Annotated in this window: 104 protein-coding genes, 1 tRNA gene and 1 pseudogene (2 of these 106 cut by a window edge); 65 read left to right on the forward strand and 41 right to left on the reverse strand. The window is 55.8% G+C overall.

Features of this window, described 5'->3' with window-relative positions; genetic code table 11:
* The 3 genes from ACFSAG_RS04170 to ACFSAG_RS04180 all read right to left on the reverse strand — a co-directional run.
* On the reverse strand, nt 1-75 hold the beginning of the coding sequence (locus ACFSAG_RS04170) for a crotonase/enoyl-CoA hydratase family protein (RefSeq protein ID WP_381511638.1). 684 nt of this gene lie to the left of the window's left edge; only the first 75 of its 759 coding nucleotides appear in the window; the start codon lies at nt 73-75; its stop codon lies beyond the left edge, outside the window.
* A gap of 14 nt (nt 76-89) precedes the next feature.
* Nucleotides 90-1,301 (reverse strand): acyl-CoA dehydrogenase family protein, encoded by a 1,212-nt coding sequence (locus ACFSAG_RS04175; RefSeq protein WP_381511640.1) that lies wholly within the window; start codon nt 1,299-1,301, stop codon nt 90-92.
* A gap of 278 nt (nt 1,302-1,579) precedes the next feature.
* Nucleotides 1,580-3,151, reverse strand: a complete 1,572-nt coding sequence (locus tag ACFSAG_RS04180) for a helicase HerA-like domain-containing protein (RefSeq protein WP_381511642.1) — start codon at nt 3,149-3,151, stop codon at nt 1,580-1,582.
* Between the two features lie 213 nt (nt 3,152-3,364).
* Here ACFSAG_RS04180 and ACFSAG_RS04185 point away from each other — a divergent pair, with 213 nt between their 5' ends.
* Nucleotides 3,365-4,468, forward strand: a complete 1,104-nt coding sequence (locus tag ACFSAG_RS04185) for a serine hydrolase (protein ID WP_381511644.1) — start codon at nt 3,365-3,367, stop codon at nt 4,466-4,468.
* 4 nt (nt 4,469-4,472) lie between these two features.
* Here the strand turns inward: ACFSAG_RS04185 and ACFSAG_RS04190 are convergent, their stop codons facing one another.
* A complete protein-coding gene (locus ACFSAG_RS04190; protein ID WP_381511646.1) occupies nt 4,473-4,646 on the reverse strand; it encodes a hypothetical protein in 174 nt (57 codons plus the stop codon).
* 77 nt (nt 4,647-4,723) lie between these two features.
* A complete protein-coding gene (locus ACFSAG_RS04195; protein WP_381511648.1) occupies nt 4,724-5,038 on the reverse strand; it encodes a hypothetical protein in 315 nt (104 codons plus the stop codon).
* Nucleotides 5,039-5,280: 242 nt separating this feature from the next.
* On the opposite strand from ACFSAG_RS04195, the gene ACFSAG_RS04200 reads away from it, so the two are divergent.
* From ACFSAG_RS04200 to metH, 4 genes are all read left to right on the forward strand, one after another.
* The gene (locus ACFSAG_RS04200; RefSeq protein WP_381511650.1) at nt 5,281-6,261 is read left to right on the forward strand and encodes an ArsR/SmtB family transcription factor; all 981 of its coding nucleotides are present in this window, start codon (nt 5,281-5,283) and stop codon (nt 6,259-6,261) included.
* The gene (gene metF, locus ACFSAG_RS04205; RefSeq protein ID WP_381511652.1) at nt 6,258-7,199 is read left to right on the forward strand and encodes a methylenetetrahydrofolate reductase; all 942 of its coding nucleotides are present in this window, start codon (nt 6,258-6,260) and stop codon (nt 7,197-7,199) included. Before ACFSAG_RS04200 ends, metF begins: the two co-directional genes overlap by 4 nt.
* Nucleotides 7,196-8,245, forward strand: a complete 1,050-nt coding sequence (locus tag ACFSAG_RS04210; RefSeq protein WP_381511655.1) for a homocysteine S-methyltransferase family protein — start codon at nt 7,196-7,198, stop codon at nt 8,243-8,245. Before metF ends, ACFSAG_RS04210 begins: the two co-directional genes overlap by 4 nt.
* Nucleotides 8,246-8,363: 118 nt before the next feature.
* Nucleotides 8,364-10,988 carry a methionine synthase gene (gene metH / locus ACFSAG_RS04215; protein ID WP_381511657.1) on the forward strand — a complete coding sequence of 875 codons (2,625 nt, stop codon included), beginning with the start codon at nt 8,364-8,366 and terminating at the stop codon, nt 10,986-10,988.
* Between the two features lie 98 nt (nt 10,989-11,086).
* Here metH and ACFSAG_RS04220 read toward each other — a convergent pair whose 3' ends face one another.
* Nucleotides 11,087-12,565 carry a DEAD/DEAH box helicase gene (locus tag ACFSAG_RS04220; protein WP_381511659.1) on the reverse strand — a complete coding sequence of 493 codons (1,479 nt, stop codon included), beginning with the start codon at nt 12,563-12,565 and terminating at the stop codon, nt 11,087-11,089.
* Between the two features lie 376 nt (nt 12,566-12,941).
* Here ACFSAG_RS04220 and ACFSAG_RS04225 point away from each other — a divergent pair, with 376 nt between their 5' ends.
* The 4 genes from ACFSAG_RS04225 to ACFSAG_RS04240 are packed head-to-tail and all read left to right on the forward strand — an operon-like array spanning nt 12,942 to nt 18,568.
* Nucleotides 12,942-14,522: an NAD(P)/FAD-dependent oxidoreductase gene (locus ACFSAG_RS04225; RefSeq protein WP_374612240.1), complete on the forward strand. Its 1,581-nt coding sequence runs from the start codon at nt 12,942-12,944 to the stop codon at nt 14,520-14,522.
* Nucleotides 14,500-15,009, forward strand: a complete 510-nt coding sequence (locus ACFSAG_RS04230) for a GtrA family protein (protein ID WP_374612238.1) — start codon at nt 14,500-14,502, stop codon at nt 15,007-15,009. The genes ACFSAG_RS04225 and ACFSAG_RS04230 overlap by 23 nt, the downstream gene beginning before the upstream one ends.
* A complete protein-coding gene (locus ACFSAG_RS04235) occupies nt 15,009-16,811 on the forward strand; it encodes a hypothetical protein (protein ID WP_374612236.1) in 1,803 nt (600 codons plus the stop codon). The genes ACFSAG_RS04230 and ACFSAG_RS04235 overlap by 1 nt, the downstream gene beginning before the upstream one ends.
* Nucleotides 16,808-18,568, forward strand: coding sequence for a hypothetical protein (locus ACFSAG_RS04240; RefSeq protein WP_381511662.1), 1,761 nt, complete (start codon nt 16,808-16,810; stop codon nt 18,566-18,568). Before ACFSAG_RS04235 ends, ACFSAG_RS04240 begins: the two co-directional genes overlap by 4 nt.
* Here the strand turns inward: ACFSAG_RS04240 and ACFSAG_RS04245 are convergent.
* Genes ACFSAG_RS04245 through thrC form a run of 4 tightly spaced genes read right to left on the reverse strand, consistent with a single transcriptional unit; the run spans nt 18,565 to nt 21,955 of the window.
* A complete protein-coding gene (locus ACFSAG_RS04245; RefSeq protein WP_381511664.1) occupies nt 18,565-19,320 on the reverse strand; it encodes an SDR family oxidoreductase in 756 nt (251 codons plus the stop codon). The genes ACFSAG_RS04240 and ACFSAG_RS04245 overlap by 4 nt on opposite strands.
* Entirely contained in the window at nt 19,317-19,685 is a 369-nt protein-coding gene (locus tag ACFSAG_RS04250) for a dihydroneopterin aldolase (RefSeq protein ID WP_374612231.1), read from the reverse strand. The genes ACFSAG_RS04245 and ACFSAG_RS04250 overlap by 4 nt, the downstream gene beginning before the upstream one ends.
* Before the next feature lies 1 nt (nt 19,686).
* The gene (locus tag ACFSAG_RS04255; RefSeq protein ID WP_381511667.1) at nt 19,687-20,589 is read right to left on the reverse strand and encodes a class I SAM-dependent methyltransferase; all 903 of its coding nucleotides are present in this window, start codon (nt 20,587-20,589) and stop codon (nt 19,687-19,689) included.
* A complete protein-coding gene (gene thrC, locus ACFSAG_RS04260) occupies nt 20,561-21,955 on the reverse strand; it encodes a threonine synthase (protein ID WP_374612577.1) in 1,395 nt (464 codons plus the stop codon). Before thrC ends, ACFSAG_RS04255 begins: the two co-directional genes overlap by 29 nt.
* Before the next feature lie 98 nt (nt 21,956-22,053).
* Between thrC and ACFSAG_RS04265 the strand changes: the two genes are divergently transcribed.
* The 4 genes from ACFSAG_RS04265 to ACFSAG_RS04280 all read left to right on the forward strand — a co-directional run bounded on the left by ACFSAG_RS04265 (nt 22,054) and on the right by ACFSAG_RS04280 (nt 28,524).
* Complete coding sequence (locus ACFSAG_RS04265) at nt 22,054-24,729, forward strand: valine--tRNA ligase (RefSeq protein ID WP_374612227.1); 2,676 nt, start codon at nt 22,054-22,056, stop codon at nt 24,727-24,729.
* A gap of 99 nt (nt 24,730-24,828) precedes the next feature.
* Complete coding sequence (locus ACFSAG_RS04270; RefSeq protein ID WP_381511670.1) at nt 24,829-25,743, forward strand: sulfite exporter TauE/SafE family protein; 915 nt, start codon at nt 24,829-24,831, stop codon at nt 25,741-25,743.
* Entirely contained in the window at nt 25,740-26,513 is a 774-nt protein-coding gene (locus tag ACFSAG_RS04275) for a TIGR02186 family protein (protein WP_374612223.1), read from the forward strand. The genes ACFSAG_RS04270 and ACFSAG_RS04275 overlap by 4 nt, the downstream gene beginning before the upstream one ends.
* 91 nt (nt 26,514-26,604) lie before the next feature.
* The gene (locus tag ACFSAG_RS04280; RefSeq protein WP_381511672.1) at nt 26,605-28,524 is read left to right on the forward strand and encodes an ATP-binding protein; all 1,920 of its coding nucleotides are present in this window, start codon (nt 26,605-26,607) and stop codon (nt 28,522-28,524) included.
* Between the two features lie 18 nt (nt 28,525-28,542).
* Here the strand turns inward: ACFSAG_RS04280 and ACFSAG_RS04285 are convergent, their stop codons facing one another.
* Complete coding sequence (locus ACFSAG_RS04285) at nt 28,543-29,487, reverse strand: right-handed parallel beta-helix repeat-containing protein (RefSeq protein ID WP_381512043.1); 945 nt, start codon at nt 29,485-29,487, stop codon at nt 28,543-28,545.
* Between the two features lie 209 nt (nt 29,488-29,696).
* Here ACFSAG_RS04285 and ACFSAG_RS04290 point away from each other — a divergent pair, with 209 nt between their 5' ends.
* Entirely contained in the window at nt 29,697-30,908 is a 1,212-nt protein-coding gene (locus tag ACFSAG_RS04290; RefSeq protein ID WP_381511674.1) for a cation:proton antiporter, read from the forward strand.
* A gap of 11 nt (nt 30,909-30,919) precedes the next feature.
* Here ACFSAG_RS04290 and purH read toward each other — a convergent pair whose 3' ends face one another.
* From purH to htpX, 6 genes are all read right to left on the reverse strand, one after another.
* The gene (purH, locus tag ACFSAG_RS04295) at nt 30,920-32,509 is read right to left on the reverse strand and encodes a bifunctional phosphoribosylaminoimidazolecarboxamide formyltransferase/IMP cyclohydrolase (protein WP_381511676.1); all 1,590 of its coding nucleotides are present in this window, start codon (nt 32,507-32,509) and stop codon (nt 30,920-30,922) included.
* A gap of 6 nt (nt 32,510-32,515) precedes the next feature.
* A complete protein-coding gene (locus ACFSAG_RS04300; RefSeq protein ID WP_381511678.1) occupies nt 32,516-34,240 on the reverse strand; it encodes a heparinase II/III family protein in 1,725 nt (574 codons plus the stop codon).
* The gene (gene rpe / locus ACFSAG_RS04305) at nt 34,240-34,899 is read right to left on the reverse strand and encodes a ribulose-phosphate 3-epimerase (RefSeq protein ID WP_381511680.1); all 660 of its coding nucleotides are present in this window, start codon (nt 34,897-34,899) and stop codon (nt 34,240-34,242) included. Before rpe ends, ACFSAG_RS04300 begins: the two co-directional genes overlap by 1 nt.
* A 71-nt stretch (nt 34,900-34,970) precedes the next feature.
* Entirely contained in the window at nt 34,971-35,495 is a 525-nt protein-coding gene (locus ACFSAG_RS04310) for a GNAT family N-acetyltransferase (protein ID WP_374612209.1), read from the reverse strand.
* 9 nt (nt 35,496-35,504) lie between these two features.
* Nucleotides 35,505-36,779 (reverse strand): RsmB/NOP family class I SAM-dependent RNA methyltransferase, encoded by a 1,275-nt coding sequence (locus ACFSAG_RS04315; RefSeq protein WP_381511683.1) that lies wholly within the window; start codon nt 36,777-36,779, stop codon nt 35,505-35,507.
* A gap of 46 nt (nt 36,780-36,825) precedes the next feature.
* Nucleotides 36,826-37,689 (reverse strand): zinc metalloprotease HtpX, encoded by an 864-nt coding sequence (gene htpX, locus ACFSAG_RS04320; protein WP_374612205.1) that lies wholly within the window; start codon nt 37,687-37,689, stop codon nt 36,826-36,828.
* Nucleotides 37,690-37,757: 68 nt separating this feature from the next.
* Between htpX and ACFSAG_RS04325 the strand changes: the two genes are divergently transcribed.
* Complete coding sequence (locus ACFSAG_RS04325) at nt 37,758-37,922, forward strand: DUF1674 domain-containing protein (protein ID WP_298604642.1); 165 nt, start codon at nt 37,758-37,760, stop codon at nt 37,920-37,922.
* Nucleotides 37,923-38,011: 89 nt separating this feature from the next.
* Entirely contained in the window at nt 38,012-39,703 is a 1,692-nt protein-coding gene (locus ACFSAG_RS04330; protein ID WP_381511687.1) for a class I adenylate-forming enzyme family protein, read from the forward strand.
* Nucleotides 39,704-39,713: 10 nt separating this feature from the next.
* Here ACFSAG_RS04330 and ACFSAG_RS04335 read toward each other — a convergent pair whose 3' ends face one another.
* From ACFSAG_RS04335 to ACFSAG_RS04345, 3 genes are read right to left on the reverse strand one after another with little or no spacing between them, the layout of a single operon-like run.
* A complete protein-coding gene (locus ACFSAG_RS04335) occupies nt 39,714-43,028 on the reverse strand; it encodes an error-prone DNA polymerase (RefSeq protein ID WP_381511689.1) in 3,315 nt (1,104 codons plus the stop codon).
* A complete protein-coding gene (locus tag ACFSAG_RS04340; RefSeq protein WP_381511691.1) occupies nt 43,025-44,596 on the reverse strand; it encodes a Y-family DNA polymerase in 1,572 nt (523 codons plus the stop codon). The genes ACFSAG_RS04335 and ACFSAG_RS04340 overlap by 4 nt, the downstream gene beginning before the upstream one ends.
* The gene (locus tag ACFSAG_RS04345) at nt 44,481-45,257 is read right to left on the reverse strand and encodes an ImuA family protein (RefSeq protein ID WP_381511693.1); all 777 of its coding nucleotides are present in this window, start codon (nt 45,255-45,257) and stop codon (nt 44,481-44,483) included. Before ACFSAG_RS04345 ends, ACFSAG_RS04340 begins: the two co-directional genes overlap by 116 nt.
* Before the next feature lie 517 nt (nt 45,258-45,774).
* On the opposite strand from ACFSAG_RS04345, the gene ACFSAG_RS04350 reads away from it, so the two are divergent.
* Entirely contained in the window at nt 45,775-45,963 is a 189-nt protein-coding gene (locus ACFSAG_RS04350; RefSeq protein WP_381511695.1) for a DUF1289 domain-containing protein, read from the forward strand.
* Between the two features lie 185 nt (nt 45,964-46,148).
* On the opposite strand, the gene ACFSAG_RS04355 is transcribed toward ACFSAG_RS04350, so the two are convergent.
* The 3 genes from ACFSAG_RS04355 to ACFSAG_RS04365 form a co-directional block, all read right to left on the reverse strand.
* Complete coding sequence (locus ACFSAG_RS04355; protein ID WP_381511697.1) at nt 46,149-46,451, reverse strand: HigA family addiction module antitoxin; 303 nt, start codon at nt 46,449-46,451, stop codon at nt 46,149-46,151.
* Nucleotides 46,451-46,735 (reverse strand): type II toxin-antitoxin system RelE/ParE family toxin, encoded by a 285-nt coding sequence (locus ACFSAG_RS04360; RefSeq protein ID WP_381511699.1) that lies wholly within the window; start codon nt 46,733-46,735, stop codon nt 46,451-46,453. The genes ACFSAG_RS04355 and ACFSAG_RS04360 overlap by 1 nt, the downstream gene beginning before the upstream one ends.
* Before the next feature lie 117 nt (nt 46,736-46,852).
* Entirely contained in the window at nt 46,853-47,665 is an 813-nt protein-coding gene (locus ACFSAG_RS04365; RefSeq protein WP_381511701.1) for a class I mannose-6-phosphate isomerase, read from the reverse strand.
* Between the two features lie 474 nt (nt 47,666-48,139).
* Between ACFSAG_RS04365 and ACFSAG_RS04370 the strand changes: the two genes are divergently transcribed.
* On the forward strand, nt 48,140-49,609 hold the full coding sequence (locus ACFSAG_RS04370) for a GNAT family N-acetyltransferase (protein ID WP_381511703.1): 1,470 nt from the start codon (nt 48,140-48,142) through the stop codon (nt 49,607-49,609).
* Nucleotides 49,610-49,759: 150 nt separating this feature from the next.
* Here ACFSAG_RS04370 and pseI read toward each other — a convergent pair whose 3' ends face one another.
* The 5 genes from pseI to ACFSAG_RS04395 all read right to left on the reverse strand — a co-directional run bounded on the left by pseI (nt 49,760) and on the right by ACFSAG_RS04395 (nt 56,084).
* On the reverse strand, nt 49,760-50,812 hold the full coding sequence (gene pseI, locus ACFSAG_RS04375) for a pseudaminic acid synthase (RefSeq protein ID WP_381511705.1): 1,053 nt from the start codon (nt 50,810-50,812) through the stop codon (nt 49,760-49,762).
* Nucleotides 50,813-51,406: 594 nt separating this feature from the next.
* On the reverse strand, nt 51,407-52,717 hold the full coding sequence (locus tag ACFSAG_RS04380; RefSeq protein WP_381511707.1) for a UDP-glucose dehydrogenase family protein: 1,311 nt from the start codon (nt 52,715-52,717) through the stop codon (nt 51,407-51,409).
* A 26-nt stretch (nt 52,718-52,743) separates the two neighbouring features.
* Nucleotides 52,744-53,763: an NAD-dependent epimerase/dehydratase family protein gene (locus tag ACFSAG_RS04385; RefSeq protein ID WP_381511709.1), complete on the reverse strand. Its 1,020-nt coding sequence runs from the start codon at nt 53,761-53,763 to the stop codon at nt 52,744-52,746.
* A gap of 21 nt (nt 53,764-53,784) precedes the next feature.
* Nucleotides 53,785-55,032: a tetratricopeptide repeat protein gene (locus ACFSAG_RS04390; protein WP_381511711.1), complete on the reverse strand. Its 1,248-nt coding sequence runs from the start codon at nt 55,030-55,032 to the stop codon at nt 53,785-53,787.
* Between the two features lie 2 nt (nt 55,033-55,034).
* Entirely contained in the window at nt 55,035-56,084 is a 1,050-nt protein-coding gene (locus ACFSAG_RS04395) for an O-antigen ligase family protein (protein WP_381511713.1), read from the reverse strand.
* A 685-nt stretch (nt 56,085-56,769) separates the two neighbouring features.
* Here ACFSAG_RS04395 and ACFSAG_RS04400 point away from each other — a divergent pair.
* Nucleotides 56,770-58,977 carry a GumC family protein gene (locus tag ACFSAG_RS04400; RefSeq protein ID WP_381511715.1) on the forward strand — a complete coding sequence of 736 codons (2,208 nt, stop codon included), beginning with the start codon at nt 56,770-56,772 and terminating at the stop codon, nt 58,975-58,977.
* A 448-nt stretch (nt 58,978-59,425) separates the two neighbouring features.
* On the opposite strand, the gene ACFSAG_RS04405 is transcribed toward ACFSAG_RS04400, so the two are convergent.
* Together ACFSAG_RS04405 and ACFSAG_RS04410 are read right to left on the reverse strand one after the other, a co-directional pair.
* Entirely contained in the window at nt 59,426-60,610 is a 1,185-nt protein-coding gene (locus tag ACFSAG_RS04405) for an O-antigen ligase family protein (RefSeq protein ID WP_381511717.1), read from the reverse strand.
* Complete coding sequence (locus ACFSAG_RS04410) at nt 60,607-61,824, reverse strand: glycosyltransferase (protein ID WP_381511719.1); 1,218 nt, start codon at nt 61,822-61,824, stop codon at nt 60,607-60,609. Before ACFSAG_RS04410 ends, ACFSAG_RS04405 begins: the two co-directional genes overlap by 4 nt.
* Before the next feature lie 295 nt (nt 61,825-62,119).
* Between ACFSAG_RS04410 and ACFSAG_RS04415 the strand changes: the two genes are divergently transcribed.
* The 8 genes from ACFSAG_RS04415 to ACFSAG_RS04450 all read left to right on the forward strand — a co-directional run bounded on the left by ACFSAG_RS04415 (nt 62,120) and on the right by ACFSAG_RS04450 (nt 70,398).
* Nucleotides 62,120-63,079 carry a glycosyltransferase family 4 protein gene (locus ACFSAG_RS04415; RefSeq protein WP_381511721.1) on the forward strand — a complete coding sequence of 320 codons (960 nt, stop codon included), beginning with the start codon at nt 62,120-62,122 and terminating at the stop codon, nt 63,077-63,079.
* A gap of 26 nt (nt 63,080-63,105) precedes the next feature.
* Entirely contained in the window at nt 63,106-63,723 is a 618-nt protein-coding gene (gene hisH / locus ACFSAG_RS04420) for an imidazole glycerol phosphate synthase subunit HisH (RefSeq protein ID WP_381511723.1), read from the forward strand.
* Nucleotide 63,724: 1 nt separating this feature from the next.
* Nucleotides 63,725-64,486 carry an AglZ/HisF2 family acetamidino modification protein gene (locus ACFSAG_RS04425; protein WP_381511725.1) on the forward strand — a complete coding sequence of 254 codons (762 nt, stop codon included), beginning with the start codon at nt 63,725-63,727 and terminating at the stop codon, nt 64,484-64,486.
* A gap of 7 nt (nt 64,487-64,493) precedes the next feature.
* Complete coding sequence (locus tag ACFSAG_RS04430; protein ID WP_381511727.1) at nt 64,494-65,594, forward strand: N-acetyl sugar amidotransferase; 1,101 nt, start codon at nt 64,494-64,496, stop codon at nt 65,592-65,594.
* 71 nt (nt 65,595-65,665) lie between these two features.
* Entirely contained in the window at nt 65,666-66,751 is a 1,086-nt protein-coding gene (gene gmd, locus ACFSAG_RS04435) for a GDP-mannose 4,6-dehydratase (protein ID WP_381511730.1), read from the forward strand.
* An 18-nt stretch (nt 66,752-66,769) separates the two neighbouring features.
* Nucleotides 66,770-67,693 (forward strand): GDP-L-fucose synthase family protein, encoded by a 924-nt coding sequence (locus ACFSAG_RS04440; RefSeq protein WP_381511732.1) that lies wholly within the window; start codon nt 66,770-66,772, stop codon nt 67,691-67,693.
* Nucleotides 67,690-68,874: a DegT/DnrJ/EryC1/StrS family aminotransferase gene (locus ACFSAG_RS04445; protein WP_381511734.1), complete on the forward strand. Its 1,185-nt coding sequence runs from the start codon at nt 67,690-67,692 to the stop codon at nt 68,872-68,874. The genes ACFSAG_RS04440 and ACFSAG_RS04445 overlap by 4 nt, the downstream gene beginning before the upstream one ends.
* Nucleotides 68,875-68,925: 51 nt before the next feature.
* Nucleotides 68,926-70,398 (forward strand): hypothetical protein, encoded by a 1,473-nt coding sequence (locus ACFSAG_RS04450; protein ID WP_381511736.1) that lies wholly within the window; start codon nt 68,926-68,928, stop codon nt 70,396-70,398.
* Nucleotides 70,399-70,434: 36 nt separating this feature from the next.
* Here ACFSAG_RS04450 and ACFSAG_RS04455 read toward each other — a convergent pair.
* Nucleotides 70,435-71,606 (reverse strand): IS3 family transposase gene (locus ACFSAG_RS04455; RefSeq protein WP_381511737.1). Its coding sequence is split into 2 segments (ribosomal slippage): nt 70,435-71,354 and nt 71,354-71,606, totalling 1,173 coding nucleotides; the frame shifts between segments, so codons are not numbered across the junction.
* Between the two features lie 135 nt (nt 71,607-71,741).
* Here ACFSAG_RS04455 and ACFSAG_RS04460 point away from each other — a divergent pair.
* From ACFSAG_RS04460 to ACFSAG_RS04515, 12 genes are all read left to right on the forward strand, one after another.
* On the forward strand, nt 71,742-72,806 hold the full coding sequence (locus ACFSAG_RS04460; RefSeq protein WP_381511739.1) for a Gfo/Idh/MocA family protein: 1,065 nt from the start codon (nt 71,742-71,744) through the stop codon (nt 72,804-72,806).
* On the forward strand, nt 72,803-73,267 hold the full coding sequence (locus ACFSAG_RS04465; protein ID WP_381511741.1) for an acyltransferase: 465 nt from the start codon (nt 72,803-72,805) through the stop codon (nt 73,265-73,267). The genes ACFSAG_RS04460 and ACFSAG_RS04465 overlap by 4 nt, the downstream gene beginning before the upstream one ends.
* A gap of 60 nt (nt 73,268-73,327) precedes the next feature.
* Nucleotides 73,328-74,392, forward strand: coding sequence for a DegT/DnrJ/EryC1/StrS family aminotransferase (locus tag ACFSAG_RS04470; protein WP_381511743.1), 1,065 nt, complete (start codon nt 73,328-73,330; stop codon nt 74,390-74,392).
* 22 nt (nt 74,393-74,414) lie between these two features.
* Nucleotides 74,415-75,413 carry a UDP-N-acetylglucosamine 4,6-dehydratase (inverting) gene (pseB, locus tag ACFSAG_RS04475; protein WP_381511746.1) on the forward strand — a complete coding sequence of 333 codons (999 nt, stop codon included), beginning with the start codon at nt 74,415-74,417 and terminating at the stop codon, nt 75,411-75,413.
* Between the two features lie 3 nt (nt 75,414-75,416).
* On the forward strand, nt 75,417-76,577 hold the full coding sequence (gene pseC, locus ACFSAG_RS04480; RefSeq protein ID WP_381511749.1) for a UDP-4-amino-4,6-dideoxy-N-acetyl-beta-L-altrosamine transaminase: 1,161 nt from the start codon (nt 75,417-75,419) through the stop codon (nt 76,575-76,577).
* A complete protein-coding gene (gene pseF / locus ACFSAG_RS04485) occupies nt 76,574-77,284 on the forward strand; it encodes a pseudaminic acid cytidylyltransferase (RefSeq protein WP_381511751.1) in 711 nt (236 codons plus the stop codon). The genes pseC and pseF overlap by 4 nt, the downstream gene beginning before the upstream one ends.
* A gap of 3 nt (nt 77,285-77,287) precedes the next feature.
* A complete protein-coding gene (locus ACFSAG_RS04490; RefSeq protein ID WP_381511753.1) occupies nt 77,288-77,917 on the forward strand; it encodes a pseudaminic acid biosynthesis-associated methylase in 630 nt (209 codons plus the stop codon).
* 23 nt (nt 77,918-77,940) lie between these two features.
* On the forward strand, nt 77,941-79,092 hold the full coding sequence (locus tag ACFSAG_RS04495; RefSeq protein ID WP_381511756.1) for an N-acetyl sugar amidotransferase: 1,152 nt from the start codon (nt 77,941-77,943) through the stop codon (nt 79,090-79,092).
* A 15-nt stretch (nt 79,093-79,107) separates the two neighbouring features.
* On the forward strand, nt 79,108-79,746 hold the full coding sequence (gene hisH, locus ACFSAG_RS04500) for an imidazole glycerol phosphate synthase subunit HisH (protein ID WP_381511758.1): 639 nt from the start codon (nt 79,108-79,110) through the stop codon (nt 79,744-79,746).
* Complete coding sequence (gene hisF, locus ACFSAG_RS04505; RefSeq protein ID WP_381511761.1) at nt 79,740-80,510, forward strand: imidazole glycerol phosphate synthase subunit HisF; 771 nt, start codon at nt 79,740-79,742, stop codon at nt 80,508-80,510. Before hisH (ACFSAG_RS04500) ends, hisF begins: the two co-directional genes overlap by 7 nt.
* Before the next feature lie 371 nt (nt 80,511-80,881).
* Nucleotides 80,882-81,805, forward strand: coding sequence for a glycosyltransferase family 4 protein (locus ACFSAG_RS04510; RefSeq protein WP_381511764.1), 924 nt, complete (start codon nt 80,882-80,884; stop codon nt 81,803-81,805).
* A gap of 85 nt (nt 81,806-81,890) precedes the next feature.
* On the forward strand, nt 81,891-83,135 hold the full coding sequence (locus ACFSAG_RS04515) for an oligosaccharide flippase family protein (protein ID WP_381511767.1): 1,245 nt from the start codon (nt 81,891-81,893) through the stop codon (nt 83,133-83,135).
* An 89-nt stretch (nt 83,136-83,224) separates the two neighbouring features.
* Here the strand turns inward: ACFSAG_RS04515 and ACFSAG_RS04520 are convergent, their stop codons facing one another.
* On the reverse strand, nt 83,225-84,145 hold the full coding sequence (locus ACFSAG_RS04520; RefSeq protein WP_381511770.1) for a tyrosine-type recombinase/integrase: 921 nt from the start codon (nt 84,143-84,145) through the stop codon (nt 83,225-83,227).
* 36 nt (nt 84,146-84,181) lie between these two features.
* Between ACFSAG_RS04520 and ACFSAG_RS04525 the strand changes: the two genes are divergently transcribed.
* Nucleotides 84,182-84,421: a helix-turn-helix domain-containing protein gene (locus ACFSAG_RS04525; protein ID WP_381511772.1), complete on the forward strand. Its 240-nt coding sequence runs from the start codon at nt 84,182-84,184 to the stop codon at nt 84,419-84,421.
* Nucleotides 84,422-84,485: 64 nt separating this feature from the next.
* Here the strand turns inward: ACFSAG_RS04525 and ACFSAG_RS04530 are convergent, their stop codons facing one another.
* Nucleotides 84,486-84,995, reverse strand: coding sequence for a DUF5681 domain-containing protein (locus tag ACFSAG_RS04530; protein WP_381511775.1), 510 nt, complete (start codon nt 84,993-84,995; stop codon nt 84,486-84,488).
* A 389-nt stretch (nt 84,996-85,384) separates the two neighbouring features.
* Between ACFSAG_RS04530 and ACFSAG_RS04535 the strand changes: the two genes are divergently transcribed.
* The 10 genes and pseudogenes from ACFSAG_RS04535 to ACFSAG_RS04580 all read left to right on the forward strand — a co-directional run bounded on the left by ACFSAG_RS04535 (nt 85,385) and on the right by ACFSAG_RS04580 (nt 92,245).
* The gene (locus tag ACFSAG_RS04535) at nt 85,385-86,023 is read left to right on the forward strand and encodes an alpha/beta hydrolase (RefSeq protein ID WP_381511777.1); all 639 of its coding nucleotides are present in this window, start codon (nt 85,385-85,387) and stop codon (nt 86,021-86,023) included.
* Nucleotides 86,024-86,299: 276 nt separating this feature from the next.
* A complete protein-coding gene (locus ACFSAG_RS04540; RefSeq protein WP_374611786.1) occupies nt 86,300-86,479 on the forward strand; it encodes a hypothetical protein in 180 nt (59 codons plus the stop codon).
* A gap of 247 nt (nt 86,480-86,726) precedes the next feature.
* Nucleotides 86,727-87,023 (forward strand): annotated as a pseudogene (locus ACFSAG_RS04545) (GAF domain-containing protein); the annotation flags it as partial.
* A gap of 205 nt (nt 87,024-87,228) precedes the next feature.
* The gene (locus ACFSAG_RS04550) at nt 87,229-87,864 is read left to right on the forward strand and encodes a sensor histidine kinase (protein WP_381511780.1); all 636 of its coding nucleotides are present in this window, start codon (nt 87,229-87,231) and stop codon (nt 87,862-87,864) included.
* On the forward strand, nt 87,861-88,232 hold the full coding sequence (locus ACFSAG_RS04555; RefSeq protein ID WP_381511782.1) for a response regulator: 372 nt from the start codon (nt 87,861-87,863) through the stop codon (nt 88,230-88,232). Before ACFSAG_RS04550 ends, ACFSAG_RS04555 begins: the two co-directional genes overlap by 4 nt.
* Nucleotides 88,229-88,531, forward strand: coding sequence for an Hpt domain-containing protein (locus ACFSAG_RS04560; RefSeq protein WP_381511785.1), 303 nt, complete (start codon nt 88,229-88,231; stop codon nt 88,529-88,531). The genes ACFSAG_RS04555 and ACFSAG_RS04560 overlap by 4 nt, the downstream gene beginning before the upstream one ends.
* A 430-nt stretch (nt 88,532-88,961) precedes the next feature.
* Entirely contained in the window at nt 88,962-89,612 is a 651-nt protein-coding gene (locus ACFSAG_RS04565; protein ID WP_381511786.1) for a transglutaminase-like cysteine peptidase, read from the forward strand.
* A gap of 199 nt (nt 89,613-89,811) precedes the next feature.
* Nucleotides 89,812-90,408, forward strand: a complete 597-nt coding sequence (locus tag ACFSAG_RS04570; protein WP_381511788.1) for a TetR/AcrR family transcriptional regulator — start codon at nt 89,812-89,814, stop codon at nt 90,406-90,408.
* Nucleotides 90,405-90,860 carry a PaaI family thioesterase gene (locus ACFSAG_RS04575; RefSeq protein WP_381511791.1) on the forward strand — a complete coding sequence of 152 codons (456 nt, stop codon included), beginning with the start codon at nt 90,405-90,407 and terminating at the stop codon, nt 90,858-90,860. Before ACFSAG_RS04570 ends, ACFSAG_RS04575 begins: the two co-directional genes overlap by 4 nt.
* Complete coding sequence (locus ACFSAG_RS04580; protein ID WP_381511794.1) at nt 90,857-92,245, forward strand: MATE family efflux transporter; 1,389 nt, start codon at nt 90,857-90,859, stop codon at nt 92,243-92,245. The genes ACFSAG_RS04575 and ACFSAG_RS04580 overlap by 4 nt, the downstream gene beginning before the upstream one ends.
* A gap of 44 nt (nt 92,246-92,289) precedes the next feature.
* Here ACFSAG_RS04580 and ACFSAG_RS04585 read toward each other — a convergent pair.
* A tRNA-Cys gene (locus ACFSAG_RS04585) sits at nt 92,290-92,363 on the reverse strand.
* A 265-nt stretch (nt 92,364-92,628) separates the two neighbouring features.
* Here ACFSAG_RS04585 and ACFSAG_RS04590 point away from each other — a divergent pair.
* From ACFSAG_RS04590 to ACFSAG_RS04605, 4 genes are read left to right on the forward strand one after another with little or no spacing between them, the layout of a single operon-like run.
* Complete coding sequence (locus ACFSAG_RS04590) at nt 92,629-93,273, forward strand: protein-L-isoaspartate O-methyltransferase family protein (protein WP_381511797.1); 645 nt, start codon at nt 92,629-92,631, stop codon at nt 93,271-93,273.
* 17 nt (nt 93,274-93,290) lie between these two features.
* A complete protein-coding gene (locus ACFSAG_RS04595) occupies nt 93,291-94,739 on the forward strand; it encodes a TolC family outer membrane protein (RefSeq protein WP_374611802.1) in 1,449 nt (482 codons plus the stop codon).
* 26 nt (nt 94,740-94,765) lie between these two features.
* Nucleotides 94,766-95,182 carry a DUF2497 domain-containing protein gene (locus ACFSAG_RS04600; protein WP_374611804.1) on the forward strand — a complete coding sequence of 139 codons (417 nt, stop codon included), beginning with the start codon at nt 94,766-94,768 and terminating at the stop codon, nt 95,180-95,182.
* A complete protein-coding gene (locus tag ACFSAG_RS04605) occupies nt 95,182-96,468 on the forward strand; it encodes a Xaa-Pro dipeptidase (RefSeq protein WP_381511801.1) in 1,287 nt (428 codons plus the stop codon). The genes ACFSAG_RS04600 and ACFSAG_RS04605 overlap by 1 nt, the downstream gene beginning before the upstream one ends.
* A gap of 6 nt (nt 96,469-96,474) precedes the next feature.
* Here the strand turns inward: ACFSAG_RS04605 and ACFSAG_RS04610 are convergent, their stop codons facing one another.
* On the reverse strand, nt 96,475-98,415 hold the full coding sequence (locus ACFSAG_RS04610) for a beta-galactosidase (RefSeq protein WP_381511804.1): 1,941 nt from the start codon (nt 98,413-98,415) through the stop codon (nt 96,475-96,477).
* Between the two features lie 60 nt (nt 98,416-98,475).
* Between ACFSAG_RS04610 and ACFSAG_RS04615 the strand changes: the two genes are divergently transcribed.
* Nucleotides 98,476-99,987, forward strand: coding sequence for a sodium:solute symporter family transporter (locus ACFSAG_RS04615; protein WP_374611810.1), 1,512 nt, complete (start codon nt 98,476-98,478; stop codon nt 99,985-99,987).
* Here ACFSAG_RS04615 and ACFSAG_RS04620 read toward each other — a convergent pair.
* Genes ACFSAG_RS04620 through ACFSAG_RS04635 form a run of 4 tightly spaced genes read right to left on the reverse strand, consistent with a single transcriptional unit; the run spans nt 99,984 to nt 102,532 of the window.
* Nucleotides 99,984-101,135 (reverse strand): GNAT family N-acetyltransferase, encoded by a 1,152-nt coding sequence (locus tag ACFSAG_RS04620; protein ID WP_381511806.1) that lies wholly within the window; start codon nt 101,133-101,135, stop codon nt 99,984-99,986. The genes ACFSAG_RS04615 and ACFSAG_RS04620 overlap by 4 nt on opposite strands.
* A 10-nt stretch (nt 101,136-101,145) precedes the next feature.
* Nucleotides 101,146-101,604: a RidA family protein gene (locus ACFSAG_RS04625; protein ID WP_381511809.1), complete on the reverse strand. Its 459-nt coding sequence runs from the start codon at nt 101,602-101,604 to the stop codon at nt 101,146-101,148.
* Nucleotides 101,601-102,248 (reverse strand): HAD family hydrolase, encoded by a 648-nt coding sequence (locus ACFSAG_RS04630; RefSeq protein ID WP_381511812.1) that lies wholly within the window; start codon nt 102,246-102,248, stop codon nt 101,601-101,603. Before ACFSAG_RS04630 ends, ACFSAG_RS04625 begins: the two co-directional genes overlap by 4 nt.
* Nucleotides 102,245-102,532 carry a DUF3572 domain-containing protein gene (locus tag ACFSAG_RS04635; RefSeq protein WP_374611817.1) on the reverse strand — a complete coding sequence of 96 codons (288 nt, stop codon included), beginning with the start codon at nt 102,530-102,532 and terminating at the stop codon, nt 102,245-102,247. The genes ACFSAG_RS04630 and ACFSAG_RS04635 overlap by 4 nt, the downstream gene beginning before the upstream one ends.
* A 68-nt stretch (nt 102,533-102,600) precedes the next feature.
* Between ACFSAG_RS04635 and ACFSAG_RS04640 the strand changes: the two genes are divergently transcribed.
* Nucleotides 102,601-102,966 (forward strand): response regulator, encoded by a 366-nt coding sequence (locus ACFSAG_RS04640; RefSeq protein ID WP_374611819.1) that lies wholly within the window; start codon nt 102,601-102,603, stop codon nt 102,964-102,966.
* A 5-nt stretch (nt 102,967-102,971) separates the two neighbouring features.
* Nucleotides 102,972-105,023: a protein-disulfide reductase DsbD family protein gene (locus ACFSAG_RS04645; RefSeq protein WP_381511816.1), complete on the forward strand. Its 2,052-nt coding sequence runs from the start codon at nt 102,972-102,974 to the stop codon at nt 105,021-105,023.
* Nucleotides 105,024-105,111: 88 nt separating this feature from the next.
* Here ACFSAG_RS04645 and ACFSAG_RS04650 read toward each other — a convergent pair whose 3' ends face one another.
* On the reverse strand, nt 105,112-105,474 hold the full coding sequence (locus tag ACFSAG_RS04650; RefSeq protein WP_381511819.1) for a hypothetical protein: 363 nt from the start codon (nt 105,472-105,474) through the stop codon (nt 105,112-105,114).
* Between the two features lie 228 nt (nt 105,475-105,702).
* Here ACFSAG_RS04650 and ACFSAG_RS04655 point away from each other — a divergent pair, with 228 nt between their 5' ends.
* The 6 genes from ACFSAG_RS04655 (at nt 105,703) to ACFSAG_RS04680 (ending at nt 110,923) form a co-directional block, all read left to right on the forward strand.
* Entirely contained in the window at nt 105,703-106,764 is a 1,062-nt protein-coding gene (locus tag ACFSAG_RS04655; RefSeq protein ID WP_381511820.1) for a COX15/CtaA family protein, read from the forward strand.
* Complete coding sequence (gene cutA, locus ACFSAG_RS04660) at nt 106,761-107,081, forward strand: divalent-cation tolerance protein CutA (protein ID WP_374611824.1); 321 nt, start codon at nt 106,761-106,763, stop codon at nt 107,079-107,081. The genes ACFSAG_RS04655 and cutA overlap by 4 nt, the downstream gene beginning before the upstream one ends.
* Nucleotides 107,082-107,216: 135 nt before the next feature.
* Entirely contained in the window at nt 107,217-107,696 is a 480-nt protein-coding gene (rplM, locus tag ACFSAG_RS04665) for a 50S ribosomal protein L13 (protein ID WP_381511824.1), read from the forward strand.
* Complete coding sequence (rpsI, locus tag ACFSAG_RS04670; RefSeq protein ID WP_374611828.1) at nt 107,696-108,187, forward strand: 30S ribosomal protein S9; 492 nt, start codon at nt 107,696-107,698, stop codon at nt 108,185-108,187. The genes rplM and rpsI overlap by 1 nt, the downstream gene beginning before the upstream one ends.
* An 80-nt stretch (nt 108,188-108,267) precedes the next feature.
* Nucleotides 108,268-109,188, forward strand: a complete 921-nt coding sequence (locus tag ACFSAG_RS04675) for an alpha/beta hydrolase (protein WP_381511827.1) — start codon at nt 108,268-108,270, stop codon at nt 109,186-109,188.
* A 91-nt stretch (nt 109,189-109,279) separates the two neighbouring features.
* Entirely contained in the window at nt 109,280-110,923 is a 1,644-nt protein-coding gene (locus ACFSAG_RS04680; RefSeq protein ID WP_381511830.1) for a methyl-accepting chemotaxis protein, read from the forward strand.
* Nucleotides 110,924-110,925: 2 nt separating this feature from the next.
* Here the strand turns inward: ACFSAG_RS04680 and ACFSAG_RS04685 are convergent, their stop codons facing one another.
* Complete coding sequence (locus ACFSAG_RS04685; protein WP_381511833.1) at nt 110,926-112,377, reverse strand: hypothetical protein; 1,452 nt, start codon at nt 112,375-112,377, stop codon at nt 110,926-110,928.
* Nucleotides 112,378-112,513: 136 nt separating this feature from the next.
* Here ACFSAG_RS04685 and ACFSAG_RS04690 point away from each other — a divergent pair, with 136 nt between their 5' ends.
* On the forward strand, nt 112,514-113,518 hold the full coding sequence (locus ACFSAG_RS04690; RefSeq protein WP_381511836.1) for a D-alanine--D-alanine ligase family protein: 1,005 nt from the start codon (nt 112,514-112,516) through the stop codon (nt 113,516-113,518).
* 91 nt (nt 113,519-113,609) lie between these two features.
* On the forward strand, nt 113,610-114,124 hold the 5' portion of the coding sequence (locus tag ACFSAG_RS04695) for a succinate dehydrogenase iron-sulfur subunit (RefSeq protein WP_374611837.1). 265 nt of this gene lie beyond the right edge of the window; the window shows 515 of its 780 coding nt (coding positions 1-515); it begins with the start codon at nt 113,610-113,612; its stop codon lies off the right edge, out of view.

The following is a 114,124-nucleotide window of genomic DNA, read 5'->3' on the forward strand; positions in this document are numbered from 1 at the left end:
CGCATTCTTTGCGTCGGGACGGTTGATCGTGATGATCAAAATGCCATCGCGGGCTTCGACCAATGCATCGCTCATGGAAATTCCTCTCTTTACTTGGTTTTGGGCAGGCCGAGCACATGCTCGCCAATGATGTTGCGTTGGATTTCGCTGGTGCCGCCACCGATCGTGGCGGAGAAGCTGTTAAGATAGCTGCGGTGCCAGAAGCCACCGTCGACGGCATTTTCATCGCCGACATAATAGCCGGCCTTGGTTCCCTGGAACTGCAGGGCGAATTGCGTCAGTTCGCGCACCAGCTCGGTCCGCGCCAGCTTATTCATCAGCGACAGCCCCATTGGGCGATCCTGGTTGAGCGGCGCCATCCGGCGGCGGGTGTTGTTGAGATTGAGCGCCTGCGCATCGATCAGGAATTCGACCAGCTTGTCGCGCATCACCGGATCGTCGAGCAAAGGCTTGCCACCCCGCTGCGCGGTGCGCGCCAGATCGAGGATTTCCATGACATCCATTTCCTTGGAAAAGGACCCGCCGGCCAGATTGACCTTGGCCCCACGCTCATATTCGAGCGTCTTCATCGCCACGATCCAACCCTGGCCCTCTTCACCCATGATATCCTTGGCGGGGATACGGGCATTGTCGAAAAAGGTCTGCACAAAGCCATATTCGCCGGTCAGTTTCTTGATGCGGCGGGTTTCGATTCCCGGAATGCGCATCGGCGACAAAAAGAAGCTGAGTCCCGCATATTTGTTGGGCGCATCGGGGTTGGTGCGCGCAAGCAGGATCATCATGTGCGCGCGATCACCCAGCGAGGTCCAGATCTTGGAGCCGTTGACGACATATTCATCGCCATCCCGCACGGCACGGGTTTGGGCATTGCCGAGGTCTGATCCGTTTTCAGGCTCCGAAAAGCCTTGGCACCAGATTTCCTCTGCCGCGAGCATTGGCTTGATGTAACGCTTCTTCTGCTCCTCGGTACCAATGTCGAGGATGAGCGGCCCGGCCCAGCCATTGCCGATTGCGTTGAGCATGATCGGCGCATCATATTTCTTCATGATGCGTGTCGCGATCCGCTGAAATTCCGGATGCATGCCGCGGCCGCCATATTCGGCAGGCCAGCTCATGCCGATATAACCGGCCTCATATACCTGGTTCTGCCATTTCTGCAGGAAATCGAACTGTTGGTCAGTCGAAACCTCCATGAAGGTCAGTGGCAGCATGAATCCCGGATCGGCAACGGTATTCTCGCGAAACCATGCGTCGCACTGCGCCTCGAAATCGGCAAGTTCGCTGGCAGAAGGCTTGGTCATCCGTGATTCCTCTCTCGGATGTTTAATTGCGCGATTAAACTGCGGATTGCAATGCCCGAACAACGAATTTTTCGCACATCATGGCACGCTGCGCGCCGATCATTACGCATCGAAAGGTGAAGCGTCGCATTCTTACAATGAAAGCAGGCGCAGGATAGATATGGTTACTAGCAAGAGGAGTTGGAGGTTCGTCGAAAACCCACAGCAACGACCCATCTGCATTCGACGAATCGCCGTGCGGCCGCGTCGCAAGACACGGCCGCACATTCATTCCGAAATCATTTGAACAGGCTGCCCAGTATCCCGCGAACCAGGGATTTTCCGAGGCTGCCGGCGATTTGCCGACCGACAGAGGTGGCTGCCGAACGGGCCGCGGATTGCACCATTTTCTCTGCCATGCTGGGCTTTGCAGCCTCGCGAGCCTGCCGCGCAGCTTCGCGAGCTGCTTCCCTGGCTGCGACAGCATCGGCCTTTGCGCGCTCTTTCGCAGCAATCGCGTCGAGTTTCGCCTGTTCCTCAGCGGCCTCGGCAGCTTCCGCGGCGGCAGCGGCCTGCGCTGATTTTGCAACCAAAATCTCTTCGGCTGATTCGCGATCGATCAACTGGTCATATTTATCGCCAATCGCATCAGTCGCGACCATCACGCCGCGTTCTTGCGGGGTCAACGGGCCGGTGCGCGATGCAGGCGGTTTGATCAGCGTGCGCTCCACGGGCGTTGGTGCACCATCGGCCTGCAAGACGGAAACCAGCGCTTCGCCAACTTTCAGTTCGGTAATTGCAGTGGCGACATCGATCTTCGGATTGGCTCGAAAGGTTTCGGCTGCCGATTTGACCGCCGCCTGGTCGCGCGGGGTGAAGGCGTTCAGCTTGTGCTGCACCCGATTGTTGAGCTGCCCAGCCACGGTATCGGGAATATCGATCGGGTTCTGGGTAATGAAATAGACGCCGACGCCCTTGGACCGGATGAGGCGAACCACCTGTTCGATCTTTTCTACCAGCGCCTTGGGCGCATCGGAAAAGAGCAGGTGGGCTTCATCGAAGAAGAATACCAGCTTCGGCTTTTCGGGGTCGCCGATTTCGGGCAGCGATTCGAACAGTTCCGAAAGCAGCCATAGCAGGAAGGTCGAATAGAGCTTCGGGCTTTGCATCAACTTGTCGGCGGCGAGGATGTTGATGATCCCGCGCCCCTTATCGTCGCAGGCGATGAAATCATCGAGGTCGAGCGCAGGTTCGCCAAAAAAGCGATCCCCTCCCTGCGAGCGCAGTTGCAGCAGCGAGCGCTGGATCGAGCCGACGCTCTGCTTCGACACATTGCCGTAAGTCGTGGTCATTTCCTCGGCGCGATCTGCGATGTCGACGAGCATCGCCTGCAGGTCATCAAGATCGAGCAGCAGCAGCCCTTCCTTGTCCGCGACATGGAATGCGATGGTCAGCACGCCTTCCTGCACTTCGTTGAGGTCCATCAGGCGCGAAAGCATCAGCGGCCCCATTTCCGAAACCGTGGTGCGCACCGGATGCCCGCTTTCGCCGAACAGGTCCCAGAACTGCACAGGATTGTCGGCATAGACCCATTCGCTATCGCCTATTTCCTTAGCGCGGTTGGCAAAAACCTCGTGGTTCTTCTGTGTGGCTGCGCCCGCCATCGCCATGCCGGCTAGGTCGCCCTTTACATCGGAGACGAAAACCGGAACCCCAGCCCGCGAAAATCCCTCAGCCATGACCTGCAGGGTGATCGTCTTGCCTGTACCAGTTGCGCCAGCGATCAGGCCATGCCGGTTGGCCCTTTTCCAGTTGATGGCTTGCCGCAAACCATCGACAGTCGAACCAATGAAAAGGCCTTCGTCGGACATTCGCACACGCTCCTGATTTGAAAAACCACCAAAGTGAGGACAACAACGCCAACCCGTTCAGGTCAAGTAATATCCGGGGCTATAACTTACGACCTATAGGCACACGCTTTGTCGGCACAGCCGACTCAACTGGCCGCAAAGCGGCGCCTTCGTGCTTTTCGCTGGCCCTGTTGGTCGCTAATTGCAATTTGTAAATTTTAACGGGGATATGGAGTGCATACCTTAGCCAGACTGGGATTGATGCTGTTGCCCTTGGTCGCGCTGCATGGCTGCGTTTCTGCGCCAGCAAAGCCGATGCCCCAAACCCGCGCAAAGCCCGGCGTTGTTGTCACCCAGCCGGCACCCCCGCCGGTGCAACGCAAAGCCGAGCCGCCCAAGGTTGTCCGCGCCGCAGTCCCGGAACAGTTAATGGCCGATATTGACCTTGCATGGCGGCAGTTCCCCGGCAGAACCGGCATTGCAGTCCAGAGGATCGACGGCGACTGGATCACCGGCAAACGTTTCGGAGAATTTTTCCCGCAACAGAGCGTTTCCAAGATGTGGGTCGCCATGACCATCCTCGACCAGGTGGACAGTGGTCGGTTGCGGCTCGACCAAAAGGTTAAGATCACAATGTCTGACCTTGCGGTGTTCCACCAACCTATCCGTGAACGGGTGGTTGCCAACGGGGCGGTTGAGGAAACCATCCAGAGCCTGATGGAACAGGCAATCACCGCAAGCGACAATACCGCCAATGACAGCCTGCTTCGTACAGCGGGCGGGCCGGAAGCGGTGCGGAATTTCATCGAACGCAAGAAATTGGGCAAAATCCGCTTCGGTCCGGGTGAGCGGTTGATGCAAAGCCAGATTGCAGGGTTGAGCTGGCAACAGGAATATTCGATCGGGCGGCGTTTTTACACCGCGCGCTCCGCCCTGCCCCGCGAACGCCGGCAAGCCGCGCTCGAGGCCTATCTCGCCGATCCGGTTGATGGAGCAGCACCCGAAGCCATAGCGAACGCACTCGCCCGGCTCGCCAAGGGCGAATTGCTATCCCCCGCCTCAACCCGATTGCTGTTGGGCATGATGGAGCGCACCAAGAGTGGCCCCAACCGATTGAAGGCAGGCGTACCAGCCGGTTGGCGGTTCGGGCACAAGACCGGAACTGGCCAGGAACTCGATCCGCTTTCGACCGGATATAATGATATCGGAATCATGACCGCACCCGACGGCACGCGTTACGCGGTCGTGGTGATGATCGCGAGTACCACGTCACCCATTCCGGCACGCATGGCGATGATGCAGGCGGTGTCGCGCGCGGTGGCAACGCACCACCGCTGAGTGCTTATTTTTTGACCTGATCGGAAAGCGTCGGCGGATCAGCTTGCTCGGCTTCGAGGCGTTCAGCCGCCTTGTCGAGCGCTTTGGCATCCTCGACGGTTACACCCCCCGGCCCCGGATCGGTCGGCGCCGGACCGCAGGCAGCAAGCAGGACAAACAGGAGCACACAGCTACGCATGCGCAATTGCTACATTCGACACGCAGCGAGCGCAAAGAAAAAGGCTGCCCTGCTAAGCAGGACAGCCCTTTTCGAACTTAGCTAGAAGCTAAGAAGCTATTACTTGGTAGCTTCTTTTGCAGCGTCGCCAGCAGCGGCAGCAGCTTCACCAGCCTTGGCAGCAGCGTCGCCAGCAGCGGCAGCAGCGTCCTTACCGGCTTCAGCAGCTTCTGCACCAGCAGCAGCAGCGTCGGTAGCAGCAGCTTCTGCACCAGCAGCAGCGGCTTCAGCGCCTTCAGCAGCTGCGTCAGCAGCTTCTTCTGCACCAGCAGCAGCTTCTTCGGTGGTAGCTTCTTCAGCGCCCGAGCAAGCAGCGAGAGCCATTGCCGAAGCGAGAACGAGAGAAACAGCAATCTTTTTCATTTGGGAAATCCCCCTAACAAGAACTTCAGAAAACCTGACAAGCAGCATGCGTTATGCATAGCTTGACTTGCGGGGGTTGCACTAGCCGCTTCAAACAACCAACGCAATCGGGTTTTTTCTACAAAATGCGTAGAGTGGGCTTGTTTGACCTGATTTGACGACAGACAGTTCAAAAATCTGTCACAAATGCGCCGATTGACAGCATATAAAGATTTCTTTATATGAATTCGAAATGACGCCTTTGCTCAACATAATGCGCGCACTAGCCGATCCGACGCGGATGCGAATCACGCTGTTGATACGCCAATTGGAGCTATCGGTCAGCGAAGTCGTGCAAATTTTGGGGCAAAGCCAACCCCGGGTTTCGCGCCATATCAAGATTTTGGACGAAGCAGGCATTGCCGAGCGTCGCCGTGAGGGTGCGTGGGTTTTCCTGCGCCCCGGCCCGATGTTACACCATCCGGCCATCGAACCCTTGTTCAGCCTGCCGGGGACCGAAGATTCCAAGCCGGTGCTGCGCGATCTTGCCCGGCTGGAAGAAGTCCGTTCGGCGCGAACCGAAATGGCTGCGGCTTATTTCGATTCCCATGCGGCCGAATGGGACCAAATCCGTTCACTGCACATCGCCGAAGCCGAGGTTGAAACCGCAATGCGCGATATTCTCGGCGAAGCACCCATGGGCCGGGTGCTCGACATTGGCACCGGCACAGGCCGCATGATCGAATTGTTCGCGCGCGATGCGGTGCGTTTCGTTGCCCTCGACAACAGTGTCGAGATGTTGCGGCTTGCGCGCGCCAAGCTGGCCGGCCTGCCCGATGCTGCCGCGGTCCAATCGCATACCGAAATCGTGCTGGGTGACTTTAACGGCCTGCCTTTCGCCGATGGCAGCTTTGACACAATCTTGTTCCACCAGGTGCTCCATTATGCGCAACACCCCGAACGCGCGATATCAGAGGCTGCCCGTGTGCTGGCGCCGGAAGGCCGGTTGATGGTAGTCGATTTTGCGTCGCACGATCTGGAAGAGTTGCGCAGCGTCCATGCCCATGCCCGTCTCGGCTTTACCGATGAAAGCATGGCGCGGGCCTTTGCCGGTGCCGGGCTAGTGCCCGCACGCACCGAGACGCTTGCCGGTGGCAAACTGGCGGTCAAAATCTGGCTCGGCCAGCGTGGCAATAGCGCCATAGAATCTCCCAAACTCAGGATAGTTGCATGATATTGTCGCTCGACCAGATGGCCGAATCGCGCCGCGCGCTTGCCAGTTCGCTTTTTGCAGGACTGCCCGGCGACGCCGAAATCAGCTTTGAATTCTTCCCGCCCAAAACCGAGAAGATGGAAGAGCAGCTTTGGGATTCGATCGTCACGCTCGCCCCACTCTCCCCGCGTTTCGTGTCGGTTACTTATGGTGCCGGCGGCTCCACCCGTGAGCGCACGCACAACACCGTTGCGCGCATCGCAAAGGAAACAAGCATCCCGGCTGCGGCGCATCTGACCTGCGTCGATGCCACACGCGATGAAATTGCCGAAGTGGCCAACGCCTATTGGAATGCTGGTGTGCGCCACATAGTCGCGCTGCGCGGCGATCCGCCCAATGCTGGCGGCAAGTTCGAACCGCATCCGCAAGGCTATGCCAGCGCCGCCGAGCTGGTCGAAGGATTGCGCAAGCTGCATCCTTTCGAAATTTCGGTGAGCGCCTATCCCGAAACCCATCCCGAAGCCGCATCGGCGCAATCAGACATCGATTTCCTGAAGCGCAAGTTGGACGCGGGGGCCAGCCGGGCAATCACGCAATTCTTCTTCGAACCGGAAACTTTCTTCCGCTTTCGCGATGCGGTGGCCGCTGCCGGGATAGAGCCGGAAATCGTGCCCGGTATCATGCCGGTGTCGAACTTCGCCGCAATCCAGCGCATGTCGAAGATGACCGGGACGGCGATCCCCGACTGGATGGCACATTTGTTTGAAGGGCTGGATGATCACCCTTCGGCGCGGCAGCTCGTCGCCGCCACCATTTCTGCCGAAATGTGCCGCCGCCTCTATGCAGGTGGGGTGCGCCAATTCCATTTCTACACCTTGAACCGGGCAGAGCTGAGTTATGCGATCTGCCACTTGCTCGGCAAACGCCCGGTCGAAACTGCAAGGGAAGCTGCAGCATGAGTTCCGCTCGCGAATTGTTCACCGCCCGCTGCGCCGAACGCATCCTCGTTTTCGATGGCGGATATGGCACCGCGATCCAGCGTCACAAGCTGGAGGAAGCCGATTATCGCGGCAATCTGGACCTCGCCAAGGACCAGAAGGGCAATAACGACCTGCTGTCGGTCACGCGCCCCGATGTCATTGCGGGCATCCACGACGCCTATCTGGAGGCTGGCGCGGATATGATCGAGACCAACACCTTCAGCTCCACCCGTGTCGCAATGGCCGATTATGGCTGCGAACATCTGGTCCGGCAGATCAATGTCGAAAGCGCGAAACTGGCGCGGGCCTGCGTCGACAAGGCCGAGGCGAAGGATGGTCTGAAGCGCTTTGTGGCCGGATCGATCGGCCCCACCAACAAGACGCTGTCGCTTTCCCCCGACGTCAATGATCCGGGTTATCGCGAAGTCGATTTCGACACTTTGAAAGCCGATTATCGCGAACAATGTGATGCCCTGATCGAAGGCGGGGTCGATTTCCTGCTGATCGAAACGATTTTCGACACGCTCAATGCGAAGTGTGCCGCGATGGCCGCACAGGAAGCGGCGGCTGCTTCCGGGCGCGATGTGCCGCTCATGATTTCGATGACAATCACTGATATGGCGGGCCGCAACCTATCCGGCCATACGGTCGAGGGGTTCTGGAACACGATCCGCCATGTGAAGCCACTGACCATCGGTTTGAATTGCTCGTTCGGCGCGGACCTGTTGCGTCCCTATCTGTCTGAACTCGCCAAACAGGCCGATGCGCTGGTGATGGCTTATCCCAATGCTGGCCTGCCCAACGAACTTGGCCAATATGACGAACTGCCCGAACAGACCGCAAAGCTGATCGAGCAGTGGCTCGACGATGGCCTTGTCAATGTGGTCGGGGGCTGTTGCGGCACGACGCCGGCGCATATCGCTGCCATAGCGAAAGCCGTTGCCGACCGCGCGCCGAGGCAGGTGCCAAGCGCACCGGTGGCGACACGGCTTGCAGGGCTGGAGCCATTTGTAATGGCGGCGTAAAAATCCCCCTCCCCGATGCGGGAGGGGTTAGGGGAGAGCCTTTCTGGGCCAGCTCTTCCCTTGAATGTCTGGCCCTCCCCCGACCCCTCCCGCTCGCGGAAGGGGGGAAGAAGATCGAATGACAACCACCACCAATACCTCTCGCTTCGTAAATATCGGCGAACGCACCAACGTGACCGGCAGCGCCAAGTTCAAGAAGCTGATCCTTGCGGACGATTATGAAGCCGCCGTCGAAGTTGCACGCGACCAGGTGGAAAACGGCGCGCAGATCATCGATGTCAACATGGACGAAGGCCTGCTCGACGCCGAACTGGCGATGACGACCTTTCTGAAGCGCATCGCCGCCGAGCCTGATATCGCCCGCGTGCCAGTGATGATCGACAGTTCGAAATGGAGCGTGATCGAAGCTGGCCTGAAATGCGTTTCGGGCAAACCCGTGGTCAACTCGATCTCGATGAAAGAGGGCGAAGAGGCTTTCCTACACCACGCCCGCCTGTGCATGGCCTATGGTGCCGCTGTCGTCGTGATGGCATTCGACGAAACCGGCCAAGCGGATACCAAGGAACGCAAGGTCCAGATCTGCAAGCGCGCCTATGACCTGTTGGTCGGCATCGGCTTCCCGCCCGAAGACATCATCTTCGACCCCAATATCTTTGCCGTCGCCACGGGTATTGAAGAGCACAACAATTATGGCGTCGATTTCATTGAGGCGGTGAAGGAACTGCGCCAGCTATGCCCGCATGCCCATTATTCGGGCGGGCTTTCAAACCTCAGCTTCTCTTTCCGCGGCAATGAGCCGGTTCGCCGGGCAATGCATAGCGTGTTCCTCTACCACGCCATTCCCGCCGGGCTCGATATGGCTATCGTCAACGCCGGTCAGCTTGATGTGTATGACACGATCGATCCGGAACTGCGCGAGGCGTGCGAGGATGTGATCCTCAATCGCCGGGACGATGCAACCGAACGCCTGATCGCGCTTGCCGAACGGTATAAGGGCACCGATGCTGCCGCTGAAAAAGCCGCTGCCGAATGGCGCGGATGGCCGGTGGCGAAGCGGCTGGAACATGCGCTCGTCAAAGGCATCGATGCGCACATTGTCGAGGATACCGAAGAAGCGCGTCTCGCGATCAAGGAACGGGGGGGGCGCCCGATCGAGGTGATCGAAGGCCCGCTGATGGAAGGCATGAATGTCGTCGGCGACCTGTTCGGCAGCGGCAAGATGTTCTTGCCACAAGTGGTCAAATCGGCGCGCGTGATGAAAAAGGCGGTCGCCCACCTTTTCCCCTATATCGAGGCCGAAAAGGACGAAAATTCCAAAGGCAAAGGCAAGATCGTGATGGCCACGGTCAAAGGCGATGTCCACGATATCGGCAAGAACATCGTTGGCGTGGTGCTGCAGTGCAACGGCTTTGAAGTTGTCGATCTTGGCGTCATGGTGCCTTGGCAGGATATTTTGAAGGCCGCGGTCGACAATGACGCCGACATGATCGGGCTTTCCGGCCTGATCACGCCCAGCCTTGATGAAATGGTGACCGTTGCCGAAGAAATGCAGCGCGCCGGTATGACAATGCCCTTGCTGATCGGCGGCGCCACGACGTCAAAGACGCATACGGCATTGCGCATCGAGCCTGCCTATTCGGGGCCAACCGTGCATGTCCTCGACGCCAGCCGTGCGGTCGGGGTTGCCTCGACTTTGGTCAGCGATACGCTTGCCGAGAAATTTGTCGCCGATACACGTGCCGATTATGCGCATATCCGCGACGCCCGCGCGGGCAAGACTGCCAAGCCGCTGGCAACGCTTGAGGAAGCGCGCGCCAATGCGTTCGAAATCGACGAAAGCCTGAAGCCCGCAGCACCGTTACAGCCGGGCGTACATGTCTATGAAGATTGGCCGCTCGACGATTTGCGCAATTGTATCGACTGGACGCCTTTCTTCCGCGCCTGGGAATTACATGGCAACTATCCGGCAATCCTTGACGACGAGATAGTTGGCGAAAGCGCGCGGCAGTTGTTCGCCGACGCGCAGGCGATGCTCGATCGGATCATTTCCGAAAAATGGCTGCGCGCACGCGGTGTGGCGGGGCTATGGCCCTGCGCGCGCGAGGGCGACGATGTTGTCGTCTATATCGAGGAAACCGAAGAGCATGTCCGCCTGCCCTTCCTGCGACAGCAGGTCGCAAAACGCGAAGGCCGCGCCAACATGTGCCTTGCCGATTTCATCAGCCCTGATGGCGACTGGATTGGTGGCTTTGCAGTGACCACCGGCCATGGAATCGGCACCAAGCTTGCCGAGTTCAAGGCGCATATCGATGATTATTCGGATATCATGTTGAAGGCGCTCGCCGACCGACTGGCAGAGGCTTTCGCCGAACGGATGCACGAACATGTCCGCAAGGTGCTATGGGGTTATGCTCCTGACGAACAGCTGACCAACGAAGCACTGATCCGAGAACAATATCGCGGTATCCGCCCCGCACCCGGCTATCCGGCCTGCCCCGATCACAGCCTGAAGCCGGTTTTGTTCGATCTGCTCGACGCCACCCATCACACCGGCATCACGCTTACCGAAAGCTTTGCCATGTTGCCCACGGCAGCGGTGAGCGGCTTCTATTTCGGGCATCCGCAATCGGAATATTTCGGAGTAGCCCGGATTGGCGAGGATCAGGTGGAAGATTATGCCGCACGGCGTGGTTTGGATCTCGATAGAGCGCGGCAATATTTGCGGCCCAATCTGAACGAATAGGCTTCGGCTTTTACCGCATAAAAATAAAGAACCCCGCAGCAACCAAAGTCGCTGCGGGGTTCAAATTCATGGTTCCGTCGAACCTGGAATGATTAGCTTCAGCGGGCGCGCTTCACGGCGCTCTTGAACTTTCCAACGCCCGACGGCTTCGGTCCATAGCGACGCTGATTTGCATCGCTGGAAAGCGAAGGCCCGCCGCGCTTATGCTTCGGACGATTGTCCTGACGGCCAGCCGCATGATCGTCGCGGCGCGGTTCGCGTGGCTGCACCGGAATTTCATCCCGGCCATATCCGTCGCGGCTCATCAACTGGCTGCCACGTTCGGGACGGGCACGACCTGCTCCCGGTTTGCCCCGGCGCTCACCACCCGGACGACCGCCTTCGCGGCGCTTAGGTTCTTCACGCTTGGCCTCAATCGGGCGCGGCATTTCGGCAACAAGCTGGCGGAAACCTTCAGGAAGGCCAACCGGCATCAGTCGAATCTTGGTCAGCTTCTCAATGTCCTTCAGATAGCCGCGCTCGTCATCGCTGACAAAGCTGACGGCGATCCCGTCCGCGCCTGCACGCGCGGTGCGGCCGATGCGGTGGACATATTGGTCGGGCACATTGGGCAGTTCGAAATTGAAAACGTGGCTGACGCCCGGAACGTCGATGCCACGCGCGGCAATATCGGTTGCGACCAGCACCTTCAGATGGCCGTGGCGGAAACCCTGCATCGCAGCGGTGCGCTGGCCCTGGCTCTTATTGCCATGGATTGCGGCGGCCTTGATGCCGGCACCGGCAAGGTGGCGGACAACACGGTCGGCGCCATGCTTTGTGCGGGTGAAGACGAGCGCGCGGTCGATGCTTTCATCCTTGAGGCGATGGTTGAGCAAAGCCTGCTTTTCGCGCTGGTCCACAAAGGTCACATATTGCTCGACCCGCTCTGCCGTTGTTGCAGCAGGGGTAACGGCGACGCGCACCGGATTGTTGAGGAAGCGGTTGCCCAGCTCAGCAATTGCCTTGGGCATGGTTGCCGAGAAGAACAGGCTCTGCCGCTTTTTTGGCAGCAACAGGTCGATCCGCTTAAGCGCATGGATGAAGCCAAGGTCCATCATCTGGTCGGCTTCGTCGAGAACGAAAATCTCGACATCTTTCAGGCTCAATGCGCGCTGTTCGATCAGGTCAAGCAGACGGCCCGGTGTTGCCACCAGGATATCGGTGCCGGGTTGCAGCTTCTTCTTTTGCGTGAAGATCGGCATGCCGCCGAAAACGCACTGGACGGTGAGGCCCAGATATTTGCCATAATCACGGAATTTTTCAGCGATCTGTGCCGCAAGTTCGCGTGTTGGCGAAAGCACCAGCATCCGGCAGCCATAAGGCACGCGCGGTTTGATGTTGGTGGCGAAATGATGCAGCGATGGCAGCGCAAAGGCAGCGGTCTTGCCAGTGCCCGTTTGTGCGATACCACACAGGTCCCGACCTTCCAGCAGCGGCGGGATTGCCTGCGTCTGGATTGGCGTGGGGGTATCATAGCCAGACTGCGCCAGCGCCTTCAAAATAGGTTGGGCAAGGCCCAGTTCTTCAAAATAAGACATAAATTCTCTCAAAAAAGCATGATGCGGCCCGCGCAGCCATTAGCGGCGCACGGCGCAAAAGCGGGTTTAAGGGCAAGCTTCATGCCGACCCCTTGGAAACCACCCCGCGTGAATTGGGAAGCCTCTTGGCTGTGCGCATCTCGCGATCGACGGAGCTTTTCGGAAAAGCCCTCACGCTGTCGATACTGCTGCGGGAACCCCGCACGCCTCATGCGCTTGGCGGCCATATGGTCGTTCGCGCGTCAAAAAGCAAGAAATTACTCCAGTCCCGCAATTATCTGTCGCCCGCACTAGGCCGAAGCCCCTGTTAACTATTCATTATCCATTTTCGTTCAGAGATTTCCGTGAACACGGATCAGCATGGAGGAAATGCGAAGTGAGCAAGCAACAGGGAATTGTCGACGTAGCGATTATCGGCGCTGGGCCCGCCGGTTTGACCGCGGCTTATCTGCTTTCCAAAAAAGGTTACAGCGTCACCGTCATCGAAAAGGACGAACGCTATGTCGGCGGCATCAGCCGTACCGTTGAAGTCGATGGCTATCGCTTTGACATTGGCGGGCACCGCTTCTTTTCGAAGTCGAAGGAAGTGGTCGACTTGTGGAACGAGATCCTCCCCAATGATTTCATCCAGCGCCCGCGCATGAGCCGCATCTATTATGAAGGCAAGTTCTACAGCTATCCGCTGCGCGCCTTCGAAGCACTTTTCAATCTCGGCATTGTCCGTTCGACCCTGTGCATGGCGAGCTATGCCAAGGCGAAGCTGCTGCCCAACCGCAATGTCCGCTCGTTTGAAGACTGGACGACGAACCAGTTCGGCTGGAAGCTCTATTCGATCTTTTTCAAGACCTATACCGAGAAGGTATGGGGCATGCCCTGCGACGAAATGTCGGCGGACTGGGCGGCACAGCGCATCAAGGGACTTTCGCTCGGCGCAGCAGTGATGGACGGTCTGAAACGCAGCCTGGGCCTTAACAAAAAGCCCAATGACGGCATGGAAACCAAGACCTTGCTCGAAACATTCCGCTATCCGCGCCTTGGGCCCGGCATGATGTGGGATGCGGCGCGCGACTTTGTCGTTGCCAAGGGCAACAGCGTGCTCATGGGCCACAGTTTCAAGCAGCTCGCGCAGGATGCCGCTGGCAACTGGCGCCTGTCGGCCACCAAGGCCGATGGCAACGAAGCCGTGATTACCGCCAAGCATGTGATCAGCTCGGCACCGATGCGGGAGCTTTCGGCGCGCATCCATCCGCTGCCGCAAACCTCGCTGCAGGCATCGAACCTCAAATATCGGGACTTCCTGACGGTCGCTTTGATGATCAAGTCGGACGATCTTTTCCCCGACAACTGGATTTACATCCACGACAGCAAGGTGAAGGTCGGCCGTGTGCAGAACTTCCGCAGCTGGTCGCCCGAGATGGTACCCGATCCGTCGATCGCCTGTGTCGGCCTTGAATATTTCTGCTTCGAAGGTGATGGCCTCTGGTCGTCGAGCGATGCCGATCTCGTCGAACTCGCCAAAAAGGAAATGGCTATCCTCGGCCTGTGCAACCCCGACGATGTTATTGGCGGTGCGGTTGTTCGCCAGGAAAAGGCCTATCCGGTCTATGACGACGAATATGCTGCCAATGTCGCCGCGATGCGCGATGAACTGGAAAGCAAATATCCTACACTGCACATGGTCGGTCGCAACGGGATGCACCGTTACAACAACCAGGACCATGCGATGATGACAGCGATGCTGACCGTCGAGAATATCGACGCTGGTGCGCGCATCTACAACATCTGGAACGTCAACGAAGACGCCGAATATCATGAGGCGGGCGACGAAGGCGAACAGGAAGCGATTGCCGCCAAGGTCCAGATCACCGAAGACCAGGCCGCTGCGCTGGCTTCAGAGCGCGACGTACCAACCCGCGTCGAAAAGGCCGGCGACAATGACAAGCGCAAGGCAGCCTGAGCGCCGCAAGGCAGACCGCCGCCAATCGGACGGCAGTCTTGCCATTCCGGCTTCGGTTAGCGACCTGTCGGGCTGGCTTCGCTTCTTCCGCCAGTTGACCTATATGCGTTACCTGGTGGTCAGCGTTGCCGCACTTGCCGTTGACCTCGGATTGTTCCTCGCATTCCTCCAACTCGGCATGCTTAGCATGGCGGCTTCGGCGATTGGCTATTCCGCGGGCATAATCGTCCACTGGTTCCTTTCAAGCCGCAAGGTGTTCGGCGACCGCGTTTCAGACAAAGGAACGAGCGAACGCACGCAGCAAAAGGCGATGTTCGTGATGTCGGCGCTGCTCGGCCTCGCAATTACGACCGCAATTGTCGGTGCAGGTGATGCTCTCGGCTTCGATCCGCGCATCGCAAAGATCATTGCGATTGGCGTTTCGTTCCAGCTGACCTACATGCTGCGTAATGTGATTATCTTCCGGTCTGCCAAAGCAGGGGCCTGATGCCCGAACTTTCTAATTCGCGTTACACCCGGCTGCTGCTTGCTATCTGGCTGGTCAGTGCGATCCTGCTCGTCATGGCAGGGCGTGGGGCCATCGCTGGTTGGCAGATGGGGGATCCAGACGACCAGCTACGGCTCGTGCAGATCCGCGATTGGCTTGCGGGGCAAAGCTGGTGGGATGTCACCCAATACCGGATGAACCCGCCCGACGGCGGGCCGATGCACTGGTCGCGCTTGGTGGACCTGCCAATTGCCTTGGTCATCGTGGCGCTTACTCCGTTTTTCGGACAGCCCTCGGCTGAACTTGCCGCCGCTGTCGCCATTCCGTTGCTGACCTATGGCATTGTACTCTGGCTGCTCGCAGCTATTTCAACAAAGCTTGGCGGGCGTTGGGCTGGCATCGTGGCAGCGGTTTCGCTGTTTGCCATCCTTCCCGCAACCATCCAGCTCGCGCCGATGCGGATTGACCATCATGGCTGGCAACTGGTCGCCTTCCTTGCAGCAACTCTTGCGCTGCTCGACCGGAACAGGCCGGTTCGGGCCGCCATCATCATCGGCGTGGCGTGCGCGTTGTGGATGGAGATATCGATTGAAGGCCTGCCCTTCGCAGCGCTGTTCCTGGGAATTCTGGGCCTACGCTGGCTGGGTTCCGACCGCGCGGCCCAACTTCCTTGGGCCAGCGCTGCCCTCGCGCTCACCACCGGCACGCTTTACTTTGCAACCGAGGGGCTAGCGGCAACAAATTACTGTGATTCACTTTCGCCGGTGCATGTCGCCGCCTTGCTGGCTGCTGCATCCGTGGTGTGTTTAGCGCATTGGGCGACCATCCGTTTGAAGGGCAACCGCCGGATCATCGCGCGCCTTTTTGCTGGCGCTGTGGCCGCCAGCGCCGCAATTTCGGCATTGCTGCTGCTGGCGCCACAATGCGCGGGCGACGCCTTTGCGAATCTGGATCCGCTGGTCCGCCAATATTGGTTTAACCGTACACCCGAGGGATTGCCGCTTTGGCAACACAAGCCCTCGGCTATCGTGCAGGAATTGGCCGGCTTTGCCGCCGGTTGCATCGGCCTTATCGCGCTGTGGCGTGCCGGAACGAAACTGCCCGCCCAAGACAGGCTGGCGATGACACTGCTGTTCACAGGGTCTGCAATCGTCGCAGCCACTGTAGCACGCGCGGCTATTTATCCACTCTGCCTCGCCGCTTTGCTCGCGGCTCCGCTGGTTGTGCGATTGTTCGCTCAGTCGAACGGGGCAGCCAGTGTCACCCGCAGAATGGCGCTTCGCATCGCCGCGGTTGCGTTGATCATGCCAGGTGTTCTGGGCACCCATGTAGCGCGCGCGCTTCCTTCAAAAGCGGAGACTCCTGATCCGGCAGAAACACAAGCCGAGGCCGAATTTGTGGCGCTGGCACGTCAGTGCCAATCAGCCGAGGCAATAGGCCTGCTCAACCGCTTGCCGCCATCCCAACTCATGGCGGGCCTCGATGCCAGCCCGGGCTTGCTGCAATTCACGCATCATAAGGTTGTCGCAACCGGGCACCATCGCAACCAATTGGCGATGCGCGATGTCATTCGGGGTTACACCATGTCGCCCGAGGTCATGCAGAAAATCCTGACCGAGCGCGGGGTCGACTATCTGGTGGCTTGCGATGGCAGTTTCGAACTGCGCATCTATGCCGAAAATGCTCCCGACGGTTTCTGGGCGCAGGTCAAGCAAGGCAAGTCTTTCGATTGGCTGGTTCGGCAACCCGATATCGGGCCGTACCATATCTGGCGCGTCGGACAGGGTGCAACTGCATCATGATCGCCCGCCTCAAATCTCCCTCTTTCCTTATCTGGATAGTGCTGGCGTTGCTGCTGGCATGGCTGAGCCGCGACGTCATTTTGACCCGATCCGGCTGGGATCCCGATGATCAGCTGCGCATGGTGCAATTGCGTGATTTCCTGGCCGGGCAAAGCTGGTTTGATACTACGCAATACCGTCTCAACGCCCCTGAAGGCGGGCCCATGCACTGGTCGCGTTTGATCGAGCTTCCGCTCGCCCTCGTCATGATCTTGGCGACACCGTTGTTCGGACCGGCGGTTGCGGAGATGATCGCCGGAACATTGGTTCCACTAACCTGTTTCGGGCTGGTGGCCTATATGCTGGGCCGCATTGCTGCACATATAGGCAGCCCGATGGCGGGGACCGTTGCTGTCGTCATGACAATGGTTTCCCCCGCGATATCGATGCAGCTGCGCCCGATGCGGATCGACCATCATGGCTGGCAACTGGTCTGCGCGGCGCTAGCGTTGTGGACATTATTTTGGCCTGCCGCGCGCAAGGCGGGAATCTGCATGGGGGTTGCGCTCGCAGTCTGGCTGCACATCTCGTTGGAGGGCGCGCCGGTGACAGTCGCCTTTTTCGGCCTGCTCGGCTGGCGCTGGGCGATGGCTAGCGAAAGTGATGGCAGTCGGCTGGGATATACAATCGTCGCTTTTCTGACCGCAAGCCTCACGCTCTTCTTCTCCACGCAGCTGGGGGGCATTGCCGCTGACAATTATTGCGACACGATATCGCCTGCGCATATCTATGCCATCATCGCAGCAAGCGCGGTGATCGCTCCAGCAGCTTTCGCCCTGCAGCCCAACAAGGTGCTGCGGTTCGCGGCCCTGGGCCTGGCGGGAGGTGCTGCGATTGCGGTGCTGCTGTGGCAGGCACCGGCATGTGCGCAAGGTGCGTTCTCGACAATGGACCCGGTGGTTCGCGATTACTGGTATGTACGCGTCAATGAAGGCATGCCGGTGTGGCACCAGAAATGGGCGGTTGCCCTGTCGCTTCTGGGTGTTCCTATTGCCGGTGCAATCTGCCTGCTATTCCTGGGTGGTTCGATCGCAAAGGACAGAAAAGCCGAATATGCAGGGCTTGCCATACTTCTGGTCTATTCAGCGCTGCTCGCGTTGCTCGTGTTCCGGACGATATCGCTCGCGACATTGATCGCGGTGCCGTTGGTGGCGGTGGCGATCACGCATTTGTTCGCCAGCTATCGCAGCGAGGCAAAGCCGCTCAAGCGGGTAGGCCTGTTCGCCCTGATGATTCTGCTGCTGATGCCCGGCGCCTTTATCACACAGGCGATGACGCTCCTTTCAAGCAAGGCTGCGGCTGAAGCGGCAGCCGACAAGACGCCCGACGCACTGAAAGCAGAGAAATGTGAATCGATTGAATCGGTGTCGCAACTCGCGAAACTGGAAAAGGCGAACATACTCGCTCCGTTCGATCTTGGCCCAGCCATCTTGCTGACCACTCCGCACAGCGTGGTCGCGTCGAGCCACCATCGCAACCAGAAGGGCATGCGGGCGCAAATTGACATGTACCGCCTGCCCGAAGCACAAAGCCATGCGATCGTGCGCAGCCGCAATATCAGTCATATCGTTGCCTGCACGGGCGAAGCCGAGATGCGGGGTTATGAAAAGCGCAACCCTGACGGGCTGTGGGCACAGTTGGCCAAGGGCAATACGCCCGACTGGCTCGAACCGCTGCCCGACATGGGTGATGGGCTAAAGGTTTGGCGCGTGCGTTAAAGGTGCATGAAGTCGCGGGGATAGCTGCGCAAATGCGCACCGCCATCGACGAAGATGATTTGCCCGGTCACATGCTTTGCATTCGCCAGAAACAACACGGCTTCTGCTATCCCTTGGGCATCGGGCAACCGACCTAGCGGCATTTCCCCATTCAACCGGTGCATTTGCGCATTGTCATAATCATCTGTCGGGATGACAAGACCGGGGGCCACCCCATTGACCCGTGCTTTGTCGCCAAAGGCCGCCGCCAATGATCGCACCGAGCCGGCGAGAGCCTGTTTGGAAAGCGTATAGCTCAACTGATCGCCATTGGGATTGGTGACGCGCTGGTCGACGATGCTGACGATGGCAGGTTGTGAGCCGCTCGCAGCCACTTTTACCAGCGCTCGGCTGAGCAGCACCGGCGCGAAAAGGTTGAGACGGAAATGCACGTCCAGCGTTTCGGCGGACATCGCGTCCCAATCATCTTGCCCGAACATCGCGGCGTTGTTGACCAGCAAGTCGGGCGCGCGGTCGAAATGCGCGATCACATCGGCCATCACCTTGTCCGGTGCACCGTCAGTCGAAAGATCGGCGGCAAAATGCTTCCAGCTTGAACCGTTACGCTCGATGGCTGCAGCCAGGCCTGCTTCGGGCGTGCCGTCACCATGGCTGGTCAATGCCAGATCATATCCTGCATCTGCCAGTTGCGCTGCGATCACCGCGCCCAGCCGCCGCATCCCGCCGGTGACGAGCGCGAGCTGGCGAGTCACTTGCGGTGCCTCGTCAAGGTGATGCCGATCGACTCGCCGTCTTCGGAAATCGCCAACTTGATGATCTTCACGGTCACATTCTGGACGCGCGGATCAGATGCAAACAGCTTGTCGATGATATGGTCGGCCACTGCTTCGATCAGCGTGAAATGCACACCTTCGGGAAAGACCGTCGCGGCTTCCTTGATCGCCATATAGTTTTTCGAAGCCGAAAGCGGCGTATCGGGCGCATAATGCGGTGCGACCTCAAGGTCGGCGCTGACCGAAATGTGCAGCGGTTGCGGCAGGTGTGTTTCCTGGCTGTAAATGCCGGTGAGCACATTGACGTGCAGGTCGTGCACTTCGAGGGTAAGAAGATCGTTCATTTCAGTCCTGTTGCGACCATCTGGCGAAGATAGCCGTCGGTAATAATAGCCCACGCGCCTGTTCGCGAACAGCCAGTTCGCCAAATTCAACCTTGCCCGGCAGGTCGGCAAAATGCGCTTGCAGCAAATTGCCAAGCGCGATGGCCGACATGCGGACGGCATAGACGGTGAGGAAGAGGAAACGCGAATTGGCGTCGAGCAACTGGCGACAATTGGCGATCAAGCCGGGGAGATCTTCCTCCAGCCGCCACACCTCGCCATCGGGCCCGCGGCCATATTTGGGCGGATCGAGCAGGATGCCGTCATAGCGCCGTTCGCGCCGCACTTCGCGCGCGACAAATTTGGCCGCGTCATCGACGATCCAGCGAATGGGGCGATCCGACATGCCCGACAAGGCGGCGTTTTCGCGCGCCTGTGCCACCGATTTTTTCGAGGCATCAACATGCACCATTTGCGCGCCCGCCGCCGACAGCGCGAGTGTGCCGACCCCGGTATAGCCGAAAAGGTTCATGCAATTTGGTTCGGCAACGCCATCAATCTGCCCGCGCATCCAGCGCCACACGGGGTCCATGTCGGGAAAGAATCCGAGATGGCGGAAGGGAGTGCAGCTTGCCGTAAAACTGACCTCGTCATTCCATTTGAGCGGCCAGCCTTCGGCCGGAACCGGCTTGTCATAATACCAGCGCCCGCCGCCATCCTCGTCCGATCCGGGAACGAATTCGCCATCCGCTTTCCAGTCGGTGGTTGCCGGTTCCCACATCGCCTGTGGTTCAGGACGGATGAAACGGCGGTTGCCATAGGATTCGTGTTTGCGGCCATTGCCACTGTCGATCAGCGTGTAATCGGGCCTCGGCTCGCTAACGAGGGTGGTGAATTCAGGCGCGAGCGGCATGGCCCAGCACATGGTCGCGCACCGCGACATAATCCGAAGGCAGCACGATGAAGCGCTCCTCACGGTCAAACAGATTGCCGACCCGGGCAGGCAAGGAAGGGCGCACGCCGGTTGCACGTTCGACCGCATCGGGGAATTTCGCCGGATGGGCAGTCGCTAGCGTCACTACCGGTACATCGGCCGATATACCCGCATTGCGCGCGGCATGGATGGCGATGGCGGTATGCGGGTCGATTACCTCGGCGCATTTTTCATAGGCCCAACGCATCGCACCCGACATTTCGTTCGCATCGGCGCGCGCGCTTTGGAAAAGACCCGCCTTGCTCCGCATGGCATCGGTCAGGGCGGTTTTGCCATCCTGCTCGAATATCTTCATGCGCTCCGCAGTGGCGCTGCCATCACGGCCCTCAAGGTCAAAGAGCAGTCGTTCAAAATTGCTCGACACCTGGATGTCCATCGATGGCGCGGCAGTCGGTGTGACGCTGCCAACCGAATAGTCGCCCTTGGCGAGTGCGCGGTGGAGGATGTCGTTCACATTGGTCGCAACGATCAGCCGCTCGACAGGCAAACCCATTTGCGCAGCAACATAACCCGCAAAGACATCGCCAAAATTGCCGGTGGGCACCGAGAAAGCGACTTTGCGCTCGGGCGCGCCAAGCTGCAGCGCGGCCCAGAAATAATAGACAACCTGCGCCATCAGGCGCGCCCAGTTGATCGAATTGACTGCCGACAGGGTGATGGCGCTGGTCACTTCGCTATCGCCAAACATCCGCTTCACCATCGCCTGCGCATCGTCGAAGCTGCCCTCGATGGCGATGTTGTGGACATTGGGGGCGAGGACCGTCGTCATCTGCCGCCGCTGCACATCCGAAACGCGGCCGTGCGGGTGGAGCATGAATATCTCGATATTCTCGCGACCAGCCACCGCGTGGATCGCGGCCGAGCCGGTATCGCCCGAGGTCGCACCAACGATCGTCAGCGCCTTGTCACCGCCGCTCAGGAAGCGTTCGAACAAATGTCCGAGCAATTGGAGCGCGACATCCTTGAAAGCCAGCGTCGGGCCGTGGAACAGTTCAAGCAGCCATTGCTGGTTATCGAGCTGAGTTAGCGGGGTAACTGCGGCGTGCGAGAAACTGCCATAGGCGGCGGCGCACAGCTCACGCAGCTCGTCTTCGGAAAGGCTGCCTGCGGTAAAGGGTGCCATCACCTTTGCGGCGAGATCGACATAGGTCAGGCCGCGCATCGCCTTGATCTCGGCCTGCGTGAATGTGGGCCAAGCACGCGGGACATAGAGCCCGCCGTCGCTCGCGAGCCCCGCCAACGTCACCCCCGCAAAATCGAGGTTCGACGCATTTCCCCTGGTGCTGATATAGTGCATGACGCGCGCGGCGTTAGCGGGTGCAGCAATCTGGCGCAAGTGCGCGCGCGATTCCTAGGGGTTTTCCTTTGGTCAAAGCGCGGGTAAGGCGCGGGCCCATGACTATCGACAAGACTTTCGACCCGGCAACAATCGAATCCAAATGGTTTGAGCATTGGGAGAGCAGCGGTGCCTTCCGGCCAGAGCGCCGCGATGCGCAACCCTTTACCATCGTCAACCCGCCGCCGAATGTGACGGGCAGCCTGCATATCGGCCACGCGCTCGATAATACGTTGCAGGATATCCTGATCCGCCATGCCCGCTTGCAGGGCAAGGATGCGCTGTGGGTGGTCGGCATGGACCATGCCGGAATCGCAACACAGATGGTGGTCGAACGCCAGTTGGAAGAGCGGCAGGACAAGCGAACCAATTACAGCCGCGACGAATTTGTCGATATCGTCTGGAAGTGGAAGGCCGAAAGCGGCGGACAGATTACCCGCCAGCTGCGCCGCCTTGGCTGTTCGATGGACTGGGCGAATGAACAGTTCACCATGGACCCGCATTTCAACCGTGCGGTGCTCAAAGTCTTTGTCGATCTCTACAACCAGGGGCTGATTTATCGCGACAAGCGCCTCGTCAACTGGGACCCGAAACTGAAGACCGCGATTTCGGACCTTGAGGTCGAAACCCGCGAGACAAAGGGCGGCTTCTGGCGTTTTCGCTATCCCTTTGCCGATGGCACCGGCCATGTCGAAGTGGCAACCACCCGCCCCGAAACAATGCTGGCGGACATGGCAGTCGCTGTTCATCCGGACGACGAACGCTACAAATCCGCAATCGGCAAGGAAATCCTTCAGCCGATAACCGGCCGCCGTTTCAAGGTTGTGGCGGATGAACATGCCGACCCCGAACTGGGATCCGGCGTGGTGAAGATTACCCCGGGGCATGATTTCAACGACTTTGAGGTCGGCAAGCGCGCAGGGATTAAGCCGAGCGAAATGCTCAACATGTTCGACGCTGAAGCGCGCGTGGTTCAGACATCGGATGGCCTGATCCCTGAAAAATATCTGGGCCTAGACCGCTTTGTCGTGCGCGACATGATCGTCGCCGACATGAAGGAAGCCGGTTTCCTGATCCCGCATGTGACCAAGGATGCCGAGGGCGAAGCCATCGAGCATGATTTCGAACCGCGCACCATCCAGACGCCGTTTGGCGATCGCGGCGGCGTGGTGATCGAGCCTTGGCTGACCGACCAATGGTATGTCGATGCCGAAAAACTGGCGCAAGATCCGATCAAGGCGGTGCGAGATGGGCGGATAGAAATCGTCCCCAAAAGCTGGGAGAAGACCTTTTTCAACTGGATGGAGAATATCCAGCCCTGGTGCGTCAGCCGCCAGCTGTGGTGGGGCCACCGGATACCGGCCTGGTACGATGCCGATGGCAAGGTTTATGTCGCCGAAGACGAAGCTGCCGCACAGGCACTTGCAGGCGAAGGCGTTGCGCTGACGCAGGACAATGACGTCCTCGATACATGGTTCTCCTCTGCGCTCTGGCCGTTCGGCACGCTTGGCTGGCCCGACCAGACCGAAGCACTGGCGCGCCATTATCCCAATGACGTTCTGATTTCCGGCTTTGACATCCTGTTCTTCTGGGATGCGCGCATGGCGATGCAGGGCATGCACTTCATGAAAGAAGTACCGTGGAAGACGCTCTACCTGCACGGGTTGGTGCGCGCGGCGGACGGGCAGAAAATGTCCAAATCGAAGGGCAATGTCGTCGATCCGCTGATCCTGATGGACAAATATGGCGCCGATGCACTGCGTTTCTTCATGGCGGCAATGGAAAGCCAGGGCCGCGACGTGAAGATGGATGAACGCCGCGTCGAGGGATATCGCAATTTCGCGACCAAGCTTTGGAATGCCGCGCGATTCTGCCAGTCGAACGGCATCGGCGCGAGCCACAGTGTCGAAGCACCGCAGGCGACATTGGCGGTCAACAAATGGATCATCGGCGAAGTCGTCGAAACGCTGGCGAAGCTCAACAAGGCGTTTGAGGAATATCGATTCGACGGCATGGCCGATGCGATCTACCACTTCACCTGGGGCACATTCTGCGACTGGTATCTGGAGCTGATCAAGCCCGGCCAGGGTGGGCAGATCGATGAGGAAACCAAGGCGGTCGCGGGCTGGGTGATCGACCAGATCCTCGTCATGCTCCACCCCTTCATGCCCTTCATCACCGAAGAGCTGTGGCATGCAATGGGCGAGCGGCCCTATGACCTGATCGTCGCCAAATGGCCCGACCCCAAAGCGGACCTCGATCTCGCTGCAGGGGCAGAAATCAACTGGCTGATCCAGCTAGTGACCGAGGTACGCAGCGCCAAGAACGAGCTCGGCATTGCCCCGGGCGCGCGGCTCAATGCCTTTGTCCGAGATGCTTCGCCCGAAACGCTTGCGCGCATCGAACGCCAGACAGCCGCGATTGCGCGCCAAGCACGGCTCGACAGCATCGCCAATACAGATGCGCCGGCGGGCGGTGCGGTGCAGATTGTGGTCGAGGAAGCCACCTTCGTAATCCCGCTTGAAGGGATCATCGATCTCGACGCCGAACGCGCTCGCATCAGCAAAGCGATCGAAGCGGTGTCGAAAGAGGCCAAGTCGCTCGAAGGCCGCCTTTCGAACCCCGCCTTTGTCGAAAAGGCGAAGCCTGAGGCAGTCGAAAAGGCGCGTGCCGACCATGCCGAAAAGGCTGCCGAAGTCGAACGTTTGAGCGCGGCGTTGGCGCGGTTGGGATAAAGGCGGCAAGACGCCTTTATCACGCCGCAAAATCGGTTTAGGGTCTTGCCTGCGTCGCCATTCGTGCGGCGTTCAGGGGAAGGGATTTAGCGCGGCGCGATGGATATCTACCTGCCTATAGCCGGGCTGTCGGTAAACATCGTTGTGATCATCCTGCTCGGCGGGGCCGTGGGTATGCTGTCGGGCATGTTCGGCGTCGGCGGCGGGTTCCTGACCACGCCCTTGCTCATCTTTTACGGCATTCCGCCGACAGTTGCCGCGGCTTCCGCTTCGACACAGGTGACCGGCGCGAGCGTATCGGGCGTGTTCGCGCATATGCGGCGCGGCGGTGTCGATTTCCACATGGGTGCAGTGTTGGTGGTGGGCGGACTTTTGGGAACGCTGTTCGGCGCCGTGTTGTTCGAGCTGCTCGAAACATGGGGGCAGGCCGATACCGTCATCAATATTCTCTACACGCTACTTCTCGGGGGCATAGGCGGGCTGATGGCAAAGGATGCCTGGCAGAGCGTTTCGGCAAAACGCAGCGGCAAGCCTGTGGCCGCCAGCAAGCGGCGGCACCACCCGCTGGTTGCGAGCCTGCCCGGCCGTTGGCGTTTCTACCGTTCGGGGCTTTACATCTCCCCGCTTGCACCGCTGATCCTCGGTTTCCTGACCGGCATCTTGACGATGCTGCTGGGTGTCGGCGGCGGCTTCATCATGGTACCGGCGATGCTCTACATATTGGGCATGAGCGCGAATGTCGTTGTCGGTACGTCGCTGTTCCAGATCCTGTTCGTCACCATGTCTTCGACGATGGTGCACAGCCTGACGACGCGCGCGGTCGATATTGTGCTCGCCATTTTCCTGCTGATCGGCAGCGTCACCGGCGCACAGATTGGCGCGCGGTTGGCGCAACGGATGCGCCCCGATTATCTGCGCTTGCTGCTCGCGGCGATCGTGCTGATCGTCGCCTTGCGCATGGCGCTGGGCCTTGGCTGGCAGCCAGACGAAATCTACACGGTGCAGTTCCTGTGATCGCCCGTCTTCTCCTGATCCTGGCGTTGCTGCTGCCGCTTCCCGCAATGGCGCAGAGCGCGAGCGAGCCAAAGCTGGTTCCCGACGTCTCGCAGCGCAACATCAACATCCAGTCGCGCTTTACCGGGGCGGAGCTGCTGCTGTTCGGTGCAATCATCTATCCGCGCGGCGTCGCGCCGAGCGGGCAGATCGACGTTGCGGTCGTTCTGCGCGGGCCGACACGGCCGATCATCGTGCGCGAAAAGCAGAAGGTGGCGGGCATCTGGGTCAATGCCGACAGCATCGATTTCCGCTCTGCCCCGGCCTATTATGCCATTGCCTCGTCTCGCCCGATTGAGAAGATCGTCGATGCGCGAACTGCAGCCATCTACGAACTCGGCCTTAAAAGGCTGCAGCTTTCTCCAACGGGGGAGATTGAAACGCGCGAGGTGCGCCGTTTTACCAACGGATTAGTCGATCTCAACCAGCGTGACGGGCTTTTTGCCGAGGCGCCGGGTGAGGTCGATATCACCGACCAGGTGCTATATCGGGCGCGCCTGACGCTGCCATCGAGCGTTCCCGAAGGGAAATATATCGCCGAAACCCTGCTGATCCGCGACGGGCGGGTGATCATGGCGGATGACAGCGTGGTCGTTGAAATCAGCAAGACTGGCTTTGAACGCTTTGTTACCATCATGGCGCAGGATTATGGCCTGCTTTACGGGGCCTTTGCTGTGCTGATATCGCTATTCCTCGGTTGGTTCGCCGGCTATGTCTTCAACCGGCTATAAACGCAGCGGACAAGCCCGGTAATTCGGCGATTTTAGCCGAAAATTAACTCCGCTCCCCTATGTCTTGCCCTCGCAACAACAGGGTGATCAGATGACCGACAATTATGCAGGCCGCACATTCGGGCAGGGGCAACCGTTCGGCACGAGGGAAACGGCGACGGATTCAAGCACTGCCGCTGCTACACCCTATCAGCCGCCGATAAGGCCGGCAGCACCGCCGCCGAGCTATCAACCGCCGCAGCCGGCAGCCGAACCTGTCGCAACAGCGCAACCCGCCCCGGCACCAGCCGCGGCTCCTTTGGCCGCTCCGGCTCCGCAACCCGCGCCGCAGTCTTTCGCTTCGGCAGCGCGCACGCAGGCGGAACCGGTCGGCGTCCAACAGGCGCAGCGCAGCCATCAGGCTGCTGGCGGGGGATTACACAAAATCGGTACAGTGGTCGAAATCGCTGGATCGGGATCGCAGGTCAGCCTTGATGCGGCGTTGATCAACGCACTGGTCGAGCATCACGATCCGTCGATAGCAATGGCAGGCCAGGTCGGCAGCCAGATCAAGATCCGCGTCGGCAATGTCTGGCTGCTTGCCAACATCCGCACCCAGCGGCTCGACCTTACAGATACCAAAACCATCATCGCGCAGGTCGACTTCCTTGGCGAAGGCGATGAGGAACGCCTTACCGGCAAGATCTACAACTTCCGCCGCGGTGTTACTCGCTACCCCGTGCCGGGTTCGGAAGTGTTTGCGGTTTCGAGTACGGACCTCAAACAGGTTTACGCGGCTGATGGCCGCGCCAGCGTCAATATCGGCACCGTCTTTCCGACCCGCGACATTCGCGGCTCGCTCTATGTTGATGCGATGCTCGGCAAGCACTTTGCGCTGCTCGGATCGACCGGTACCGGTAAATCGACTAGCGCCGCGCTGATCCTGCATAAGATTTGCGACATGGCCCCTGAAGGCCATATCGTGATGATCGACCCGCACGGCGAGTATAGCGCCGCCTTCAAGGGCAACGGCGCGCTCTACGACGTCAACAACCTCGCCATGCCCTATTGGCTGATGAATTTTGCCGAACATTGCGAAGTCTTTGTCACTTCCTCGGGCGATGAGCGCCAAGCCGATTGCGACATTTTGGCCAAGTGCCTGTTGCAGGCGCGATCGAAGAACCGGCTTGCCGAAAGCATCGGTAAGCTGACCGTCGATGCCCCGATCCCCTATTTGCTGTCGGACCTGACCACGATCATCCAGAACGAGATGGGCAAGCTCGACAAGGCGACCAACACTGCACCTTTCATGCGGTTGAAGGGTAAGATCGAAGAGCTCAAGGCCGACCCGCGCTATAGCTTCATGTTCTCGGGCATGCTCGTCGGCGATACGATGTCGGACTTCCTCGGCAAGATTTTCCGCCTGCCAAGCAACGGCAAACCGATCTCGATCATCGACGTTTCCGGCGTGCCTTCGGATATTACCTCCACCGTGGTTGCAGTGCTGTCGCGCCTCGTCTTCGACTATGCGATCTGGTCACGCAACGAACCGCAGCGCCCGATCCTGCTCGTCTGCGAGGAAGCGCACCGTTACATCCCATCGGATCGCGTCGCTGGCGATAGCGCAGTGCGCACCATCCTAGAACGTATCGCCAAGGAAGGCCGTAAGTATGGTGTTTCGCTTGGCCTGATCACGCAGCGCCCGTCTGACCTTGCAGAGGGCGTGCTCTCACAATGCGGCACGATCATCTCGATGCGCCTCAACAACGACCGCGACCAAGCCTATGTGCGCGCGGCGATGCCTGAGGGTGCGCGTGGCTTTCTCGATTCGATTCCGGCGCTGCGCAACCGCGAATGCATCATCTGCGGTGAGGGCGTTTCCATCCCCATCCGCGTCGCGCTCGACACGCTTGAGGAAGAAAAGCGTCCGGCTTCGGAAGATCCGCTCTTCTCGGTATTGTGGCAGGAAACCGGCGGCGAGGAAGAATTGCTCGAACGCGTTGTCCGCCGCTGGCGCGCCCAAGGGCGATAACTGCAAAGGCGGTAAGGCTTACCGCTTCTCGAACGGTTTCAGCCCGCGACCCAGCCGGTTCGCGCCAAGCACGATTGCATCGCCCGACCAATCGGCAAGGAAAACGGTGTTGCGATCAACATCGGTGCCCAGGCTTGCATCATTGCCGCTGATCGCGAGTCCGGCGCTGCTACGCGCGCGGCCTTCGGCGGCGATGGCGATGAAGGCGCTGTAATTTTCCTTGTCCTTGCCCTGAACAAAGACATTGCCGCTGATCATGCCAGTGGCGCCGCCGGGCAAGTCGATCATGTAATTGGTTGCCTGCCCGCGTGTATCATCAAACGCATTGTTCTGGATGATCGCGCGTGCGGCGCGGCTTTTGACATAATGCCCGCCATTGCCGCGTTCGAACCGGCTGCGGGTCACCGTCAACGAAGCGAAATCGCCGATATAGATGCTGTGCGCACAGGCCAGACCGCGGTCGCAGCGCCCCAGTTCGGTGAAGGTCGTCTGGTCGATGACGATTTCGCCTGCCGGATCCTGCGCAGTCAAAATCCCCTGCTCGCTGTTGCGGAACACCGAACGGGTCACGGCAAGATTGCCTTTTTCGAGCCTTATCCCTGCTCCATTGCCGTCGGGCACGGCCATGTTCTGGAAGATCAGCCCGTCAACCGCCGCCGAGCGGCCGCGCAGCACCAGCGCTGCCTTGCCCTCGCAAATGCCGCCGTCAAAGATCGATCGGCCCGGAACTTCTGCCTTGAACGAGATGTGCCCCGCGGATTGCACCACGCATTCGCGATAGACGCCCGGGGCGATCATGATCGTGCCCTGCGCATCCCCGATTGCAGCAACCGCATCGGCGAGGCGTGCGAAGCTGTCCCCCGTTTCGACGACCTGAAAGGGTGCCATACCGGTTTGTGCCGGAGCTGAAACAGACAGCAGCGCCGCGATTGCGGGGACGATGAGGAGCGAGGATCGATTCATGGTCATGCTTTCAACTGGTCATGCCCGATTTGCCCATCCAAAGCGATTCCCGCCAGTCGGTTAACCACAGTCGGCGCGGGCTGTCCGGTTCAGGGACATTGCTATGTATGGCACCAAACTGCCAAGACAGTTTGCAGACGCATTGCTCGCTGCTAATTGCAGCTAAACATCCGTTCGGCAGCAGACCGAAAAGCAGGGGGGAGCCCAAAATGCACGCTGTTACCACCACCGAATTGTTTCTGGTGGCGATGCTGATCATCTTCACTCTACCCTATCTGTTTTGGCGGTTGTTGAAGACCGATTATTTTGCACCGCTGGTGGTTGTTCAGATTGTCGGCGGCGTGCTGCTCGGGCCCGGTGTGCTGGGCGCGGCCTATCCCGAATATTACGCCTCGGTATTCAAGCCTGAGGTCATCTCCGCGCTCAATGGTGTTGCCTGGTGGGCGGTGATGATGTTTGTCTGGGTTGCCGGTATCGAACTCGACCTGCACGAAGCATGGAAGCGGCGACGCGAGAGCGGAATAACAGCAGGCTTTGCGTTGCTGGTTCCCCTGCTGTTCGGTTGTGCTGCCGCCGTCGTACTGATCAATTGGAGCCCCGACTGGGCAGGGGACAAAGGCGCACCCTGGCAAATGATCCTCGGCATCGGGATGGCCTGCGCGGTCACTGCTCTGCCAATCCTCGTATTGCTCCTCGAAAAGCTCGAAATACTGCGTTTGCCGATCGGGCAGCGCATCCTGCGCTACGCAAGTCTCGATGACATTGCGATTTGGGGCGTGCTTGCGCTGATCCTGCTCGATTGGGCGCGTATCGAGCGGCAGGGGACGTTCCTTGCGCTGTTTGCATTCGCATCCTGGGGCATGCGCGCGTTGATGCAGCGCATTCCTGAACGCGATCGATGGTATGTCGGGCTGGTCTGGCTCGCGTTGGTCGGATTGGGCGCGGATTGGTGCGGCCTCCATTATATGGTCGGCGCCTTCCTTGCGGGCGCGGTGCTCGATGCCAAATGGTTCGGCCATCAGGCCATGGACAACTTCCGCAACACCATTCTGCTCACGGTGATGCCGGTCTTCTTCCTCTCCACAGGGCTTCGTACCCAGTGGGATCTGGGCGGAGTTGCCGTCTTTGGTGCGGCGGGGCTGCTGCTGTTCGCATCGGTTTCGGGCAAACTGATCGGCATCCGCATCGCCGGAAGCATCCTCAAATGGGAAAAGGGCGAGGCCTCTATCATCGGCTGGCTGTTGCAGACCAAGGCGTTGATCGAAATCATCTTCGCCAGCGTGCTGCTGGATAAAGGCATCATTTCGAACGAGACCTTCACCGCACTGTTGCTGATGGCGGTTGCGTCGACGATGCTGACCATCCCGGTGGTCACGCCCAAGCTGAAGGCCCTGTCCGCGCTTTTGAAAAAAGGCGGCTAGGGCCTCTTCGCTCAGTGCCGGAAATGGCGCATTCCGGTGAAGACCATCGCGAGGCCCGCCTCATCGGCGGCGGCGATGACTTCATCATCGCGCATCGAACCGCCCGGCTGGATCACCGCCGTCGCCCCTGCCTCTACTGCCGCGAGTAACCCGTCGGCAAAGGGGAAGAAGGCATCAGAAGCCACCGCTGAACCAACGGTGCGGGGCGCATCCCAACCATAGGTTTCCGCTGCCTCGCGCGCCTTGATCGCCGCAATGCGTGCACTGTCGCGCCGGTTCATCTGGCCGGCGCCAATACCTGCGGTTGCACCATCCTTGGCATAGACGATGGCGTTCGATTTGACATGCTTGGCAACCGTCCAGGCAAAGCGGCAGTCGGCCAATTCCTGGGCAGTGGGTGCGCGTTTCGTCACCACCTTGAAGTCACTATCAGGCACAAAACCATTGTCGCGCGATTGCACCAGCAGCCCGCCGGTAATCGGCTTTACCATCAGCCCGCCACGCTTGGGATCGGGCAGATCGCCGGTCAGCAGCAGGCGGAGGTTCTTCTTCTTCGCGAACACCGCCTTTGCCGCATCATCGGCTGCGGGTGCTGCCACCACCTCGGTGAAGATTTCGGTGATCGCTTCTGCCGTCGCGCCATCGAGCGGACGGTTGACCGCGACGATCCCTCCAAAAGCAGAAACACTGTCGCATTCGAGTGCCGAGCGATAGGCCTCGATCAGCGTATCGCCAGTGGCCACACCGCACGGATTTGCATGCTTGACGATGACGACCGTCGGCGGGCCATCGCGAAACTCGCTGACCAGTTCGAGCGCGGCATCGGCATCATTATAGTTGTTGTAGCTTAGCTCCTTGCCCTGGATCTGCTCCGCCTGCGCAATACCGCTGCTGTGCGGGCCAATCGGCAAGTACAGCGCGGCGCGCTGGTGCGGGTTCTCGCCATAGCGAAGCTCTTCGGCGCGGTTGCCGTTGATGGCGAGCATATCGGGGAACAATTGCCCCTGGTCGGCAAAGGCAAACCATTGGCTGATCATGCTGTCATAGGCGGCGGTCGCCGAATAGGCCTTGGCAGCGCATTTGCGGCGGAAATCATAGCTGGTCTTGCCGCCCGATTCCTCAAGCTCGGCAATCAAATCGTCATAATCGGCCGGATCGGTGACAATGGTGACATAGGCGTGGTTCTTTGCCGCGCTGCGCACCATGGACGGGCCGCCAATGTCGATATTCTCGATGATCTCGTCACGGCTCGCACCCTTGGCGACGGTCTGGGCAAAGGGGTAGAGGTTGACGACGACAAGGTCGATCACACCGATGCCATGTTCCTTCATCGAAGCGGCATGTTCAGCGTTGTCGCGCACGGCGAGAAGCCCGCCATGCACCTTAGGGTGTAGCGTCTTGACGCGGCCATCCATCATTTCGGGAAATCCCGTGAGGTCGCTGATGTCTTTCACCTGCAGCCCGGCATCGCGCAGCGTCTTTGCCGTGCCGCCGGTCGAGACGAGTTCGACATCGCGTTTCGCCAGTGCATGGCCCAGTTCGACAAGTCCACTCTTGTCCGACACCGAAAGCAGTGCCCGCTTGATCTTCACATCACTCATGTAAATTTATCCCAGAAATTTTAGCGCCCAGCCAATGGTGATTCCGCCCTTGGGCGCGTTGACGCCGATGACGAGTTGGCGGGTGGGGTGCGGCCGGCCATTTTCATCCACCCATAAGCTTTCATCGACCTCGATCGTGCCGAGCGCGGTCAGGAAGGTCCAGTTGCTGCCATCTTCCATCCGCATCATCACGCTGCGCTTGTCTTCGGCGAGCAGCAGTTCGATGTCGGGGCCGAGGTGGAAGCGCAGATGCGCGGGAACTTCCTCTCGCCCCTTATATTTCGCATGCGGTAGAAGCGTGTCCTCGCCGCGCAATTCCATTCCGTCCGATCGCAGGATCAGGACGCGGTTGTGAATGAAGCCATAGGCACGGGCATAGCCATCATGATTGGCCTCGATCCGCGTCGCCTTTTCAATGTCGCGCCGCTCCAGTTCGACATCGACGACACCCGCACCCAATTGGCCCTTGGCCAAAAGCGCGGTCGAATTGCTGTCATCAAGGCACAAAGTTGAATGCGCCGCCGTGGTGCGCAAGCCGCGCGCCAATGCCGCCGGGATGCTTGCCCCGGCAAGTCCCGCCCCGCCACAATTGATGATGATGCGCTGTTTGCCAAAGCTGAATTCAAAGGCGAGCGTCGACGCACAGCCGACCAAAGCCTGTTTCGCGTGCGGTGGCGGACCGGCATCAACGAGAAGCACCGCCTGCCCGGCACTGACGCGCTGGTAACCCCAATCAAGCGCCTGGCGAAGCGGGCGTGCGCGCACGCCGCTCGCCTCGACAAGCGCTTCGATCTTTTGAGGGCCGATATGGCCGCAGCCCTGCCATGCACCGAGCCCGCCATCCGAATGGGTGAGGCCGAGCAAAGCCGGAATGTTGCGGCCCAGCGTATCGGTGAGGAATTCGGGAACCAGTTCCTGCCGGGCGATATAGCATTGGCGCAACATCGAGAGCAGCGCGATCAGTTCCATCAACTGCTGCGGTGCGCGCGACAGCACGCCGCCGTCGGGGAACACCAGCTCGGCCAGTGCCAGTTCAAGGCTATGCTCGCCCATCGCGCGGCGCGCCTTGCCTTCCGGCAGAAGCAGCGAGGCTGCAACGACGCCCGTCCATCCGCACACCTTGTCGAATGGTTTGGTCGCGCGGATCGCCGACTGGTCTAGGTGGCGCGCGGTGCGGGCGAAATGGTTGAGTATCTTGGATCGATAAATGAGGTCGGAGCTGGTCAGCAGATAGGGCGCGGCGCTAGCCATGTTGAGGAAGCGCCAGGCACTGTTATCGATGCGCCAAGCCGGGATACGCGGCCGATCGCCATTGGCCGCCAGCCATTTTTCGGCAATCGACGAAGCAAGCGGAGCGCCCTCGCCGCGATTGACCGCAACCGCGAGGTCGCGCAGCCAATCGAAACGGTGGATATATTCGACAAATGCAGGGGGCAGCGCCAGTTTCTCATAATCAATGGCATCGATCGACTGCTCCATGCCCTGGAACAAGAACTTGCCGATGCGGATGGCGGTGCCGCGCGCCTCATCCCCCGGAAGCGGGTTTGTCGGTGCAGCGAGCAGCTTCATCGGCAATTTGCCGGTGATGCGCATCTTGTGCAAAGGCGTGCGCCAGCTCAACTGATAGAGCATCAGCGAAACGCGGGCGGCAAGATTTTCAAGGCGGCCCGTCGGACGCACCACAAGCGCATTTGCGCCTGTTTTTTCGTCCGGGCGATCCGCTTCGGCCATTACCCCCTCAGGGCTGCAATATTGGCGGCGTAAGCGCTTGGGCCACCTTTGAAAGTCGCCGTCCCGGCAACCAACGTATCGGCACCAGCTGAAATGGCGAGCGGCGCGGTTTCAACCGTGATCCCGCCATCGACTTCGAGGCGGATATCCTTGCCGGTCTTTTCGATCATCTTGCGGATCGCCTCGATCTTGCGGAGCTGGCTCGAAATGAAGCTCTGCCCGCCAAAGCCGGGGTTGACGCTCATCACCAGCACGAGGTCGATATCCTCGATCAGGTAATCGAGCATCTTGGCCGGGGTGTGCGGGTTGAGGACGATGCCGGCCTGCTTGCCGAGCGACTTTATCAATTGCACCGTGCGGTGCGGGTGCGGCCCGGCTTCGGGATGGAAGGAAATGATGTCCGCGCCTGCGTCGGCAAAATCCTTCACATATTGATCGACCGGCGAAATCATCAAATGGACGTCGAAGGGTTTGGCGCTGTGCGGGCGAAGCGCCTTCACCACAGCCGGCCCGATGGTGATATTGGGGACGAAATGCCCGTCCATCACATCGACATGGATCCAGTCGCATCCCGCCTCGTCAATCGCGCGAACCTCCTCACCCAGGCGGGCGAAATCGGCGGATAGGATCGAAGGGGCGATACGGACGGGAGCGCTCATGGCTGGCGCTTAGCGATACTGGGCCAAAGGGGCAAGGCAGCCGCCCCTTCATGCACAGCTAATCCACTGATTTATCCACCGCGTTGTCGCGAAAACAGCCCAAGCGGTCCGGTTGTGCCTTCGGTCGTTTCGATCAGGCGGAATCCAAGCTTCTCCCCGACGCGCATCGAGGCGAGATTGTTGATGTCGATGATGCAGCGGATTTCCGGATCAGGAAGTGCTTTATCGGCCCATCCAAGGATCGCCGTCATCGCCTCGGTGGCATAGCCCTTGCTCCATGCGTGATGTGCAAATGCCCAGCCTGCTTCGGGATAGCCTTCCAGCCCGGCGATCCCGCGCTCCATCCGCGCGAGACCGCCATTGCCGAGGAACTGCCCATTCGACCGGTCACAAAAGGCCAGATAGCCATAGCCAAACAAAGACCAGAACCCGGCGCCCTGGACGAACTTGATCCAGCTTTCCTGCCGGGTCCGCGGTTCGGGGCTGATGAATTGGGTCATCTGCGGATCCGCCCATGCAGCCGCATAAGCCTCCCAATGCTTCATCGCGAGCGGTTCGATGATCAGGCGTTCGGTCGTCAGGGTCGGCGGCGTCATGGCCGAAAGCTAGTCCTTGCGTTGCAGGCAGGCAATGAAGAAGCCGTCGAGCCCGCCCTTATCCGCCAGCATTCCGGGAAGCGTGCGGACATAGCCGTCCTTTGGAGAAATGCCTTCGGGCAGCAATTTGGGATCAATCGCCGCCTTGGTGAATTCGCCATACCGCGACAGGAAGGCGTCGGCCTGCTGCTCCCCTTCCTCAGGTTCGAGTGAGCAGGTCGCATAGATCAAGACACCGCCGGGTTTGACCATCTCCGCCGCCTTGTCGAGCATGGCCGCCTGCAGCTCGACCAACTCTGCAATCTGCTTGGGACCGATCCGGTGGAGCACATCGGGATGACGGCGGAAGGTTCCTGTCGCGCTGCATGGTGCATCGAGCAGGACGGCATCAAATGGTGCTTCAGGCTGCCAGTTCAGCACGTCGTTGTTGCTGCTTTTCGCTGTGAGGCCGGTGCGTTCCAGATTGGCCGACAGCCGCTCCATCCGCTTGGACGACTTGTCGAGCGCGGTGACATCCCAACCCTGGCTGGCGAGTTGCATCGTCTTGCCACCCGGGGCCGCACATAGGTCTGCGACCGAGCGGCCATTGCCCTGCCCCAGCAGCCGCGCCGGAAGGCTCGCGGCCAGATCCTGCACCCACCAGTCGCCGTCAGCAAAACCGGGGAGCATTTCAATTGCGGAGCCGCGCGACAGGCGCACATGGCCGGGCGTAAGGCTGATGCCCTCCAACTCCTCGGTCCATTTTGTGGTTTGCGCCGGATCCGCCAAAGTCAGGTCGAGCGGCGGGGGTTCGGCGAGCGCGGTGCGCGCGGCTTCGACCACCTCAGCGCCCCATGCGGCCGTCCAGCGATCGGCGACAGGGTGCGTCAGGCTAGGCGCGTCAGCCAGCTTGGGCTGCAGCCGCCAGAGTGAACCAAGCACGCCATGCACCAGCCGCCTCGGCCCCTTGTCGAGCAAGGGCAGCGCAGTCGCGATGGCGGCATGCGGCGGCGTTCCCAATCGCAGCATCTGTGCGAGCGCCATGCGCAGCACCATGCGCGCTTTGGCATCTTCCGCCAGTGGCAGCCGCGTCTGGCTGTCGATCAGAAGGTCGAGATCGGGAAGCCAGCGCAGAACTTCCTGCGCAATCGCAATCGCATGCGCACGATCAGAAGGTTCGAGCCCCTTCGCCATAGCGCTTGCGGCCTGGTCGAGCGGCTGCCCGGTGCGCAAGCAGGCGTCGAGCATGCGCAGCGCGGTGCGGCGGGCGGCAAGGCCGGTGGCGGTGGTTGGGCGGGTGTTCATTGCCCGGCCTTAGTCGTCTGGCCGGGCAACGACAATCGGCTTCTGCTTAGCTGCGGCTCAACGGATCAAGCGCGCTGCGACGCGGGGCCGAACCCATTTGCTCTGCAATCGCCTGAAGCTCGGCAATTCGGTTTTCGGTCGCGGGGTGGGTCGAAAACATCTCGGATACATGCGTTGGCACGATATAGAGCTGTGCTGCCGAAGGGTTGCGCTCGCTCACCGGATTGGGGATCGCCTGCGCAGCGCCCGATATCTTGGCTAGCGCCGAAGCCAGTGCGAGCGGCTTGCCCGATATCTCTGCACCTGTCCGGTCTGCGCCATATTCGCGCGTGCGGCTGATCGCCAATTGCACAATCATCGCGGCAAAGGGGGCGATGAGCACCGCAAGCAATGTCGCCAGCCCGTTGCGATCATTGTCGCGGAAGAAGAGCCCGAAATTGGCGAGCATCGAAAGCGCACCCGCGATGGTCGCAACCATCGTCATGATCAGCGTGTCGCGGTTTTTCACATGCGCCAGTTCGTGCGCCATCACGCCTTCGACTTCGTCGCGGCTGAGCATCGAGAGCAATCCGGTTGTCGCCGCCACCGCTGCATTCTCCGGATTGCGCCCGGTGGCGAAGGCATTGGGGTGCGGGCTGTCGATGATGTAGACGCGCGGCATCGGCATATTGGCCCGGCGGGCAAGGTTCGCGACCATGCCATGGAAACTGGGCTCGCTCGCCGCATCCACCTCGCGCGCATTGTGCATTTTGAGGACGATCTTGTCGGCATTCCAATAGGTGAACAGGTTCATCCCTGCCGCGACCAGCAGCGAGATCACGGCTCCACCCGACCCGCCGAGCGTATAGCCGAGCGCCATGAACAATGCGGTCAGCGCCGCCAGCAACATCGTCGTCTTGAGCATATTCATCTTGATATCCTCCGTACGAGGCCCAATGTGGGAGGCATAAGACCCGCTTTCAAGAATGGAGCCCCGTCATGGGCAAGCGCCCACCGCATGTGAAACCGCCGGCCTATTTGTCGAAAAGCCCGCCCGTGCCTGAGCCTAAGGCGGTCGAGCACAAACCGCTGCCCGATGAGGAGCGGCCAGACCCGGTGCGCTATGGCGATTGGGAATTGAAGGGCATTGCCGTCGATTTTTAGCACGGCGCATTAATCACGCGATTAAATCGGGGCTTGCGCTTGGCGCTTTCCCCTTTATGCCTCTTCCCGAAGAGAATGTGAGGAGAGGCATGTACTATAGCGAATTGCGCCAGGTGCGCGACGAACTGACCGGCCCGGGTGGTCCCTTCGAGATCGTAAAGGCGGAGATTTTCGACAATCACATCAACACCTATAAAAATGCGCCGCCAAGCGTGCGCGAGGTGTGGCTGTCGACGGCGGTTTTTGCCGAGCGCCCCTACCTGATCTACCAGGACGAGCGGATCACCTATGCCGAGGCGCATGCGCAGGTAAATGCCATCGCCGCATGGATGGCGGCCCAAGGGGTAAAGCCCGGTGATCGCGTCGCAATCGCGATGCGCAACTATCCGGAATGGATGCTGATTTACTGGGCCTGCGTCGCCAGCGGCGTCACTGCGGTTGGCATGAACGCATGGTGGACGTCCGAAGAAATGGCCTATGCGCTCAATGACTCGACGCCCAAAATCCTGTTCATCGATGCCGAGCGCCTTGCGCGCTTCCGCGAGAAGCCCGAACTTGCAGGAACGGTACAGTTGGTGGGCGTGCGCCTTGACGAATCGCCGGCCGACATCACGCCTTGGTCCGAAGTCATTGCCCATGGCGGATCGATGCCCGATGTGACGGTCGACCCCGAATCGGATGCGTGCATTTTCTACACCTCAGGCACCACCGGCTTTCCCAAGGGTGCACAGCTGACCCATCGAGGTTGCGTCGCGAACCTTTTCAACATGCTTTATGCTGCCGCCTCTTCGGCATTGGCGGTCGAGCGGGCGACGGGGGTTGCACCCCCGGCCACACCGCCAATCCCGGTAACGCTGGTCACCACGCCGCTTTTCCACGTAACCGCGAACAACTGCGCCGCCTATGGCGCGACCGCCGCAGGCGGCGCCTTGGTGCTGATGTATCGCTGGGATGCAGGCGAAGCGCTCAAGATCATCGAGCGCGAGCGGGTGACAGGCATGAGCGGCGTGCCAATCATGGCGCGCGAGCTTATCACCCACCCCGATTTCCCCAACACCGATACCTCCAGCCTGCTGGCACTATCGGGCGGCGGGGCGCAGGTGCCGCCCGACCAGGTTTTGAAGATCGACGAGGCGGTCGAAACCGCGCGCCCGACGACGGGCTATGGCATGACCGAAACCTGCGGCATCATCACCTCGCTCGGCGGCGATTTCTATGTCGACCGGCCCGACAGCGCGGGCCCCGCCATGCCCGTCTACGAGGCCAAATGCGTCGATGATGACGGTAATGAGGTGCCACTAGGCCAGACCGGCGAATTGTGGGTGCGCGGCGCGGCCGTGATCAAGGGCTATATCAATCGCCCCGATGCGACTGCCGAATCGATTACCGATGGCTGGCTGCACACCGGTGACATTGCGCGGATGGATGAAGACGGCTTCATCTACATCGTCGATCGCAAGAAGGACATGGTGCTGCGCGGCGGTGAGAATGTCTATTGCGTCGAGGTTGAGGCGGCGATCTATCGCCACCCTGCGGTCGCCGAATGCAGCGTCTTTGGTGTTCCCGATGACCGTCTGGGTGAAGAGGTTGCCGCAGCCGTGTTCCTGAAGGCAGGCGAAACGCTCGACGCCGATGCGCTGCGCGAGGAAATGGCGAAGCACATCGCCAAGCACAAGCTGCCGCGTTTCGTCTGGTTCGTTGACCAGCCGCTGCCGCGCAATGCGAGCGGGAAGTTCCTGCGCCGCGAACTTCGGGATACATTTGCCACCCAAATGGCCTGAGCGCCGCCGCCTAGTGAAAGTCGCGCGACTTGGGCAATATCCGCACATTGCGCGGATGCCCGGCGCTGCGCCCCGGTGCACGTGGAGATGATGCGCGGGGCGTTTGCGGACGAGCCACCTCGTCCGCGCGTGCCAGTTGTGGATCGGCGCGGTGACTTTCGGAGAGATAGTCGAGCCGCTCAGTGCAGTCGATGATGCGGCTTGCCATCAGGTGGACCACGCCCTCGTTGCTGCGCTGGATTTCCCCCTCGATCCGCATCAGCCGCGACGCCATGACTGCACGCCGCTGCTTCTCCATGTCGCGCGCCCAGAGCAGTGCGTTGACCACGCCAGTCTCGTCCTCGATCGTGATGAACACGGCATTGCCCTTGCCCGGCCGCTGGCGGATGAGGACGATGCCCGCGCACGCCACCCGTCGACCATCGGGCGCGGCATTGGTATCGGCGCAGCTCAGCACGCCTTCGCGGGTGAAACGTTCGCGCAGGAACTGCATCGGATGCGCCTTTAGCGACAGCCGCAGCATCTGGTAATCGGCGACCACCTCCTCCGACAGCGGCATTATGGGCAACTGCGCATCGGGTTCCGCCCCCAGTTCCGCCGCATCGGCAAAGGCAAAGAGCGGCAGCTGGTCGGATGGCGTCCGCCGCGCCTCCCACAACGCATCGCGCCGCCCCTTGCCCAATGAGCCAAAGGCATCGGCATCTGCCAGCTTGCGCAAGGCGGCAGGGGGTAGTGCAGCACGGCGGGCCAGATCCTCGATCGAGGCAAAGGGGCCGGATGCACGCGCAGTTTCGATGGCCTCTCCCCATGTCTGGCGGAAACCATCGATCTGGCGAAAGCCGAGGCGCAGGACCAGTTTTTCGCCTGCCGTCCACTCCACGCCATTATCCCAGCCGCTCGCACCCACATCGACCCCGCGCACCTCGACGCCATGTTCCTGTGCATCGCGCACCAGTTGCGCGGGGGCATAAAAGCCCATCGGTTGCGAGTTCAAAAGCGCGCAGGTGAACACCGCCGGATGGTGGCATTTGAGCCAGCTCGACACATAGGCCAGCCAGCCAAAGGCCTGCGCATGGCTTTCGGGGAAGCCATATTCGCCAAAGCCCTTGATCTGGCCAAAGCAGCGTTCGGCAAAGTCGCGGGTGTAGCCGCGCGCGACCATGCCATCGACCAGCATCTCCTCATAACGGTGCATCGTGCCCACATTGCGAAAGGTCGCCATCGCCCGCCTGAGGCCATCGGCCTGTGCCGGGGTGAAATTGGCGGCGACAATGGCAAGCTTCATCGCCTGTTCCTGGAACAGCGGCACACCCAGCGTCTTTTCGAGGACGTCTCGCAGCTCATCGGGATCGTGCGGCGGCGCGGGCGAGGGATAGTCGACCGCTTCCTCCTTGTTCCGGCGGCGCAGATAGGGATGCACCATCCCGCCCTGGATCGGCCCCGGCCGCACGATCGCCACCTGGATGACAAGGTCGTAAAGGCAGGCGGGCTTCATCCGCGGCAACATGTTGATCTGCGCACGGCTTTCGACCTGGAATGTCCCGATGCTGTCGCCCTTTTGCAGCATGCGGTAAACCTCGGGGCATTCGGTGGGGATGGTCGCGAGATTGTAATCACCGAGGCCATTGGCGCGCATCAGGTCAAAGCTTTTCCGGATGCAGGTCAGCATCCCGAGCGCGAGCACATCGACCTTCATCAGCCCGAGCGCGTCGATATCATCCTTGTCCCATTCGATGAAGGTGCGGTCGGGCATCGCCGCATTATGGATCGGCACCAGCTCATCCAGCCGCCCTTCGGTGAGCACAAAGCCGCCGACATGTTGCGACAAATGCCGGGGGAATTCGAGCAGTTGGTCGACCAGATTTTTCAATCGCGCAATTTCCGGATTGGCGGGATCGAACCCCGCCTCGGTCACCCGCGCCTCAGGCACATCACCACCCCAGCTTCCCCAGATGGTGCTCGCAAGCCGCGCCGTCACATCCTCGGTCAGCCCCAGCGCCTTCCCCACCTCGCGGATCGTGCTGCGCGGGCGGTAGTGGATCACCGTCGCTGCGATCCCGGCGCGCTCGCGGCCATAACGCTGGTAGATATATTGCATCACCTCCTCGCGCCGCTCATGTTCGAAATCGACATCGATATCGGGCGGCTCGTTGCGCTCTTCGGAGAGGAAGCGCGTGAAGAGCAGCTTGTTCGCGACCGGATCGACAGGCGTGATGCCAAGCAGGTAGCAGACCACCGAATTGGCCGCGCTCCCCCGCCCCTGGCACAGGATAGGCGGATCGAGGCTCCGCGCATGGCGGACAATATCGTGCACGGTGAGGAAGTAATAGGCATAGCCCTTGGCCCGGATAAGACTGAATTCCCCATCGATGGTCTTGCGCCAGATGGCGGGCACGCCTTCGGGAAAGCGCGCCTTCGCAGCCTCCATCACCATATGCTCGAGCCAAGCCTGCGGCTCCCACCCCCTCGGCACCGGCTCGTGCGGATATTCATATTTGAGGTCGTCGAGCGTGAAGGCGATGCGCGACAGCAGGTCCTGCGTCGCCGCAATCGCTTGCGGGTAGTGGCGGAACAAGCGCGCCATTTCCTCCGGCGGTTTCAGGTGCCGCTCGGCATTGGCAAGAAGCCGCCTGCCGGCGCTCTGGATGGTCGTGCCTTCGCGGATGCAAGTGACGATATCGTGGAGCGCGCGCGCCTCGGGCGTCGCATAAAGCGCATCGTTGGTAGCAATCAGCGGGATACGGGTGGTGGCGCTTAACTCTGCTAGTTCAGCCAGTTTCCTGGCGTCGGTCCCGCCGCGTGGCATCGTTGCACCGATACAAAGATGGGGTGTTTTTGCCTTTAGCTGCCGCAGGCACTCTTCTTCGTGTCTTTGCGTCTTTGCGTGAGAATTTTGATCGGATTCACGCAAAGACGCGAAGGCGCGAAGCGGGAGTGCGATGAATGCGATCTCATCCGCATATTCCAGCAAGTCCTCAAAATATAAAATGCAATCGCCCTTCACCGCGCGCCGGTTGCCAAGCGTGAGCAGCCGGGTGAGCCGCCCCCAGCCAAGGCGGGTCATCGGATAGGCGACCATATCCGGCGTATCATCGGCTAAGACCAACCGCGCCCCGACGACCAGCCGGAAATCGGGCATCTGCGCACGTACATCGCGCCAGGCGACGTGCGCGCGGACGACGCCGGCGACGCTATTCCGGTCCGCAATGCCGATGCCATTCATCCCCAGCAGCGCCGCGCGCCACACCATGTCGGCAGGGTGCGATGCCCCGCGCAGGAAGCTGTAATTGGTCGCGGCGACCAACTCGGCGAACGGGGCGCTCATGCGAACAGGCCGTGCAGATACCATTTGGGCTGCGTCTTTTCCTCATACAGGCCGTGGCGGAAAATCCAGTAGCGGCGGCCGCGCGCATCCTCGACGCGGTAATAGTCGCGGGTGAGGCCTCCCTTCCCGCTCTGCTCGCCTCCCTTTTTCTTCCACCATTCGCTCGCGATCCGCTCGGGCCCTTCATAGAGCCGCACCTCGTGCAATTTGCGTTTCCAGCGGAAACGATGCGGCGGCCCGTCGGGAACCTCCGCCAGCACCTCGACTGGTTGCGGCGGGTCGAAGAGGAAGAGCGGACGCAGCGGCGGCTCACCCACGCGCGGGGCGGGCCAGCGCATGGGCGCCGGGCAGTGGATGGCGGGCAGTGCGAGCTGCGCCTGCTCCGGAATATGGCTGTCATTGGGCACCAGCCGCCGGATGCTGCCGGGGCCAAGCCGCGTGCTCAGCCGATCAACCAGTTCGGCGAGGCGGCCACCGGCCTTCTCCGCCCCGTCAAGCGCAGCTTGGGTCGCGCCGAGCGGCTCCGCCAGCGGGATATGCAGCGCCAGCCGGTCATAGCCGAAACCCGGGTCGAGCGGGTCAGCAAGGGAGGCGATCCGTTCATCGAACAGCCGCAGCACCAGCGCGGCATCGCGCGTCGGCGCACCGGTTTCGATTTCGAGCCGCCGCTTCGCGCCATCGCTGCGATCGAGCGTCAGGCGAAAACGCCGCCCGCCCAGCCCGCGTTCCTCGAGCATCTGCGCGCCCTCTGCCAGCAATTCGACAAAGGCCGCCGCCACCGCGCGCTCATGCGCGACCGGTTCGGCAAAGCGGCGCTCAAAGCGCAAGGGGGCCTGGTGGCGCAGCGGCGTGCCGGGGCAATGCTCTTCGCCCAACAGCCGTTCAAGCGCGCGCACCGCCTCGATCCCGAACCGGGCCGCGAGCGCCGCGCCGGGGCGCGCCGCCACCGCGCCGACGCTTTTCAGCCCCGCGCGCGCCAGCCCCAGTGTCGCTTCTTCATCAAGCCCGAGGGCTGCCACCGGCAAGCCGCGAATGGCCTTGCCTTCGTCCACCACCGGAAGCCGCGCATGGCGGGCAAGCGCCAGTGCCGCCTCTGCCGTGCCGCTACAGGCAAGGCGCGCCGTCATCCCGTTTTGTTCGACATGCCCCGCGACCGCCTCGACAAGCGCCGCCTCACCGCCAAAAAGATGCTCGCACCCCGTGATGTCGATGGTGATGGCATCGGGAAGGCAAGGCACGACATGCGGCGAGAAGCGGGTGCACGAACGCGCAAGCAGATCGAGCCAGTGCCGATCCGCCACCACATCAGCCTCGACCGCGATCAGGCCGGGGACGCGCACCCGCGCATCGGCAAGCGCCATTCCCGGTGCCAGTCCAAGCCTTTGCGCAGCCGCATCCACCGCCGCCAGCCGCAGCGCATTTTTCTGCTTGGCGACAAAAGCCAGCCCCGCGTCAGGCGGCGCGCTGGCCGAAACGCACCGGTCCGGCTCCTGCTGCCGCAGGCGATCCGCGGCGAGGTACGGAAACCAGATCGCCAGATGCCGCTTCGGTGAAGATGCGTCGGTCACGGTTCCACTCCAACTGCCAGCTGAGGCCCGATGGCCCCGAACGCTGGCGCAACAATTCGATCGCGAAAACCGGCGCTCCCGGGGCGTTGGCGGGAAGCGCATGCGAAGGCGCCGCCGCCACCCGCCAGCGCGTTTCGGCGGCACTCGGCACCGGCTCCGCCCCGCTGCGCAACAGGAAGAGCGTCGTCCCCGATTTCTCGGCCGCCAGCGCGAGGCGTCGGCTCGCGGTCAGATCCAACTCGGGCAGGTTCCCCTGCGTTTCGACGACGACCGCGCCCAAGGCCCCGCTGCGCAGGCCATCGACGGCGGCCTTAAGCAGCTCCTTCGCATCGGCAATCATGGCAAAGAGGCAGTCTTCGGGACGGCCGCCGAGCTCCGCCCAGCCATTGGCCTGCACCACGCCCGCCTGCCGCACTGCCCGGCGCGAACGCAGCCAGAGCGCGGAGCAACCATCCGCCCCTCCCGCCATCGCCGTCAGCAGAGCCAGCGCAAAACCCGCCGCCGCCGGGGCATCCGCCCCTTCCCCGGCATAAAATTCATGTACCCGCCCATAAGCCAGCCCGCCCGCCAGCGCCGCATCGAGCGAGGCCACCCCGCTCGCCCAGCGCCGCATGCCCTGCGCCGCGCGCGCGCGCACAGGCTGCGCACCAACCCGCAACAAGCCATCACCCCCAGGGAGGGAGGAAAGAGAATCGCCGACTCGCATTTGTTCTTATTATGTTCTGTTTTGAAGCAGGGTCAAGCAGAGGCGAGCATGGCTGGCGAGGCAGGGGAGCCGAAACAGAAAACAAAGAACCCGGCGCCATCGAAACAGCGCCGGGTCTAGAGCCAGTTAATGCGACCCGAAGAAGAACCTTCGAGACGAAAATCTTACCACCAAGCGGGGCAATGCCATTGCGCGTTAACAACCAGAATGGCTACATTTGCCGCCAACTGGTGCCATAGGGGATGGAATGTGCCAGCGACCAGGCACCCCCCCCTCATCCCGCCCAATAAAGCACCAAACCGCACCGGGAAAAGCGACTTTCAGCGTAAAAATATAAGCTGCCCCGCAAACCGCGCCGCAATGGGCCGATGCCACGCTCCAATCGCATTCGACGTGTCAAAGTGAGTGTCGCTGCAGGTGATTTTGCCTTACATGGGCCGAAAATTTACAAGTCGCCGGAACACGCAACAACATGACCAATGCTCGCCAACCAGACGATCCAGTAGCATCCCCCTGCATAGGCGTCTGCCATATTGATCAGGCGACTGGATGGTGCGCGGGATGCGGCAGGTCTATTCAAGAAATAGCCGATTGGGGGGCCATGCCGGAAACTGAAAAAGTGAAAGTCATTGCCGCCCTGGCCGAGCGCCGGGCCCGGTGAATTGCGAGCACGGCCGCCGCAAGCCCGCAGCGCACAGAATGTCTCGGGTGCTTATCGGGCATCGCCTGACTGACAATTATTTTGGCGCCAAAAGGTATGGGCGGGTTCATGAGGGAAGTTAGAAGAGCGGTAAAAATGGCCCTTCACATGTCCTGAGACGAAAATGGAGACCTGAGTTGGCCACCTCAGGCGGCAGCCAGGACTTCGTCTACGACTATGTCTTCGGCATGTGCGCGGGCCTTTGCCAGATCGTATGCTATCTGCATACGCATCAGCGTATCAGCCTTGACGCCAAAAGCCTTCTCGAACCGGATCGCCATTTCTGCCGAGAGCGCTGTATGGCCATTGAATAGGCTGCTGAGTGTCTGTCGGGTGACGTGAAAGCAGGACGCGAGGCGATTGATGCTCACGCCGCTCGGATCAACAATCTCGCTTTTTAGCCAGTCACCGGGGTGAACTGCCAGAGAGGGGTGCATAATCAAAGCCATCAGTGATAGTCCTCCAAATTCAGGTCGGCGATGGTCGCCTCATCAATCCTGACAAAGGTCAGCCGCCAATTCTTCGTCACAGTCATGGCCCAACGCCCGACCTTGTCCCCAACAAGCTCATGCAGGCCATAATTTGGTGGCACAGCCAATTCGTCAAAGCTGCCCGCGGCGTCTATGAAGGCGAGCATTTTACGGATACGGGTCACATCACCCACCAAGCCCTTTGCATTGCCGGTCTCAAAGAACCGGCGCAGTCCCTTATGGGCGATGCTGTCGATTTCCATGCCGCAGTATGTCAAGCATCGTTTGACATGTCAAGTCACCTTTGACATGCCTGTGCGGAGTGAGTTTGCATTGTGCGCACAATTTTTCTGGCGGGGCCGGAAGATCGAGCCGGGTGCTTATCGGGAATTTGCGAGCGATTTACGCGCGAGCAGAAATTTGTCGCCAGCGCCAAAATCCAGCTCCTCGCGGTCAAGAAGAGCACACTGCCCGGGCTGGACGGCCTCACCGCCCACAGAGACGGAACCCTCAAGGGGCAGGATCAGAGCGGGTTGGCCCGTGAATGTAAGGGCATCTTCACCCGCCGAACCGTCGACATAGTGAAGTTCAAAGTGTGGCCCCTCGACAAGCAATTGAGAACCCACCGGCGCAATACGCTTCCGGAATTTGGTATCGTATGGCGCCAGTTTCGCGACGGCGAGTGCCTCATCCAGATGCAGTTCGCGGGGACGGCCATAGTCATAGAGGCGGTAAGTGATATCGCTAGTCTGCTGCACCTCGATCAGGCTGACCCCGGCGCCAATGGCGTGAACCGTGCCTGCAGGAATATAAAAGAAGTCGCCCGCAAAAACGGGATGCCAGACGAGGAGGTCCTCAATCGAACCATCCAAGGCCGCGGCGCGGACCGTCTCTGCATCCAACTCCTCCTTGAAGCCGATGGCCAGCGACGCATCCGGTTCCGCGGACGTTATGAGCCAGCACTCCTCCTTACCCCGACGCCCGAGACCCGCCGCCTCAGTATCGGCATCCGAGGGGTGAACCTGGACGGAGAGTTTTTCCGAGGTGAAGATGTATTTGATGAGGATGTCTGGGAGCGCGGGTGGAGGATCGAACCAGATCTCGCCGATTTGCTCTGTCCCTGCAGATTGGAAGGGTTGTGGAAGGTCCACAACACCCCAAGGTTTTGCGACACTATGCGTGGATAGATGCATAATTCAATTAGTCCGATACCAAGTCGCAATCAACCACATTCAAGACGCATAATAATCGCTGTACTATCGAACGAAGCAAGATTCCTCTTGGCGAAAAAGTGTCTACGGACGGTATCCTGTGCGCGACTGCAGGAGTGAGGCGCCGACTCAAGTTACTTTAGCGTCGCCCTGCTCGATTAGGATGTAATTGTGGATTTCCTTCGCTCCGGTCTCCGCCTCGATGGTATCTATTAAATTTACTACTGTTATCAGCGATCTAACGGTATCTGAAGACGCTTTATACTAACTATATGCAAGTGAGATACTCTAGTCGATAGGCTAATTAACGATAAGATATTTTCAGCTCTACTGATAACTAATCGTAACTGGAAGCAAGCACGGTCAAGAGATAAAAGTGATGACTTTGTAGACATTTATGGAGTATGGGGGTGCATGACTACGCAATCGTTGCATAATAAGATTACGCCTACATGCATGCGGGTCGCCATCCGCGCCGATGCAGGCGCCAAGACTGGGATGGGCCATTTTGCAAGGATAGCACCAATAGCCACTGCTTTACAGAAAAGTGGTGATGTCGAAATTCTATTAGTTACCAATTGCGAAGGAGCATCTTATATTGGTGCGTTTTTCTCGGCAAGAACGCAAGTTTTAACTTTGTCGCCAGAAGAAAACTCTCCGCTAGCGGCAATTCAAGCAATGGAGGCGCGCGGCTGGAACCCCGATGTTATTTTAGTAGACCAATATGGCTGGATAAAGCAATGGGAGATAGAGTCAGCTAAATCAAACATGAGCTTAGTAGTGCTTGACGATCTTGATGTTGCATGCAACGCCGATTTGATCGTGCGGCCCCATGGCAACACAAGAGTTAGTGGCCGGGGACTCGTCTTGGCTGGGCCTAGCTATGCCCCATTGTCTCCACAGGTCATTAATTTAAAAAGCCCGCAACGAAAAATCCCCCGATCACGGCTGCGTCTAAATATATGCTTTGGTGGTGCCGATCCAACGCAAGAGTTATCGAAAGCCATAGAAGCGGCGGCATCTCTAAATCACATGGATATTGACGTTCTAGTGGGGCCAGGAGCGCAAATCGAACCCAAACTGCTAGATACGGTGGACCGATCGACGCACATAAAATTGCATCAAAGCCCAACACAGAGCAAACTGGTAGAGCTAATGCGCAGCGCCGACCTCGCCCTAGGCGCTGGAGGTGTGATGCTCTGGGAGCGACTGCATCTTGGGCTTCCATCACTCGTAATTTCAACCGCAGAAAACCAGCTACCGCAAGTTGAAAGCATGATCGCAAAAGGTGCTTTGGTCTATCTTGGCCATCATTCGGAGGTTGATGTTGCTTCAATTAAGCGAGGCATATTGTCACTTGCAGAAGATAAAGTACTTCGAAAAAAGCTGTCCGTTAGAGGCCCCAAAACGGTTGATGGCCAAGGAGCATGGCGTCTAGCCGCATGGATAAGAGCCTTACGCTTAGGATTTCGTGACGTGGAAATCGAGGATGCAAAAGATTTGCTGAGATGGCGGACCGACGAGCGCAATTGGCACTACAATTGGGCTGGGTCGGAGAAACCCCAAATGGAGTCCCACCTCACCTGGCTTCGAAAGTGCTTAACTGATCCAGACTGTATTTTTCGAATTTTCATGCAAGCCGATGAGCCGGTAGGCGTTGTCCGATTTGATCTTAGTGATGGGTGCACCAATGCCTATCTATCCATATATCTAGTACCTGCTTGGCATGAAAAGCGGATAGGGCTTCCTCTATATTTTGCGGCAGAAAAAGAACTTCGCCGATCTCATCCATCCGTCAATCGCATAGTAAGCAAGATTCATGCGGAGAATTCAGCTTCCGAACGCCTCCATCGCAATGCTGGCTTCGAGATTAAAGTTTCAAAATTCCAGTCTGACTGGCTGGATGCCACCAAAGAAATAAAATGAGTGCCGACATTCTCTAATAAAGTCTAAAGGTTTAATTTTCCTCCCTATTTACATAAATCATGTCCAAATAAACAAGGAACTGAGAGATTTCGATCCTAGCTTGCCTTGCACTGGGTAAGCAGTACCGTCGCAATAGTAAGCTCTGTCATTTTATTCTGAAATCAAATCAAGGCTTAGTGGGGTGCCGTATGAGATTGATTGCTTTGCCGTTCTACCTAAAACGCTTTTAAAGTACTTAGTATGTAGTCCGCGACCCGGACGAATACATCGTATATTTTTGATTGTGAAAGCCTCCCCTTCATTAATATCAGCTACCGCATAAATTGATCGACGAAACTGCATTGATGCGGCTTCCGCAGCGCTCGCGGGACCGAATTTTGCTTCCCCCAATGCTGACCAAGCATCATTAATGCGACTGATATACTCTTTCAATTCAGCGGGAGTAGCTGAAAAAGCTGCATCCACTGAAGTGCGATCATCTGCAAGTTTGAAATGCTTTTCGAAAACACAGGCGCCCAAGGCCACAGCCGCGATAGCAGCTGTGTGACCAACCGTGTGATCTGAAAGGCCGACTTGGCAATCGGGAAATGCAGTCTTTATAGCTGGGATTCGCCTAAGGTTGCTGTCTTCAATTGCTGCAGGGTAATTGCTGGTGCAAGAGAGTAGGCATATTGGCCCGGATGCAGCATCTTTAAGAGCCTGAACCGTCTGCCAGATATCTTCGAACGTCGCCAAACCGCAAGATACTATTAATGGCTTTTTAGTTTCGGCCACCTTTTCAAGCAACGGAATAAATGTATGCTCGAACGAGGCCACCTTATAGCATGGCACATCCAGTGCCTCGAGATAATCTACGGCTGTTTCATCAAAAGCGCTTGAAAACGAATGGATACCCTGTCGGCGCGCCTCTTCGAACAATCGGGCATGCCACTCCCACGGCATGTGCGCTTCGTTATAGAGATCATGAAGAGTGCGTCCCCTCCAAAGGCTATCGGGGTTTTCGATACGGAACTCGGGACGGTCACATCTGATGGTTATAGTATCCGCAGTGTAAGTCTGAAATTTGACTGCACATGCACCAGCCTCCGCAGCAGCGGCAACCATGTCAAGCGCCCGGTTCAAATCACCTCCGTGATTGGCAGACACCTCTGCGATGACATAAGGTTTTGCGGATGGCGAAATGCGACGGTCAAGAATTTGCATGCTTTATCCTGAAAAACTGGATTTGATATTACGACACGAAATCAAAGTGTGATCCATCGCGTCAAGCCTTATCATATACCTGATTGAACGTTGGTTACAAAACTTGGATTCATACGTAGAGCATTTGTCTGTCACCGAATTGGGTGGTTTGATTTAGATCGCTTCTCGCGATTTGAGCTGGATAGAGAGTGCGCCATCGATCTAGTGAAGCTCAAAGTGCGGCCTGTCGACTAGCAGTTGGGAGCCGGTCGAGGTGAAGCAATTGCGAAATTTGGTATCGTAAGGCGACTGCGAGAGCTTCGTCCAAGTGCAATTCACGGCGACGTCCATTTTAGTAGAGGCGATATATAATGTTGCTCATCTGCTGAAGCTCAATGCGACTGACGCCAGCTCCAATCGCATGCACAGTGTCCGCGGAAGTATAAAAGAAACGTCGAGCTTTCATGGGAAAAAGGCTAGAAGGCTAGGGGCGCCTACAATGGATCTATCCAAGGCTTTAGCGCGGACTTTACGGCCTCAAGGGATTTCTTAAAACACATCGCTGGAGGAGGGCCGGGCTAAGCGGCTGTGATCAGCCATTACTTATGCTTAGCATCACGTGCAGCTCCGCCCGACACTATAATAATCGAACCCGGCCTTGGCGCCTTCTTCGGGGCGGTAGATGTTGCGCAGGTCGACGAGGACATCGCCCTTCATCACGCCTTTGAGCTTGGCAAGGTCGAGCGCGCGATAGGCGTCCCATTCGGTGACGATGGCAACCGCATCCGCGCCTTGCGCTGCGGCATAGGCGCTTTCGGTCATCTTGACTTGCGGAAGGATCTTGGCGGCTTCTTCCATGCCTTCGGGATCATGCGCATAAACTTCGGCGCCTGCATCGATCAGCGTCTGGACGATGGCGATTGAGGGGGCATCGCGCATGTCATCGGTATTGGGTTTGAAGGTAAGGCCCAACAGCGCGATCCGTTTGCCGCGTGCATCGCCGCCAAGCGCATTTACGATCTTGCGCCCCATCGCGCGCTTTCTGAGGTCATTGGCCTGCACCACCGCCTCGACGATGCGCACCGGGGTGTCGTTGTCCTGCGCGGTCTTCAGCAGCGCCAGCGTGTCCTTGGGAAAGCAACTGCCGCCATAGCCGGGGCCCGCATGCAGGAACTTTGAACCAATGCGGTTGTCGAGGCCGATGCCGCGCGAGACATCCTGCACATTCGCGCCCAGCTTCTCGCAAAGGTCGGCCATTTCGTTGATGAAGGTGATCTTGGTCGCAAGGAAAGCGTTCGCCGCATATTTGATCAGTTCGGACGAACGGCGGCTGGTAAAAAGGATCGGCGATTCATTGAGGAAGAGTGGGCGGTAGACGCCGCGCATCACTTCGCGCGCCCATTCGGTATCGGTGCCGACAACAATGCGGTCAGGCCTCTTGAAATCGCCAATCGCCGCGCCTTCGCGCAGGAACTCGGGGTTGGAGACGACTTCAAACTCCAGATCGGGCCGTACATCGCGGATGATGCGCTCGACCTCGTCGCCCGTTCCAACCGGGACGGTCGATTTGGTGACCACCACGGTCTTGGGATCAATCGCTTCGCCAATCTCTTTCGCGGCCGCATAGACATAGCTCAAATCGGCATGACCATCGCCGCGGCGCGAGGGTGTGCCCACTGCGATGAACACCGCATCGCAGCCCTTCACCGAACCAGCCAGATCGGTCGAGAAGCTCAGCCGCCCGGCATCGACATTGGTCTTCACCAACGCATCCAGCCCCGGCTCGTAAATCGGCATGATATTGGCGTTCAGCCGGTCGATCTTGCTCTGGTCCTTGTCAACACAGACCACATCATGCCCGAAATCGGCAAAACAGGCGCCAGATACCAAGCCAACATAGCCCGATCCGATCATCGCGATTTTCATTATGTATTCCCTTTAGATTCCTGCGATCAGCACGCGTAATAATCGCGATACCAGTGCACAAAACGCGCCACGCCCTCGCGAAAAGGTGTCTGTGGACGATATCCGGTGAGCACCTTCAAGAGTGAGGAATCCGCCCAGGTCGCGGGGACATCGCCGTGTTGCATTGGCATGCTATTGCGAATGGCCTTCTTGCCAATTTCGATTTCTATGGCGCCGATGAAGTCTAAGAGACGAACTTTCTCAGAATTGCCGATATTGACGACACGGAAGGGAGCGGCAGGACTTAGGCTATCACCTGGAGCAATGTCTTCCGGCTTTTCGGGGCGCTGTGGGACTGCATCGATGAGACCGGCAATGCCACGAACGAGATCGTCGACATAGGTGAAGTCACGCCACATGTCGCCATTGTTGTAGACGTCAATTGGCGTACCGTCGATGATACCTTTGGTGAACTTAAAAAGTGCCATGTCTGGCCGGCCCCACGGCCCGTAGACGGTGAAGAAGCGGAACATGGTGATCGGCAGGTTGTAGATATGCGCGTAGCTGTGGCCCATCGCCTCATTGGCGAGCTTCGATGCTGCATAGAAGGTGAGCGGCGTCGCCACGCGCTCGGTTTCGGTAAAGGGCATCTCGGTATTGGCACCGTAAACGCTTGAGGTGGAGGCCATGAGAAGATGCTGGACGCCTGCCAAGCGGGCGGCCTCCATGATGTTGAATGTCCCGACAATATTGGCGTCGAGATAGGCGCGTGGATTTTCGATGCTGTAGCGGACCCCGGCTTGAGCCGCCAAGTGGACGATCACGTCCGGCTTAAACGAAGAGATGGCAGTTTGGAGCTGCTCCTGATCCTCAAGCATCGCCTCGGTCGCAGAAAAACCCTCGTGCTGGTTGAGCATCGCATGGCGGCGCTCTTTCAGGCGGACATCATAATAGTCAGTCATGCCATCATAGCCTCCAACAAAGTGCCCCTGCGCAAGCAGAAGTTCGGCGAGATGATATCCGATGAAACCAGCGGTGCCGGTTATGAAAATGCGATTTTTGTTCATGTCGGTAAAATCAATACGCTATCATCCGGCAATACGAATGACACGTACTGAAGATATAATCGCTTCAAGGCCGGTTTGTCCGTTGCCACCAGAGGCGATCAGGTCCAAAAACTGCACCGGGCAGTTTGATGGGATTGTGAGAGCATCACGCGCAGTTGCATCGACTACATCAAAAGTCCAAATCTCTGTACCTGACCGTTTGGCGGCGCAGCGCAGCTGCCATCGGATAGAACCCCCATAACCGCGATCAATCGGGGTAACGCGGGCGTCGAACTGGTAGTCTCCCGGACTCAAATAGAGAAGTTTTGACGCAACGGTCCGTGTCGTGGATGCATTTGCGAAAATCGCTAGCCTCGGTCGATCACCTGCATTGGATTCTATAAATTGACCGCCTGCATCGGGATCGACAACCAAAAGCCAACCAATCGCCCCGAATTCCCCGGTCCGATCTGAATTCGAGAACTCGACACTTTTCAGTTTCGTCGGGTTGGAGCCGGGTAAACCCATATACAATCGGCGGGCTTCGGTAAATTGTTCTGCCTTTACCAGTCGCTCGAGCAACCCAAGTATTTGGCTCTTCGCCGCATCCACATCCGCAAGTCCTCCCGACTCCAAGACCAAGTCGACTACTACATTTAGATTTCCGCTATTCGCATTAGCATAAAAGAGAAATGGAATCGTCCAACTGCTACCATTTTTGATATAAGGAATAAGCGCCGCTCGAACTTCAGGCTCCTCAATTGCTGAGACAAGTCGGGGGAAAAGTAACGATTGCACCTCAGGCTTAGTTCGAAGCACTATATCATAGTGCTTCAAGGCTTGCTGGGTGTCGTTTCGACGTGCGCTCGCCTCTATAAGCCATAACTGCGCACCTGTTTCCCTACGAGAAAGTCTGGCAGAGTATCGAACTAATGTTTCAGCCGCCACTGCATCTCCCTGTGCATCGGCATAATAACCCAAAACACGGAGCGCTTTCGGATTAATAGCTTGTTGGATCAGTGCGGCACGTGCAAAAGAGCGAACCTCCGGCGCAGGCTTCTTTAGACTGGAAAAGAGTAGTTGATCTGCCCTAGCTGCAAGTGCGCTACTGTCGGTAGGGACGAACATTAGCGCCAGTTGAGGATTTTTGATCCTAGTTACTCCCGACACCGTAAGTGCGAAAATAAGCGACGATCCTCCAATGCCTGCAACCAAAACCAGCAAAAGACGGACGATACCGATACTGTTCAATAGCTTAATAAAGCGAGATCGTTTGTTCGAACGGCGCATCTTCAGCGCTCCACACCCGAGATATCTTCTACACGCGAATGCAGCCGCCCCGATTCCGCGAGCCAAAGCGTCAAGAGTACAAAAATGCACATCATCGTCGGGGTACGCAGCGGATAATCAAAGGCGCTGGCGATCGCTAAAATGATTATGGCCAGTGATGCCATGCGAGCCATCACAGTCGCACGACGCAAAGGATCTGCGCAAAACCAAGCAAAGTAACCCTTTTTCACATAAGCGACCAACGCTACGACAAGTAACAATATACCTGGAACACCAAATGTTACCGCGGTTTCTAGCCAATCATTATGTGCCCTATTTAGGTAAGTCGAATCGAGCTGGCGATTGGGCTCAGCAATTTGAAAAGCTTCGACAAACGAACCAGATCCGGATCCCACCGGAAAATATTTCCAGAACAAGTCGACTGCTATCAACCAAAACTGCGCTCGCCCATCGTCTCCGGCGGAGTGTAAAAAGAGTCGCTCCACTGCTTCCGCACGAGAAAAGTATAAGGATAGAAGCCCCAGACAAACAATGGTCACACCAGCAAGAAGAGGTGCGGCCGTAAATTTCCATTGCATGGCGCTACGTCTAACTGGTCTGCCAGTAAGCGGTTGTCGGTAAAGCATCGCTGCACCCATCAAGCCGATGACAGCTAGGAGGAGGCCAGATCTCGAACCGGTGACCAGTATTAAGGGAATAAGGACGATCCCGATCGCGGCCGCTAAAATCTGCCGGCTTCTCTGCCGGTCTACGCTACCGAAAGTTATCGCCGTAAAGGCCGCAAGCATTGGGAAAAGACATGCAAGCAGCGCTGCTGCATGATTCCGGTTCGCAAATAGCCCTACTGCTGATCCATTGTTGGTGATCCGATAAAAATATAGCACTGGGTTCCCGCCGCTAATTGCCTGCAGCAAACCAAAAAGACCGGAAAGTGCACCTAGCCCGATCAGAACCGGCAATAATCTAAACAAATCATCGCGGCTGAGTTGCACGCCCAACAAAAGGACCGCAAATGGTGCGAAAAGAGATGCTATTGCATGCCAGCCGTTCATCGGTGTCAAGGTTAATGGTCGCCAAAGCGGCTCAAGACCTATTAACGAGTCGATCGCAATAACTTCATTTCGGCCAGGCATTGATTGCCAGACCCCAGGCGGCAGCGGAATTATGTGAGCGATAGATATTGCAAAAAGTAAGGCGAACCCAACACCTAGCCACCATCGGCCGCGAAAGTGCTGAACACGTAACGTGGCTAGCGCGAACGCGCATAGCAGCACCGAGATCGGGCGCAGAATGAGAAGCGATTGCACATCATTGCGTGACGCCCCACCCGTTAGGAACACTAGTGCAAAAAAAGCCACTAGCACCCAGAACTGCAACGATGGCGAAGTATTACGCTGATCGACTCGTGCCAATGTCTCGTCCACCTGTTTTCTGGCTGACACTCTGAGGTCAACGCTTCAAATTTATCTGATTCCACTGCTCGACTGTTTGTTTTCGATCAGTTTGAAGACGACATCTTACTATTTCTGTTGCTTTCATTTGGCAATAGGGGGACAGGCCGATCTCAACGCTCAACGGTAAGAAGAAAAAAGAAAAAGGGTGGAACTCACTCCGGCTTTCGTCTAGCTCAATGGGGTGGAGTAATGTTCAAAGCGCTTCAATCATTGGTCGAGCAAAGTTTATGTTGTGCTCTCGGCCGAGAGAGAAGTTTGCGAGTTTTACAAACTAAGGATCACAATGCTGAAGACAAGTCCCCCCGCATTGAGCCCGCTCAATTCGGGCATTGTAACGAAAGAGCAACTAGCCGACGAGCAGGCGTCATTAGCTCCTCCGATACTGCTACAGTATTGGCAAGTTGTGTTGCGTTGGAAGTGGGTTATTGTCGGCATCGTTATTTTTGCGCTGGTCGTTGGATTGGTAGCGACACTTCTTGCAACGCCTCAATATACTGCTACTTCTCGGATAGAAATCAGCCGTGAGCAGAAAAAGGTCACCAATGTGGATGGGCTTGAAACGCAGGACGCGGGCCGCGATTTGCAGTTCTACCAGACACAGTACAACCTTTTGGAAGCACGTTCTTTGGCTGAACGGGTAGTCCGTAAGCTACGCTTGAGTACCAATGATGCTTTCTTTGAAGCACACGGGGTAAACCCGGATGAAGAGTCTATTTTTGGCCAGAAATTAGGACAGCCACTGAGTGCAGCGGACCGGCAGCGACGTGAGAAGCTAGCCGTCGAGCTGCTATATACACACTCCTCTATTACACCCATTCGCAACTCTGCGCTTGTCGATATCAGTTATACCAGCGCGTCAGCTTCATTGTCGGCACAGATAGCCAATGCTTGGACCGAACAGTTCATTGTTCAAAGTATGGACAGGCGCTTTGCCTCTACTGCCGACGCACGGAGGTTCCTAGAAAGTCGGCTTGCAGATCTACGCACGCGCCTTGAAACATCAGAACGTGAACTCGTAAACTACGCGGCTGCGAAAGGTATAGTAGCGCTTGGAGTGAGTAAGAGCGCTGACGGCCGCACTGAAGTCGATCGGACGTTGGTATCAAGCGATCTCGAAGCGTTGAATTCCGCACTCGCGCAAGCAACAGCCGCACGTATTGCTTCTGAAAGTAGAGTTAGGTTGCAAAACGGGGGCACTAACAGCGATGCTCTCGCTAATGCAACAATTTCTGAGTTACGGCGGAAGCGGGCGGAGGTCGCTGCAGAATATGCGAAACTCATGGTGCAGTTCGAACCTGGCTATCCTGCTGCCCGTGCATTAGCAGAGCAGTTAACGGTCCTCGATGCCAGTATAACGCGCGAGGAAAATCGCGTTTCTGGCAGTCGGTCTACGGAGTATCGGGAAGCTCTAAAGCGGGAAGCTGACCTGAAAAGTCAGGTTGAATCGCTTAAAAGCCGTATGAACCTTCAACAACGTGACAAAATTCAATATAACATTTATCAACGAGAGGCTGATACTAATCGCGAACTATATGATGGCTTGTTGCAGCGCTATAAAGAAATTGGCGTGACAGGCGTTGGCGTCAACAACATCGCAATTGTCGATACCGCGAAAGTACCGGAAAAGCCGTCTTCGCCGAAACTGCCTTTAAATCTTGCGCTTTCTCTGTTGGCAGGTTTGGGGTTAGCGGCACTGGCAACTTTTGCACTCGACCAGATAGATGAAGGCTTACGGGACCCAACGCAAGTCAACAGGCTTTTACAAATTCCTCTTTTGGGAAGCATACCTGATGCAGAAGAGCGAGACGCGTTAGAAATGCTTCTCGACCCCAAATCTGCTTTATCCGAAGCTTATCTCAGTGTTCGTTCCAATCTCGCCTTTTCGACCGATCACGGCGTACCAAGGTCCATGATGGTTACAAGTACAAGGCCCGCGGAAGGAAAAAGTACTTCAAGCCTTGCCATTGCAACGGTTTTAGGCAGGACTGGCAAGAAAGTGTTGTTGATAGACGCAGATATGCGCTCACCTTCGATGCATCTTTTTACCGGACAACCTAACCCCATGGGTCTTAGCAATTTTCTGGCTGGCGAAAATGATTGGAAGCAGCTGGTATTGCAAACTGGTCTGAAAGGTCTAAACCTACTTCCTGCAGGGCCAACCCCGCCCAGCGCTGCCGAGTTGCTTAGCAGTGATCGCATGTTGATACTCGTGAATCAGCTCCTCCAGCATTTTGATCATATTGTGATCGACTCGCCGCCAATACTTGGTTTAGCAGATGCTCCCTTGCTGGCACGTGCGGTAGAGGGTTGTGTTTTCGTTGCGGAAGCTGAGGGTGTAGCAGTTCGAGGTATAAAGACTTCACTAGGTCGACTGCACTCGGTTCACGCACATGTGCTTGGTGTAGTTCTAACAAAATTGCGGTCCAAGCAGGCAGGATATGGGTATGGGTATGGGTATGGATATGGATATGGAGCTGACAAATCCAACTAATCCAGCTGACTAATGTCCCTCTAAGGTTGTCGAGTCGGAGGCCGACCGGGGTTCACAGTTTAATCATAGAATTAGCTCATGCCGCAAAGCGGGTCGTCCAAGATTATACTTTCCATGTGCAACGAACGCCCTAAAATGCGAGTAGTCGATTAGTTGTATCTAACTACCCAACTAGAAGGCGTAGAGAGGAATGTGCAGCACGGAAGTGCCATCCCTATTACAACGTGCTCGCCCCTTGAATCGCTTCAGTGTATGCATAGGGCTTCACAGGTCGGGCTGGAGGGACGCTGAAGCAGAACTTGAGATTTGGCGACAACAAAACCGAAATATCTTCGTGACGTCGGCGAAATTTAAGCAGTCAAGAATTGAAGCGCCTAATCAATAAATTTTACAGGCGCCTTAGGTCTTTTGAGCTGATATCAATAATCATTAAAACAGGATCCGGATTTTATTTCCGAGCGATTAAATTAAATGCATACAAGTCATCTTTGTTCTTCAAACTGGATAAAAATCTCAAATTACGATTTTCATTTCCTACCCCCATAAAAAAGAATAATATAATGTCGTTAAATGAAATCCCCCAGAAAATTGAATACTGAGCTCCGCTGAAAACCAGTATTGAAGCAATGTAAATAATATTTTTTCTATTTAATGAATGTAAAATTGCAATAGCATAAAGAGTAGAAATTATAATGCCATGAGAAGCAATAATCATGAGAAATGAGTTATGTGCCGTTGCTTGCTGGCCATTATAGTCTGTAAAATATTTTACCGAGCCATTCCCAAGAAACAAATTATTAGAAATAAATCCAACAAAATCATTCCATATCAGATCACGTCCAGCCAAATCTATAGACTCATTACCACGAGTAAATTGCCTAATTACCTCATTGAACCAAATCGAAATTTGATCAAAATAGAATATAATGGCAAATGAAGACATTATAAATATCAATAATAAGTATGCGACCTTTTTGTTAACTGTTGATTTTAGAAACTTCATCGATCCAGAAAAGGCAAAGAAAAACAGTATTGCGATAAAAGCCGTTCTTCCGAAATTCAAAATACCAGCGAAAGTCACAATAGCTAATGCAATCTTTGGCATGTTATAACTATAATACTTTGCCAAGTAGTGAACGATTAGGACAAATGCCAACAACTTTTCAGCGAATACACTCGCATTATTCCCTAACCCGAAAGGCCTGTTAAAATATACTAGGTCATTTATGTTAGTGAACTCCTCAAATCCATCAATATTAGTATAAAATGTTGAAACACCATAATATGATTGAGCAATAACAAACAACGCATCAATTACAAAAAGCCAAATAAATATTCGTAAATCATTTGGCTTAAACTGTTGAGCAATGATATACGCTATCGGTGTCAGAACATTAAAACTAACTATATGCTGAATTGATAAATCTGATTCCGTCCGAATACCGTTGTAGTAACTATACATCAAGTTAATCTGCGAAAGTACTGCAATAATAACTAATATATAGAATACTGAATCTATCCTTAAAACTAATTTTCCACGCTTAGTTAGTAATGGTAGGAAATAGAAAATCCGAAAAGTCTGATTAAAGTAAGGAAGTACAATAGTTGATAGAAAGAGAAGTGCGCCGTTCATTTCATCTTGCCCGCTATATTTTTATTTTGAGTGATACAATCAACTACACGGCGGCTTATTGATCTCCAGGTGTAAGCAAATTGGTTATCCAAATCATAGCGGTGGTATCTCAGCACTTTGATCCTCTCGACAAGCTCTGATGTCACTGGATCATCAAAGTTCACTACGAGCCCTGCATCCGCTTCGACTACTATCTTGGAAACATTATTCTGGCTGAAGCAGAGAATTGGCTTGCGATTGCGAAGCGCTTGTAGAAGTGGCCCGGACATCGAATGGAAGCTACTGTCATGAGATAAAACGATGATATCGGCATCTACAAATAATTCATCAAACTCGCTTTTCTGAAAAAACTTTGCCTCAACGGAAATTTCAGTAGCCGAATTTGAACGTTCATACACGTTTCTCAGATCGGCAACGTCCACATCGATCGGTGCCCCCGCCACCTTCAAGCTAATATCTTCGTCATTGAGCGAGGCAAAGAATGAGAGAACGCTGTCGATCTTTTTTCCTTGCCTAAGTACGCCAGGACAAACATAGCGAATTGGCATTTTTGCTTCGCAAAAAGTTTTAGCGGGCAACGCGTCCATTTCCGGATCAAGTCCCCAACCGACCAGCGCCAGCTTGCTTGTAGATATGCCTTGAGCCTTTGCTAGTTCAAGATCGGCTTGCGTCATTACGCCTATCATGTTGCCTTTGGCTACATGTCTTTTTATCAACCTCAAGCAGATTGCCTTATATACACTTTTAAAGCCTTTCAAAGCCGGGTTTGGGAATGAATGTACAACTGCGAAGCAGTGCAATCTGCTGCCGTGCCCGCTTAAAAATTGAGCTATCATTGATTGTATTGGCTCATACTCAAGATCGACAACAGTGTCATATTCATGACATGATCGATATAGCTTTATGTAATAAATTATCAAAGAATAAAATCTAATACAAAAGAATATTAGTATTCCTAAGTATCTAAGTTTTTTGTATAAGTAATTTTTTGTTTCAACTGTATAATATTTTCCTATAAAACCAACTTTTATGCCAATTATTTTTGAATTACTTGTAGAGTGTGAAGATAATACAGATAGAGCATGGCAGATTATTTCTTTATATTTATCATGCTCTACCAAACATGAGCACAGCCCATCCAACATTTCTCCATGACCTAAGCGATCAAGTGCTGTTGCGCAGGATAATATGATGCCCCTTCTATCAGCGGTCATGGCCGGTCCTGCAAGGAGATTTACAATGCCTAGAGAGGGTTATACCAAACATATTGGTTCCGTAGCGCTTCAACAAACAGGTAAGCATAGATTCCATTATTGAAACCATTTACGATTGCAAGCCAAACCGAGAGATTACGGAAAATTGCGGTTTACAGGAGGTTTTACGAATCTACTGGCATCGGCGTACGTCCAGTTATTTGTTGTGGACGCACCACAATACCGACGTTATTCGACCTTACTTCTCGAAATATCGCCGTAAAGTGGCATCCATGTATTCGGTAGTTGTGTAACGATGACCATTTTAACTCTGGCCTTTGCAATTGCTGGGTCTATTTTGGCGAGCTGCTTCTTATGTCGGAGCGCATTTCGGATTGCCAGCAAATTTGCGCTGCTTGACATTCCGAATCGGCGCAAAAACCACCTCCATGTGACGCCTCTGATGGGCGGCATTGTCTTACTTGCAGTTTTTGTGCCGGTTTCGCTACCGTCTATAGTTTCATTGGCTGCCCCCATTCACCACTCTAAGCTATTCATTTGTGTTGCAGTCGTATTTTCCATGACATTTATAGGCATACTTGACGACCGTCATTCTTTGTCACCGAGGGTAAGGCTGTGGCTTTCGTTTGCAGTTTTCGGCTGCGCGGCCTATTTTGAACCCATATTTAACGTCCGAGTTCTCGATTTCGAACATCCGCATTTAACTTTCGGTCTCGGGACTAGAGGCCTGGCAATTGCGTTTACAATCTTTTGCTGCGTCGGTTTAGTGAACGCTGTTAATATGGCAGATGGCAAAAATGGATTGGTTATTGGCCTTTGCATAGGCTGGCTCGTATTGCTTATGCTGCGGGCTCCGCTTGAATTTATACCAATCATTAGCCTTTTGCTCGCGGTTCTAGGGGTTTTGCTTTCGTTTAATTTGCGCGGCAAACTTTTCCTGGGCGACGGTGGGGCATATGGTTTAGCAAGTGCAATTGCGATGATAGCTATTGCGGTTTACAATAGTCCCGGCGCGCACGCGACGCGTGCCATGGCCGCGGAGGAATTGGTTTTGCTGTTTGCGGTCCCTGTCCTCGATTCTTGCAGGCTCACTTTCAAGCGCGTCCGGAAAGGACTATCTCCGATGGCTGCGGATAGAGATCATCTGCACCATCATATGCAAGAGAGATTTGGATGGCCCACTGGGCTTCTACTTTACTGGACACTTGCGATTCTGCCGAATTTTCTAGTTTATGTTTCTGAAATATATGCTTAATGTTTTTTGTTAGGAGCCTCAGCACAATGACCATTTCGATAGTAGATTATGGCGTTGGAAACTTGGGCTCTATAAAGAACATGTTTAAAAAGCTCGGCGCGAGCTCACGCATTGTCAGTAACGCCGAGGAAATATCCGAAAGCAAAAAGTTAATCTTGCCCGGTGTTGGAGCCTTCGACGCAGGTATGCGTAAACTTGAACAGTCAGGATTGAGGCAGGCGCTTGATCAAGCTGTGCTTGAACGTGCCATTCCAGTCATGGGCATTTGCCTTGGCATGCAGTTGATGACCGATGGGAGTGAAGAGGGGCAGATTCCAGGCTTGGGCTGGATCAAGGGCAAAGCCACAAAATTTGTTTCCGGTGATGAGAAGCTAAAGGTACCACATATGGGGTGGAATCGCGTCGACATCGTAAAAAATCATCCCGCGCTGAGGAATCTTGGACCTGACTCGCGCTTCTACTTTGTCCACTCTTTCCACATCCAATGCCAAAATCGAGACAACGTCCTGATGCGAACCCGTTACGGATCTACATTATTTGACTCAGGATTTGCTGCTGGCAATATAATCGGCTTTCAGTTTCATCCGGAAAAAAGCCATCGTTTCGGATTGGCGCTCCTGAAAGGCTTCGTGGATAATTTCTAATATGTTGATGCATCGCGTTATCCCGTGCCTTCTTTTAAGCGATGGCGGCCTAGTGAAAACCAGAAAGTTCAAGAACCCAATTTACGTTGGAGATCCAATTAATGCAGTGCGCATATTCAATGATAAGGAAGTCGATGAACTTGTAGTTCTAGATATTGTCGCAAGTACCAAAGGACTGGCGCCCGATTTTACCCTGATTGAAGCAATCGCCAGCGAATGCTTCATACCCCTAGCATATGGAGGCGGCATATCGACAATTGAACATGTGCGAACGCTTTTTAGACTAGGTGTTGAGAAGGTCATTTTGAACACAGCGCTCCACGTCACACCTGATTTGGTCAAAGCTGTGGTTTGCGATTATGGTAGCCAGGCAGTCGTAGCTTCCATTGATGTGAAGCGCAAACTGTTCGGCAGATGGGAGGTGACCACATGTTCGGGAACAAAACAAACCGGGTGGGACCCTGTTGAATTTTCGCAATATGTGGCCGGCCTGGGTGTCGGAGAAATCCTTCTCACGTCAATTGACAATGAAGGCAGTATGGCAGGGTATGACATTGCATTAACATCAACAGTTAGCCAAGCGGTAAATATACCGGTCATTGCCTCAGGCGGCGCCGGGTCGCTGAATGATTTGCGCGACGCGATCCTGAATGGCCACGCATCAGCGGTCGCTGCAGGAAGTATGTTTGTTTTGTACGGACCACACCGGGCGGTTCTGATTTCGTATCCTGAATATTCCGTTTTAACAGAACTTCTGAAATGAGAAAAAAATGATAATAACTTGTACACGATGTGTAATGAATTCTACAGTCCCCGGCATATTTTTTGATGAAAATGGCTGCTGTAACTATTGTATTGAACATGAAGAAAAAGTAAAATTAATTCCAGCAAATAAGAAAGATGCAGAAAAAAGACTGAAAAATTTGATTGATAAGATAAAATCAAAAAAAAGAGGTCAATATGATTGTATAATTGGATTGAGCGGCGGAGTAGATTCTTCTTATGTTGCATATATAGTTACGAAACTCGGACTTAATCCACTGGCCGTTCATTTTGACAATGGTTGGAATTCCGAATTATCGATCAAGAACATAGAAAATATCGTGCGCAATTTGAAAATTGATCTCGTAACCTATGTCATCGATTGGAATGAATTTAGGGACATTCAAAAATCATTTTTCAAAGCAAATGTAGTCGATATTGAAATGATAACCGATCATGCAATTTTCGCTGCCATGTATAAGATTGCTAATAAAAATAAAATAAAATATATAATATCTGGAACTAATGCGGCAACAGAGTCAATTATGCCAGATGAATGGCAACACTTCAAATTTGACCTGCTTAATCTTAAATCAATACATAAAAAATATGGTTCATTAAAAATTAAGAATTATCCAACAGTGAGCATTTGGAATATTGCTTGGCAAAAATACGTAAAAGGTATAGAAACTGTTAGTATTTTAAACTATTTAAAATACAACAAAAACGAAGCCATGAATATTCTTTCCGAAACTATTGGATGGTCTTACTACGGTGGGAAACACTATGAATCATCATTTACGAAATTTTATCAGTCTTATATTCTTCCGGAAAAATTCAATATTGATAAAAGGTTAATACACCTTTCTGATTTAATTATGAATAATGAAGTTGACCGGTCACAAGCTCTTCTTGAACTCCAAAAAAAACCATATGACGAAATTCAGATCGAAGCAGACATAGAATATGTAATAAAGAAGCTCGGAATGACAAAAAGCGAGTTTTCAAACTACATGAGCACAAAACCAAAAAGTCATTATGATTTTCCTTCCTACGCGAAAATTGCAAAAAAGCTTGTCAATATATACAAGAAAAACCGTTATAATTGACATTGCGGTTTTATAAGGCCCGATTCCGGCGATGGGTGTTTTTAAAATTTTCGATATTCAGGGATGATACTGTGAAAAAAGCACTAATTACAGGTGTAACCGGCCAAGATGGCGCATATCTTGCCGAATTTCTGCTCAATCGCGGTTACGAGGTTCATGGCATAAAACGTCGAACCTCGTTATTTAACACCGCGCGTATAGATCACTTACTTCAGGACGTTCACACCAACGATCTGCCCTTCTATCTGCACCATGGAGACATGACCGACTCGACAAGTCTTTTGCATATCATCCAAAAGGTGCAGCCAGACGAAATTTACAATCTTGCGGCACAAAGCCACGTTGCAGTTTCGTTTGAGGAACCAGAGTATACCGCAAATTCAGATGCGTTGGGTGCACTACGCCTGTTGGAGGCCATCCGAATACTAGGTCTGACAGAAAAGACCCGCTTTTATCAAGCCTCTACCTCAGAGCTGTACGGCTTGGTGCAAGAAGTGCCTCAGCGGGAAACAACGCCATTCTATCCTCGGAGCCCTTATGCTGTAGCTAAACTTTACGCCTACTGGATTACAGTGAATTATCGCGAAGCATATGGAATATATGCCTGCAACGGCATTCTATTCAATCACGAATCGCCAATTAGAGGTGAAACTTTTGTCACTCGGAAGATAACCCGCGCTTTGGCACGCATCAAATTGGGAGTGCAAGACTGCCTCTATCTCGGAAATCTGAATGCCAAACGTGATTGGGGGCATGCCAAGGACTATGTGGAAATGCAATGGCTAATGCTGCAGCAGGCGGCGCCCGAGGACTATGTTATCGCAACAGGCAATCAATATAGCGTACGCGATTTTGTATCGGCAGCTGCAGCCGATTTAGGCATGTCGTTGCGCTGGGAAGGCAACGGCGTAAACGAGAAGGGCTTTGACGCAAGTGGCAAGCGAATAGTAGAAGTCGATCCACGCTATTTTCGTCCGACCGAAGTAGAGACGCTTCTAGGTGATGCGAGTAAAGCCAAGGAAAAACTTGGCTGGGAACCGAAGATCAGCTTTCAGGAGCTAGTCGCTGAAATGGTTCGTGAGGACCTATTGAGTGCAGAACGCGAGCAATTCGGTGCAAAGTTCGCCAGTCACGGTAGTGATAATATCACAAGCTAAAAAGCGCTTGGAAGCACAATGAAAATACTTCTAACTGGTGGAAGCGGGATGGTGGGACGAAACTTGCAGGAACAGCTGCGAGGCGGTCACCACAATCTGATTGCCCCTTCGAGCAACGAATTGGATCTCACCTCTTTAAGCACTACACTCGACTATCTGCGAACCCACAAACCTGACTTGGTCGTTCACGCTGCAGGTCGAGTCGGCGGAATTCAGGCAAATATGCAGGAGCCGTTCAGATACTTCGTCGAAAATTTGGATATGGGGCGTAACATCATATGCGCAGCACTTGATGCCGGTGTTACAAAATTAATCAACTTGGGCAGCTCGTGCATGTATCCGCGCGACCACAATGAGGCGTTGCGCGAGGAACAAATTCTGACAGGGGAGCTCGAGCCGACCAACGAAGGCTATGCGTTGGCAAAGATCGCAACCGCCAAGCTGTGCGAGTACGCTAAATGCGTAATGCAGAGCGCTCAGTATAAAACAATTATACCTTGCAATCTTTACGGCAGGTTCGACAAGTTTGATCCTAAGCATTCGCATTTATTGCCGGCGATTATTGAGAAAATCCACCGTGCAAAAAGTGAGGGAATCGAAAAAGTTGAGATTTGGGGAGACGGCTCCGCACGCCGAGAATTCATGTATGCAGGCGATTTCGCTCATGCCCTGATTTCAGCTATTGATGATTTTGACAGTATACCCTCGCTGATGAACGTCGGACTTGGCCAAGATTTCTCGATCAAGGAATATTATGAAGCGGTTGCCGAAGTATTGGGATACAAAGGTGGTTTCATATTTGATACGACCAAACCCGTCGGCATGGCGCGCAAGCTGGTAAACATAGAACGTCAAACAGCTTGGGGATGGGCGCCTAAGCACAGTTTGCAAGACGGGATTGCTGCGACCTATCAATACTATCTGCAGGAGTACAATGTATGAGTTATCGCTTTCCCTTAGCCACCGCGACTTGGGGGCCAGAAGAGCTGGAAGCGATGCAAAAGGTAATCGCTTCCGGAATGTTTACAATGGGGCAACACGTACAAGCCTTCGAGCAGGCATTCAGCGAATATGTCGGGAGTGAATACAGTGTGATGGTGAATTCAGGATCCTCCGCTAATTTGCTTATGGTCGCGGCGCTCTTCTATACCAAAAACTCTAAACTGAAATTGCAGGCTGGCGATGAGGTTATTGTGCCTGCCGTTTCCTGGAGCACGACCTATTACCCGTTGCACCAGTATGGCCTTAAGCTTAAATTTGTAGATATTGATCTGAATACGCTCAATTACGATCTCGAACAAATTTCGGCTGCGATTACGGAACGAACGCGAATGATCATGGCGGTAAATCTGTTAGGCAATCCAAACGACTTTGAGGCAATTAAAGCGATAATTGGCGATCGCGACATAGTTTTGATTGAAGATAATTGTGAATCACTGGGCGCAAGAATTTTTGGACGTTCTGCCGGTACTTTTGGAATTATGGGAAGTTTCAGCACATTTTTCAGCCACCATATTTCCACTATGGAAGGCGGCGTGGTTGTGACTGACGACGAGGAACTTTATCACATACTCCTCTCCTTAAGAGCCCATGGCTGGACCCGCAATCTTCCCAAACATAATCACGTCTGCGGCCTAAAAAGTGATGATCCCTTTGAAGAGTCGTTTCGATTCGTACTCCCTGGTTACAATGTACGGCCTTTGGAACTTGAAGGCGCATTGGGGGTGGAGCAAGTCAGGCGACTACCCGAATTGATTGCAGAACGACGCAAGAATGGTCTCCTATTGCAGCAGGCGATGAAAGATCATCCCGAAATCCTGATTCAGCAAGAGCTGGGAGAAAGCAGCTGGTTCGGCTTCAGCTTGGTAATCAGGCCTGATAGTGGGCTGAATCGTCGGGAATTGCTAGCTCAGCTGAATAAACTTGGTTTTGAATGCCGGCCGATAGTAGCTGGCAACTTTGCGAAGAATCCGGTGGTCGAATATTTCAACTATGAAATTTTTGGTGATCTCGCAAATGCGAACCATATCGATCAATATGGACTGTTCGTAGGCAATCACCACTATCCGCTCAACGAGGCGATTGACGCTCTATCGAGCGTGCGAATATCACAGCAAGTGTAATTTTTGATCGCTCCCTAGAAATAAGTCCGCCAAAAGGGAACAATCATAAGTATGCCCTCATCCACCATGGAAGTGATAACCGAATGCCAGGAGAGATTTGGCGTTGCTGACTGGCAAATAGATAGCGTTCGTGTTTGGCCGTTTTTACGATTGCAAATCGGTCATGCTCTTGAGCAGCAGAATCTGTCGATTGGCAAGAAGTCATTTCGCTCTGCTTCTGTAAAAATAAAACGTATTACGAGAGCGATCACGCAAGTTGGCAGATTTGCGAAAAACGCTGAGAATGGGGCGGCAGCAATATTCAACGATGGGTCGGGCTACTATTCCAATGCAGCTGGCGTTGCAGCCAACAAGCATTATGACAATATAAAGCATGCACTGGAGCAGTTGGATATCAAGCCAGTCCACATTTATGATTATGCTAACCCGGAGATAAACAATTTACCGGGGGTTCAACAGCTTGAAGCCGCACTGGACGGCAAGTTTATTCGTGCACGCGTTCGCGACCTGATGACTGTCCGTCGCGTGCCAATGCACATGGAGCTAGAGGGCTTCAAAGAGTTTAGAACGTATTGCGAGAAACTCGCCATTGACTTGAGTATTCTCAACCCGGCCCGACTTTGCTCGTTTGTGCGAAGTTGGGTTGCAATGCGTGACTATATGATACTGGCTCTTCCCCGTTTGAATCCAAATAGTCTCTGTTTTATAACAACATATTATGGCTATTATGGGATGGCTTACACTTCAGCAATGAAGAGTCTTGGTAATGTCGTCGTTGACATCCAGCATGGCCTCCAAGGCGCTAGCCACTATGCCTATGCAAACTGGCAACGCGATGCCAATATTCTGTTCGACCAACTACCAAATGGTTATTTGGTCTGGACCCCTAATGATGCCAGAAATATTAGGCTGTGGGCCAAAGGTGATTGCGTACAAATAATCGCACCGCATATTCCCAAAATTGATCGGGATCCGATAGGCAATGTGGACGGAAAGAGAATTTCGTGCGACCGCCTAGTTGTATTCTACAGTTGTTCGCTGCTGGATGTCGAAAAGCAAGCAGGATTGTTAAGGCAGCTCGCACAGCAGAATCTCGATGGCATGCACTTCCTCATCAGAAGCCATCCTACTGAATTAAATGAAATTAAGAAATTAAAAAAGTATCTTCAAGATATTGGTTTCACAAATTTTGAAGTTGAAATTTCAAGCAAATATCCATTGGCAAATGTAATTGCTAGCTCGGATGTGCATGTTTCGATTTGTTCTTCAGTTGCAATTGAATGCAACGAAATGAATCTTCCGTCAATTTTGATAAGAAAATATGCGTACGATGCGCTGAATGGGTATGATATTGGCCTTTTTACTTACGTGGACGATGGGCAGGATGCGGCAGAAACTTTGAAAAGAATAGAAACTACGCCAGCATCAGCAGGAAAGCTCCGCTCCAATGACCAATCTTATACGAACGTAGCTCAAGCGATTGCCAGTCTAGCAGTGTCGATGCGCGCATTACGGACATCATAGCCATTGACGTGACCCCCAGCTTTCCACCAGCTGGGATTAGAGTCTGACCGCTTTGTTGCGCATAAGCGCGGTTGAAGCAATGGCCTGCGTAGCGGAGCCCGTAGGGCGTAGCGAAGCAGGCCATTGCTTATCCATTTTGGCGGCGAACGCCGCCGGGGTTTCATATCCAAGCGACGAATGCGGCCTGTCTTGATTGTAGTCCTCAACCCAGGTTGCGATCTCAACGCGGGCATGAGCCATGCTGAGGAACAGCGTCTCGTTCAGCAGCTCGTCCCGCATGCGGCCATTAAAACTCTCGACATAGCCGTTCTGCATAGGCTTACCCGGAGCGATGTAATGCCACTCCACACCCATCTCCCCACACCATGCGAGAACAGCGTTGCTGGTGAGCTCGGTGCCATTATCGCTTACGATCACACCCGGCTTGCCCCGCTGGGCGATGAGCCTGGTCAGCTCACGCACGACACGGTGCCCCGAGATCGAGGTATCCGGCACCGCTGCCAGGCACTCTCTGGTCACGTCATCAACGACGTTGAGCACGCGGAACCGTCTGCCTGACGCCATCTGATCATGCACAAAGTCAAGGCTCCAGCGCTGGTTCGGCAGGGCCAGAACCGGAGCCGGCGCTCTGGTGCCAACAGCCCGCCTGCGGCTGCGCCGTCGCCTAACCGCCAAGCCCTCCTCACGATAAATGCGCTGGGTCTTCTTGCGGTTGATCATCACGCCCTCCCGGCGCAGCAGGATATGCAGGCGTCGATAGCCGAACCGGCGACGCTGGTTGGCAAGCGCGCGCAGCCTCTCGCGAAGCGGTGCATCGTCATCCCGCGTGGAACAGTAACGCACGCTCTTGCGATCGGCATCGATAACACGACACGCCCGCCGCTCGCTCATCCCATGACACGCCTGGAGATGAGCGACCGCTTCCCGCTTAGCGACGGGCGTCACCACTTTTTTGTCAGAAGATCCTTTAACGCAACATTGTCCAGCATCGTGTCAGCCAGCAACCGCTTGAGCTTCGCGTTCTCGTTCTCAAGCTTCCTGAGCCGCCGAGCCTCAGATACCTCCAGCCCGCCATACTTCGCCCGCCAGTAGTAGATCGTCGCTTCCGACACGCCGTGCCGCCGGGCCAGATCGCCCGTCTTGGCACCCGCCTCCGCCTCCTTCAACACCCCAATAATCTGCTCTTCCGTAAACCTCGTTCGCTTCATCGTCTGTCCTTCCTTCAGGCTAGACTCTAATCAATCTTGGAGGAAAATCAGTGGGTCACGTCACCATGTCTAGAAGATAAAGTATCTAGCAAATATTGCGATGGCTGTTACTGGAGCGATCGAAAGGATCGGTTGATGTTAAATTTCGGACTTGTTGGATGTGGCCGAATTGCAAAACGGCATGCAGAGCTTCTTGGACTTGGACAAATTGAAGGTGCGCGGCTGGTAGCCGTATGCGATGTCGACGGCGAAAAGGCTGCAGCCATAGGTGAGCGCTTCAGTGTGCCGTTTTTTACAGATATGCACCAGATGATGCGGACTCAGGACATAGACGTCGTTACGGTTCTTACAGAGAGCGGTAACCACGCCAAGAACGTCGTTGATTTGGCAAACTATGGCAAACACATCGTTGTTGAAAAGCCGATGGCGCTGACGTTGGATGACGCCGATGCAATGATTGCGGCATGCGATGCCGCGGGAATCAAGTTGTTTGTTGTAAAACAGAATCGTTTCAACGTTCCGGTCGTCAAACTGCGGGAAGCATTGGAGCGCGGACGGTTTGGAAAGCTTGTGCTGGGAACAGTTCGCGTTCGCTGGTGCAGAACTCAAGAATATTATAATCAGGCACCTTGGCGTGGAACGTGGGCTATGGACGGCGGAGTTTTGACCAACCAAGCCAGCCACCACGTCGACCTACTCGAATGGATGATGGGCGATGTTGAGAGTGTCTTTGCAAAAAGCGCGACTGCACTGGCAAACATCGAAGCAGAAGATACTGCTATCGTCACATTGAAATTCCGGAACGGAGCACTTGGTATCATCGAAGCAACCACCGCCGTTCGTCCTAAGGATTTGGAAGGCTCGATATCTATATTGGGAGAACGGGGCACGGTCGAGATCGGTGGGTTTGCAGTGAATGAAATGAAAATTTGGAATTTTTCCGAACCAGTACCGGGCGATGATGAAGTTATGGAAAAGTACTCGGTGAATCCACCGAATGTTTATGGATTCGGCCATCAAGCCTATTATGAACATGTGGTAGACGGTGTAATGAAGAATAGCACTGTCCACCTTGTCGATGGGTTGCAAGGCCGCAGGAGCCTAGAGTTGATCAATGCAATCTATGAATCGATTGAGACTGGCAAGGAGGTGCATCTGCGGTTTCGTCCGAAGTATTGCAAATTGGGAGGGGCTTCGTGAACGCGCCAAAAATATTCGAAACTGGCGTTGTTGATGTCGAATTCGGCTCGAATGTACGGATAGTCAATCCGGTCAATCTGTATGGCTGCACGATTGGTGCCGATGTTTTCGTGGGCCCATTTGTTGAAATTCAAAGAGATGTGAAGATTGGTCGGGGCACTAAAGTACAGTCTCACTCCTTCATTTGCGAACTTGTAGAGATCGGGGAAGATTGCTTTATCGGCCATGGCGTCATGTTCATCAACGATTTGTTTTCCAATGGCGGGCCGGCCGGAGGGGACAAGGCAATGTGGAAAGAAACCAGGATCGGCAATAAAGTGTCTATCGGTAGTAACGCGACAATTCTACCAGTCACCATTTGCGATAACGTCGTTATTGGAGCTGGTTCGGTCGTAACCAAAAACATTTTAATGCCTGGAATTTATGCCGGCAACCCAGCGACGAAAATCAGAGAAACATAGAGTTAAACCACGAGCATGATAAACAGAAACATTCCTTTTGTTGACCTGCATTCGCAGTATTTGAGCATTAAACCCGAAATTGATGCAGCCATTGCAGACGTCATTGGCAACTCGCTTTTTGTGCGTGGCCCATATGTCGAAAAATTTGAGCATGCGTTTGCCGAGTTGATGCAAAGCAAGTATTGCGTATCCTGCGGTAATGGGACTGACTCCCTATATATTTCAATGATCGCATTGGGGCTGAAGTCAGGCGACGAAGTTATCGCTCCCGCTCATTCTTGGATTTCAACGACTGAAACTATAACTCAGGCCGGTGGAACGGTTGTTTTCTGCGACACGGACAAACAGACTTTCACCATAGATCCTGACTTGATCGAAGCGAAAATCACAAACAAAACCGTCGGTATAATTCCCGTCCATCTTTTTGGTCAACCGGCCGACATGGATCCGATTATGGCGATCGCGCGGAAACATAATCTATGGGTCCTTGAAGATTGCGCACAGGCTCATTTGGCTACTTACAAAGGCCGACAAGTTGGTACCTTTGGCAACGCCGCGTCTTTCTCATTTTATCCTGGAAAGAATCTGGGAGCCATGGGTGATGCTGGTGCAATAACGACAAATGACCGTGCTCTTGCAGAGAGGATGGCTAAGTTTGCCAGACATGGTGGGTTGACCAAGGGTAGTCACGAAATCGAAGGGATCAATAGCCGTCTTGATGGCATGCAGGCGGCAATCCTATCAGTTAAGCTGAAATATCTGGCCGATTGGACGCGATCACGGCAGGAACGGGCGAAGCGTTACACGGAACAGCTGGCGGCGATCCGCGACGTCGAAACTCCCTTTGTTGCAGATGGTCGCGCTTCGGTTTGGCATCTGTATGTTATCCGCCACTCTGATAGAGATGGGCTGGCGCGTTATCTTGCAGAGAAAGGTATTCCAACGGTAATAAATTATCCTGTCGCCTTGCCTTTCCTACCGGCATATAAACGGTTCGGTCATCGTCCGGAAGAATTCCCGAATGCACATTACAATCAGTCCAGAATTTTATCGTTGCCGATATATCCAGAACTTCTCAATGATGACCTAGACTATATTGTCGCGCAGATAGCACAATTTTCTTGATTACTAAGGCTACCAGACTGCTATGCTAGAAAATTCTACCATACTGATCACAGGCGGAACAGGCTCGTTCGGGAACACCTTTGTTCCCATGACGCTAGCCAAATTTAATCCCAAAAAGATCATTATCTATTCGCGAGACGAGATGAAACAATGGGACATGGCGAAGCTGTTTCAGGATGATCCGCGCGTTCGCTTTTTTATCGGCGACGTCCGTGATCGGGAGCGTCTGTTTCGTGCACTAGACGGGGTTGACTATGTGATTCATGCTGCGGCTACAAAAATTGTACCCACTGCTGAATATAATCCCTTTGAATGCGTGAAAACCAACATCAACGGGGCGATGAACCTAATTGATGCCTGTATCGACAAGGGTGTCAAACGCGTGGTTGCGCTTTCTACCGACAAAGCAAGCAGTCCAATCAACTTGTACGGCGCAACAAAGCTAGCCTCGGATAAGTTGTTTGTTGCCGGAAACTCGTATGCAGGTGCTCACGGAACACGCTTTGCCGTTGTGAGATATGGCAACGTTATGGGCTCCCGCGGTTCAGTCATTCCGTTTTTCATGTCGCTGAAAGATAGCGGAACCCTGCCGATCACCGATAACCGTATGACCCGCTTCATGATATCTCTCGAACAGGGCGTCGAGCTGGTTTGGCACGCTTTTGAAGATATGATCGGCGGCGAAATTTATGTAAAGAAAATACCTTCCATGAAAGTCACCGATCTCGCGCGCGTTATCGCACCAGAAGCGCGTCAGGAGGTGGTCGGAATCAGGCCGGGTGAAAAATTACATGAGCAAATGATAGGTAGCGAAGATGCCTATTATACATACCAGTATAACGACTACTATAAGATTTTGCCGGCCATCCACAGCTGGGATCAGGATGCCAACCGGATAAAGGATGGAATGAAAGTACCCGAAGGCTTTGTATACTCAAGCGACAATAACTTAGATTGGATGACAGACGCGCAATTGAAAGAATGGATTGAAGCTAACCGCAGCAAGATTGGGAGCGTCTAGTCAATGATTCCCTATGGACGGCAAGACATCAATCAGGACGATATAGATGCCGTCACGGCTGTGCTGCGATCAGATTTTCTAACTCAAGGCCCGGTCGTTCCGAAGTTTGAGGATGCCGTGGCGAAACATGTAGGCGCGGAGTATGCGCTCGCGGTCAACAGCGCCACATCGGCTCTCCACATAGCATGCCTGGCTTTGGGATTGGGGCATGGGGATCATCTATGGACCACTCCAATAAGTTTTGTCGCATCTTCAAATTGTGCGCTATACTGTGGAGCTACCGTCGATTTTGTAGATATCGATCCCCGAACATACAACATTTGTCCAGTCCAGCTTGCGGCAAAGCTTGAACTGGCTGAGAAAAATGGCTGTTTGCCGAAAATCGTTGTTGTTGTGCATCTGTGCGGGCAGCCTTGCGACCTTTCCACAATTTACAAACTGTCGTTGAAATATGGTTTCAAAATCATCGAAGATGCATCGCATGCAATAGGTGGAAAATACAAAGAGGCGTTCATTGGGAGCTGTCAATTCAGCGACATAACTGTTTTTAGTTTTCACCCCGTCAAGATCATTACAACCGCTGAAGGTGGTATGGCCTTAACCAACAACGAAGACCTGGCAGGAAAAATGGATCTTCTGCGTAGCCATGGGATTACCCGCAAGCAGCAGGAAATGACCCATTTAGCTGACGGTCCTTGGTATTATCAGCAAATCGATTTGGGATTCAATTATCGGATCACTGACATACAGGCTGCCTTGGGCCTGAGTCAGATGGCACGATTGGATGCCTATGTTTCGAAGCGCCATCAAATCGCCAACCGATACGGGGACTTGCTCTCGGATTTACCTTTGACACTGCCTTGGCAACATGAAGACAGCTATTCAGCTTACCACCTATACGTGATCCGTCTGAAACTGGATGAAATCAATCTGACGCACAGGCAGGTTTTTGAAGAACTTCGAATGCGAAACATCGGCGTAAATTTGCATTATATTCCGATTCACACGCAGCCCTATTACGCACGCATGGGATTTGATCAACGTAGTTATCCTGAAGCTGAGCGGTATTATGCTGAAGCTATAAGCTTACCTATGTTTGCAACCTTGACCGAAACGCAGCAGGACGATGTTGCCGTTGCTTTGCGCGAGACTTTGTTGACGTGAAAATCGCGATCATCCCAGCGCGCGGTGGCAGTAAGCGAATACCAAGCAAAAACATAAAGCTGTTTGCGGGTATGCCTATAATCGCGAGGCCGATAATTGCTGCATTAGAGAGCGGTTGCTTTGACCGCGTCATTGTCAGTACCGATGACAACAAGATAGCCGCGATTGCTGAGGAATATGGAGCGGCCGTCCCATTCATCCGGCCCAGAGAATTAGCCGATGATTTCACACCAACAATTGAAGTAGTGGCACATGCCATTGATTGGTTGAACAAGAATTATGCACATATTACTTATGCTTGTTGTATATATGCGACAGCTCCATTTCTAACTGCAGCGAATTTACAGCGCGGTTTCAAAGTTTTAAAAGATACTGATGCGGCCTATGCTTTTTCTGTAGCGGAATATCCATTTCCAATTCAGCGGGCTCTTCGCATAACCTCGTGTCAGCGCATCGAAATGTTCCAATCCGAACATGCAACCACGCGTTCACAAGATCTTGAGCCTGCGTGGCACGATGCTGGACAGTTTTATTGGGGTAAATCTCAGGCTTGGCTCGCCAGACTTCCATTGTTCGATAGCAATTCGACGCCTGTTATTCTATCACGTCGGCAGGTACAGGATATAGACACACCTGAAGATTGGGAACTGGCGGAAGCTATGTTTGTTGCCAACGAAATTCTTAATCAACGTAACACACAAGGGTAATGTATGACTTCCCCAACTTTTAAAACCGCCCAAGAAGAGTTTTGGGCTGGAAGCTTTGGTACAGAATATATTCTACGCAACCAAGGCGATGCGTTACTAGCTTCGAATCTTAACTTTTTTTGCAAAGCATTGGAAAGCGCTCGCAATATTGGCAGCTGCCTTGAATTTGGTGCCAATATAGGCATGAACATACGCGCGCTCCAGCTACTTTATCCGGGGATTGATGCGCATGGGATAGAGATTAATGCAGATGCCGCAAAAGAACTGGCCGAGATTGTCGACGCAAGCAATGTTTACAACAAATCAATTCTAGATTTTGTTCCAGATCGTCAGTGGGATTTGGCGCTGATTAAAGGTGTACTCATTCACTTAAATCCGGACATATTGCCGGAAGTTTATGATAAACTTGTCAGGAGCACTTCGCGTTATCTTCTTGTGGCTGAATATTATAACCCAACACCTGTTGCAATTCCTTATCGCGGGCACAACGATCGACTTTTCAAGCGCGACTTCGCCGGAGAAATTCTCGACCAGCATTCGGGAATAAGGCTCATCGATTATGGCTTTGCCTATCGGCGCGATCCGAACTTTCCGCAGGATGACATCAGCTGGTTTCTTATGGAACGTTGTTAGAACAAGCCTAGGACAAAAATAGTATGTTAGTTTACTGTAATCGTTGCGTGATGCCGGATACCAAGCCCGACTTGCATCTCGATGAACATGGCATCTGCAATGCGTGCCGCAGCTACGAACAGCGAAAAGAAGTTGACTGGGCAGCGCGGTATGATGAGCTACTAAAGGTACTGGATAAATACCGACGCCCAAACGGTGACAACTGGGATTGCATTGTCCCGGTCAGCGGAGGCAAGGACAGCACCTATCAAGTTGTCCGAATGCTGCAGTTGGGCCTGAATCCCCTGTGCGTCACATCGACCACGTGCGATCTGACCGGAATTGGTCGGCGAAATATCGAAAACATAAAGAAACTGGGCGTCGACTATATCGAGGTATCTCCGAATCCGTTGATTAGAGCAAAACTAAACCGCGTCGGTTTGCTCCAGGTCGGAGATATTTCTTGGCCTGAGCATGTAGGTATTTTTACAATTCCTGTGCGCGCCGCTGTTCAGTTCAACGTACCCCTGATTGTGTGGGGTGAAAATTCACAGAATGAGTACGGGGGCCCCGCTTCTGCCGCGGATAACAATGTACTTACTCGTCGTTGGCTTGAAGAATTTGGAGGCCTGTTGGGCATGCGTGTTTCTGACCTTGTCGGACAGGAAGGCATCGAGCCAAAACATCTGATAAATTACACATATCCAGAAGATTCTGAATTGGCTCGTGTGGGTGTAACCGGACTTTTTCTTGGGCACTACCTGCCTTGGGATGGGCTGTCAAACATGCTAATTGCGCAGTCGAACGGTTTCGTCGTCTATGAAAAGACTGTTGAGGGCTCGATGGTCAACTACGAGAATCTCGACAATCACCAGACCGGGATACATGACTATTTCAAGTTTCTAAAGTTTGGATTCGGCCGAGCAACGGATTTGGCGTGTCTTCATATCCGTCGCGGACGGTTAACGCGCCAAGACGGTCTTGACGCTGTAAAACGATTGGATGGCCGCTTTCCATGGGAGTATCTAGGCAAGCCGTTGCAGGAAATTCTGCGACCTCTCGAAATGTCGGTCGACGAGTTTATTCGTGTTTGCGATAAATTCACTAACAAGAAAATTTTCAAGCGCGACATCAGCGGCGCCTTGATTAAAGATGGTGATGGCAATCTCACTAAGATCAACTACGACAATGTTTGAGGCGGAGAATGCATTGTGAAAGTTGGAGTGATCGATTATGGAGTCGGCAACCTTGGTTCGGTTCTAAGGGCTGTTGAAGAATTGCGCGAGACTCCCGTTCTCGTCAATCGTGCCATTGATATGCACGCCACCGACTGCTTAGTTTTACCAGGGGTCGGTAACTTCACCGACTGCATGAATATGCTAGAAGCTGGTGGCTGGGTTGCTGCGCTGCACGATGAGATTCAAGGATATAATCGTCCATTGCTAGGAATTTGTGTTGGCATGCAACTGCTCGCCGATCGGGGCTTTGAAGGCGCAGAAAGCCCGGAAGGTGTATCCGGACTCGGATTTGTTCCAGGTGAAGTCGTACATCTGAAAACGCTGGGATGCCAAAATCGTATCCCGCATGTCGGATGGAATGGCATATGCTGCCCAAATCGACCGGAGTTTCTGTTCAACGGAATTCCGGATCAAACAGACTTCTATTTCGTCCACAGCTATGCTTTCATTCCGAATGATGAAAGTGATAGGATAGCAACAGTCGACTATGGAATTCAGGTAACCGCAGCAGTTGGACGAGGCCGTGTCTGGGGTACCCAATTTCATCCTGAGAAAAGTTCTCGCGCCGGTTTTCAGTTGCTAAGAAACTTTTTCGAGGGTCAGCAATGTTGAAGGTCCGAGTTATTCCGACATTGTTGTGGAAAAATTTTGGCTTGGTCAAAGGCATTGGTTTCAACAGCTGGCGTAGGGTGGGTCCGGTTCTGCCGGCAATCAAAGTCTATAACCAGCGTGAAGTAGACGAACTCATTTTGATGGATATTCTTGGTCATCAAACGGACGAGGACCCAGATATTGAATCGATTGTCGAGTTCGGACAGGAATGCTTCGTCCCATTAACGGTCGGTGGCGGTATAAGGTCGATTGGCCAAGTCCAGAAACTTTTAAGAGCCGGAGCAGACAAAGTAAGTGTCAATACTGCGGCCTATACGCGCCCGGAATTGATAACGGATATTGCAAAGAGGCATGGCGTTCAGTGCGTCGTTGCAAGTATCGATGTCAAATCCGAAGAAGGTGACTGGCAATGCTATAGTGGTGCAGGTACACAACGAACGGGTAAACAGGCGGCGGCATGGGCGCGTGAACTAGAGGATCGGGGAGCTGGTGAATTATTGGTAACGTCTATAGACCGTGATGGCACGATGCAGGGCTATGATCTGAGGCTCGTCGAGACGGTGGTTAATGCTGTGAAAATTCCAGTGATCGCGTCTGGGGGGGCTGGTGAATATAGTCATATGGTTGCGGCGATCGCGCAAGCAGGTGCATCGGCCGTAGCTGCTGCCAGCATGTTTCACTTTACCGAGCAAACCCCCGCAGGCGCCAAAATCGAACTAGCAGCTGCTGGCATTCCTATCCGGAGTGAATATCGATATAATTAAAATTGAATGCTTGGAGGCATAGGCTGCCGCGCCCGGCAAGCGTAATAGCAAGAACCAATCGATATATACAAACCATTTTAATCGCAACGAAACCTTAGCCATTTCGCTGATTGCGCTGTAAAATTAGTCCGGTAATCGAGAGGCGTTTCATGAAGATTGCAGGGTTCTTTCAACACCTCCCGCCATACCCAGGAGCAGGTTCACTCAGAGCAAAAAGTATATTTCAAGCATTATCACAGTCGAAGCCCACAAGTGAAACTGAAGTGCACCTATTCACCAGCACCCCGTCGGCAACGTCGATAGCTGGAGTAGACATAAAGCCCATTGCGGTAAGCGAGATTGAGAACACTCAGAGTCTTATTCGAAGAATAATGGGCGAATTGCGCTTGGGAATCAAAGCCTCTGTTGCAGTTCTTAGCCTTCGTCCGAAAGCGTCGTTAGTTATTATTTCGTCGCCTGCCTACTTAACCGCACTTATCCTCGCTTTCGCAGCACGCGCGCGTTCTCTACCTTACATACTAGAAATTAGGGACATATATCCCGAAGTGTATTCGGGCGCTGGTCTCATCCGCGAGGGATCGCTCGTATTTGCGATTCTTTCGCGCCTATCAAATAGCATGTATAGCGGCGCGTCACATATTATCGCAGCGACCGACGGCCTCGCTAGACACATAGCCGCTCGAGTTGATAACGGTAAAGTTAGCTGCGTTTATAACGGCTTTCCTGAAACTCTCCTCAATCTCGAAATTAGAAAAAATAAGCGCTTTACGCTGTGCTTCCATGGAGTAATGGGGTACTTTCAAGACGTAGACACACTAGTCGCGGTTGCTCGTGCCGTTGAATCCCATCAGATTGATGTTCTGGTAATAGGTTATGGTCGCAAAGAAATAATTTTGAAGGACGCTCCCGACAATCTTCATTTCGCCGGGCGCTTACCCTTCTTAGAGACAATCAAGGCAATTTCCGCATGTCACGTCGGTCTCTGCTTGCGCATTGACGATCCCATTTCTCAGGATTCATTTCCTGTCAAAGTATGGGAGTATATCGGCTTGGGAATTCCAGCGATTATTACACCTCATTGCGAGGCCGGAGCATTTGTTGAACGTCACCAATGTGGCTTTCAAATAGAAACGGGCAATATCGAAACCATTCTTGGTAAAATACTAGATTTAAGAAACAACAGAATGAGACTTGAAGAATTAAGTCAAAACTGTCGAAAAATAGCGCCTGCATTCACTAGAGAAAAGGCAGGTATCAAAATCGCGAATATCGTATACAACCAAAAACTAGATTGAACTTCTGTTAAATATTATTTTTACATCCGATATCTGAGTCAAATATAGAATTTTGATGAAAATGTCGGTGGAGTTTATAGCGTATATGAACGTAACTTCTCCATTTCGTCGAAATACGATAATCGTGAATTCATTGATTTATACCTTCGGGAATGCTTTAAACGCACTTCTCCCTTTGTTATTGATTCCTTATTTGACAAATATACACACACCAGAGCAGTATGCAAAAATCGCCTTTTTTCAGATGCTTGTTTTCATTCTAACACCAATATTAGGAATAGAGTCCATATCTTACATATCCAGAACATACTTTGATAAGAAGAAAAACATAAATGAATATATTTCAACTTCACTATTTATACTAATATTATCTTCATTTATTGTAACATTTATTATTTTCATATTTGATTTCATATCGTTAATAAACAATGAAATTGCATTCGCATTTTATCTAGCTATTATATATTGTATTTTTATATATCCATATAATATATTTATAGCAATCCTCATAAACCGTGAAGAACCACTAAGATACACGGCATTTTCTTTATCATTATTTTTCTTAAGTTTAATTTGCATTCTTGGTCTTTATAAATTCGCTGAATCTGACCCATATCTACGGGTCATGGGACAAATCGTTTCGGCTTTTCTAATTGGTACGACCGCACTGACGATGCTCGCAAAGTCCGGTTATGTTGCGCTAAGAGCAACTTCGAATTGCGCTAAGGATATTGTTTCATTTTCAGCGCCACTGGTAGTTCATACTCTAAGCGGTGCAATGCTTGGTATGGGTCCACAATTGGTTCTGGCTTATTTTGGTTCTGAGGCTGCTATGGCAGAATATTCGATTGCATTGCAAGTTGGCTCGGCGATTGGCCTAATTTCGGTTGGGGTGAATAAAGCCATAACACCGTGGCTTATTCGGAACTACGAAAGTGACCCAAAAACCTTAAATTACTATAGAGTTTTTGCAAGAAACTGCAGCGTCTTTTTATTACTAAGTTTTTTGATATATATTTTATTTGAAGAATATTTGATAAATTTTCTTATATTATTTATCGATAATAGCCATGTTGGTTTTAAGTATCATTTGAAATGGATTGTTTTTGGCTTTTTAATAAATGGAGTATATTTACTATATTTAAACATACTTATTTGTAAAAAAGAAACATCCATTTTGGCATTTATAACTGCGGCATCTTCTATAATAGGGCTTTTATCTAGTTACATTATAATCGTGAATTTCGACTCAAATTTCGTAGCTTTTGCAATGACGCTCGCTTTCGCATTCCTCGCTTTTTCAGTAGCTTGGCGGGCACAAATACAATGAATTATTATTATAAATGTATTTTACGTGATATTTACGTCAAAGTAGAATAATATGATATCATACATTGCGTTGAAAGCAAGTAACCTGCGCTAAGACCACACATTGTACTCCGCAAATTCAAGATAGCGTGCCATCACGTCGACTGACTTCCATCCGCCAGCTCGCATGATGGCTGCCGTATCATGGCCGTTACGGAGTAAATCCTGAGCGGCTCCAACACGTAAAGAGTGCGCACTGAACGCATCGGCTTCAATGCGCTTTAGACCACAAACACTAGCGGCGTTTTTGATGATCAATTTGATGGTATCGGGACCCAGCGCACGATTGATAGCCTGCCCCTGGTAGATGCCGCAAAACAGCGGCTCAATTTCTGGCCCCCGCCATTTGAGCCATTCACCCACGAGGCGCGCAGTCCTTTTGGAAGTGAACGCAAGGCGGCCCATACCGAATGGGTCTGTTTTGCTTCGCCTGATCATCAGCCGCAATGTGCCGTCGGACCTCTCTTCGATGTCGTCCGTCATCAGCGCCACCAATTCAGAGCGACGGGCAAGGATGTCATAGCCGAGCGATATGATTGCCCGATTGCGGATGCCCCACGGGTTGTCAGGCTGCACCTCCAGAAACTTCTCCAGATACTCCTGCGTCAAACCTTTAGCCTGTTTGGGTCGGCAGCGCTTGGATCGCATAATGCGTCGCATTGCCAAATGCACATCCTCATCCTGCGTTGGGTCCTGCAGTCGAAGTAGCCTGTGACTTCTGCTGATTGCATACATCCGCCTCTGGATTGTCGACACGGATCGGTTCGGCGCCATTCCCTCCAGGTAGACACTCACCGTCAATGGTTCTGCCGGAAAGGGCTGCATTGCGTGAGCGCGACACCAATTTTCGAAGTGTGCGAGGTCGGTGTAGTAGGCCTTGATCGTCGCTGGTGCATAGGCGCCCTCAAGGCGCTTGAATTCTTTGCGCCAATCTGGCCTAATTACACCAATAGATGGCTCTATTAATTTCATATATGAGCCATATGGTATCATTTGGAGGTTGAGTCAATGTTAATAGCAGCACAAATTAGAGCTGCGCGCTTAGCACTTCGATGGTCTGTTAAAGAATTATCTGAACAATCCGGGGTCAGCACGAGCACGATTAAACGAGTGGAAGCGGGTAATGGCGTACCCACTGTTTCAGCACGAAATTTGGCCTCCATTCAATCAGCCTTCGAAGCCGCCGGCATCGAGTTTGTGGGGTCCCCCAATGACGCACCAGGCATTCGCATTCATACCCGCGACTGAGAGCCTTCAATCAGTCGCGGGTTCGAGGTTCCCCGGTGGGACAAGATTGCGCATTCTCTGCCCGTTAGTTGGGAGGCTCAACTGACTTTGCGCCCGGGTCCTCCTCCCGGCTGCGCTGCACCCTCTCCAGCAGTTCACGCTTTAGATCAAGAAGTGTGAGGTCGTTATGCTTAGCAAGAATGAGTATTTCGGAGAACTGCCGGACGGCGTCCGATAATTCATTATCCGGGCACGCCGCTTTAGCCTTCTGGGCCTCCTCATACAGCGGAAGAATAAGGCGCAGGCAGCGCACATCGCCACTCATCGCCCCATCGACGGCCTGCTTAACCACGCGCTCCAAATTTGTCGACGGAACCACGGCGTTCGATGCCCCATCAAGCGGTGTAAGCATGTGCTCCAACACCGCCCGATTTAGCGGGCTGAGACCAGCAGGCAGATCGAGTGGTTCTGGCTGGCTCTTGCGGGGCCGCCCCTTGGGATTTCCCGAGCGTCCGGGCTGAAAGCGTGTCGCGAGGGGCGGTCTCGCATATCCGACGGTGTAATTGCCGCGAGGGCGCAGATTGTTCTTCGGCACGACAGCCTCCCTTAAAATAGTTGTGATGGAGTGCAGCGGCCCGCGAACAGTCGCCATTGACTGGCGGCGCAGACCTCGCCTTGCAGGAGTATGTATACCGTGAACCCCATTGCCACGCAATGGCCACGCGGCGGACACAAAACAGGGAGCCTGTAAAATCCCTGCTACAGCGAAAAATATTCCCTGTTACGCGCCAGTTAATTCCCTGATCACGAGTGCAGGGAAATGGATTTATACCCAACATTTTTCAAGGGGATACGCACGAAATCAGCTGTCCCAAGACTTCACTTTTCAAAATAACAGGGAAAGCAGGGAAAATCCTCGATGCGGCAAATTCCCGATAACGGGGGACCCATACGACACAAATTCCCGATAAGTGTCGCTATGAAATGGGTCGCTGGCTATCGGCGCGCGGTTACACCGTATTCGTGCTTTTCTACCGCCTGCCCGGCGAGGGTTGGGCTGCAGGCCCCGATGTTGTGTTGCAGGATACGCAGCGCGCAATGCGCCTGATCCGCCATCGGGCCAATGACTATGGCGTTGATCCTGAACGTGTTGCCGCGATGGGCTTTTCAGCGGGCGGCCATGCCTGCGCCGACCTTGCCGCACGCTTCGCAGCCGCAGTTTACAAGCCCGTCGACAAGGCAGACCAGTTGTCCGCACGGCCCTTGCTCGCGGCGCCGATCTATCCCGTCATTTCGATGTCTGCACCGCACGCCCATCCGGGTAGCCGTGAGAAACTGGTCGGGGCCAATGCCGATAGCGTTTTGGAAAGGGCGCACAGCCCGCATCTGAACATCCCGGCGAATGCGCCCCCGCATTTCATTCTCCACGCCGAAGATGACGATGTCGTTTCGGTCGAGAATGCCCTGTTGCTGCGCGCCGCGTTACGCGAACGTGGCATATTGGTAGAGACCCATTTGTTCAGCCATGGCGGGCACGGCTTCGGATTGCGCAAGGCGATGGGCAAAGCCGTGGAGGCCTGGCCTGAACTTTTTCTCGAGTGGGCGCACGCGCAAGGTTTGTGACTGAAGACTGCAAAAAGCCGGCCGATCTTACTTCATGTTACATGTAACGCCTTGAGGCTAAGAATGAGGCAAAGTCACCTCACCAACACCATATCCATCTGTATTATATGTATTTATCAGGAAACTGGCGTTGTTGAATGGGACGTTTGAAAAGGTAAAGACGGAGTTACCAAGGTAACAGTTACAACCTTATATCCGCGCTAGGGCAGCTACATTCTTCCATGATGTGATTGATGTCGGTTTTTCCGACTGACAATCTTTCTTTGGGGGATGTGCATGGACGGAATTCTAATCGTAGCGACCGGATTTGCGATCCTGCTGGTAGCAGGCATCGCCATCATGTCCTACCTTGATCGCCGCGCTCCCTTTGGTTGGCAGGATGAAAAGGGCTTTCATTACGGTCGCGAAAGGCGGCGCGATGATCGGACGCCCAATCCAAAGACAAAACGCAGCTAATTCCATCTTAAATCGGCTTGCCAGTCGCAATTGACTCAAAGGACCCAAGCGGAATCGATTTGAATGTATCGGAAACAGATGGGCATTCGCTTTAACCTGGACGTTCCGGGTACAGCCTTTCAGCCAGGAATGGCCATCAATGCAGAATGACCAGCTCTCAGGGCTACTTTGCATCCAGCAATCGGTATTGGCTTCATCGGGCCTTTTGCAGCAAACCTACGACATAATTGTCGAAAATCACGCCGTGATGCCGCAAGCAACCGGTGCCGCCATCGAGTTGATCGAGGGCAATATGCTGCGGTATGCGGCCGTCAGGGATAGCCGGCCCGAAGTGAAATCGATGCAATTGCCGCTGGTTGGCAGCCTTTCCGGGCGTGCCATCCTCACAGGTGCCACCCTCATTTGCAATGATAGCGAGACGGATGACAGGGTTGATCTCGAAGCCTGCCGCCGCGTCGGACTTCGCTCGATGATCGTAACGCCGATACCCTATCGCGGCGCCAATATCGGCGTACTGAAATTCTACTCAAGTGAGCCAGGTGTATTCGGCGATTTTGATGAGCTGGTCACACAACTGCTGGTCGGGATTATCGCAGCGGGGTTAAGCCAGATTTCTGAAACCGAAGCATTGGCGATGAAGGGGAAGTTGCTCGAAGCGGTCCAGCTCAAGCAGGAATTCGTCTCAATGGTCAGCCATGAGCTCAAATCACCGATCGCTGCGCTTCTGGGTGCCTTGCCTTTGGCCGAGGATGCGTTGGCATCAGGCGAAACCGCAACAGGCCAGCGTTTTGCTGGCGATTGCCATGCGCAACGCAGAGCGGATGAAACGGCTGGTGGACGACCTGATGGATGTCCATGCCATGGACGAAGGCCATTTGACGCTCGATCTAAAAAGCGTCGAGCTTTCCGAAATTGTCAGCACCGTTCTCGCAGACCTCGAACCAACGGCGAGGTCGAAACAGCTGCGGTTCGCAGTCACACAACCTCAAGAACCGATAAGGTTGAACACCGATCCCAACCGCTTGTCGCAAGCAATCGTCAACATCGTAGCGAACGCCATTCGCTTTTCGCCGATCGGCGGAATCATTACGATCAACATGGAACTCAGCGCGAATCAGGCAGTCATTCGCATCGACGATCAGGGCCCAGGCATTCCAGAAGAATTTCGGGACAAATTATTCACCCGCTTCTCCCGGGTGGCCGACGACCATGCACCCGGAACGCCGCAGGGAACCGGTCTTGGCCTGTTCATTTCGCAGAATATCCTGCACGAGCTTTCTGGCAGCATCCAACTGGATTCCCAATATAAATCAGGCGCGCGATTCATCATCCGCCTGCCGACAGAGCAGCACCAGGCAGGGCGCGGATCGGAGCGGCGCGGATGAAAATTGTCTATGTCGACGATGATGAAGATCTGCGTGACATCGTCGAGCTCGCCTTGTTGTCTCATGGTGGCTTCGAACTGCAATGTTCCACTGATGGAGCCAGCGCGCTTGCCTTGGTGGAACAGTGGCAGCCCGACGCCGTTCTGAGCGATGTCCATATGGCGGGCATGGACGGGATGGCGCTTTTGGCAGAGCTTCAAAGCAACCCGGCCACCGCCCGGATTCCCCTCATCTTTCTCACCGCGACAACAGATCGCCAGAAACGGGCTGGAATGCTTGCCCTGGGTGCCCGCGGTATCATCGACAAGCCTTTTGATCCACGCCGGCTGGGGGAGCATCTCGCCGAGATGGTTTCAGGCGCGTCATGAATTTCGAGCAGCGGCTGGAAGAAATACGTAAAAGATTCCGCGCACGCGCATCCAGCGAGGCAATGCAGTTTGAAGGCGACTGGAAGCATTATCTCGATGGGTCTCCAGCAGCTGCGGCCGCAATCCGCGAAAGGGCGCATGCAATAGCAGGCACCGCCGCGACGCTTCAGTTCGACGCGATCGCCGAAGCTGCAAAAAACCTTGAAGATGCGATCGGTCAAACCGCCGATGCGGAGCGCATTCGCGCCTGCATCGCCGTTTTGATGGCCTGCCTGCGCGCGGTTTCCACTTCCGAATGAGCCCAATCCCGCGCCAACCATAGCGGCAGGCTTGAGATTGGCATCCCATACCAGGGTATAGGCCTGCCCCTCACGTGGTAGCGGACTCACACCGTTTTACACCCACTATACTAAACTAAAAGCACAATATTTAGTTGTGTATATTTATTTAATTAATCGCGCACGGGAAATCTGTTACGCGATGTCTGTAAGGATAAATCTGAACTAACATCGATTTGACGGCCTCTCGTGTGGCTTAGATTCAAATCAGAATCAACTGAATAAATCAAAGCCACTCAATCCGATCTGTTTTTAGAATGGATATTTTGAGATGGCCTTGTTCTTAGCTCAGTTGTTCTTGCTATATACTGTAGCAATAGCAGTTATTTTCCTCCGGAGAGAAGTTGCAAAGCTCAGCTTTCGTTTGAAGGTTGCTTCTGTTTCTCCCGGTTTGAGGCAGTTCGATCGCCTGTCGGGTCGCATCACGGTTCTGGCGATCGTCTGCCTCTTCCTTTCGATGCTGCTGGTGTTCAGCGCGGCTCCGGCCTCTGCGCAGACGCTCTCGGCTTCTCCCGCTGTTTTCGGCACGAAGGCATTGCCGATTGCCCGCACCCCGCTCGACGGCCGTTGGCAGTCGGCAAAGCAGGCCGGGCTGGGCGTTAGCGACTCCGGAGTAGCAGCGTTGATTTCGCAAAACCGCACTGCCGGTCGCGACGAACAACTGGCTGCCATCAACAGCTGGGTCAACGGCCGCATCAAGTACACCTCGGATCAGGCCAATTATGGCCAGGCTGATGTTTGGGCAACGGCCGCCCGTTCACTGCAATCAGGCCGCGGCGACTGCGAAGATTATGCCATCGCCAAGTTTCAAATCCTCCGCTCGCTGGGCGTTGCAGAGCGTGACATGTTCCTCGTCGTCGGACGCGACCGTTCGGTTCGTAGCGATCACGCCGTTCTGGTTGTCCGCGTTGGCGCAAAATATCGCGTCCTCGACAATTTCACGAACAAGGTTGTCGATGATTTCCAGATGATCGATTTTCTACCGACTTTCTCTTACGGCAGCTCTGGCAGCTGGCTGCACGGCTTCGCCGCTGCAAACTGAAATCCCCAATGCCAGCTAATAGAGCCTGCAAAAAAGGCCGGGGTATCCACCACCCCGGCCTTTTTCATTTGCACCAGCAATTTCCCATCGTGACCCGACAGGGAATCGGCTCATCCTTTAATCGAAATTGGAAAACGCACAGGTAGAGTTGCAATAACACCTCCTTTATATTACGTGTATCATATAAAGGGGAACGCGCATGCGTTACGGCAGTGATCACAAAGCGGAAACCCGCGCCCGGGTGGTAAAGTCGGCAGCACGCGAAATCCGGCTGAAAGGCCCAGAAAAAGTATCGGTCGCGGATGTCATGGGAAGCGCCGGCCTTACTCATGGGGGCTTTTACGCGCATTTCGCATCGAAGGAGGCGCTAATCGCAGAGGCGATCGATTCGATGTTTGCAGATTTGGCGCATCGCAGCTTTGCCTTTGATAAGGCAATGGTCGACGAACTCGCTGATCCGCGCCCTGCGCTGCGCAAATTTCTTGGATCGTACATTTCTCCCGCGCATCGTGATGAGCCAGAACGTGGTTGTCCTCTTCCCGCCCTGGCGACCGACATGGCACGCAACTCGGATGTTGCCCGCACGCGTTACGCGAATGGATTGGAAAAACTCGTTGCTCGTATCGAGGCAGCGCTCGTCCGCATGGGCAATGCCAATCCCGCCGAAGAGGCTAGGGCCGCCGTCTCGCAAATGGTCGGCGCGGTGGCCTTGGCGCGCGCGATCGGCAAGGGGCCGCAATCGGACGCCATTCTGCGTGACACTCTCTCATCCCTCACAAAAAGGCTGGATATATGACCATGGCAACAACCCAAGTCGAAGGAACCCCAGCTGATGGTCTGGCAAGGGTTCGGGCTCTACTGGCGGCGGGTGGCAAGCCCCCGATTGGCGAAACATTGGGCTTTGCCTTGGTCGAAGTCGAGCTTGGCCGCGTGGTTTTCGAGGGCACCCCCGGACGCCATGTCTATAATCCCCTTGGAATCGTACATGGCGGCTATGCTGCAACATTGCTCGATTCCGCCTGCGGCATCGCAACGGCAAGCCGATTGGCAGCTGGTGAATCGTTCACCACATTAGAGATCAAGGTCGCCTATCATAGAGCCATGACCGAACATACCGGGCCGGTTCGGGCAGAGGGGATTGTCAAAAGCATGGGGCGGCGCGTCGCCTATGCAGATGCGAAACTTACAGACTCCAGCGGAAAACTTCTGGCTTCTGCAACCTCCACCCTGCTGGTGATGGCGGCGTGAGTACAACCTTCGTCGATGCCAGCACCCGCAAAGAGCGGGCTTCTGCGGCAGCAGCTGCGCGCGCAACGCTTTTGCGCGATGGCCCGATACTCTCCACTCTCATACGCCTAAGCCTGCCCAATCTTATCGCTTTATGCTCCGCCACGGTCGTTTCCATTGCGGAAACGGCATATGTGGGTTCGTTGGGTGTTGCTTCGCTGGGCGGTATCGCCCTTGTTTTTCCAATTTTCATGTTGATGCAAATGCTTTCGGCGGGGGCGATGGGCGGGACGATCTCTGGCGCGATCAGCCGGGCACTCGGCGCTGGCGACCATGATGGCGCCCAGGCGCTTGCCTTATGCTCGCTTGCCATTGGCGCGGCGCTCGGCCTGGTTCTGTCGGTTGCCATATTGTTGGGTGGTCCGTTTACTTTCAGGCTGCTGGGCGGGTCTGGCGACGTCCTTCAACAGGCGATCATTTATTCGAACGTTGCAGCGTTTGGCATTTTCGCTGTCTGGTTGACCAACACATTTGCTTCGATTGCCCGCGGATCAGGCAATATGACCATTCCTGCATCGACCCAATTGGTGGCAGGGTTGATCCAGATTGTCGTTGGCGGAGCATTCGGGCTTGGGATAGGTCCGCTTCCCAGGCTTGGCATGGCCGGTGTGGCGCTTGGCCAACTTGTTGCATTTTCGTGCTCGGCTGTCGCGCTGTTCTGCTATCTTCGTTCGTCGAGGGCGCGGCTGCAATTGCGGTTAAGCCCAAGCCTGCTCAGCGTTCAGCGTTTTGCCCAAATCATGCAGGTTGGCGCAGTTGCCATGCTTTCGCCGTTGTTGTCGGTGACGACAGTTTTGGTGCTGACTGCAATGGTCGCACGCTATGGGCCAGAGGCTTTGGCTGGCTACGGCATCGGTGTTCGGCTCGAATTCCTGCTTATTCCCATCGCCTTTTCGGTCGGCGTCGCCTGTGTGCCGATGGTCGGAACGGCAATTGGTGGGGGGAATGTGCCCAGGGCCAGACGTATAGCTTGGACAGCTGGGGGGCTTGCCGCATCTGCCCTTGGCACGCTCGGTCTGCTCGTCGTGGCTTTCCCCGGGCTTTGGGTGAACATGTTCACGGCCGATCTGGCTGTCCGGTCTGCAGCATATAGCTATTTGGGCATTGCGGGTTTCAGCTATGCATTTTTCGGATTGGGTCTCTGTCTTTACTTCGCGTCGCAGGGTGCGGGCCGGGTGGGTGGCGCAATCACAGCCCAGGCTTTGCGGCTGACAGTGGTTTTGGCAGGTGGTTGGGCCCTAATCGGAATGCAAGCACCGCTTTGGTCGGTGTTCCTGCTTTCGGCAGTTGCGATGGTCCCGATGGGGTTGGGAACAGCACTCTTCATAAAATTCACGCGCTGGTAAGTCCAAAAGGACGAGTCAAATAATGTGGGTTTTGAGTGAAGTAATGGAGGCCCGAGCCGGAATCGAACCGGCGTGCAAGGATTTGCAGTCCTCTGCGTAACCACTCCGCCATCGGGCCTCGATGCTTCGGCAACAGGTGCCGCGCGGTGGTGAGGGGCGTCCACTAGCGGCTGGAATGGCGCTTTGCAATCGGGATTCGCGACCATTTGGCCACAGCCGCGATGCAAAACGTTGCTGCTCGCATGGCAAATTCAGCCGTTTGTCCGAAACCGGCTTGGACTTTGCGTCTGTGCTGACTAGAAGGGAGACCATGCTGTGTTGCATCCGCAATACAGTTGTGTCACAAACATTCTAGGCCGAACAAACCGGCAGCGGAAATTCATATGCAGTCAGCGCAATCCGAAACCTCACGTCGTCACATGATCGACAGCCAGCTTCGCACCAACGGTGTAACCGCAGCATGGATCGTGAAGGCAATGGGCGAACTGCCGCGCGAAACCTTCCTGCCCGCGGGCAAGGAAGCCTTTGCCTATCTCGACCGTTCGGTTCCGCTTGGCAAAGACCGCATGCTGAACCCGCCGCTTGCCACTGCAGAGATATTGCAGACGGCGGAAGTTTCGGAGCAGGACAATGTCCTGCTGATCGGAGCGGGAACCGGCTATATGGCAGCATTGCTTGCAGGCCGGGCCGCAAAGCTGGTTGCTGTCGAATCGGATAGCGGGCTGGCGAAAGCTGCGGCGACCAAGGTACCGGGGTTGAAGCTGGTAGAGGGCAATCTTGCGGAAGGCGCCCCAAAGGGTGCGCCGTATAGCCTGATCCTTATCGATGGTGCCATCGAAACGCTGCCCGATGCCATTGTGGCGCAGCTCGCAGAGGGCGGGCGGATCGTAACCGGATTGGTTGATGGACCTGTGCGGCGGCTCGCCATCGGGACGAAGCATGGCGGGCATGTGGCGCTGCGCCCGTTTGCCGACATAGAAATTGCCCCGCTGCCTGGATTTGAAAAAGCGCGGGAATTTGTATTTTGAGAGGTTTCAGGGGGACAATGCGGACGCTATTGCTGATTGCCGCCGGCGCTGGTGCCATTTCGGTCGCCACACCCGCTACGGCAGATTCGTTGCGCGATGCGCTGGCTACTGCCTACCAGACCAACCCGACATTGACCGGCGCGCGCGAAGGGCAAAAGGCTGCGAATGAGGCCGTGCCGATCGCAAAAGCCAATGGCCGCCCCGATGTGCAGGCAAGCGGCAGCTATAGCGAATTGTTCCCGCGATCGAACGGCACGAACTTCACCCCCGATCGGACATTGAACGGGCGTGCGGACGTCACCGTTCCGCTGTATCTTGGCGGTGCAGTCAAGAATGCCGTTCGGGCCGCGGAAAACCGCGTAGAGGCAGGCATTGCAGGATTGCGCGCAACCGAAAGCGCGATTTTCTCTGCCGTAGTCGCCGCCTATATGGACGTGATCCGTGACGAAGCGATTGTCGATTTGAACCGCGCGCAAGTCGGTGTGCTGCAGGTCAATCTGGAAGCCACCCGCGACCGGTTCGAAATTGGCGATCTGACCCGTACCGACGTCGCCCAATCGGAAGCACGCCTCGCTCTGGCCACCAGCAGCCTCGAAGCCGCGCGTGCGAACCTGATCCGTTCCAAGGAAATCTACATTCAGCTGGTCGGAAAGCCGCCGGAAAATCTGGAAGCGCCGCCGCCGCTGCCCAACCTTCCCGATTCGCCCGACAGCGCAGTCAGTGTAGCGCTAGAAAACAATCCGGACCTTATTGCCGCGAAGGAATTGCGCGAAGCCGCGCGTTACGACCGCAAGGGTGCGGAAGCCAGTCGCCTGCCGCAGGTGATTGGCTTTGGCGCGGGCAATTATTCAAACAACCTGGGCAGCATCGATTCGGGCACACTTCCCGCTTTCGACAAGACATCAACCTCGGCGCAGGTCGGCGTACGGGCAAGCCTGCCGCTTTATCAGGGCGGCCAGCCTGCCGCGCAAATCCGTCAGGCGCAGGCGCGCATGGGGCAAGCAATTGAGCAGGAAATTGCGGCTGAGCGCGAAGCCATTGCGCAAACCCGCGCGGCCTATGCGAGCTGGAAAGCGGCGCAGGACGTGATCAGTGCTTCCGAGCGTGCCGTCGCCGCAAACGAGCTTTCGCTGGAGGGTACCCGTGCTGAAAACAGCGTCGGCAACCGCACCATCCTCGACATCCTGAACGCCGAGCAGGAACTGCTCAACAGCAAGGTCCAGCTCGTAACGGCGCGCCGCAACGCCTATGTCGCTGGCTTTTCGCTGCTCGCCTCGATGGGCCGTGCGGAAGCACGCGATCTTGGCCTTGAGGGCGGCCCGCTGTATGATCCGGTCGCCGAATATGATGCGGTGAAGAACAGCTGGAGCGACTGGTCGTCGAAGCCCGATCCCACTGCCAAGGCCACCCGCACGGTTGACACACCTGCGCAAAAGGCTGAAATAGAACCATTACCTCGCTATTGAGGGAATCAGGGGCAAGGCGGAACGCTATGGCAAATGATCGGAACGAACCATCGATGGAAGCGATCCTGTCTTCGATCAAGAAGATCATCGCCGATGAAGACCGTTCGCGCGCCATCAACTCGCGTCGCCCGGCGCGCGATAGCCGCCGCGATGAAAGCGAAGAAGACGACATATTGGAGCTGACCCAAGCGGCTGACGAAACCGAGGGTGAATTGCTCGACACCGACAAGGCGCAAAGCCTGCGCCAGAGTTTCTCGGTCCTGCAGACGCTATCCGAACCGGGCGTCGCGCCGCAGATTGTGCGCTCGGGCGAAACCTCGCTCGAAGGGCTGACCCGCGAGTTGATGAAGCCGATGCTCAAGGAATGGCTCGACACCAACCTGCCCGGCATCGTCGAGGCGATGGTGGCGCGCGAAATCGAACGCATCACCAAGAAGGGCTGATGCGCCTCGCTTTTGCTCTGGCGCTCACCGCCGCTGCTGCACTTCCTGTCTCTGCCCAGAAACCGACATCGGTGGACAGCTATGTCGTTGCAGGGCACATAGTCGATGTTGCCCAAGGCACCGTCCTGACCGGTCATTGCATTGCGATACAGGCAGACAAGATCAGCGCGGTCGAACCATGCAAGCCGCAGCCTGAAAATATCCGGACGATTGACTGGTCTGCCTATACCGTGCTGCCCGGGCTGATGGACCTGCACACCCACCTTGCCGATGCAGGGCAGGATGCCGATGTCGCGCTGCCGCTGAAAACTTCGCCTGCCGCCACCGCGCTTATCGGCGCAAAAAATGCGCGCGATACGCTGATGGCTGGCTTCACTACAGTGCGCGATGTAGGAACCTATCGCGGGCTGACCGATATTGCTTTGCGCGATGCAATCAACGCGGGCCGTGTGCCCGGCCCACGCATGTTCGTGGCCGGGGGTTACATCACCAAGCCCGGAGGCGGGGGTGAACTCAACGGTGTCATCGACAATGACAAATTGCCCGAAGACATGCGCTATGGCGTTTCGGTCGGCCCGGTGCAGGCTGCCGAGAAAGCCACATTCTTCATCGACAAGGGCGCCGACTTCCTGAAGCTCATTGCCACCGGTGCAGTCCTCGCCATCGGCACCGAACCCGGCGAGCCTGAATTGAGCGTCGAGGAAATGAAGGCTGCTGTCGATACCGCAGCCAAGCGCGGCGTCTATGTGACCGCGCATGCGCATGGCGCACTGGGTATCAAGAACGCGATTGCCGCTGGGGTGCGCTCAATTGAACATGCCAGCCTGATTGACGACGAAGCACTGGCGCTCGCCAAAGCCAGCGGCACTTGGCTGGTGATGGATATCTACAATGGTGATTATATCGACGATATCGGCACCAAAGAGGGTTGGCCCGAAGAATATCTGCGCAAGAACCGTGAGACCACCGATGTCCAGCGGGAGGGATTTGCCAAGGCGGTGAAGATGGGCGTGAAGATCGCCTATGGAACCGACAGCGGCGTCTATCCGCATGGAGTGAACGGTCGGCAGTTCAAATATATGGTGCGTTACGGGATGACACCGATGCAGGCGATCCAATCCGCAACCATCCGCGCCGCCGAATTGCTCGGCAAGGAAGCCGAGCTGGGCAGCATCGCACCGAGGCGGTACGCAGATCTGGTCGCGGTGAAAGCCGATCCACTCGCCGATATCTCGGCACTTGAGGTCGTCGACCATGTGATGAAGGGCGGCGAAATCATCCGCTGACTGGCGTTATTCGCGCCAGACGGTAACTCCGGCAGCTTCGATCCTGGCTGAGCCCAAAAGCAGCTCCGCCCCCTCCGGCACTGAGAGTTGCTGCGCCTGCGTGCCATAGTTGAAGGCAAATCGCAGCATCCCGGCACGACGCGTCCGCACGCCGCTTGGCAGGTCTTCGACTACCATGTCCGCATCACCCGCCATGAGGCCGATTACATCACGCAGCAGCGCCGCATCGAGATGGCCAGCAAGATAGCGGACGCTTCCCTCACGCCAGACGATACCCCGGCCATTGCTGAGGCGGATTTCCGGTTCGAGATTGCTTTCTACATGTTCGAGCCAGCGGCTGATGGCGAAGCCTTCGCCTTGCTCTTCGACCCCGTCACGAAGCGATTCCACGCGGGTTACCTTTAAGGGGATCAGTTGCTGTAATCCGCCGGGGGCCAGTTCTGCCGGGATGGAGAGATTGGTCGTCTTGCTTCCACTGCGCGGGCCGATGAGCACAGGGCCATCGAAGGCGCGCAGGCGTTCGACGACATCCGCGCCGATAATCGGGCAGCACGGGATGATGAGCATCCGATAGCCTGCAAAATCGGCTTGGGGAGATATGATATCGACGTCGAAACCGCACTGGCGCAGCGCCGAATAATAATCGAACGCCATGCGCAAGGCGCTGAATCCCCGGCCTTGCGGCTGGATCTGCGTCACCCAGTCGCCCGCATAATCGAATAGCAGTGCGACCGATTTGGGCGGCGGACCTGCATCGCCAATCGCCGCAATATCGGCGGCAGCCTGGCGTGCCTCCCCGCCGCCGACATCCTCGACACTGTCGGGGCGTAACAGGCCTGCGTGCATCTGTTCCTGTGCCTTGGGGAATTGCCGCCAGCGAAAATAGCTGACCATCTCGGCACCATGCGCCATTGCTTCCAAGGTCCAGAGGCGCACCATGCCGGGTAGGGGCGCGGGGTTGAATCGGGCCCAATTCACCGGCCCGGGCTGCTGCTCCATGACCGACCATCGGCCGTGTTTTTGGCAGCCGCGATAGAGATCGTGGTGGAAGGCTGCGATATCGGGATGCCCTTGCCGCAAATAGCTGCGCTTCTCTTCTTCCGAAAACCAGAATTGCTCGAGGAAGCCGAGCGGATAGCTATCCCAGCTAGCGACGTCGAGGTCGGCCCCGACAGCGTGATGATCGAATTGGGTGAAGAAGCCCATGAAATTGTGGATGATGTCGCGCCCGGGGGAGCAGGCGCGCAAAATGTTCGCCTGCCGCCGGTTGAAGCGAACAACCTGGTCGGACGAGAAGCGGCGGAAATCGAGCCAGTGCGCCGGGTTTGCCTCCGTCACGGTAAGGTTGGGCAAGTCGATTTCGGCGAAGGTGCGATACTCCATCGACCAGAACACATTGCCCCACGCCTCGTTCAACGCCCCGATCGTTTCATAACGATTGGCAAGCCAATAGCGAAACGCCTCGGCGGCGGCCGGGGAATAGCTGACCGCGCTATCGTGGCAGCCATATTCATTATCGGTCTGCCATGCGACGATGCCGGGATGCTCGCCATAGCGTTCGGCCAGCGCCATCACGATGCGATCGCATTCGGCCTGATAGCCTTGGTGCGAAAAGCAATAATGGCGGCGCGAGCCGAAGCCGCGCGGGCGACCATCCTCGTCCAGTGCGACCATATCGGGCATGCGGTCGACAAGCCATTTGGGCGGCGTTGCTGTTGGCGTGCCGAGGATGATTCCAAGCCCCTGCCGGTGCAGTGTTTCAATCGCCCGATCGAGCCAGCCCCAATCATAGCGTCCCGGTTCGGGCTCGATGCGGCTCCAGGCGAATTCGCCGATGCGCACGCGCGACAAGCCCATCTCCGCCATTCGCCGCGCATCATCGACCCAGACATTTTCGGGCCAATGTTCAGGATAATAGCAGACACCCAGTTTCATGTTTTGCTGCATCTCGTTCGGGTTGCGATGTCATCCGCTATGCGGCAGACAGCGGATAAAGGGGAGAGGAAAATGGAGACTGCCGCATCATCGATCGACGGTCTGCAGGTCGCGATCTTTATCGCAATCCTGCTGGCGCTGGGCCTGGCGACTTACGCAAAGGTGCGCAGCGGCCCGAGCGAGCATGACGGATCGGGCAAGGATGTCTTCCTGGCAGGCGGCGGGCTGAGCTGGCTCTATGTCGCCGGCGCGATCACCATCACCAACCTTTCGACCGAGCAATTGGTCGGGATGAATGGCGGGCAGATGCTGCTGCTCGCTTGGTGGGAGATTTCGGGTTTCGTCGGGCTGATGATCCTCGCCTTTGTCTTTGTGCCCATTTACTATCGCAACAACTGCACGACTGTGACCGAGCTTCTCGAGCGGCGATATAATGGCGGCAGCATCCGCACGGTGATTTCGCTGCTTTTCCTCGTCGGCAACATCCTGATCTACCTGCCCGCCTCGCTCTACAGCGGCAGCCTGTTCCTGAAATCGATGTTCGGGGTCGACTGGCCCTTGCTCTACTTCGCCATCCCGATGGCAATCATGGCGGCGATCTACACGATTACGGGCGGGCTGAAGGCGGTCGCGGTGGTCGACACCTATTCGGGTATCGGCATGCTTTCAGTGGCGTTGCTCGTCGTCATCCTTGCGATGAACGCCATAGGCTGGGATCTTTCCGGAATACCCGAGGAACGGCTGTCGATGATTGGCCAACCGGATTCGCAGATTCCATTCCACACGCTGTTCACCGGGATGCTGTTCATCCAGATATTCTATTGGTCGACCAACCAGAACATCACCCAAAAGGCGATGACCGCACCGACGGTGCGCGAGGCGCAAAAGGGTGTGCTCGCCGCTGCTACCATCCGCATCCTGATCATCCCGCTCATCGTCGCGGTGCCGGGTGTGGTGGCGTATAAGTTGTTTGGGCCGATTGGCGACAAAAGCTATGGCCGCATCGTCGCGCATGTCCTGCCGACGTGGCTGTCAGGCGCTTTCGCATCGCTGATGGCGGCGGCAGTGATTGCGCATACAGCAGCGATATTGAACAGTTCGGTGGCGCTCTACTCGGTCGACTTCCACGACAAGTTTGTCGCCAAGGTGAAGAATCACTGGCGGCTTGCGGCCACCGTCAGCACCATCCTGACCATCAGCTCAATCCTGATCGTGCCCGCATTCGAAAGCGCCAAAAGCATCATCGACCTGCTGCAGCAACTGAACGGGCTGTCTTCGATGCCGATCCTTTCGGCCTTCATCGTCGGGCTGTTGTTCCGCAATGTCGATGCCAAGGCCGCGATCGCGGGGCTGGTGTTTGGTGTCGCGGCATATGCCTTGCACACCTTTGTCCTCTACGAACCGGGCAGGATTTTTGAGGGCGAGACATTCTACCAGCATTATGGGCTGGGCGGCGTGCATTATATCGATGTTATGCTGATGGTGCTGGTTTCCTGCGTGCTGGTTGCGCTCGCGTGCAACCGCTTTGTGCTGGGCAACAAGGCGCGCTTCGTCGGCTGGCGGGGGATTACCTCGGTCGACTAACCGCGTTTGAAGGGGCCCAGTTCGCCCAGGAATTCCTGCTCACGCTCGACTGCCCTGCGCTCGCGGATCAGGAAATCGTCAACTGCCGACCGGAAGCCGGGATCGGCGATAAAATGCGCCGACCAGGTAGTCACGGGCAGGTATCCGCGCGCCAGTTTATGCTCCCCCTGCGCACCGGCCTCAACCCGCGCAAGGCCGTGCGCGATGGCAAAGTCGATGGCCTGATAATAGCACAGCTCGAAATGGAGGAAGGGGATGTCCTCAGTGCAACCCCAATAACGGCCATAGAGGCAATCAGGGCCGAGCAGGTTGAGCGCGCCCGCCACCGGCCGTCCGCCCTGATGGGCGAGGAACAGCACGATGCTATCGCGCATGCTTTCCGCAATTACGTCGAAAAAGGCTCGGGTCAGATAAGGCCGGCCCCATTTGCGCGCGCCAGTATCCTGATAGAAGATCCAGAAGGCATCCCAATGTTCGGGCCGGATCTGGTCTCCGCGCAGAATCTCTATGTCGACGGCTGACTGCGCGCCTGCCCGTTCCTTGCGGATCGCCCGCCTTTTGCGCGAGGCGAGCGTTGCAAGAAAATCGTCAAAGCTGGCATAGCCATCATTCGACCAATGAAATTGCGTTCCCGACCGGATCAGCCAGCCGGCCTTGCGGAACAAGTCGAGCTGCGCAGTGTCGACAAAGGTAGCATGGGCGGATGACAGCCCGTTCTGCAAGACAACGCTCTCCGCCGCGCGCAACAGCTTCAACGCGGTTTCATCGTCGCGTGCGAGCAGGCGAGGGCCGGGGACCGGAGAGAAGGGCGCAGCGATCTGCAGCTTGGGATAATAACGTCCGCCAGCCCGTTCATAGGCATCGGCCCAGGCATGGTCGAAAACATATTCGCCCTGGCTGTGCGATTTCAAATAGGCGGGAAGCGCGCCCGCCAGTTGGCCATCCGCATCGCGTATAACGATTGGCGCGGGTGACCAGCCGGTTCCCGTCCCGACACTGCCCGATTCCTCGAGCGCGGCAAGGAAAGCATGGCCGACAAACGGATTGGCTGCACAATTGAGCGCATCCCACTGCCCGGCATCAAGTGCCGAAACCGATTCGGCTATCTGGGCAATGACCGCGTCGTCGGGCGCTTCGCCTTCCGCCATATCGCTTACCTCAAGCGGGCTTCACCGCGACTATCGCATCGATTTCCACCGTCGAATCGAGTGGCAATACGGGAACGCCGACAGCGCTGCGGGCATGTTTGCCGGCATCGCCAAATACCGCTTCCATAAGGTCGGATGCGCCATTGGCGACCTTGGGCTGCGCAGTGAAATCGGGCGTGGACGCGATGAAGGCGCCAAGCTTGACGATGCGCTCCACGCGGTCGAGCGAACCCAAGGCCTTTTTCATCTGCGCGATCAGCATCAATCCGCAGCCTTGCGCCGCGAGCACCCCTTCTTCCTCGCTACGGGTGTCGCCGACCTTGCCGGTCATCAGCTTTCCATCAACAAATGACACCTGCCCCGAAATATAGAGCAGCCCGCCGGTTTCGACCGTCGCGACATAGGATGCGACCGGTGCAGCGGGTTCGGGAAGGGTGATGCCGAGTTCGGCGAGGCGGGCTTCGATCATGCGGTTTCTTTCTGGATGAGGGGGGCTGGGCTGCCCGAGAGCAGCTTTTCGGTGATCCAATGTTCGGCCTCGTGCCAAAGGTCGATGCGGGCATGCGCTGATCGCGAAGCCTGAACGCGCTGCCACAATATCGGTTCCCCGACAAATTGCAGCCGCCACACTTCGGGCAGCGCCTCGGCAACCGAGTCATGCTGGTGACCCAGATCGTCCACAAAGACGGCCGTGCTGGGATTATATTGTTCGATGATCCGCGCCAGCGCCTCACCCTTGCCGCCCTGGTTGGTGTACACTGGGGCATCAATACCGACGGCGCGCAATTGTTCGACACGCGACTGGTTGTGATGGTCCATAAGATTGGTGAGGATAACGACATCGGCAACTTCAGCGATGCGGTTGATGGCGTCAACCGCGCCTTCAATCGCCTGCTGACGGTGCATTTCGGTGAGGAAAAATCCGTTGAGCAGGTTCCAGACATGGCCGCGCTCGACCTGCGTGCCATCATGTTTGTGGCGCAAGGCCTCGCCCCAATCGCCATGGATAAGATCGAAATGGATGTGGTGCACTTCATCGAGCCAGTCACGGAAAGGTACGACCATGTGCAGCAGCACTTCGTCGCAATCGGAAATCAACAAAGGGCGGCTCATGCTTCAAGCTCCATTCGCGCGCTGACTAGCGCTTTGGGGGAAACGCCGACATGATCGGCAGCGGCAACAAGATCGGGCTCATGCGCTTCAAGGAAAGCAAGGATTGCCGCAAGTGTCGGCGCCTCTGATATGGCGGTGCGCAAAATGTCGGGCGTCAGCCCGGTGAGCGCAAGCATCCGCGTCGCTCGGTCGGCGTCGGCAAGGATCCAGCCCAGCGCAGCAAGCGCGAGCGATGCTGGGTCGTCTTGAATTTGGCCAAAGCTTTTCGCATTTGTTTCCGGCATGGCTTTCGCTTAAGCGAAACCGGCAGGCCTGCCTAGGCAGCAAAATTGCCAAAGTTTGAGGAAACAGGGTGAGCAAGAAGGTTCTGATCGTCGAGGACAATGAGCTGAACCTCAAATTGTTCACCGATCTGTTGCGCGCGCACCAGTTTGAGGTGGAGGGCGTACGCGACGGGCGCGAAGCCTTTGCCCGGATGCGCGCCTTTGTGCCTGACCTGGTGATCATGGATATCCAGATGCCGCATGTCAGCGGGCTGGAACTGATCGAGGCGATGCAAAGCGAGCCCGACCTGAAACCGATTCCGGTGCTGGCAGTGACGGCCTATGCCGGCAAGGGCGACGAAGAACGCATCCTGGGGGCTGGCGCAAAGGCCTATCTTTCGAAGCCAGTCGGCATGGTGGTGTTCTTGGAAGCAGTAAAGGCCATCACCGGTTGATCCCCATGCTGTTCCGATGGTTTCTGGTTGCGCTCGCACTTCTCGGTTTCCAGACCTTGGCCGCGCAGGAACTGCACGTTCCGGCAAAGCTGGTTGCCGAAACCCAGCAGCCCGCGCCCGGCAACAATGTGACGCTTGCTTTTGTCTTTGAGCCAGAGCCCGGCTGGCATGGCTATTGGGAAAATCCCGGTGATGCAGGATTGGGGCTGCAGCTGGAATGGACATTGCCCAAAGGTGTGACCGCCGGGAAGCCGCGTTTCCCGGTCCCCAAACCGCTGCTGATCGGCGGCTTGATGAACCATGTCTATGAGGATCCACACACAATCCTTATCGACCTGAAACTCGATAGGTCGCTAACGGCGGGGAGCACACTCCCGGTCGCTGTGATTGCCAATTGGCTGGCCTGCACGGACACCATCTGCGTTCCGCAGCAGGATCGTTTCGCGCTTTTGTTGCGCGCTGGCGATGGCAGCATCGAAGCCGGCCAACGGCGTCAGTTTGACCAATGGCGTTCGGCGATCCCCGTCCCGCTCGACCAGCCCGCCCGATATGCCATAAGCGGCAACCGCTACAACCTTGCCATTCCCTATCCGGCAAGCGCGCCGCTAGACCGGCCCCATTTCTTCGCCTTGACCACCGACCGCATCCGCTACGCCGCGCCGCAACAGGCCCGCCGTGTCGGCAATTGGCTGGTGATTGAAATGGAGCGGCAGGGACAGGCCGGACCTATTGAGGGCTTGCTGCGCTTCGCACCGGGGCAGGGTATATTGATAAACTCGATTGAAGGCCTGGTTCCGGAGGGTGGGGAGAGCGTCACCACCCTTGCCGCGAATGACAAACTTTCAGATCCTGCGGCAAAGCTGCCGGCATTGCCTTGGTTATTGCTCGGCGCAGTGCTGGGCGGTGTATTGCTGAACCTGATGCCATGCGTCTTTCCGATACTGGGCCTGAAAGCACTGACATTGGCCAAAGCTGGCGGCGATGGTCGTGAAGCAAGGGTAGAGGCTATCGCCTACACTGCAGGTGTCCTGCTCAGCTGCTTGGCATTGGGTGGCATCATGCTTTCGCTGCGCGCAGCAGGTGAAGAGATTGGCTGGGCATTCCAGTTGCAGGAACCGCCGGTCGTGTTGGGATTGCTGGTGCTGATGGTCGCGATCACCGCCAATCTTGCCGGCCTGTTTGAATTACCCGGATTCGCGGTGAGTGCCAACAAGGCGACGCAACCGGGTGTTGCAGGTTCATTCTGGACAGGCGTGCTGGCATCGGTCGTTGCGACACCTTGCACCGGACCTTTCATGGCTGCCGCTATGGGGGCGGCGATCCTGTTGCCAACGGCGGAAGCCATGGCTTTGTTTGCCGCGCTTGGCTTTGGCATCGCGCTTCCCTTCCTGTTGATCGCTTTTGTCCCAACGCTTCGCAGGCTGTTGCCAAAACCAGGGCTTTGGCTCGATCGATTCCGCAAATCGATGGCGCTGCCGATGGGACTTACGGCTTTGGCGCTATTGTGGTTGCTTTCGCGGCTTGCAGGAGCCGAAGGCCTTTGGATTGGCCTGTTCGCAGCCACTCTGATGATGTTGCTGCTGGCCGCCTATCGTTTCACCAGCGGTCGGCTTCGTTACGCACCGTTGCTGCTGGCGCTAGGTGCAGGCGGTTTGATCGCCGCGGGTAATGCTTTGCTTCCTGATGCGCCGAGCCAGGCCAAGGCGTCGGAGGGCGACTTTCCGGGGGCGGTGAAATTCGACGCGCGCGAACTGGCAGAACTGCGCGCACGCGGTACCCCGGTATTCCTCTACTTCACTGCTGACTGGTGCGTGACCTGTAAGGTCAACGAAGCCGCGGCTATCAATCGTGAAGAAACCATCGCGCTGTACCGCGATAAAGGCATCACGGTCATGGTCGGGGATTTCACCCGCCGCGACGCCGCCATTGCCCGTTTCCTTGCCGATCATGGCCGATCAGGTGTTCCGCTTTACCTGTTTTATCCGGCGAACGGCGAGGCGCGTGAACTGCCACAAATTTTGACGCCAGCGATCGTTGCAGAAGCGGTGGGTCTATAGAACTGGGTTCAGGGGCGGACCTGAATTGAGGTGCAGCCATTTGCATGGCAACCAGTCCGCCCCTTCCCCATGACAACGGGATGCGACCCTATAAGGACCCGTTGTCGATCTCGATCTGGAGCGTCTGGCTGGCACCGATGACATTGACGCCGCGTACTCCTGTAATCCCTACGAGCGGCACCGATCGTTCCGTCAAACCCGCCATAGCCGTCGAATCCGAAAAATCGCGCATTCCGGTCGGCGTAAAGGCGACAACCTCAATCCCCCAAAAGTCCGGCCGTTCGTGATAGACACGCGGCGCAAGACGCATTTCAAAGCCATCGCCAATCTTCGCCCGTACCCAGAGATACAGCGAATCCTGAAAAGGTACGCGCCGCAGCTCTGCATGTTCGAAATCTATAACTTGTCCCTGGGGCGCGCTTGAAAGCGAGCCGCCTGCCATGCCGCTCATTGTCACATCCAAAAATTGCGTAAATCATTGCAGCGCTTGAAAATATGATTTCTAAGGCGCGTTATATAATTACGCTTTTAGCGTATTTTATTTGCTTTTGCCATCCTGCAACACTGTAAACACTTGTAAATGCGAGCTAAGGCCTTGTGCAGGAAACCGAAAAAAATCGCGCATACCTATGCGAAACCCTCTATTGCTTTGTCAGCGTGTGACAATCATATCGCGCCCATGCAGCACGCTTCTCCCCCTGCGTCTTTCAGCGTTGGCGCACCCCTGAAACTGGCCAATTGGCTGATCGCCGTTGCCACTCTTGTATTCCTGATGGTGATTGTCGGCGGGATCACCCGGCTCACCGAATCCGGGCTTTCAATTACCGAATGGAAACCCGTGACCGGCGCCCTACCCCCGCTGAACGAAGCGCAATGGATGTCGGAATTTGAAAAGTACAAACAGATCCCCGAATATCTGGAGATCAACGGCCCCGCCGGAATGACGCTGGCCGAGTTCAAATTCATCTATTTCTGGGAATGGGTCCATCGCCTGCTGGGCCGCGTGATCGGGCTGGCCTTCGCTGTGCCACTTGCTTGGTATTGGATGAAGCAGCAAATCCCGCAAGGCTATAAAGGCCGTTTGCTTGCGCTGCTGGCTTTGGGTGCGCTACAAGGAACCATTGGTTGGTGGATGGTATCATCCGGCCTTAGCGAGCGTACTGATGTCAGCCATTATCGTCTTGCGGTACACCTTTTGACGGCCCTGTTCATCATGGGCGGTTTGATCTGGACCGCGCTTGACTTGCGGCACCTCGCCCGCACCGGCGCCAACAAACCGGCCCGCTTGACCGGCTTCAGCTTAACCATATTGCTGATCCTGTTCATCCAGCTGCTGTTCGGCGCTTGGGTGGCTGGCCTCAATGCCGGCTATGTCTCAAACAGCTGGCCTTTGATGAATGGCAAGCTCTATCCCGAAGGCGTGGATTGGAGCCAAGGAGCGTGGTTCGCGCTGACCCATGATCCTTTCCTGACCCACTTCATCCATCGCTGGTGGGCATGGGTGGCTGTGGCTGCGCTCGTCATCATGGCGCGGCGCCTCAAAAAGGCCGGCGCACGGTCTGCTTCGATCGCCATCCATTCAGCATTCGGGACGCAGATTTTGTTAGGGATTGCAACGGTAATGACCAACATGAACATTGTGTTGGCCGTTATGCACCAGGCGGTGGGCGCGCTGGTGGTCGCTTCCACCGTTTGGGGTGCGCACCGGCTGGGATGGAAAGAAACTGACGGACCAAAATGACGGAATTGGCGATTGTCTATGCCCTGTTCCCAAGTGCTGGCGAGGCGCATGACTGTTGCCGGACGCTGCTTGAGGAAGGACTGGTCGCCTGCACCAACCGACTCGCACCAGTAATTTCGCATTATCGCTGGCAGGGCGAGATAGAGACCAGCGAAGAACATCCCGTGCTGTTCAAGACCCGGGCGGACCTGCAACAGGCGGCGATTGATCGCATTGCACAGCTGCATCGCTATGATGTGCCCGCTGTTTTGGCCTGGCCGGTTTCAGCCGCGCACGCACCCTTTGTGGAGTGGGCAAAAGCCGAAACCAAGCGGTAGGGTATTATTTTACCCGCCCGAAAACCCATGCATTTGCTTGACTATCGGCGCGCGCCAAGCCAATAACGCCCGTCCGCTGAAGGGGATTCGATTCCCTTTGGCACCAAATCCCTATCGGAGGTTCGAACAGCAGCCATGAAAACGCTGTCCAAAGTCACGAAGTCGATCCGCCCGCAGGACGTCCAGAAAGATTGGCACATCATTGATGCCAATGGTCTGGTTGTCGGCCGCGTTGCGACGATTATCGCCAATATCCTGCGCGGCAAGCACAAGCCGAGCTACACCCCGCACGTTGATTGCGGTGACCATGTCATCGTCATCAATGCCGACAAGGTGAAGTTCACCGGCAAGAAGCTGGGCGACAAGGTTTACTATCGCCACACCGGTTATGCCGGCGGCATCAAGGGCGTCACCGCTGCCAAGGTTCTCGAAGGCCGTTTCCCTGAGCGCGTGCTCGAGAAGGCTGTTGAGCGCATGGTTCCGCGCGGTCCGCTCGGTCGCCAGCAAATGCGTGCCCTGCACCTGTACAACGGCACCGAACACCCGCATGACGGCCAGCAGCCCAAGGTGCTCGACGTCGCTTCCCTGAACCGCAAGAACAAGGTGGGTGCATAATGTCCGACACCGTAGAATCGCTCGCTGATCTCCAGACGCTGGGTGCCGAAGGTTCGGCTCCGGCAGCGCCCGCAGCCCCGCTGCGCGAAAAAGAAGTCGATGCGCAGGGCCGCGCTTATGCAACCGGCCGCCGCAAGGATGCGGTTGCCCGCGTCTGGCTGAAGCCCGGCACCGGCAAGATCGTGGTCAATGGCCGCGACCAGACCGTCTATTTCGCACGCCCGACGCTGCGCCTCGTCATCAACCAGCCGTTCGACGTAACCGACCGCGTTGGCCAGTATGACATTGTCGCCACCGTCAAGGGTGGTGGTCTTTCGGGCCAGGCTGGTGCCGTAAAGCATGGTATCGCCCAGGCGCTTTCGAAGTTCGAACCCGCACTGCGCAGCGCCGTCAAGGCCGAAGGCTTCCTGACCCGCGACAGCCGCACGGTTGAACGTAAGAAGTACGGTAAGGCGAAGGCCCGCCGCAGCTTCCAGTTCTCGAAGCGCTAATCGGTTCCAAACCGGAATTTGCAAAAGGGCGGCCCACGGGTCGCCCTTTTCTTTTGCGCGGCATCGGGTATCGCTTCGCCATGATGAAGACCTTTCTTTTGGTGGCCTGCCTGTTGATCGCGGTAGCCGGAATCTGGTTCTATCGGTTGGCGGGCCCTGCACAGTTGGAACTGGCAGACCGCTGGTGGCCCGGCCATGGCGATGCAACCGGTCCGATCCTGCGCGGGCTGGCCTATGGAGATCCGTCAGGCACGCAGCAGCGCTATGACATATATTTCCCGGCTGGCGCGTCGGCGGACGAGGCGGCCCATTGCGGCACCACCAAATATCCGGCGCTGCTATTCTTCCATGGTGGCTCTTGGCGTGATGGTGACCGGGAAAGCTATGCCTTTGTTGGCCGGGCATTCGCGGCACGCGGCTTCATCACCTTCATCGCCGATTATCGCAAGGCGCCTGCGCACCGCTTCCCCGACTTCATCGACGATGCTGCTGCAGCCATCGCCAGCGCCCGACGCGAACTTGGCAAGCGTGACTGCGCCGATCCGGATCGGCTGTTCGTCATGGGCCACAGTGCGGGTGCGCACATCACCATGCTTGCAGCGCTTGATCCGAAATGGCTGGGAGCGCACGGACTGGACTCATCTGCCATTGCGGGAATCATCGGCCTGGCCGGCCCCTATGATTTCTACCCCTTTACCAGCGATGCCGCGCGCGACGCACTGGGCCACTGGCCGAAGCCCGAAGAGACACAACCGATACATTTCGCCAATGGCAATGCCCCGCCGATGCTGCTGCTCACAGGCGACGCCGATACCACCGTCAAACCGCGCAACAGCAAGGTGTTGGCGAAGAGAATTGCCGAAAGCAAAGGCTCCGCCCACACCGAATTCTATCCCGGAGTGACGCACAGCGGGATCATTATGGCGATTGCGCGTCCGTTTCGCGGCAAGGCTCCTGTGATCGATGATATCCTCGCCTTTACTGCGCAGCAGGCCAGATAGCAGTTGCGAAGAATGAACGCGGCGAACGCATAGTTAATATTTCCTTCGGAAGTTTGTGCCAACGCCGACCCGTAACGTTGCGGGATCCAGGATGGATAAGTTCGGCAAGTATCGCGATCTGTTCGCCATCATCACCGATTTCGGCGATGAGTTGGAGATGCTGCGCCGTGGAGAAAGTGGCGAAAATCGCGGAATTTTGCTGGCACAGCTAAAGGCGGCGTCGGCCTCCAATGTCGCCATCATGCTGACAGCATTGCTGTTTTACGCCGCGACCACTGCCTTGCTCGCGACACTGACTATTCCCTATTTCTCGATTGTCGGCTTGCCCTTTGTCTTGCTGTCGCAGTCGCTGATATTGCGGCAACATCTGGCGTTGCAAAACTATGATGTGGATGCGGACGACAATGGCGTAGTCCTTAATAAATTGCGGAACCGGTTTGTCGAATATGTCGCGATCGGGGCTGTGGCATGGGCTGCGCTGATATGCGATCTTTGGTCGGTGCATGGCGATATCAACCATGTACTCGCCGGAGCGACGGCATTCGGCTTAGTCGGAGTCGGCGCGCTAACCTTCCTCTGCCTTCCCCGTTCGATGCTCGCCTGGCTGATCATCGTTACAGCTGGTGGCGTTGCAGGCCCGCTCCTTTCCGACGAGCAACTGCCCTGGTATTTTTATACAGCGATAGCGATTTACGGCTTTGCCCTGCACCGCATCGCGATGCGCCAATGGCGATCGTTCATGCAATCAATCGACGATGCCCACGCCTTTGCGCACGCCCGCGCTGACTTTTACGAACAGGAACGCGAACGTCGCGACGAAATCGAGGCTGAACGCAAGCGCGCCGAGCAGGCAGAAACCGAAGCCCGCGTCAAAGCCGACCGCCAAAGACAGGCAGAGATGGAGCAACTGGCCGCGGAGTTCGAACGGTCGGTGTTGCTGACGGTCGATGCCATCCATTCTGCAATCGGGTCAGTCGGTGAATCAGCGGGGCAACTTGCCTCTATCGGTGTGCAAACCCGCAACCGGGCCGATGCAATGGCGATCATGGCGGAGAATATGAGCAACGCGATCCAGATGGTTGCAGGGGCCGCCCGCCAGCTTGGCGATGCATCACAAGCCATTTCCGAGCAAGTGGGCGAGCAGGTAGATGCAGCCAATGCCGCCACGGACAGCAGCCGGGCAAGCAGCGCGGCGATCGAGAAACTGGCACAAGATGCCAACAAAGTTGGCGAGATTGCAGCCATCATCGAGGACGTTGCCAGTCGGACCAACCTCCTCGCGCTCAACGCCACGATCGAAGCGGCGCGGGCGGGCGAAGCGGGGCGCGGCTTTGCGGTCGTCGCCCAAGAGGTCAAATCGCTCGCGGGCCAGACGCACCAGGCCATTGCTTCGGTATCGGGCACCGTCAACGATATCCGTACCCAGATGTCATCAACCGCCGAAAAGGTTGATTCCGTGGTCGAACGGATCGACCATGTGCACCTCGGCGCTGGCAATATCGCCGCTGCGATATCGCAGCAACAGGCAGCGACGCGCGAGATTGGCGACAATGCGGAACATGCCGCCCGCGATGCAGAAGAGGTCCGCACGCAAAGCCGCGAAGTGAACCAGGATGCGCTGCGCGTCGGCGAGGTCGCGGACGAGATGCATCAGGTTATGCGGGAAATGGAATCGCGTGCGCAAAGCCTGCGCGAGGCAAGCGCCGCGTTCCTCGAACGGTTGCGCGTAGCCTGAATTCAGCCGAGCCGCGGTTCGAGCGCCGCGGCGATCCGGTCCATGGCGCTTTGCAGCCACTCCGCCATTTCTGCATCGCCAACACCGTCGAGCCGAACGACCTGCGGCATCGAAAGCCCTACCCGCAACGTCGCCCCCCAGCGCCCGTCAGCCAGCTTGACGCACCGCACCGGTTGGCCAAGCCGCACACCATCTGCGGTCATCGCCTTGTGGATCGCAACCGCTGCGTCAAAATCGAGCGTACGGCTGACCGCACCCGCACCGTCATGGCACAGGTCGAGCGTCACTAGCGTTTGCATCTCGATTGGATGCTCCTGCTCTTCCGCCGCGTCCTCGGCGGGGGCCGCCGCCACCTTGCGCGCGCGCAACTGATCAGCCAGCCGACCTGCAGCTTGGTTGAAGGCAGAAACGACACGCGTGACGCGTTCGATGCTGAGTTGCTGGAAACGCTCCAGTTCGAAAAGTGATGCGGAAAGACGCAACGCAAGGCCAGCATTGCCGCTGTCGGGCAGGGCATCGGCACCAGCCCAGCCGACCGGAACTTCGGCCCGACGGAATACGCTCTCCATACCTGCCGCGAGTGGGGCGGTTGAAGCAACCATCCCGGAAGGCAGCAATGCAAAACCGCTGAACGGCGGGCCGCCCATGAATTTTGATCCGGTGAGGAACACAATGATCCCGCGCGCCAGATAATCGTGGATCGCCTGCGTGGTGATCCGCGCCTGGCAGGCATCAACGACAAATGCCACATCGTCTCCGAACCTGGATCGCAAGCGATCGATATCGTCGAGATGCGGCAAGACCAGCCCGGTCTTGGAGCCATGGACAACATGCACCAGCGGATAGCGGCCAGCCGCAAGCGCGTCGGCAATTGCCGTTTCCATCTGCCCGGTCAGGCTTTCGCTATCAAACGCCTCGCCTTCGGGGTTGCGCACAGGGAAATCGCCCATCTCGATGGGCGGCAAACCTTTAATGTCCTGACCCGGCTTAACATTGGCGACGAGCGCGGTTTCGTTGGCGAAATACCGCCCAGCCGCGCTGTGGATACAGCCCGAGCCGACTTCATCCGCGCCGAGCAGCAGATTGGCAATGCCGTTCGGCTTGCGCCCCGCAACGGCAAGCAGTGCGACATATTCAAGGTCCGTTCCCGAAGGCGCGAAGAATATGTCGGTGCCGGTTGGCAGACGATAGGCAGCCGAGACCCGGCTGCGCAAGACATCAAGATAGGCGGCATAATCTTCGCCCGATTCCAGCTTTGCTGCCCCACTTGCAAACTCGTTTTCGAGGAACGCCATCGCATCGGCGCTGAGATCGTTCGCGGTCGATGATGCAAAGGCGAGCACGTCGCGTGGATAGGGTGCGCTGTGATAGCGGTTCAGGCCGCTCTGGGGATCGAGCACGATGCGCGCGTCGCCGCCTCTGGTCATCCAGTCGGCCAGTTCGGAAATTTTCATAAGCGCGTAACCGGCCCTTTGTTTCCCTAGATGGCTGGGGCCTATAGCCGCCAAGCCACAATTAGGAAATTGCGAAATTCAGCAAAGCGATTATGAGCGGCGGAAATCAGCGGCAAAGCCGCCCAAGGATATGATCATGACCGAGCCTACCCGCCTTACCGACGAAGCCCGCAAGAAATTGCGCATCCTGTTCATCGCCAAGCATGCGCTGGGCGATGGCAGCCTGCACGGCACCGATGGCAACCATTCGCCCTATCATTATGAAATGAAGACGATCCTTGCCGGGCTGTTCGAGAAATTGAGCGTGGCGAACAAATATGAATCGCTCTTCACCGATCCGGGCGTCGATTTTGTCTGGCCGATGCTCAACCGCGGCGGTTTCTTCAATTCGGAGATGCTTTGCCCGCTGCTGTGCGAACGATTGGGTGTCCCATATCTCGGCGCCAACCCGATCCTGCGCGGCCTGGCTGACGACAAGCATCTGACCAAGCTGGAAGGCAAGGCGCGCGGCGTCCCGACGTGCGACTGGGCTGTCTATCGCGCAGGCGCGCCGGTGGAGGAAGCCCGCTGCCCCAAGGGCAGCCGTTTCGTGATCAAGCCCAATAACAGCTCGGCGAGCTGGGGAATCGGCGATGCGACCGATTGGCAGGGCGTCAAGGAAGCGGTGCTGCGCATCCATGCCGAAGGCCATGACGCGATTGTCGAACCGTTCATGAATGGCAGCGATGTCGAAGTGCCAGTCATCACCAAGGATGGCGCACCATTCGTAATGCCGCCGATGCTGTTCAAACAGGCCGATCCGTCGCACCTGCGCACCCATGCTGAAAAGCGCGATCTGGTTGCGCGCGAGCACAAATACACGCTGGTGCCTTTCGAGGGCGATGAAGCCTGGGAAAAGATCAAGGCGATGACGCTGACGCTGGCAGAGATTTTCCGCCCGTTTGATTTCGGTCGCTTTGAATTTCGCTTCAATGAAGAAACCGGCGAGATCAACCTGCTCGAGGTCAACCTGCAGTGCAACCTGTGGTCGGAGAAAGTCTATGGCCGTTCAGCAGTGCTGATGGGCTGGAAACAGGAAGACCTGATCGAGACCATCATCGCCGAAAGCCTGATCCGCCACGGATTGATGCCTAGGATATAAACCTGCATTCAACTGCGCAGTTAAAAATTGCATTTGCTTGGGGGTGCCCGCTTGGTTAGGGCGTTCACAGATTCAGTATCGGGATAGAGACATGGCCGAATTCACTTTGCCGAAGAACAGCAAGGTCCAGAAGGGCAAGACCCACGCCGCGACCAGCAATGGCACCGCGCGCAAGTTCAAGGTCTATCGTTATGACCCCGACAGCGGCGAGAATCCGCGTTATGACACTTTCGAGGTCGATACCGACAATTGCGGCCCGATGGTGCTCGACGCACTCATCAAGATGAAGTCCGAGCAGGATTCGACTTTGACCTTCCGTCGTTCGTGCCGCGAAGGCATTTGCGGTTCGTGCGCGATGAACATGAACGGCAAGAATGGCCTTGCCTGCACCACCGCGATCGAAGACTGCAAGGGCGAAGTCACCATCACCCCGCTGCCGCATATGGAAGTGGTCAAGGACCTAGTGCCAGACCTTTCGCACTTCTACGCGCAATATGCGTCGATAAAGCCCTGGCTGCAGACCGTCACCCCGACGCCGTCGGGCAAGGAACGCCTGCAAAGCCCCGAAGACCGTGCAAAACTCGACGGCCTGTATGAGTGCATCCT

Origin of the sequence: Sphingorhabdus buctiana, from assembly GCF_042680825.1 — a bacterium.
Classification (GTDB): domain Bacteria; phylum Pseudomonadota; class Alphaproteobacteria; order Sphingomonadales; family Sphingomonadaceae; genus Sphingorhabdus_B; species Sphingorhabdus_B buctiana.

Bases quoted from the DNA above. Each gene is read 5' to 3' on its own strand.
- ACFSAG_RS04655 (WP_381511820.1), top strand. From the start codon at position 105,703: ATGCAGCACGCTTCTCCCCCTGCGTCTTTCAGCGTTGGCGCACCCCTG.
- cutA (WP_374611824.1), top strand. From the start codon at position 106,761: ATGACGGAATTGGCGATTGTCTATGCCCTGTTCCCAAGTGCTGGCGAG.
- ACFSAG_RS04460 (WP_381511739.1), top strand. From the start codon at position 71,742: ATGTTAAATTTCGGACTTGTTGGATGTGGCCGAATTGCAAAACGGCAT.
- ACFSAG_RS04445 (WP_381511734.1), top strand. From the start codon at position 67,690: ATGAGTTATCGCTTTCCCTTAGCCACCGCGACTTGGGGGCCAGAAGAG.
- pseC (WP_381511749.1), top strand. From the start codon at position 75,417: ATGATTCCCTATGGACGGCAAGACATCAATCAGGACGATATAGATGCC.
- metH (WP_381511657.1), top strand. From the start codon at position 8,364: ATGACAACCACCACCAATACCTCTCGCTTCGTAAATATCGGCGAACGC.
- ACFSAG_RS04270 (WP_381511670.1), top strand. From the start codon at position 24,829: ATGGATATCTACCTGCCTATAGCCGGGCTGTCGGTAAACATCGTTGTG.
- ACFSAG_RS04520 (WP_381511770.1), bottom strand. From the start codon at position 84,145: ATGAAATTAATAGAGCCATCTATTGGTGTAATTAGGCCAGATTGGCGC.
- ACFSAG_RS04430 (WP_381511727.1), top strand. From the start codon at position 64,494: ATGATAATAACTTGTACACGATGTGTAATGAATTCTACAGTCCCCGGC.
- ACFSAG_RS04590 (WP_381511797.1), top strand. From the start codon at position 92,629: ATGCAGTCAGCGCAATCCGAAACCTCACGTCGTCACATGATCGACAGC.
- ACFSAG_RS04335 (WP_381511689.1), bottom strand. From the start codon at position 43,028: ATGAGCGCCCCGTTCGCCGAGTTGGTCGCCGCGACCAATTACAGCTTC.
- ACFSAG_RS04280 (WP_381511672.1), top strand. From the start codon at position 26,605: ATGACCGACAATTATGCAGGCCGCACATTCGGGCAGGGGCAACCGTTC.
- ACFSAG_RS04650 (WP_381511819.1), bottom strand. From the start codon at position 105,474: ATGAGCGGCATGGCAGGCGGCTCGCTTTCAAGCGCGCCCCAGGGACAA.
- ACFSAG_RS04630 (WP_381511812.1), bottom strand. From the start codon at position 102,248: ATGAGCCGCCCTTTGTTGATTTCCGATTGCGACGAAGTGCTGCTGCAC.
- ACFSAG_RS04385 (WP_381511709.1), bottom strand. From the start codon at position 53,763: ATGAACAAAAATCGCATTTTCATAACCGGCACCGCTGGTTTCATCGGA.
- ACFSAG_RS04400 (WP_381511715.1), top strand. From the start codon at position 56,770: ATGCTGAAGACAAGTCCCCCCGCATTGAGCCCGCTCAATTCGGGCATT.
- ACFSAG_RS04675 (WP_381511827.1), top strand. From the start codon at position 108,268: ATGATGAAGACCTTTCTTTTGGTGGCCTGCCTGTTGATCGCGGTAGCC.
- ACFSAG_RS04535 (WP_381511777.1), top strand. From the start codon at position 85,385: ATGGGTCGCTGGCTATCGGCGCGCGGTTACACCGTATTCGTGCTTTTC.
- ACFSAG_RS04635 (WP_374611817.1), bottom strand. From the start codon at position 102,532: ATGCCGGAAACAAATGCGAAAAGCTTTGGCCAAATTCAAGACGACCCA.
- ACFSAG_RS04685 (WP_381511833.1), bottom strand. From the start codon at position 112,377: ATGAAAATTTCCGAACTGGCCGACTGGATGACCAGAGGCGGCGACGCG.
- ACFSAG_RS04220 (WP_381511659.1), bottom strand. From the start codon at position 12,565: ATGTCTTATTTTGAAGAACTGGGCCTTGCCCAACCTATTTTGAAGGCG.
- thrC (WP_374612577.1), bottom strand. From the start codon at position 21,955: ATGCACTATATCAGCACCAGGGGAAATGCGTCGAACCTCGATTTTGCG.
- rplM (WP_381511824.1), top strand. From the start codon at position 107,217: ATGAAAACGCTGTCCAAAGTCACGAAGTCGATCCGCCCGCAGGACGTC.
- ACFSAG_RS04540 (WP_374611786.1), top strand. From the start codon at position 86,300: ATGGACGGAATTCTAATCGTAGCGACCGGATTTGCGATCCTGCTGGTA.
- ACFSAG_RS04395 (WP_381511713.1), bottom strand. From the start codon at position 56,084: ATGAACGGCTGGCATGCAATAGCATCTCTTTTCGCACCATTTGCGGTC.
- ACFSAG_RS04300 (WP_381511678.1), bottom strand. From the start codon at position 34,240: ATGGCCGAAGCGGATCGCCCGGACGAAAAAACAGGCGCAAATGCGCTT.
- rpsI (WP_374611828.1), top strand. From the start codon at position 107,696: ATGTCCGACACCGTAGAATCGCTCGCTGATCTCCAGACGCTGGGTGCC.
- ACFSAG_RS04490 (WP_381511753.1), top strand. From the start codon at position 77,288: ATGACTTCCCCAACTTTTAAAACCGCCCAAGAAGAGTTTTGGGCTGGA.
- ACFSAG_RS04290 (WP_381511674.1), top strand. From the start codon at position 29,697: ATGCACGCTGTTACCACCACCGAATTGTTTCTGGTGGCGATGCTGATC.
- ACFSAG_RS04645 (WP_381511816.1), top strand. From the start codon at position 102,972: ATGCTGTTCCGATGGTTTCTGGTTGCGCTCGCACTTCTCGGTTTCCAG.
- ACFSAG_RS04355 (WP_381511697.1), bottom strand. From the start codon at position 46,451: ATGGCTTTGATTATGCACCCCTCTCTGGCAGTTCACCCCGGTGACTGG.
- rpe (WP_381511680.1), bottom strand. From the start codon at position 34,899: ATGAGCGCTCCCGTCCGTATCGCCCCTTCGATCCTATCCGCCGATTTC.
- htpX (WP_374612205.1), bottom strand. From the start codon at position 37,689: ATGAATATGCTCAAGACGACGATGTTGCTGGCGGCGCTGACCGCATTG.
- ACFSAG_RS04325 (WP_298604642.1), top strand. From the start codon at position 37,758: ATGGGCAAGCGCCCACCGCATGTGAAACCGCCGGCCTATTTGTCGAAA.
- ACFSAG_RS04350 (WP_381511695.1), top strand. From the start codon at position 45,775: ATGACCAATGCTCGCCAACCAGACGATCCAGTAGCATCCCCCTGCATA.
- ACFSAG_RS04235 (WP_374612236.1), top strand. From the start codon at position 15,009: ATGCCCGAACTTTCTAATTCGCGTTACACCCGGCTGCTGCTTGCTATC.
- ACFSAG_RS04175 (WP_381511640.1), bottom strand. From the start codon at position 1,301: ATGACCAAGCCTTCTGCCAGCGAACTTGCCGATTTCGAGGCGCAGTGC.
- ACFSAG_RS04690 (WP_381511836.1), top strand. From the start codon at position 112,514: ATGACCGAGCCTACCCGCCTTACCGACGAAGCCCGCAAGAAATTGCGC.
- ACFSAG_RS04560 (WP_381511785.1), top strand. From the start codon at position 88,229: ATGAATTTCGAGCAGCGGCTGGAAGAAATACGTAAAAGATTCCGCGCA.
- ACFSAG_RS04200 (WP_381511650.1), top strand. From the start codon at position 5,281: ATGACGCCTTTGCTCAACATAATGCGCGCACTAGCCGATCCGACGCGG.
- hisF (WP_381511761.1), top strand. From the start codon at position 79,740: ATGTTGAAGGTCCGAGTTATTCCGACATTGTTGTGGAAAAATTTTGGC.
- ACFSAG_RS04440 (WP_381511732.1), top strand. From the start codon at position 66,770: ATGAAAATACTTCTAACTGGTGGAAGCGGGATGGTGGGACGAAACTTG.
- ACFSAG_RS04515 (WP_381511767.1), top strand. From the start codon at position 81,891: ATGAACGTAACTTCTCCATTTCGTCGAAATACGATAATCGTGAATTCA.
- ACFSAG_RS04680 (WP_381511830.1), top strand. From the start codon at position 109,280: ATGGATAAGTTCGGCAAGTATCGCGATCTGTTCGCCATCATCACCGAT.
- ACFSAG_RS04600 (WP_374611804.1), top strand. From the start codon at position 94,766: ATGGCAAATGATCGGAACGAACCATCGATGGAAGCGATCCTGTCTTCG.
- ACFSAG_RS04495 (WP_381511756.1), top strand. From the start codon at position 77,941: ATGTTAGTTTACTGTAATCGTTGCGTGATGCCGGATACCAAGCCCGAC.
- ACFSAG_RS04555 (WP_381511782.1), top strand. From the start codon at position 87,861: ATGAAAATTGTCTATGTCGACGATGATGAAGATCTGCGTGACATCGTC.
- ACFSAG_RS04380 (WP_381511707.1), bottom strand. From the start codon at position 52,717: ATGAAAATCGCGATGATCGGATCGGGCTATGTTGGCTTGGTATCTGGC.
- hisH (WP_381511723.1), top strand. From the start codon at position 63,106: ATGACCATTTCGATAGTAGATTATGGCGTTGGAAACTTGGGCTCTATA.
- ACFSAG_RS04250 (WP_374612231.1), bottom strand. From the start codon at position 19,685: ATGAACGATCTTCTTACCCTCGAAGTGCACGACCTGCACGTCAATGTG.
- ACFSAG_RS04210 (WP_381511655.1), top strand. From the start codon at position 7,196: ATGAGTTCCGCTCGCGAATTGTTCACCGCCCGCTGCGCCGAACGCATC.
- ACFSAG_RS04365 (WP_381511701.1), bottom strand. From the start codon at position 47,665: ATGCATCTATCCACGCATAGTGTCGCAAAACCTTGGGGTGTTGTGGAC.
- ACFSAG_RS04390 (WP_381511711.1), bottom strand. From the start codon at position 55,032: ATGCGCCGTTCGAACAAACGATCTCGCTTTATTAAGCTATTGAACAGT.
- ACFSAG_RS04620 (WP_381511806.1), bottom strand. From the start codon at position 101,135: ATGGCGGAAGGCGAAGCGCCCGACGACGCGGTCATTGCCCAGATAGCC.
- ACFSAG_RS04255 (WP_381511667.1), bottom strand. From the start codon at position 20,589: ATGTGCTGGGCCATGCCGCTCGCGCCTGAATTCACCACCCTCGTTAGC.
- ACFSAG_RS04550 (WP_381511780.1), top strand. From the start codon at position 87,229: ATGCGTTGGCATCAGGCGAAACCGCAACAGGCCAGCGTTTTGCTGGCG.
- ACFSAG_RS04360 (WP_381511699.1), bottom strand. From the start codon at position 46,735: ATGGAAATCGACAGCATCGCCCATAAGGGACTGCGCCGGTTCTTTGAG.
- ACFSAG_RS04575 (WP_381511791.1), top strand. From the start codon at position 90,405: ATGACCATGGCAACAACCCAAGTCGAAGGAACCCCAGCTGATGGTCTG.
- ACFSAG_RS04265 (WP_374612227.1), top strand. From the start codon at position 22,054: ATGACTATCGACAAGACTTTCGACCCGGCAACAATCGAATCCAAATGG.
- ACFSAG_RS04605 (WP_381511801.1), top strand. From the start codon at position 95,182: ATGCGCCTCGCTTTTGCTCTGGCGCTCACCGCCGCTGCTGCACTTCCT.
- ACFSAG_RS04240 (WP_381511662.1), top strand. From the start codon at position 16,808: ATGATCGCCCGCCTCAAATCTCCCTCTTTCCTTATCTGGATAGTGCTG.
- ACFSAG_RS04595 (WP_374611802.1), top strand. From the start codon at position 93,291: ATGCGGACGCTATTGCTGATTGCCGCCGGCGCTGGTGCCATTTCGGTC.
- ACFSAG_RS04570 (WP_381511788.1), top strand. From the start codon at position 89,812: ATGCGTTACGGCAGTGATCACAAAGCGGAAACCCGCGCCCGGGTGGTA.
- ACFSAG_RS04450 (WP_381511736.1), top strand. From the start codon at position 68,926: ATGCCCTCATCCACCATGGAAGTGATAACCGAATGCCAGGAGAGATTT.
- ACFSAG_RS04370 (WP_381511703.1), top strand. From the start codon at position 48,140: ATGCGGGTCGCCATCCGCGCCGATGCAGGCGCCAAGACTGGGATGGGC.
- ACFSAG_RS04330 (WP_381511687.1), top strand. From the start codon at position 38,012: ATGTACTATAGCGAATTGCGCCAGGTGCGCGACGAACTGACCGGCCCG.
- pseI (WP_381511705.1), bottom strand. From the start codon at position 50,812: ATGCAAATTCTTGACCGTCGCATTTCGCCATCCGCAAAACCTTATGTC.
- ACFSAG_RS04410 (WP_381511719.1), bottom strand. From the start codon at position 61,824: ATGACCGCTGATAGAAGGGGCATCATATTATCCTGCGCAACAGCACTT.
- metF (WP_381511652.1), top strand. From the start codon at position 6,258: ATGATATTGTCGCTCGACCAGATGGCCGAATCGCGCCGCGCGCTTGCC.
- ACFSAG_RS04610 (WP_381511804.1), bottom strand. From the start codon at position 98,415: ATGCAGCAAAACATGAAACTGGGTGTCTGCTATTATCCTGAACATTGG.
- ACFSAG_RS04525 (WP_381511772.1), top strand. From the start codon at position 84,182: ATGTTAATAGCAGCACAAATTAGAGCTGCGCGCTTAGCACTTCGATGG.
- ACFSAG_RS04415 (WP_381511721.1), top strand. From the start codon at position 62,120: ATGACCATTTTAACTCTGGCCTTTGCAATTGCTGGGTCTATTTTGGCG.
- ACFSAG_RS04625 (WP_381511809.1), bottom strand. From the start codon at position 101,604: ATGATCGAAGCCCGCCTCGCCGAACTCGGCATCACCCTTCCCGAACCC.
- ACFSAG_RS04310 (WP_374612209.1), bottom strand. From the start codon at position 35,495: ATGACGCCGCCGACCCTGACGACCGAACGCCTGATCATCGAACCGCTC.
- ACFSAG_RS04425 (WP_381511725.1), top strand. From the start codon at position 63,725: ATGTTGATGCATCGCGTTATCCCGTGCCTTCTTTTAAGCGATGGCGGC.
- ACFSAG_RS04180 (WP_381511642.1), bottom strand. From the start codon at position 3,151: ATGTCCGACGAAGGCCTTTTCATTGGTTCGACTGTCGATGGTTTGCGG.
- pseB (WP_381511746.1), top strand. From the start codon at position 74,415: ATGCTAGAAAATTCTACCATACTGATCACAGGCGGAACAGGCTCGTTC.
- ACFSAG_RS04405 (WP_381511717.1), bottom strand. From the start codon at position 60,610: ATGAACGGCGCACTTCTCTTTCTATCAACTATTGTACTTCCTTACTTT.
- ACFSAG_RS04285 (WP_381512043.1), bottom strand. From the start codon at position 29,487: ATGAATCGATCCTCGCTCCTCATCGTCCCCGCAATCGCGGCGCTGCTG.
- purH (WP_381511676.1), bottom strand. From the start codon at position 32,509: ATGAGTGATGTGAAGATCAAGCGGGCACTGCTTTCGGTGTCGGACAAG.
- ACFSAG_RS04615 (WP_374611810.1), top strand. From the start codon at position 98,476: ATGGAGACTGCCGCATCATCGATCGACGGTCTGCAGGTCGCGATCTTT.
- ACFSAG_RS04230 (WP_374612238.1), top strand. From the start codon at position 14,500: ATGACAAGCGCAAGGCAGCCTGAGCGCCGCAAGGCAGACCGCCGCCAA.
- ACFSAG_RS04315 (WP_381511683.1), bottom strand. From the start codon at position 36,779: ATGAACACCCGCCCAACCACCGCCACCGGCCTTGCCGCCCGCCGCACC.
- ACFSAG_RS04190 (WP_381511646.1), bottom strand. From the start codon at position 4,646: ATGCGTAGCTGTGTGCTCCTGTTTGTCCTGCTTGCTGCCTGCGGTCCG.
- ACFSAG_RS04510 (WP_381511764.1), top strand. From the start codon at position 80,882: ATGGGCGAATTGCGCTTGGGAATCAAAGCCTCTGTTGCAGTTCTTAGC.